General features: G+C 68.5%; 108 protein-coding genes, 7 pseudogenes and 5 CRISPR repeat arrays (1 of these 120 running past the window's edge). Of the genes and pseudogenes, 71 read left to right on the top strand and 44 right to left on the bottom strand.

All coding sequences use genetic code 11. The features are described from left to right. Positions 1-781, top strand: the 3' portion of a protein-coding gene (locus ACFYZA_RS30745; protein ID WP_388493953.1) for an NmrA/HSCARG family protein. 134 nt of this gene lie to the left of the window's left edge; only the last 781 of its 915 coding nucleotides appear in the window; its start codon lies off the left edge, out of view; its stop codon occupies positions 779-781. Here the strand turns inward: ACFYZA_RS30745 and ACFYZA_RS30740 are convergent. The 3 genes from ACFYZA_RS30740 to ACFYZA_RS30730 form a co-directional block, all read right to left on the bottom strand. After that, positions 778-945: a hypothetical protein gene (locus ACFYZA_RS30740; protein ID WP_388493952.1), complete on the bottom strand. Its 168-nt coding sequence runs from the start codon at positions 943-945 to the stop codon at positions 778-780. The genes ACFYZA_RS30745 and ACFYZA_RS30740 overlap by 4 nt on opposite strands. A 674-nt stretch (positions 946-1,619) precedes the next feature. Then, complete coding sequence (locus ACFYZA_RS30735; protein WP_388493950.1) at positions 1,620-3,086, bottom strand: alpha/beta hydrolase; 1,467 nt, start codon at positions 3,084-3,086, stop codon at positions 1,620-1,622. 55 nt (positions 3,087-3,141) lie between these two features. After that, a complete protein-coding gene (locus ACFYZA_RS30730) occupies positions 3,142-3,621 on the bottom strand; it encodes a hypothetical protein (protein ID WP_388493949.1) in 480 nt (159 codons plus the stop codon). Positions 3,622-3,708: 87 nt separating this feature from the next. Here ACFYZA_RS30730 and ACFYZA_RS30725 point away from each other — a divergent pair, with 87 nt between their 5' ends. The 7 genes and pseudogenes from ACFYZA_RS30725 to ACFYZA_RS30695 all read left to right on the top strand — a co-directional run bounded on the left by ACFYZA_RS30725 (position 3,709) and on the right by ACFYZA_RS30695 (position 10,714). Continuing rightward, complete coding sequence (locus ACFYZA_RS30725) at positions 3,709-4,908, top strand: sensor histidine kinase (protein ID WP_388493947.1); 1,200 nt, start codon at positions 3,709-3,711, stop codon at positions 4,906-4,908. Further along, a complete protein-coding gene (locus ACFYZA_RS30720) occupies positions 4,905-5,510 on the top strand; it encodes a response regulator (RefSeq protein WP_388493945.1) in 606 nt (201 codons plus the stop codon). Before ACFYZA_RS30725 ends, ACFYZA_RS30720 begins: the two co-directional genes overlap by 4 nt. A 377-nt stretch (positions 5,511-5,887) precedes the next feature. Next, a pseudogene (locus ACFYZA_RS30715) lies at positions 5,888-6,014 on the top strand (transposase); the annotation flags it as partial. A 29-nt stretch (positions 6,015-6,043) separates the two neighbouring features. After that, on the top strand, positions 6,044-6,328 hold the full coding sequence (locus ACFYZA_RS30710; protein ID WP_388493943.1) for a hypothetical protein: 285 nt from the start codon (positions 6,044-6,046) through the stop codon (positions 6,326-6,328). Between the two features lie 1,107 nt (positions 6,329-7,435). Further along, positions 7,436-8,854, top strand: coding sequence for a hydrogenase expression protein (locus ACFYZA_RS30705; RefSeq protein ID WP_388493941.1), 1,419 nt, complete (start codon positions 7,436-7,438; stop codon positions 8,852-8,854). 64 nt (positions 8,855-8,918) lie between these two features. Beyond that, the gene (locus tag ACFYZA_RS30700) at positions 8,919-9,236 is read left to right on the top strand and encodes a MarR family transcriptional regulator (protein WP_388493939.1); all 318 of its coding nucleotides are present in this window, start codon (positions 8,919-8,921) and stop codon (positions 9,234-9,236) included. A 257-nt stretch (positions 9,237-9,493) separates the two neighbouring features. Further along, on the top strand, positions 9,494-10,714 hold the full coding sequence (locus tag ACFYZA_RS30695) for an MFS transporter (protein WP_388494191.1): 1,221 nt from the start codon (positions 9,494-9,496) through the stop codon (positions 10,712-10,714). A 410-nt stretch (positions 10,715-11,124) separates the two neighbouring features. Here ACFYZA_RS30695 and ACFYZA_RS30690 read toward each other — a convergent pair whose 3' ends face one another. Beyond that, entirely contained in the window at positions 11,125-11,706 is a 582-nt protein-coding gene (locus ACFYZA_RS30690; protein ID WP_388493936.1) for a hypothetical protein, read from the bottom strand. A gap of 586 nt (positions 11,707-12,292) precedes the next feature. Between ACFYZA_RS30690 and ACFYZA_RS30685 the strand changes: the two genes are divergently transcribed. Then, positions 12,293-12,577: a hypothetical protein gene (locus tag ACFYZA_RS30685; RefSeq protein WP_388493935.1), complete on the top strand. Its 285-nt coding sequence runs from the start codon at positions 12,293-12,295 to the stop codon at positions 12,575-12,577. A 50-nt stretch (positions 12,578-12,627) separates the two neighbouring features. Here the strand turns inward: ACFYZA_RS30685 and ACFYZA_RS30680 are convergent, their stop codons facing one another. Together ACFYZA_RS30680 and ACFYZA_RS30675 are read right to left on the bottom strand one after the other, a co-directional pair. Next, positions 12,628-13,071, bottom strand: coding sequence for a hypothetical protein (locus tag ACFYZA_RS30680; protein ID WP_388493933.1), 444 nt, complete (start codon positions 13,069-13,071; stop codon positions 12,628-12,630). A gap of 61 nt (positions 13,072-13,132) precedes the next feature. Next, positions 13,133-14,167 (bottom strand): hypothetical protein, encoded by a 1,035-nt coding sequence (locus ACFYZA_RS30675; protein ID WP_388493932.1) that lies wholly within the window; start codon positions 14,165-14,167, stop codon positions 13,133-13,135. 1,440 nt (positions 14,168-15,607) lie between these two features. Here ACFYZA_RS30675 and ACFYZA_RS30670 point away from each other — a divergent pair. From ACFYZA_RS30670 to ACFYZA_RS30640, 7 genes are all read left to right on the top strand, one after another. Next, a complete protein-coding gene (locus ACFYZA_RS30670; protein ID WP_388493930.1) occupies positions 15,608-16,441 on the top strand; it encodes a hypothetical protein in 834 nt (277 codons plus the stop codon). Positions 16,442-16,700: 259 nt separating this feature from the next. Then, positions 16,701-17,774: an ISL3 family transposase gene (locus ACFYZA_RS30665; RefSeq protein WP_388493929.1), complete on the top strand. Its 1,074-nt coding sequence runs from the start codon at positions 16,701-16,703 to the stop codon at positions 17,772-17,774. Next, positions 17,775-18,311: a transposase gene (locus ACFYZA_RS30660; RefSeq protein WP_388493928.1), complete on the top strand. Its 537-nt coding sequence runs from the start codon at positions 17,775-17,777 to the stop codon at positions 18,309-18,311. 762 nt (positions 18,312-19,073) lie between these two features. After that, positions 19,074-19,490: a hypothetical protein gene (locus ACFYZA_RS30655; protein ID WP_388493926.1), complete on the top strand. Its 417-nt coding sequence runs from the start codon at positions 19,074-19,076 to the stop codon at positions 19,488-19,490. 211 nt (positions 19,491-19,701) lie between these two features. Continuing rightward, positions 19,702-20,376: a hypothetical protein gene (locus tag ACFYZA_RS30650; RefSeq protein ID WP_388493925.1), complete on the top strand. Its 675-nt coding sequence runs from the start codon at positions 19,702-19,704 to the stop codon at positions 20,374-20,376. Between the two features lie 241 nt (positions 20,377-20,617). After that, positions 20,618-21,313 (top strand): hypothetical protein, encoded by a 696-nt coding sequence (locus ACFYZA_RS30645; protein ID WP_388493924.1) that lies wholly within the window; start codon positions 20,618-20,620, stop codon positions 21,311-21,313. A gap of 370 nt (positions 21,314-21,683) precedes the next feature. Then, positions 21,684-21,926 (top strand): hypothetical protein, encoded by a 243-nt coding sequence (locus ACFYZA_RS30640; RefSeq protein WP_388493922.1) that lies wholly within the window; start codon positions 21,684-21,686, stop codon positions 21,924-21,926. Positions 21,927-21,949: 23 nt separating this feature from the next. Here the strand turns inward: ACFYZA_RS30640 and ACFYZA_RS30635 are convergent, their stop codons facing one another. The 3 genes and pseudogenes from ACFYZA_RS30635 to ACFYZA_RS30625 form a co-directional block, all read right to left on the bottom strand. Next, positions 21,950-22,234 carry a helicase associated domain-containing protein gene (locus ACFYZA_RS30635; RefSeq protein ID WP_388493920.1) on the bottom strand — a complete coding sequence of 95 codons (285 nt, stop codon included), beginning with the start codon at positions 22,232-22,234 and terminating at the stop codon, positions 21,950-21,952. A gap of 280 nt (positions 22,235-22,514) precedes the next feature. Next, positions 22,515-23,268, bottom strand: a pseudogene (locus tag ACFYZA_RS30630) (hypothetical protein); the annotation flags it as partial. 69 nt (positions 23,269-23,337) lie between these two features. Further along, positions 23,338-23,958, bottom strand: a pseudogene (locus ACFYZA_RS30625) (DUF6000 family protein). A gap of 163 nt (positions 23,959-24,121) precedes the next feature. Here ACFYZA_RS30625 and ACFYZA_RS30620 point away from each other — a divergent pair. The 3 genes from ACFYZA_RS30620 (at position 24,122) to ACFYZA_RS30610 (ending at position 26,037) form a co-directional block, all read left to right on the top strand. Beyond that, entirely contained in the window at positions 24,122-25,234 is a 1,113-nt protein-coding gene (locus ACFYZA_RS30620) for a hypothetical protein (protein WP_388494190.1), read from the top strand. 150 nt (positions 25,235-25,384) lie between these two features. Further along, complete coding sequence (locus tag ACFYZA_RS30615) at positions 25,385-25,828, top strand: hypothetical protein (protein WP_388493919.1); 444 nt, start codon at positions 25,385-25,387, stop codon at positions 25,826-25,828. A 26-nt stretch (positions 25,829-25,854) separates the two neighbouring features. After that, positions 25,855-26,037: a hypothetical protein gene (locus tag ACFYZA_RS30610; protein ID WP_388493917.1), complete on the top strand. Its 183-nt coding sequence runs from the start codon at positions 25,855-25,857 to the stop codon at positions 26,035-26,037. On the opposite strand, the gene ACFYZA_RS30605 is transcribed toward ACFYZA_RS30610, so the two are convergent. Both ACFYZA_RS30605 and ACFYZA_RS30600 read right to left on the bottom strand, forming a co-directional pair. Next, a complete protein-coding gene (locus tag ACFYZA_RS30605; protein ID WP_388493916.1) occupies positions 26,022-26,309 on the bottom strand; it encodes a ribonuclease domain-containing protein in 288 nt (95 codons plus the stop codon). The genes ACFYZA_RS30610 and ACFYZA_RS30605 overlap by 16 nt on opposite strands. 264 nt (positions 26,310-26,573) lie before the next feature. Then, on the bottom strand, positions 26,574-27,281 hold the full coding sequence (locus ACFYZA_RS30600; protein WP_388493914.1) for a hypothetical protein: 708 nt from the start codon (positions 27,279-27,281) through the stop codon (positions 26,574-26,576). Between the two features lie 970 nt (positions 27,282-28,251). On the opposite strand from ACFYZA_RS30600, the gene ACFYZA_RS30595 reads away from it, so the two are divergent. The 5 genes and pseudogenes from ACFYZA_RS30595 to ACFYZA_RS30575 all read left to right on the top strand — a co-directional run. Then, positions 28,252-28,554 (top strand): hypothetical protein, encoded by a 303-nt coding sequence (locus tag ACFYZA_RS30595; protein ID WP_388493913.1) that lies wholly within the window; start codon positions 28,252-28,254, stop codon positions 28,552-28,554. A 546-nt stretch (positions 28,555-29,100) separates the two neighbouring features. Continuing rightward, positions 29,101-29,733 carry a TetR/AcrR family transcriptional regulator gene (locus tag ACFYZA_RS30590; RefSeq protein WP_388493911.1) on the top strand — a complete coding sequence of 211 codons (633 nt, stop codon included), beginning with the start codon at positions 29,101-29,103 and terminating at the stop codon, positions 29,731-29,733. Continuing rightward, a complete protein-coding gene (locus ACFYZA_RS30585) occupies positions 29,730-30,197 on the top strand; it encodes a Dabb family protein (protein ID WP_388493909.1) in 468 nt (155 codons plus the stop codon). The genes ACFYZA_RS30590 and ACFYZA_RS30585 overlap by 4 nt, the downstream gene beginning before the upstream one ends. 177 nt (positions 30,198-30,374) lie before the next feature. Further along, positions 30,375-31,328, top strand: coding sequence for an aldo/keto reductase (locus ACFYZA_RS30580; RefSeq protein ID WP_388493907.1), 954 nt, complete (start codon positions 30,375-30,377; stop codon positions 31,326-31,328). Between the two features lie 198 nt (positions 31,329-31,526). Beyond that, positions 31,527-31,665, top strand: a pseudogene (locus ACFYZA_RS30575) (IS630 family transposase); the annotation flags it as partial. A gap of 72 nt (positions 31,666-31,737) precedes the next feature. Here ACFYZA_RS30575 and ACFYZA_RS30570 read toward each other — a convergent pair. Both ACFYZA_RS30570 and ACFYZA_RS30565 read right to left on the bottom strand, forming a co-directional pair. Then, positions 31,738-32,291: pseudogene (locus ACFYZA_RS30570) on the bottom strand (transposase family protein); the annotation flags it as partial. Positions 32,292-32,336: 45 nt separating this feature from the next. Then, complete coding sequence (locus ACFYZA_RS30565; protein ID WP_388493906.1) at positions 32,337-32,768, bottom strand: hypothetical protein; 432 nt, start codon at positions 32,766-32,768, stop codon at positions 32,337-32,339. 90 nt (positions 32,769-32,858) lie between these two features. On the opposite strand from ACFYZA_RS30565, the gene ACFYZA_RS30560 reads away from it, so the two are divergent. Next, the gene (locus ACFYZA_RS30560) at positions 32,859-33,404 is read left to right on the top strand and encodes a TnsA-like heteromeric transposase endonuclease subunit (protein WP_388493905.1); all 546 of its coding nucleotides are present in this window, start codon (positions 32,859-32,861) and stop codon (positions 33,402-33,404) included. Here ACFYZA_RS30560 and ACFYZA_RS30555 read toward each other — a convergent pair. The 4 genes from ACFYZA_RS30555 to ACFYZA_RS30540 form a co-directional block, all read right to left on the bottom strand. Beyond that, entirely contained in the window at positions 33,372-34,172 is an 801-nt protein-coding gene (locus ACFYZA_RS30555; protein WP_388493904.1) for a barstar family protein, read from the bottom strand. The genes ACFYZA_RS30560 and ACFYZA_RS30555 overlap by 33 nt on opposite strands. 98 nt (positions 34,173-34,270) lie before the next feature. After that, positions 34,271-34,831, bottom strand: coding sequence for a uridine kinase (locus ACFYZA_RS30550; RefSeq protein ID WP_388493903.1), 561 nt, complete (start codon positions 34,829-34,831; stop codon positions 34,271-34,273). A 305-nt stretch (positions 34,832-35,136) separates the two neighbouring features. Beyond that, entirely contained in the window at positions 35,137-35,409 is a 273-nt protein-coding gene (locus tag ACFYZA_RS30545; protein WP_388493901.1) for a barstar family protein, read from the bottom strand. Positions 35,410-36,206: 797 nt separating this feature from the next. After that, positions 36,207-37,682: a hypothetical protein gene (locus ACFYZA_RS30540; protein WP_388493899.1), complete on the bottom strand. Its 1,476-nt coding sequence runs from the start codon at positions 37,680-37,682 to the stop codon at positions 36,207-36,209. 722 nt (positions 37,683-38,404) lie between these two features. Here ACFYZA_RS30540 and ACFYZA_RS30535 point away from each other — a divergent pair. Both ACFYZA_RS30535 and ACFYZA_RS30530 read left to right on the top strand, forming a co-directional pair. After that, positions 38,405-38,572, top strand: coding sequence for a hypothetical protein (locus ACFYZA_RS30535; RefSeq protein ID WP_388493897.1), 168 nt, complete (start codon positions 38,405-38,407; stop codon positions 38,570-38,572). Positions 38,573-38,593: 21 nt separating this feature from the next. Further along, positions 38,594-38,752 (top strand): annotated as a pseudogene (locus tag ACFYZA_RS30530) (transposase); the annotation flags it as partial. Here ACFYZA_RS30530 and ACFYZA_RS30525 read toward each other — a convergent pair. Beyond that, positions 38,728-38,934 (bottom strand): hypothetical protein, encoded by a 207-nt coding sequence (locus ACFYZA_RS30525; protein WP_388493896.1) that lies wholly within the window; start codon positions 38,932-38,934, stop codon positions 38,728-38,730. The pseudogene ACFYZA_RS30530 and the gene ACFYZA_RS30525 sit on opposite strands and share 25 nt — an antisense overlap. A 1,136-nt stretch (positions 38,935-40,070) precedes the next feature. Then, positions 40,071-40,292, bottom strand: a complete 222-nt coding sequence (locus tag ACFYZA_RS30520; protein ID WP_388493895.1) for a hypothetical protein — start codon at positions 40,290-40,292, stop codon at positions 40,071-40,073. 134 nt (positions 40,293-40,426) lie between these two features. Between ACFYZA_RS30520 and ACFYZA_RS30515 the strand changes: the two genes are divergently transcribed. From ACFYZA_RS30515 to ACFYZA_RS30505, 3 genes are all read left to right on the top strand, one after another. Next, the gene (locus tag ACFYZA_RS30515) at positions 40,427-40,609 is read left to right on the top strand and encodes a hypothetical protein (protein WP_388493894.1); all 183 of its coding nucleotides are present in this window, start codon (positions 40,427-40,429) and stop codon (positions 40,607-40,609) included. 267 nt (positions 40,610-40,876) lie between these two features. Further along, entirely contained in the window at positions 40,877-41,335 is a 459-nt protein-coding gene (locus ACFYZA_RS30510; protein WP_388493892.1) for a hypothetical protein, read from the top strand. A gap of 1,145 nt (positions 41,336-42,480) precedes the next feature. Then, positions 42,481-42,729, top strand: coding sequence for a hypothetical protein (locus ACFYZA_RS30505; RefSeq protein ID WP_388493890.1), 249 nt, complete (start codon positions 42,481-42,483; stop codon positions 42,727-42,729). Between the two features lie 796 nt (positions 42,730-43,525). After that, positions 43,526-43,920: a CRISPR direct-repeat array (repeat unit 29 nt; unit sequence GGGTCCATCCCCGCGCGGGCGGGGAGCAG). A gap of 277 nt (positions 43,921-44,197) precedes the next feature. Beyond that, positions 44,198-44,592: a CRISPR direct-repeat array (repeat unit 29 nt; unit sequence GGGGCCATCCCCGCGCGTGCGGGGAGCAG). 441 nt (positions 44,593-45,033) lie between these two features. Further along, positions 45,034-45,549: direct repeats of the CRISPR family, unit length 29 nt; unit sequence GGGTCCATCCCCGCGCGTGCGGGGAACAG. A 353-nt stretch (positions 45,550-45,902) separates the two neighbouring features. Here the strand turns inward: ACFYZA_RS30505 and ACFYZA_RS30500 are convergent. Both ACFYZA_RS30500 and ACFYZA_RS30495 read right to left on the bottom strand, forming a co-directional pair. Continuing rightward, complete coding sequence (locus ACFYZA_RS30500) at positions 45,903-46,271, bottom strand: toxin Doc (protein ID WP_388493888.1); 369 nt, start codon at positions 46,269-46,271, stop codon at positions 45,903-45,905. 4 nt (positions 46,272-46,275) lie between these two features. Then, on the bottom strand, positions 46,276-46,530 hold the full coding sequence (locus ACFYZA_RS30495) for a hypothetical protein (protein ID WP_189765895.1): 255 nt from the start codon (positions 46,528-46,530) through the stop codon (positions 46,276-46,278). Positions 46,531-46,694: 164 nt separating this feature from the next. Then, positions 46,695-47,577: direct repeats of the CRISPR family, unit length 25 nt; unit sequence CCATCCCCGCGCGTGCGGGGAGCAG. Between the two features lie 497 nt (positions 47,578-48,074). On the opposite strand from ACFYZA_RS30495, the gene cas3 reads away from it, so the two are divergent. The 10 genes from cas3 to ACFYZA_RS30445 all read left to right on the top strand — a co-directional run bounded on the left by cas3 (position 48,075) and on the right by ACFYZA_RS30445 (position 60,409). Continuing rightward, positions 48,075-50,984 (top strand): CRISPR-associated helicase Cas3', encoded by a 2,910-nt coding sequence (cas3, locus tag ACFYZA_RS30490; protein ID WP_388493887.1) that lies wholly within the window; start codon positions 48,075-48,077, stop codon positions 50,982-50,984. Next, positions 50,974-52,680: a type I-E CRISPR-associated protein Cse1/CasA gene (casA, locus tag ACFYZA_RS30485; protein WP_388493886.1), complete on the top strand. Its 1,707-nt coding sequence runs from the start codon at positions 50,974-50,976 to the stop codon at positions 52,678-52,680. Before cas3 ends, casA begins: the two co-directional genes overlap by 11 nt. Next, positions 52,677-53,366 carry a type I-E CRISPR-associated protein Cse2/CasB gene (gene casB / locus ACFYZA_RS30480; protein WP_388493885.1) on the top strand — a complete coding sequence of 230 codons (690 nt, stop codon included), beginning with the start codon at positions 52,677-52,679 and terminating at the stop codon, positions 53,364-53,366. The genes casA and casB overlap by 4 nt, the downstream gene beginning before the upstream one ends. Then, positions 53,363-54,559, top strand: a complete 1,197-nt coding sequence (gene cas7e / locus ACFYZA_RS30475) for a type I-E CRISPR-associated protein Cas7/Cse4/CasC (protein ID WP_388493884.1) — start codon at positions 53,363-53,365, stop codon at positions 54,557-54,559. The genes casB and cas7e overlap by 4 nt, the downstream gene beginning before the upstream one ends. Then, positions 54,559-55,329, top strand: a complete 771-nt coding sequence (gene cas5e / locus ACFYZA_RS30470) for a type I-E CRISPR-associated protein Cas5/CasD (protein WP_388493881.1) — start codon at positions 54,559-54,561, stop codon at positions 55,327-55,329. Before cas7e ends, cas5e begins: the two co-directional genes overlap by 1 nt. Further along, a complete protein-coding gene (gene cas6e / locus ACFYZA_RS30465) occupies positions 55,329-56,054 on the top strand; it encodes a type I-E CRISPR-associated protein Cas6/Cse3/CasE (protein ID WP_388493879.1) in 726 nt (241 codons plus the stop codon). The genes cas5e and cas6e overlap by 1 nt, the downstream gene beginning before the upstream one ends. A 13-nt stretch (positions 56,055-56,067) precedes the next feature. Beyond that, a complete protein-coding gene (gene cas1e, locus ACFYZA_RS30460) occupies positions 56,068-57,027 on the top strand; it encodes a type I-E CRISPR-associated endonuclease Cas1e (RefSeq protein WP_388493878.1) in 960 nt (319 codons plus the stop codon). Next, the gene (gene cas2e / locus ACFYZA_RS30455) at positions 57,024-57,371 is read left to right on the top strand and encodes a type I-E CRISPR-associated endoribonuclease Cas2e (protein ID WP_388493876.1); all 348 of its coding nucleotides are present in this window, start codon (positions 57,024-57,026) and stop codon (positions 57,369-57,371) included. Before cas1e ends, cas2e begins: the two co-directional genes overlap by 4 nt. Positions 57,372-57,466: 95 nt before the next feature. After that, positions 57,467-58,591: a CRISPR direct-repeat array (repeat unit 29 nt; unit sequence CTGCTCCCCGCGCACGCGGGGATGGACCC). A gap of 102 nt (positions 58,592-58,693) precedes the next feature. Then, positions 58,694-59,389, top strand: a complete 696-nt coding sequence (locus ACFYZA_RS30450) for a hypothetical protein (protein WP_388493874.1) — start codon at positions 58,694-58,696, stop codon at positions 59,387-59,389. Between the two features lie 471 nt (positions 59,390-59,860). Continuing rightward, the gene (locus ACFYZA_RS30445; RefSeq protein WP_388493872.1) at positions 59,861-60,409 is read left to right on the top strand and encodes a DUF4262 domain-containing protein; all 549 of its coding nucleotides are present in this window, start codon (positions 59,861-59,863) and stop codon (positions 60,407-60,409) included. Between the two features lie 380 nt (positions 60,410-60,789). On the opposite strand, the gene ACFYZA_RS30440 is transcribed toward ACFYZA_RS30445, so the two are convergent. Together ACFYZA_RS30440 and ACFYZA_RS30435 are read right to left on the bottom strand one after the other, a co-directional pair. Then, complete coding sequence (locus tag ACFYZA_RS30440) at positions 60,790-61,017, bottom strand: hypothetical protein (protein WP_388493871.1); 228 nt, start codon at positions 61,015-61,017, stop codon at positions 60,790-60,792. A gap of 123 nt (positions 61,018-61,140) precedes the next feature. Continuing rightward, entirely contained in the window at positions 61,141-61,560 is a 420-nt protein-coding gene (locus ACFYZA_RS30435; RefSeq protein WP_388494189.1) for a VOC family protein, read from the bottom strand. A gap of 235 nt (positions 61,561-61,795) precedes the next feature. Here ACFYZA_RS30435 and ACFYZA_RS30430 point away from each other — a divergent pair, with 235 nt between their 5' ends. The 11 genes from ACFYZA_RS30430 (at position 61,796) to ACFYZA_RS30380 (ending at position 71,619) form a co-directional block, all read left to right on the top strand. Further along, complete coding sequence (locus ACFYZA_RS30430) at positions 61,796-62,779, top strand: YncE family protein (protein ID WP_388493870.1); 984 nt, start codon at positions 61,796-61,798, stop codon at positions 62,777-62,779. 145 nt (positions 62,780-62,924) lie between these two features. Further along, positions 62,925-63,248, top strand: coding sequence for an ArsR/SmtB family transcription factor (locus tag ACFYZA_RS30425; protein ID WP_388493868.1), 324 nt, complete (start codon positions 62,925-62,927; stop codon positions 63,246-63,248). Positions 63,249-63,573: 325 nt separating this feature from the next. Further along, positions 63,574-64,281 carry a TIGR02466 family protein gene (locus ACFYZA_RS30420; RefSeq protein ID WP_388493867.1) on the top strand — a complete coding sequence of 236 codons (708 nt, stop codon included), beginning with the start codon at positions 63,574-63,576 and terminating at the stop codon, positions 64,279-64,281. 102 nt (positions 64,282-64,383) lie between these two features. Next, positions 64,384-65,430: a beta-propeller fold lactonase family protein gene (locus ACFYZA_RS30415; RefSeq protein ID WP_388493865.1), complete on the top strand. Its 1,047-nt coding sequence runs from the start codon at positions 64,384-64,386 to the stop codon at positions 65,428-65,430. A 138-nt stretch (positions 65,431-65,568) separates the two neighbouring features. Next, positions 65,569-66,330: a hypothetical protein gene (locus ACFYZA_RS30410; protein WP_388493864.1), complete on the top strand. Its 762-nt coding sequence runs from the start codon at positions 65,569-65,571 to the stop codon at positions 66,328-66,330. Then, positions 66,327-67,691 carry an MFS transporter gene (locus ACFYZA_RS30405; RefSeq protein ID WP_388493863.1) on the top strand — a complete coding sequence of 455 codons (1,365 nt, stop codon included), beginning with the start codon at positions 66,327-66,329 and terminating at the stop codon, positions 67,689-67,691. Before ACFYZA_RS30410 ends, ACFYZA_RS30405 begins: the two co-directional genes overlap by 4 nt. 14 nt (positions 67,692-67,705) lie before the next feature. Next, the gene (locus ACFYZA_RS30400) at positions 67,706-68,866 is read left to right on the top strand and encodes a DNA glycosylase AlkZ-like family protein (protein WP_388493862.1); all 1,161 of its coding nucleotides are present in this window, start codon (positions 67,706-67,708) and stop codon (positions 68,864-68,866) included. A gap of 143 nt (positions 68,867-69,009) precedes the next feature. Then, complete coding sequence (locus ACFYZA_RS30395; RefSeq protein ID WP_388493861.1) at positions 69,010-69,384, top strand: hypothetical protein; 375 nt, start codon at positions 69,010-69,012, stop codon at positions 69,382-69,384. 415 nt (positions 69,385-69,799) lie between these two features. After that, positions 69,800-70,342, top strand: coding sequence for an HNH endonuclease family protein (locus ACFYZA_RS30390; protein WP_388493859.1), 543 nt, complete (start codon positions 69,800-69,802; stop codon positions 70,340-70,342). A gap of 65 nt (positions 70,343-70,407) precedes the next feature. Beyond that, positions 70,408-70,722, top strand: a complete 315-nt coding sequence (locus tag ACFYZA_RS30385) for a hypothetical protein (protein WP_388493857.1) — start codon at positions 70,408-70,410, stop codon at positions 70,720-70,722. A 576-nt stretch (positions 70,723-71,298) separates the two neighbouring features. Continuing rightward, positions 71,299-71,619 (top strand): hypothetical protein, encoded by a 321-nt coding sequence (locus ACFYZA_RS30380; protein ID WP_388493855.1) that lies wholly within the window; start codon positions 71,299-71,301, stop codon positions 71,617-71,619. Positions 71,620-71,994: 375 nt separating this feature from the next. Here ACFYZA_RS30380 and ACFYZA_RS30375 read toward each other — a convergent pair whose 3' ends face one another. After that, the gene (locus tag ACFYZA_RS30375) at positions 71,995-72,627 is read right to left on the bottom strand and encodes a hypothetical protein (protein WP_388494188.1); all 633 of its coding nucleotides are present in this window, start codon (positions 72,625-72,627) and stop codon (positions 71,995-71,997) included. Positions 72,628-73,892: 1,265 nt separating this feature from the next. Between ACFYZA_RS30375 and ACFYZA_RS30370 the strand changes: the two genes are divergently transcribed. Next, the gene (locus tag ACFYZA_RS30370) at positions 73,893-74,987 is read left to right on the top strand and encodes a helix-turn-helix domain-containing protein (RefSeq protein WP_388493853.1); all 1,095 of its coding nucleotides are present in this window, start codon (positions 73,893-73,895) and stop codon (positions 74,985-74,987) included. A 236-nt stretch (positions 74,988-75,223) separates the two neighbouring features. Here the strand turns inward: ACFYZA_RS30370 and ACFYZA_RS30365 are convergent, their stop codons facing one another. The 4 genes from ACFYZA_RS30365 to ACFYZA_RS30350 form a co-directional block, all read right to left on the bottom strand. Beyond that, positions 75,224-75,382, bottom strand: coding sequence for a hypothetical protein (locus tag ACFYZA_RS30365; protein ID WP_388493851.1), 159 nt, complete (start codon positions 75,380-75,382; stop codon positions 75,224-75,226). 65 nt (positions 75,383-75,447) lie between these two features. Next, complete coding sequence (locus ACFYZA_RS30360) at positions 75,448-76,776, bottom strand: hypothetical protein (RefSeq protein WP_388493850.1); 1,329 nt, start codon at positions 76,774-76,776, stop codon at positions 75,448-75,450. A gap of 240 nt (positions 76,777-77,016) precedes the next feature. Continuing rightward, the gene (locus tag ACFYZA_RS30355; protein WP_388493848.1) at positions 77,017-77,460 is read right to left on the bottom strand and encodes a hypothetical protein; all 444 of its coding nucleotides are present in this window, start codon (positions 77,458-77,460) and stop codon (positions 77,017-77,019) included. Positions 77,461-78,057: 597 nt separating this feature from the next. Then, positions 78,058-78,939: an NADP-dependent oxidoreductase gene (locus ACFYZA_RS30350; protein WP_388493846.1), complete on the bottom strand. Its 882-nt coding sequence runs from the start codon at positions 78,937-78,939 to the stop codon at positions 78,058-78,060. A 506-nt stretch (positions 78,940-79,445) separates the two neighbouring features. Here ACFYZA_RS30350 and ACFYZA_RS30345 point away from each other — a divergent pair. Next, positions 79,446-79,991 carry a hypothetical protein gene (locus tag ACFYZA_RS30345; RefSeq protein ID WP_388493843.1) on the top strand — a complete coding sequence of 182 codons (546 nt, stop codon included), beginning with the start codon at positions 79,446-79,448 and terminating at the stop codon, positions 79,989-79,991. 123 nt (positions 79,992-80,114) lie between these two features. Here the strand turns inward: ACFYZA_RS30345 and ACFYZA_RS30340 are convergent, their stop codons facing one another. Further along, positions 80,115-80,564: a hypothetical protein gene (locus ACFYZA_RS30340; RefSeq protein ID WP_388493842.1), complete on the bottom strand. Its 450-nt coding sequence runs from the start codon at positions 80,562-80,564 to the stop codon at positions 80,115-80,117. A 722-nt stretch (positions 80,565-81,286) separates the two neighbouring features. Further along, positions 81,287-81,442 carry a hypothetical protein gene (locus tag ACFYZA_RS30335; protein ID WP_388493840.1) on the bottom strand — a complete coding sequence of 52 codons (156 nt, stop codon included), beginning with the start codon at positions 81,440-81,442 and terminating at the stop codon, positions 81,287-81,289. A 546-nt stretch (positions 81,443-81,988) separates the two neighbouring features. Between ACFYZA_RS30335 and ACFYZA_RS30330 the strand changes: the two genes are divergently transcribed. Then, on the top strand, positions 81,989-82,684 hold the full coding sequence (locus ACFYZA_RS30330) for an HNH endonuclease family protein (RefSeq protein WP_388493838.1): 696 nt from the start codon (positions 81,989-81,991) through the stop codon (positions 82,682-82,684). A gap of 357 nt (positions 82,685-83,041) precedes the next feature. On the opposite strand, the gene ACFYZA_RS30325 is transcribed toward ACFYZA_RS30330, so the two are convergent. The 3 genes from ACFYZA_RS30325 to ACFYZA_RS30315 form a co-directional block, all read right to left on the bottom strand. Continuing rightward, positions 83,042-84,289 carry a hypothetical protein gene (locus tag ACFYZA_RS30325; protein ID WP_388493835.1) on the bottom strand — a complete coding sequence of 416 codons (1,248 nt, stop codon included), beginning with the start codon at positions 84,287-84,289 and terminating at the stop codon, positions 83,042-83,044. A gap of 49 nt (positions 84,290-84,338) precedes the next feature. Further along, the gene (locus tag ACFYZA_RS30320) at positions 84,339-84,641 is read right to left on the bottom strand and encodes a chaplin family protein (RefSeq protein ID WP_388493833.1); all 303 of its coding nucleotides are present in this window, start codon (positions 84,639-84,641) and stop codon (positions 84,339-84,341) included. A gap of 304 nt (positions 84,642-84,945) precedes the next feature. Beyond that, a complete protein-coding gene (locus ACFYZA_RS30315) occupies positions 84,946-86,046 on the bottom strand; it encodes a polyprenyl synthetase family protein (protein ID WP_388493831.1) in 1,101 nt (366 codons plus the stop codon). 867 nt (positions 86,047-86,913) lie between these two features. On the opposite strand from ACFYZA_RS30315, the gene ACFYZA_RS30310 reads away from it, so the two are divergent. The 6 genes from ACFYZA_RS30310 (at position 86,914) to ACFYZA_RS30285 (ending at position 92,266) form a co-directional block, all read left to right on the top strand. Next, on the top strand, positions 86,914-87,144 hold the full coding sequence (locus ACFYZA_RS30310; RefSeq protein WP_351682539.1) for a hypothetical protein: 231 nt from the start codon (positions 86,914-86,916) through the stop codon (positions 87,142-87,144). A 34-nt stretch (positions 87,145-87,178) separates the two neighbouring features. Next, positions 87,179-88,822: an ABC1 kinase family protein gene (locus tag ACFYZA_RS30305; protein WP_388493829.1), complete on the top strand. Its 1,644-nt coding sequence runs from the start codon at positions 87,179-87,181 to the stop codon at positions 88,820-88,822. Further along, a complete protein-coding gene (locus ACFYZA_RS30300; protein WP_388493827.1) occupies positions 88,819-89,895 on the top strand; it encodes a class I SAM-dependent methyltransferase in 1,077 nt (358 codons plus the stop codon). The genes ACFYZA_RS30305 and ACFYZA_RS30300 overlap by 4 nt, the downstream gene beginning before the upstream one ends. Before the next feature lie 14 nt (positions 89,896-89,909). Then, a complete protein-coding gene (locus tag ACFYZA_RS30295; protein ID WP_388493826.1) occupies positions 89,910-90,608 on the top strand; it encodes a tRNA-dependent cyclodipeptide synthase in 699 nt (232 codons plus the stop codon). After that, a complete protein-coding gene (locus ACFYZA_RS30290; protein ID WP_388493825.1) occupies positions 90,605-91,828 on the top strand; it encodes a cytochrome P450 in 1,224 nt (407 codons plus the stop codon). The genes ACFYZA_RS30295 and ACFYZA_RS30290 overlap by 4 nt, the downstream gene beginning before the upstream one ends. Positions 91,829-92,095: 267 nt before the next feature. Continuing rightward, the gene (locus ACFYZA_RS30285) at positions 92,096-92,266 is read left to right on the top strand and encodes a hypothetical protein (protein ID WP_388493824.1); all 171 of its coding nucleotides are present in this window, start codon (positions 92,096-92,098) and stop codon (positions 92,264-92,266) included. 993 nt (positions 92,267-93,259) lie between these two features. Here the strand turns inward: ACFYZA_RS30285 and ACFYZA_RS30280 are convergent. Further along, complete coding sequence (locus tag ACFYZA_RS30280; RefSeq protein ID WP_388493822.1) at positions 93,260-94,315, bottom strand: helix-hairpin-helix domain-containing protein; 1,056 nt, start codon at positions 94,313-94,315, stop codon at positions 93,260-93,262. Between the two features lie 134 nt (positions 94,316-94,449). Between ACFYZA_RS30280 and ACFYZA_RS30275 the strand changes: the two genes are divergently transcribed. Continuing rightward, complete coding sequence (locus ACFYZA_RS30275) at positions 94,450-94,938, top strand: hypothetical protein (protein WP_388493820.1); 489 nt, start codon at positions 94,450-94,452, stop codon at positions 94,936-94,938. Positions 94,939-95,129: 191 nt separating this feature from the next. Here ACFYZA_RS30275 and ACFYZA_RS30270 read toward each other — a convergent pair whose 3' ends face one another. Further along, entirely contained in the window at positions 95,130-98,663 is a 3,534-nt protein-coding gene (locus tag ACFYZA_RS30270; RefSeq protein WP_388493818.1) for a DNA polymerase III subunit alpha, read from the bottom strand. Between the two features lie 274 nt (positions 98,664-98,937). On the opposite strand from ACFYZA_RS30270, the gene ACFYZA_RS30265 reads away from it, so the two are divergent. Then, a complete protein-coding gene (locus ACFYZA_RS30265; RefSeq protein ID WP_388493816.1) occupies positions 98,938-99,306 on the top strand; it encodes a chaplin family protein in 369 nt (122 codons plus the stop codon). 337 nt (positions 99,307-99,643) lie between these two features. Here the strand turns inward: ACFYZA_RS30265 and ACFYZA_RS30260 are convergent, their stop codons facing one another. From ACFYZA_RS30260 to ACFYZA_RS30250, 3 genes are read right to left on the bottom strand one after another with little or no spacing between them, the layout of a single operon-like run. Further along, complete coding sequence (locus tag ACFYZA_RS30260) at positions 99,644-100,336, bottom strand: hypothetical protein (protein WP_388493814.1); 693 nt, start codon at positions 100,334-100,336, stop codon at positions 99,644-99,646. 54 nt (positions 100,337-100,390) lie between these two features. Continuing rightward, a complete protein-coding gene (locus ACFYZA_RS30255) occupies positions 100,391-100,630 on the bottom strand; it encodes a hypothetical protein (protein ID WP_388493813.1) in 240 nt (79 codons plus the stop codon). Then, complete coding sequence (locus tag ACFYZA_RS30250; protein WP_388493811.1) at positions 100,609-101,052, bottom strand: hypothetical protein; 444 nt, start codon at positions 101,050-101,052, stop codon at positions 100,609-100,611. Before ACFYZA_RS30250 ends, ACFYZA_RS30255 begins: the two co-directional genes overlap by 22 nt. 981 nt (positions 101,053-102,033) lie before the next feature. Between ACFYZA_RS30250 and ACFYZA_RS30245 the strand changes: the two genes are divergently transcribed. Then, on the top strand, positions 102,034-102,201 hold the full coding sequence (locus ACFYZA_RS30245) for a hypothetical protein (protein ID WP_388494198.1): 168 nt from the start codon (positions 102,034-102,036) through the stop codon (positions 102,199-102,201). Continuing rightward, positions 102,181-102,393 (top strand): annotated as a pseudogene (locus ACFYZA_RS30240) (transposase); the annotation flags it as partial. The gene ACFYZA_RS30245 and the pseudogene ACFYZA_RS30240, both read left to right, overlap by 21 nt. Positions 102,394-102,402: 9 nt before the next feature. Here ACFYZA_RS30240 and ACFYZA_RS30235 read toward each other — a convergent pair. Then, positions 102,403-103,383: a CehA/McbA family metallohydrolase gene (locus tag ACFYZA_RS30235; protein WP_388493809.1), complete on the bottom strand. Its 981-nt coding sequence runs from the start codon at positions 103,381-103,383 to the stop codon at positions 102,403-102,405. Positions 103,384-103,627: 244 nt separating this feature from the next. Between ACFYZA_RS30235 and ACFYZA_RS30230 the strand changes: the two genes are divergently transcribed. Both ACFYZA_RS30230 and ACFYZA_RS30225 read left to right on the top strand, forming a co-directional pair. Continuing rightward, the gene (locus tag ACFYZA_RS30230) at positions 103,628-104,260 is read left to right on the top strand and encodes a hypothetical protein (RefSeq protein WP_388494187.1); all 633 of its coding nucleotides are present in this window, start codon (positions 103,628-103,630) and stop codon (positions 104,258-104,260) included. A gap of 1,046 nt (positions 104,261-105,306) precedes the next feature. Beyond that, entirely contained in the window at positions 105,307-106,095 is a 789-nt protein-coding gene (locus ACFYZA_RS30225; RefSeq protein WP_388493807.1) for a phosphotransferase, read from the top strand. Positions 106,096-106,154: 59 nt separating this feature from the next. On the opposite strand, the gene ACFYZA_RS30220 is transcribed toward ACFYZA_RS30225, so the two are convergent. The 3 genes from ACFYZA_RS30220 to ACFYZA_RS30210 form a co-directional block, all read right to left on the bottom strand. After that, complete coding sequence (locus ACFYZA_RS30220) at positions 106,155-106,394, bottom strand: hypothetical protein (RefSeq protein ID WP_388493805.1); 240 nt, start codon at positions 106,392-106,394, stop codon at positions 106,155-106,157. Between the two features lie 17 nt (positions 106,395-106,411). Then, positions 106,412-106,696: a hypothetical protein gene (locus tag ACFYZA_RS30215; protein WP_388493804.1), complete on the bottom strand. Its 285-nt coding sequence runs from the start codon at positions 106,694-106,696 to the stop codon at positions 106,412-106,414. Positions 106,697-106,878: 182 nt separating this feature from the next. Continuing rightward, positions 106,879-107,274 (bottom strand): hypothetical protein, encoded by a 396-nt coding sequence (locus tag ACFYZA_RS30210; protein WP_388493803.1) that lies wholly within the window; start codon positions 107,272-107,274, stop codon positions 106,879-106,881. Positions 107,275-107,721: 447 nt separating this feature from the next. On the opposite strand from ACFYZA_RS30210, the gene ACFYZA_RS30205 reads away from it, so the two are divergent. Together ACFYZA_RS30205 and ACFYZA_RS30200 are read left to right on the top strand one after the other, a co-directional pair. Continuing rightward, on the top strand, positions 107,722-107,916 hold the full coding sequence (locus ACFYZA_RS30205; protein ID WP_388493802.1) for a hypothetical protein: 195 nt from the start codon (positions 107,722-107,724) through the stop codon (positions 107,914-107,916). Between the two features lie 182 nt (positions 107,917-108,098). Then, a complete protein-coding gene (locus ACFYZA_RS30200; RefSeq protein ID WP_388493801.1) occupies positions 108,099-108,905 on the top strand; it encodes an alpha/beta hydrolase in 807 nt (268 codons plus the stop codon). Here the strand turns inward: ACFYZA_RS30200 and ACFYZA_RS30195 are convergent. Further along, positions 108,902-110,209, bottom strand: coding sequence for a multiprotein-bridging factor 1 family protein (locus ACFYZA_RS30195; RefSeq protein WP_388493800.1), 1,308 nt, complete (start codon positions 110,207-110,209; stop codon positions 108,902-108,904). The two genes, ACFYZA_RS30200 and ACFYZA_RS30195, sit on opposite strands and share 4 nt — an antisense overlap. 204 nt (positions 110,210-110,413) lie before the next feature. On the opposite strand from ACFYZA_RS30195, the gene ACFYZA_RS30190 reads away from it, so the two are divergent. From ACFYZA_RS30190 to ACFYZA_RS30180, 3 genes are all read left to right on the top strand, one after another. Continuing rightward, entirely contained in the window at positions 110,414-110,548 is a 135-nt protein-coding gene (locus ACFYZA_RS30190; protein WP_388493799.1) for a hypothetical protein, read from the top strand. An 86-nt stretch (positions 110,549-110,634) separates the two neighbouring features. After that, positions 110,635-112,107 (top strand): MBL fold metallo-hydrolase, encoded by a 1,473-nt coding sequence (locus tag ACFYZA_RS30185; RefSeq protein WP_388493797.1) that lies wholly within the window; start codon positions 110,635-110,637, stop codon positions 112,105-112,107. Further along, a complete protein-coding gene (locus tag ACFYZA_RS30180) occupies positions 112,104-112,985 on the top strand; it encodes a hypothetical protein (RefSeq protein WP_388493796.1) in 882 nt (293 codons plus the stop codon). Before ACFYZA_RS30185 ends, ACFYZA_RS30180 begins: the two co-directional genes overlap by 4 nt. Before the next feature lie 55 nt (positions 112,986-113,040). On the opposite strand, the gene ACFYZA_RS30175 is transcribed toward ACFYZA_RS30180, so the two are convergent. Then, positions 113,041-113,400 (bottom strand): VOC family protein, encoded by a 360-nt coding sequence (locus ACFYZA_RS30175; RefSeq protein WP_388493795.1) that lies wholly within the window; start codon positions 113,398-113,400, stop codon positions 113,041-113,043. Positions 113,401-113,750: the final 350 nt, after the last annotated feature.

The following is a 113,750-nucleotide window of genomic DNA, read 5'->3' as shown; positions in this document are numbered from 1 at the left end:
GGCGATTGAGGCGCTGGGCGCCGAGCTGGTGCGGGCGGATCTGTCCGACCGGGCCTCCCTCGGCCCGGCGGTCGAGGGAGTCCGCGCGGTGTTCTCGGTGCAGATGCCGCCGATGACCGAGACCGGCGTTGACTTCGCGGGCGAGCTCGCCCAGGCCACCAACCTGGTGGACGCGGCGAAGGCTGGGGGAGTACGGCAATTCGTGCAGTCCTCGACCAGTGGAGTCGGCGAGCACACCCGGGTCCCCGGCTGGTCCGAGAACCGCTGGGCGGCGATGGCGGACTACTTCCATACCAAGCAGGCGATCATGGAGGCGGTACGTGGTGCGGGCTTTGCCCGCTGGACGGTGATCAAGCCCGCCTTCTTCATGGAGAATCTGCCTCTGCTGGCGCCGAGGGGGCCCGGCGGCGGACTGCTGACGGTATTGAAACCGAACACTGAACTGGCCCTGGTGGCGACACGGGACATCGGCAGGGCTGCCGCACATGCCCTTCGAGACCCTGACCGGTTCCACCAGGTGGAACTAGAACTGGCCGGTGACCTGCGCACGATGGAGCAGATCGCGCACATCTTGTCCGCCGCCTGGGGCGTGCCCGTGACCGCGCCCTCCATGAGTCTGGAAGAGGCCCTCGACGCGGGCATGCCGGCGTGGGGAGCCGGGCACGAGTGGAACAACGCCGTCCTCCAGCCCGCCCGGCCCGAATTCGCACGGGAGTTGGGCATCCCGGTCACCACCTTCGCCGAGTGGGCGGATGAGCACCTCACGCCCGTGTCCGGCTAGGGTTCGGAGGAGCACAGCAGTACGTCGCACCCAGCGGTGCCGTCGATGACGGGGTGGGCGTCCTCGACGACCATCAGAAACATCGCACCTGCTCGCGCCTCGCAGGAGCTCGAGGAGCCGTTCACGTTGGCCGTCGCCCACGTCACCGGCATGGCGTCCTGCACCGGACGCTCACGCCTTTTGGCTGCCCTACCAGTCGTCCCCCACACGACCGTACGACACGCGCCGCACGAACGAGTGACCCACCACGCGCGGCAGCGGGCGGCTGGTCGATGGCTTGGTGGGATGCGCGCACGAGACCATCGTGATCCTGAACCTGCGGGGCCTGGTCTGGGCCGACTCCTCCGTCCTGCACACGCCGATGAGCGCCCAGCTCCAACTACGTCACCGCGGCACCCACCTCATCCTGCGCGGCCCGCTGCAGTCGGTGCCCGAATGCCTCCTCACCCTCACCGGCACCCACAGCTACGTCGCCTTCGACGACGACCCGCGATGGACCCGGGCAGGTCGCCCTGCCGGGCCCGGAGGAGCCTCTTCGAACCCAGGCATGGGTTCGAAGCCGGTCGGGCTTCTCGTGGTTGCTTCTCGCGCCCCTGTTGACCGCGGTCGAAGTCGAATTGATCGGGGTTGTGGTAGGCCACGGCGAGGCGGCGGGTGCTGAGGTCGGCTGTCCAGGCGTTGACCCAGACCCGCAGCCAAGACCGTCAACAAGCCGGGGCACGCAGCCCGCTGACCTGGTGAATTGCCCATCGGCAGCCGCGAGGTGTGGGCTACTGCTGTAACGGGCCTCCATATCAAAGGTGTTTACCTCAGCGAAGCATTTTTCGTGAACCGACGATCAATTGCCTGCGGGCTCTCGGGGGCAGTACGTGTCGTGTGCGGGTCGCTTCCCAGTGACCAGATAGTCGTTCACGGCATCGTTCCCGCAGGCGTTCGCGCCCGACAGGTAGGCCACGTGACCGCCCTGGTCGATCGTGACCATCCGGGTCCGTTCGCCGAGAGCCCGACGCGTGCGGAGCGCCCCGGATAGCGGGGTCGCCGGATCGCGGAGGTTTTGCACCATGAGCACATCGGAGGGCCCCCGCTCGGTGATCCTCACCTTCGGCTCTGCGGGGGCGGGCCAGAAAGCACATGGCCGGATGTTGGCGGTGAACGCGCCGTACATCGGGTGCCGCACGCGGTCGACCGTGACGTTGTGCCGATAGGTCGCGAGGTCGGTCGGCCAGCGTGAGTCACCGCAGATCACCCCGAGGTAGGCGGCGGGGTAGTTGTCGCTGTATGCACCCCTGCCGGAGTCGGCGGAGCCTGGCGGCGGCTGGTTCGTGTCCAGGGCGTGCCAGATGGCGGCGAGGCCGGCGAGGTCACTGTCCGCGCGGATCATCGCTGCGGTGATGACCCGGAACGTCGTGCCGTCGTATCCCCGCACGGGCTTGTCGTCGAGGCGCGCGGCGAGGCGGAAGTACATCTCGCGCACCGCGGCCGGGGTGCTGCCCAGGCGGTACCGCCCGTGTGCGGCAGCGGCGAACTCCGCGAAATCGGGGAAGCGCGTCTCGAAGCCCGCGCCTTGGCCGCGCAGGGCCTCGACGTCGTAGCCCTCGGGCGGCAGGCTGCTGTCGAGCACGACGCGGTCTCCGCGGCCGGGGAAGAGGGTGGTGTACACGGCGCCGAGGTAGGTGCCGTATGACTCGCCGTAGTACGAGATCTTCGGCACGCCCAGGGCCTCTCGGATCCGGTCCATGTCCCGCGCGGTGTTCGCGGTGGTGATGTACGGCAGCAGGTTCGCGGTCCTCGCCGTGGTGCACTGTGCCGCAATGCTCTTCGCGGCCGCGGCCTGCCTCGATACGCCGGCCGCGCTGCCCGGGTCGGGCGGGTTAACCGCCGCCTCACCTTGGGGCCTGGTGAAGCCGCAGGTCAGAGGGGTGCTGAGGCCGACACCGCGTGGGTCGAACCCGATCACGTCGTAGCGGTCGCGTACCTTCTGGGGCAGGTTCATCAGGACGGGCACGTGGAGCCCGGGCAGGCCGGGGCCCCCGGGGTTGAGCAGGAGCACGCCGCGCTTCTCAGCCGGCTTTCCACTCGGCAGACGGGATACCTCGACATCGATCGTCCGCCCCTGTGGGTGGCGGTAGTCCAGCGGCACCGCGAGCTTCGCGCACTCCAGCGCCGCCTGCGCCGGGCCGGGGCACCGGCTCCACCCCAGCGATGGCCGGGACGGCGTGTCCGCTGTGGTCGTCCGCGGTGTGCACGAGGTCACCGCCGCCGCGGCCATCATGATGGCGAGCACCGTCGGCCAGATCCTGCGCATAGTCGCTCCCTCGCTTTGCCGGGGCAGTGGATTGGGGGCACGCTCCGACCTGGCGTCAGCCACCCGAGAGGGAGGCTGCACGCACGGCCGCCGATGCGCGCTTGCGCCGCCTGTGCAGCAGCACGACGACGAGCGCGAAGACCTGGAGTGCGGGATCCAGGTCCGGCAGGTCGGCGGTCGCCTCGGAGTGGAGATGTCCGGTGCGGCGGATGGTGCCGACAGGCTCGCCATCGCCGTCGAGCATGGTGTACTCCCGGCCTGCCGCCGCGGACCGGGAGAACGGGATGACCCGCCCGGAGCACGTCATGCGCCAGCTTCGGCGTATCCGGTCCGTGGCCGCGACGGCTGTCCCGTCGGCGCCGAGCAGTTCGCAGGAACCGCTGAAACGATGCGTGCGGACGAGATAGTCGAACCCGTTCAGGGTGAAGCGCGCACCGATGCGGCCTCTGCGCAACGAGAACGTCGTCAGCGCGCGGCCGTCCTCGGCGACCTCGTACTTCTGGCTCGGCGGATTGCTCCTCTTCGCGTGCAACATGACCTCATCCCACCACCGGCCCGCCCGCCGGACCCATGCCATTTGTCATGCATGCCCGGGCTACCGTCCCCGGGTACGCTGGCCGACGTGGCGTCACGTGAACCGGACGAGTTCTCCGTCGACCAGTGGCCGGACTGGAGTTTTTTGAATGACCCGTCGGGCGATGCCTCCGGCCGGGCTCGGGGCCGCGTGGTCGTCGCCGTGGCCATGGCGTCGGCCTCCCTCGCCCTGATCGCACGGGCCGTGGGCATCGCGCGGCACACCGGCTCCGGCCCGCTCACCTTCCTCGTGATCGGTCTGCTCGCCTGCTACGGCATCAGCTGTGTCGTGGCGTCGTGGTACGGGCCGACGGTGCTGCGCCAGGGGCGCGTCGCCATCGTGGCCGCAGTATTTCTGCTCGGGGCGGCACCGGCCGTGCTTCTCGCCTCGCCGTCCTACCTGACCGACCTGACCTTCGCCCTCTCGATCGGGCTCATGCTGCTGCCGCTGCGTCGTGCTCTGCTGCTCGGTCTCGGCACGGTGGCGGGGCAGATCGTCTGGATGCGTTTCGCTCAAGGCGAGGTGGCCTGGGGGCAGGTGGCCGTCCTCGTCGGCGTGACCGCGGCACTCGGAACGGTCTTTGCGCTCAACTTCACGATCGGTCATCTGCGGGCCGCGCGCGAGCAGGTCAGAAGGCTTGCCGTGCACCAGGAGCGGGAACGGGTCGCCCGGGACATGCACGATGTCCTCGGCCACACCCTCTCCGCGATGACGGTCAAACTGGGGCTGACCCGGCGCATCCTGGAGTCCTCCGGGGACGTGGCCCTCGCCGTCGGTCACGTCACGGAGCTGGAGACCATGGCGCGCACCGCGCTGTCCGACGTGCGGGCAACCATCTCGGACTACCGCACCCTGTCGCTGGACAGCGAGCTGGCCGGCGCCCGCCTGGCGCTGCGTGCCGCCGGAGTGCGGGCCGAACTGCCCGCCGCGACCGACGCCGTGCACCCCGCACTGCGGGAGGTGTTCGGCTACGTGGTGCGAGAGGCGGTCACGAACGTGCTGCGTCACTCCGACGCCGAACTGTGCACCGTCCACGTCGGGCCCGACTGGGTCGAGGTCACCGACAACGGCAGCTCCCACAGCGGGGCGTACGCCGGGAACGGGCTCAACGGTCTTACCGAACGGCTGGCCGCCGTGTCGGGCACCCTCGAACACGGGGCCGCCCCCGGCGGCGGGTTTCGCGTCCTCGCCCGCGGACCGGCCCCGGCGACCCACTCCTCCGTCTCCTACGAAGCCGGCCCGACGTGATCCGTGTCCTGCTGGCTGACGACCAGGCACTCGTACGTGGTGCTCTCGCGGCCATGCTCCGGCTCGAACCCGATCTCGACGTGGTCGCTGAAGTCGGCACCGGCACCGAGGTGCTGGCCGCCGCGAGGCGGACCGCGCCCGACATCGCGCTGCTTGACGTGCAGATGCCCGGCCAGGACGGCCTGAGCGTCGCCGCCGATCTCCAGCAGGCCCTGCCCGGCTGCCGCACCATCATCTGCACCACTTTCAGCCGGCCCGGCTACCTCGCCCGGGCAATGACCGCAGGTGCCGCCGGATACGTCGTGAAGGACTCCCCGCCGGAACAGCTGGTCGACGCGATCCGCCGCGTCCACGCCGGCCTGCGATTCGTGGATCCGGCCCTCGCCGCGGAAGCCCTGGCCGGCGGCGCCAGCCCGCTGACCCGACGCGAGGCCGACGTACTGTGCGCCGCCGCCGGGGGTGGCACCGTGGCCGACATCGCCGAAGCGCTCCGGCTGTCCCGGGGCACCGTACGCAACCACCTGTCGTCGGCGATCGGCAAGACGCAGGCTCGCACCCGGGCCGAGGCTGCCCGGATCGCGGAAACCAACGGCTGGCTGTGATCTGAGTCGTTTCGCTCGGACCCGGCGAGGCTTGTCCCACTAGGCTGTCTCTTTCGGATCTTGGTTCAAAGGAGTCAGCAAACGGCCTGCCCGCATCTATATTTGCGAGGTGGACGAAGCCGAAGCGAGCGGTCAGGTGTGGAGGGACGAGGTTCGCGCGCGTCCGACTGCTGTGCAGGATCGGGACGTGTTGGCACGGCTTGTCGAGGTTGACGCAGACCCCTTCGAGGTCGACTTGTACGAGCGCGCGGCGGATCCCCAAATTCTCTCGATCGATCGTGCTCAGAGGTCGCGGGCTGGCCAGTACGCCAGGCACGTGCGGCGACTTCGCGAGCGTCAACAGCGCCAAGAAGGTTGAGCAGTAGCCTGCGGATTACCTGATCGCTGGTCTGGGTGTGTCGTTGACTGACGCCCAGTGGGCACGCATCGAGCCGTTGCTGCCAGACAGGCCCCCTCGACGGGGTGGCCGGCGGCGGGATCGCCGGCAGGTGATCGACGCGATCGCGTTCAAGTACCGGACCGGGACGCCGTAGATGGATCTGCCCGAACACTTCGGGTCGTGGAAGGGCGCCCACAACCGGCTGCGGAAGTGGGCCGCTGATGGCACCTGGGAGAAGGTCTTCACTGCCCTCCTCGCCCAGGCCGACGCTGAAGGCGACCTCTACTGGGTCGTCTCGGTCGACTCCACGATTGTCCGAGCTCACCAGCACGCCGCCGGGGCCCGTCAAAAGGGGCTCAGATCGGCCTCCAAGGACTGTGCCTCGGCGATTCCCTTCGCCAGCAACCGCTGCATCTCTGTCCTCGCGCGCCAGATCTGAGGGGCCGGCCCATAGTGGCTCATTGCCAGGATTCAGCTGATGGCTTTGATCGCGTTCCAGCCAGAGCATGCCGGAGCCCTGCCCGTGGCCGACCCGCTCCCACCGAAATTGCCCGCGAACGATCCCGCCGTCGTCAACACAGCACGCTTCTTTGGGGGCGCTGGCGAACCGAAGGTTGATGGGCTCCACAGATCCCGAACTCCCTTGAGGCAAACCGCACTTCATCGCTGCCGCCTCAGCCGCGGCGGATACCGTCACGTAGTCCGCGAGCACGTCGACCCTCCTCTGTTCCACCGGTTCGAGGTGAAAGGCAGGGGTGCCATTCGCAGTGCGAGACAAGGCAAGTGCACGAGTACGACTCCGGATCCTCCCTCTTCGGCTACACCAAAGCTCTACGGGCAGGTGCCGGGCGGCGTGGTCATGTCACTGGACGGTGACAACAGTGTCGTGGGCTGACGACGCCCCTGTTGTCCCGGCACGCAGCCGGTTCATGCTGATCGAGCAAGGCCGAACGAACTGCGGTGTCCGCGCTCAACTACCGTCTAGCAGAGGGCCTTTCATGCCCAATGACCATTGCGAAGGCGTTCCTGTCTCCGCCTTTTTCGGCAGAGGATGCCAGCCACTCCCGAGTCCATCGGGCGCGGTCACGCTCAGCTGCGCCTCACCATCCTGAAGCCTGGCGAGGCCGTGATCTTCGACCTCGCTCAAAGCCTCGACAACTGCGGCCAGAGCCTAACGCGGCCCGAAATGCCCTGGTCACGTTTCCCGGCAAGACTCGCACTGTCACGCTCGACTGGTCTGTGGGCGGCGGTATCAAGGTCGCCTGCACCGACGTGCAGGTCTTCCCCCCCCCACACACACATGACCAACCGGGAAACCTGTGGCGTCGGTCCGCTCGTCACCGGCGGCCCACGAGGCAAGCATCCACAGCACGCCGACTCCATGGCCATGATCTGCAAAGCGACGTGTGCAGGGGGAGCGGGTTGGGCCAGGAACACACTTCAGGCCGGCTGGCCAACGCACAAGTGGTCTTCCGCGACCACCCATTGACAGTAGCTCAGCGACCAGCAGGACCGGCATACCCGAAGAAGGCCCTGCGTGAATTGGATGAGTATGTGGACTGCCCTGGAGCCCCCCGCCACCACCGTCGCCCCCGGTGACAGCGCCGTCGTCAGGCTGCGGGTGCGTAATACGGGGGACACCGTCGAGGAGTACCGGCTTACGCCGGTCGGTGAGGCGGCCGGGTGGGCGCGGGTCGAGCCGGCCGCGTTGCGGCTGTATCCCGGGGCGGAGGGCACTGCCGACATCACGTTCGCGCCGCCGCGTACCTCGGACGCCGTCGCCGGGCCGAGTGTGTTCGGTATCCGGGTGGAGCCGCGTGAGCGTCCGTATGAGGCGGATGTCGTCGAGGGCCGTCTCACGATCGGTCCGTTCGCGGAGATGCGGGCGGAACTGGTTCCGCGTTCGGTGCGGGGCCGGCGTCGCGCGCGTGGGCGCCTGGCCGTCGACAACCTGGGCAATCAGCCGCTGACGGCGTCGTTCTCCACCCGTGACAACGGGGACGCGGCCAATGTCGAGGCCAACCCGACCGCGGTGCGGGTCGATCCCGGCCGGGCCGGGTTCGCCGAGGTGGCGCTCACGGCCGTGAACGTGACCTGGTTCGGCGGGACGCGTCAACATCCTTTCACCGTCTCGGTGTTGAGGTCGGGTGACGCGGCCCCGCAGGAGCTGCGCGGCACCTATCTTCAGCAGTCGGTGTTCCCGCGCTGGGTCCTGGCGGTGGGTTCGATCCTGCTGGCGCTGCTCGTCGCGTTCGTGATGATCTGGCTCCGGCACGACACCGGCGTCAAGAGCCAGGCGGCGGAGCAGGCGCCGGCCAAGCAGGTGCCGCTGCCACAGGGTTCGCAGAGCCCGTTGCCGTCCGCGCCGCCGTCCCCGTCGACGCAGCCGTCCCCGCCGCCGTCGGCCCCCGCGCCGCCGGCGCCCAAGCCGAAGCCGGAGGGCGGCGGTTCCGGAGGGGGCGGCGGCGGTGGCGGTCCGAAGAAGCCCACGTACGACCCGACGAAACCGGTTCGCATCCAGTCCGGCCTCGGCATGTACCTGACGACAACGGCGGATCAGTGGCCTTTCGGGGATCTCTACGTCTATGCGGCGCCCGACAGCCCGGACCAGCCCACATGGGATCAGAAGTGGTACGTCCGGCCGCTGCCGCAGGACGAGTTCGCCCTCACCTCTTCGACCGAGCCGAAGCTTGTCGCGGACAGCAAGAGGGAGGGGGACAAGGTGCAGATGTGGGAGCCCTCGGGTGGCGAGTCAAGCCTCACGGACGGGCAGATGGCCAGCAGTCAGAAGTGGTCGATCCAGCCCATCGACGGGGCGGACGGTTTTGTGCAGCTGGTCAGCAAGGACAACAAGTGGTGCATGTCCGACCTGACTCCGAACGACACGGGGCACCTCCAGGTGGTCGAGGCCCGCCCCTGCGGAGCACTCCCCGCCGACCAGCAACGCTGGCGCATAGCGCCATGAACGAAGGTGCACAGCCCCCTGAGCAGAAAGGGCTTAAGGCTTCGGCGGGCGCCATCCGCGGATCGTGGACGAGGTGAGCGTGCAGAGCGTGGAGCTGATGATGCAGGCCGGGCTCCCGCAGATGATGGCCAAGGTGCTCGCCGCGCTGTTCACCACCGACAGCGGCGGCCTCACCTCTGCGGACCTCGTGCGACGCCTGCGGGTCAGTCCCGCCTCCGTCTCCAAGGCCATCAACTACCTGGAGAACCAGGCACTCATCAAGCGCGAGCGCGACCCCCACAGCCGCACCGAGCGCTACGTCATCGACGACCTGGTCCGCTCGGCCGAGCACTGGCACAAGGTCCACTCCACCCGCCCTAGACAGACATCCGAAACCGACTGAGTGGGCACGACGCCGGCAGGTCCCGCCGCATCGCTTCCGTCACGATGTTCACCATCACGCGTGACGGCACTCTGGGCGTTTCATAGGTGGTCGCTCGTGGTGGCGTCTCGGCTTTCGGCCGTCGGGGGGCGCCTCGCGGAAATGCGACGTCATCCTGGATGCCGGTGGTTGGTGTCGTGAATCTGCCGGACGCCGGCCGTCGTCCCTGCTGGACTCATGGGCACACCCCACATCATGTCCAGTACGGGACGGGATTGATGTCCACAGCAACCACTACCTCCAGCGATGCCTCCGCGGCGCCGGCCCTGCGTTCACCTCTGGTCTCCTGGCTGGCCGTGACCTCAGTGATGATGGGGATCTTCGCGATTGTCACCACCGAAATCCTGCCCATCGGTCTGCTGACATCGATCGGTTCCAGCTTCGCCGTCTCGGACGGAATGGCCGGGCTGATGATGACCATGCCCGGCTTCCTCGCCGCGGTGTCCGCGCCGGTGGTGACCGTGGCTACCGCGCGTATCGACCGGCGGGTGATGCTCGGCGCGTTCATCCTGCTGCTGGCCTTGGCCAACTTCCTGGCCGCGGCGGCGTCGGGCTACTGGATGATCCTTGTCTCGCGGGTGATGGTCGGCATCACCATCGGCGGCTTCTGGTCCATCGGGGCGGGGCTCGCCGGCCGGCTCGTACCGGCGGAGCGGGTTGGCCGGGCCACCTCGGTGATCTTCTCGGCGGTGCCCCTGGGCTCGGTGCTGGGTGTCCCGCTCGGCACCTTCATCGGGGACGTCGCGGGCTGGCGGACGACGTTCCTCGTGATGGGCGTCTTCACCATCGCGGTGTTGGTGATGCTGCTCCTGGTGGTGCCCGCGCTCCCGGCGGTGCGGGCGACGCGCCTGAACGTGCTGAGCGGCATGTTCCGCGGGATCAACACCCGGTTCGCGCTGGTGCTGACCTTTTTGATCGTCCTGGCTCACTTCGGCACCTACACCTATGTCACTCCCTTTCTGGAGCAGGTGACCCATGTGAGCTCCGGACTCATCACGGTCTATCTGCTTGTCTACGGAGTCGCGGGCATCGTCGGTAACTTCCTCGGCGGGGCCGCTGTGACCCGATACCCGCGGGCCACGTTCGCGGCGGCCGCGGCGATGATCGCCTGCGTGACCCTGCTGCTGCCGGTGCTCGGCCGGTGGGACCTGGGGGCGGTGGCTCTGCTGGTCGTCTGGGGCATCGCCTACGGCGCCGTGCCGGTCTGTTCGCAGACCTGGTTCGCCAGGGCCAGCCCCGCCTCCCCGGAGGCATCCTCGGTCGTGTTCACGGCGTCGTTCCAGGCCACCTTGTCCATCGGGGCGCTGACGGGTGGCGTCGTCATCGACCACTCTTCTCCCTCGGCCGTTATGACGCTCGGCGGCTGTGCTGCGGTCCTGGTGGTGTTCGTGGCCTGGTTCCACCGTGCCAGGAGGATCGAGTTCCCCGAGTCGCCGTAGGGCCCGCAGCCCGCACCGCTCTCCTCTCTCAGGGCCGACCGCGGTCACCACCCGGTGCACCGGGACGGCGTGTTCGGCCTGCGCCCGGTCATGCGCTCAGATCGTCCAGGTCCGTCTTGACGCGGCTGACCGGTCGCCGGACCTGGCTGATCTCCTCCCGCCAGGGGCATGGCCTCGCGGGAGGCTGGGGCGTCCGTCTCGAAGGCAGACGTCAGCTTCTGGGGGCTGTGCGGGAGGCCGGCGTGGTACGTCTCCCGGTCCGGGAGGCAGGAGATGTCGGTGGTGTGGTGCTCGCGGCCAGGCAGCGGAGCCGCAGCGGGTAGCTCTGGCCGCCTGCGGTCACATCCGACGGTTCCCTGCGCACGCCGTACGCGGTGGCGACCTCGCCGGTCTCCCGCCGGCGGGTCGGGTCAGCCGTGTGAGCAGGTGGCTCCGTTGCCGTCATTGGAGTTCCCGCCGTCGGAGAACTGGTGCCGTCCGGACGTGACGATGGCGGAGCAGCCCAGACGCTCGTGATAGTTCAGCGCGGACCTGAACCACTTCGGCGCGGCGTACACGGAGCCCGCGTCGTACTCCGGCACGTCGATCGACACGAACCCGGATGTGAGGAAGCCGTTGCCCATGTTGGTGAACGTGACGTGGCCTTCGGAGTTGTTGCGCTCGTCCGCGACGTACACGTCGGCCCGGTCGATGATTGCCGCGCCCGTCGCGTTCAGGTGTGCTTCGGCGTACACCTGGCGGCACTTGGGGATGTAGCCCACGTACAGGATGCCGATCGACGTGTCGGTGTTGTTCCACGGCGCCCCGTTCACCTGCCTGTCCCAGATGTTGACGGGGGTGCCGAGGGAAACGCGCTGACCGTCGTCCTGCGGGCAGGGATGCGCCTGGGCGCTCGCACTGCCCGCCGGGCCCGAGGTGACAAAGGCCAGGGACGAAACGAGAACCGCGGACGCGGCCAGGAACGTACGAGTGCGGGCGTGACGAACCTTCAAGGGAGCCCCCAGGAGCCATTGGGTGATCAGTCCCCGGCAGATTCCCAGCCCCGGGTCGGCCGCACAAGATCGCTTTAGCTGATGCTGATCCTTCCGCTGCGGTTCCTTGACCTGGGTGGGCGGTGTTCCGGCCGGGCAGACCGGCACCGTTGTCCGCGCGAAGCTCGGCGGTGGCCCGGTTAGGCAGTGCGGGTTCTGTCTGCTGGACTCTGCTCAGTAGGCATAACCACCGGGACATGCCCATCCGTCTTCGAGTCGACTCCCGAGCAGCGTTTCTGGCGCAACCTCAAAATGATTACGAGGGTTGAGGGCCTGGGACCCCAGCCGAAGATCCGGGAAGCGCTCCGACCCAGGGCCTCCGCCCGGCCCGGCCTTGGCCCGGGGCTCCTGCTGGTGTTGGAACCGTTTGCTGCCCTGCCGGCTTCGTACAAGGCTGAAGTGTTCGCGACGGCCGCCCCAGCCGGCCCGTTCTCCCCGGTCGGGACATTCCGGATGAAGGACTACGGGTAGGGCATTACTGTGGCGCTGCGAGGGGCGGTAGCGGCGTGCGACCGCCCTGGCCCCCTGCGCCAGCACCACCGCCTCGTTGGCGAAGGCCTCGGCCGGCTCAATTTCCGACGGCGAGTTGCTGCTGGGTCTGCTCCATTACCTGGAAGGGACCTCGAAGCTGTGCTTCGCCGTGGTGAACGGTTCCACAGCACTGATGGAGTCCGGTGGCAGTTCGTCCTGGCCGGCCCTGTCAGGCAGGGTGTCCTCCAAGGGAAGGGCCGGCGGGCGCTGGCGAAGACGCCGACGATACCAACTGGACGGCTTGCTGCGCCTGGTCGAGGCGTGGGACGGGCCCAACGTCATTCATGGCGCGGCCAGTTGAGGGGTGGAGGACCGGTGCCGGCACGGCTTGCGGGTGCCGGCACCGGTGGTTCAGGGGAGGTTGACGAACTTGTGGGACGCGATGTTGTGCCACATCTGCTCGCCCGAGCAGGACCCGCCTGTGCCGAACCTCCAGTCGTGCAGGTCCGGGAGCCCCGCCCCGTTGTAGATCCCGCGTCCGGCGCCGCCGTAATTGCTGTTGCAGTACACCCAGACGTCGTCATTGAAGCCGGGGTAGCGCAGGTTCCATACCGATGCCGAGGTGTTCTTGCACGCTCCCCAGGACGCCGTGTCGGTCGGCCAGGCGGCGCACTCGTTCTGGTACCAGGTGTCGAGGTAGGTGTGGAACTTGCCGTCCGGCGGGTTGGCGGCCGTCGTTGTCGACGTCACCTCCGGTGCCGGTGCTGTTTCGGTGGCGTTGGCCATGACGGGTGTGGCCATGACGGCCAGGACCGTCAGGGTCGCGCCGACGCATGCGGTTCGTAGAGAAAGCACGTTGCTCCTTGGGTGGGTTTGCGGGTGTGGGGTGCTCGCGGGTGCCGAAGGCTCCGGCATGTCAGCGATGTGTGTCCGCTGCCGCGACCGAGCGGGCACGGGGCAGTGCCGACAGGCGGAGGCGGAGCCATGTGCTGACCTGGCCCCAGTACTGCTTCCTCAGCTCTGCGTCGTACTTCTGGTCCAGTCGGGCGGCAGTCGCCGCGAGACCGGAAGTCTGTGCGCAGCCCGCCTCGGCGACCGCCATGGCGACCTCGCGCTCGTGTGGCAAAGGGTGGTCGGAAGGCGGCAACGAGGCACGGGCTGCGGCAGGATCCTTGAACGCGTATCCGGCGGCCCGCATGCACGCGGACCACCTTTGCGTGCCGCTGCGGAACTCGCTGTCGGCGGTGACCTTCGCGCCGCGCAGCGCCGGCAGCGAGTCCATGGTCACGCGTGCCTGGAACCACGCCGGCAGGTCGCGGTAGAGAGTCCGTTGGGCCTGTGACTGGCACCCCTGGGCGCTGTGGGTGATCACCATGCCGTCCGGTGTGCGCGCCGTCAGCCCGACCGGCCGAGGACCATTGGCGGCGATGACGGCCGGACCCCGGCGCTCCTTGGGCAGGCTCTGAAAGTAGCGTTCATTGGCATCGTCGGTGCGGAGTTCCTCGCTCGCGCGGTCCAGGTCACTGCCGTAGCCGTGCCGGCCTGCCCAGGGCGCGTCGTCGACGACGTACGGGAACTGCCGGGCGTCGCGCAGCGGTTGGCGTGGAACCGGCACATAGGCGAAGCCCATGTCCTTCATGCAATCGCGCAGCAGGAGCTGTTCGGCCGAGTGCAGCAAATCCTGCTCCGCCCCGGTCGCCTCCCGCAGTGGCTCGCCGAAGGAGGAGTGCGAGGGCTGAACCCGGCTCGGCTCGTGAGTCTCTTTCCCACCTGCGCCGACGGCCGCGATGGTGCCCCCCGCCGCGAGCAGGGCGACCACACCGAATACCGCTCTGCGATTTCGCACGCGCCTTTGACGTCCGATATCGCTCGCACCTCCCGCGCCGCCTTTCGATATCGGCTCGGCTGCCGGTCGAAAAAAACCCTCGTCTTCTCCAGGCAACTCCTCCACCAACAACCTCCTTTCTTGTTCCGTGACGATCTGGGAAGGTTCTTGCCTTGCCTCAGCGAGCGTGTTCCGCTGGACGCAATCCCAGACTCGGGGTGACGGGATTGTCCGTCCACGATGTGAGTCAAAGTCGCAGCTCGCCCGCGGACAAAGGGCCGTTGTCCGCCGGACGGAGACCGGAGCGCTGCCGATGGTCGCGGAATCAGGCCACGCACGGGCCACGTTGTCCCAGCAAGTGCTGGAGCGGGTGGGGCGTCGTCTGATCTCCTGGGCATCGCACTGGACGAGGCGGGTGAAGGGACGGTGCCCGCGCGGAGGCAGAGGGGTTCTCGAATGGGCAGGGCGGGACGTCTGCAAGGGGAGCCGCGAGGGGAAACGCCGCAGGCGAATGCGCTGGCGGTTTTTCTGCGGACCATGACGGAAGGCCGTACGGTCCGAGAGCTGGCGCGGTCATACGGGGCCGGGAAGACCAGCTGGAGCGACTACCGCTCAGGGACGAAAATAATTCCCTTGGCGCTCCTGGAACACGTGATAGCGCACCGGGTGCGTGATGAAAGGAGCCGCACCGAACTGTGGCGCCGGGCACGGCAGTTACATGCCGCGGCATGTGCGGCGGAAACGGGAAAAATCCTTCCGACGGCCGACCGGGTCCGCACGCCCGGGACGCGGGAACTGCTGCGCGAGACTCAGCACGCCAACGCCGAACTCGCCCGTTCCGAGGAGGCTGTACGCACCTTGCTCGGCCTGACGGCCAAATTGCAGAAGGAGCTGGACGCGGCTCTCAAGGAGAGGGACCGCACGGCCGGCCGCACACGGAGGGAAGCGTCGAGAGAGGCGCTGTCCGTCGCCGAGGCTGCACGCGTCGACCACTCGTCCGCGCGTCCGCGGCCGACGCCCACGGCCACCGCACATGACGAGAACCCCGCCGGGAGCAGCCCGGCGGGGAAGGCGCTGGTCCTTTGGCGGCCACCGCAGAACATCCCGCACCCTCGCGACGAGATGGTGAGCGCAGCGGGCACTGAGGTGGAGATTCGCCGCCTGCCGCTCGCCGTCCCACAGCACCCCGCGGCCCGGGAACTCCGCTTGGCAGGCGCCCGGCCGACTGGCGTCAGTGCCGTGGTCCGCGTGAGGCGCGACCTGGTGCGGCTCGGCACTACCGGCCATGGGGACCGTGGGCCACGCAGACCGCAGAGGCTGGTCCACGCGCTGATACTCGCCGCCTTCATCCTGGTCTGCGGCGTGACGGCCACATCTGTGGAACCCGCACGGCAGCCGCCGCCTCGTCCCACGGCCGCATCACCATCGACAGACGTGCCGGGAACGATCGTGCGGGAATACGCGACGGACACGTCTGCCGGGCCCCTGCCCTCGGCATCGCGACGTCCTTCGCGGCCACGCGGCCCCGTCGCCGGCCCTGCACAACCAGCACTCCCGGCTCCCGCCGTGCCCAGCCTGCGGGCCCCGGCCGCCGAGCCCCCTCGACGCGTGGAGGTCGCCGCACCCGAGGGCAGCGGCGTCTATGCCATAGCCGCGGACGGCAAAGCAGTCGTCCAGTGGAGCGGGACGGGCTCCCAGTGGTCAGCCATCGGCGGTCCGGCCAAGGACCTCTATGCCGGACCCGCCGGGGTGTTCGCCACCGACCCGGTAACGGGCGAGCTGCAGGGCTACAGCGGCCAACCCGGTCGCTGGCAGGTCGTCAGCGGCCGGGCCGCCGGCTTCGCCATCAGCGGCACGAACCTGTACCGGCTGGCGAACGACCACAGCGGCGTCCACCGTTGGGACAAGCAGCGCGGCACCTGGCGGCAGATCGGCGGGCCAGCAGGACACATTTACGGCGGCGGGGCGGGACTGTTCGCCACCGATCCGGTGGACGGCCGGATCTTCGCCTACAGCGGCAGCGGCTCGACCTGGTCGTACGCCGGTACCGCCGGGGCCGAATTCGCCGTGACGAACCAGCACTTGTACGGGCTCAACCCCGAACGAAGCGCGGTCTTCCGATGGACCGGCGAAGCCGGAAAATGGAACCAGGTCGGTGGCGCGGCCACCACCATCTACGCGAGTTCCACGGAGTTGTTCGCCACCAACGGCATGGACAGCGGCATGTGGCGCTACCGCGAAGGTACTTGGGCCCGCATCGGCGACGCCGGAGCAGGCTTCGGGGGACGCGCAGAACGTGTCTACCGCCTCGACCACGACCAGAGGGCGATCTGGGAATGGGACGGCGCCGCCTGGAAACGAATCGGCGGCCCGGCCCGCACACTCGCCGTCGCGAGCTGACCGGGTCGGCTCCAGCGGGGCGGGGTGTGGGCCGTCCGCCCATGGAGCGGGCCAGGAGCTCCGAGTCGCGGGTTCCGGCTCTTGACCTTTGTTCACGGGTAGCGGTTCTGGCTCACTTTCCGGGGCCAGAACCGTATCTGGTGAACATCCGCAGCACTGCTGCCCCAAGTGCTGACCAATCGCTGTTACTTCACGGGCTCTGGCTCAGGTTTTGGGCTCTGTCTCAATTTTGGGGGTAGTTGGGCAGCTATCCAATGTGATGGGTGGGGTTCAGGTCGGGGATCTTCTTCTGCCGGGTGTCGCGGCGGAGGTCGACCAGGTGGTGCTGACGGATGTGGAGGTCCGGGTCGCCGTGCGGTCAGGGGCCGTGTCGGCTGCGTGTCCTGGATGCGGGCGGAGATCTTCGAGAGTGCACTGCTACTACCAGCGGACTCTTACGGATCGTCCGGTCGCTGGCCGACGTGTGCGGATCGGGCTTCGGGCGCGTCGGCTCGTGTGCGGGAACGGGCATTGTGACCGTCGGACGTTCGCCGAACAGATACCGGGCCTGACGCATCGCCACGCACGCCGCACCGACGCCCTGACCACCCAGCTCACCAACGTGGCCCTGTTCCTGGGTGGCCGGCCAGGCACTCGACTGCTCCAGCGCATGACCATCGACACTTGCAAGGACACACTGCTCCGGCTGATCCGTAGGCTGCCGCTACCTTCGTCGGGACCGGTGCCGCATCTTGGCGTCGATGACTTCGCCGTTCGCAGGGGACGTACCTACGCCACCATCCTCATCGACATGGCAACCCACCATCCGATCGACGTCCTGGCTGACCGGGCCGCAGACACCTTCGCTTCCTGGCTGCGGGACCATCCTGAGGTCCGGATCGTCTGCCGCGACCGTGCAGGCTCCTACCGGGACGGGGCACAAGTCGGTGCCCCTCAGGCCATGCAGGTTGCCGATGCCTGGCACCTTCTGAACAACCTGGCGCAAGCAGTCGAACGCGTCATCGGACGGCATCGCGTTGACCTGCGGCAGCCCCTCACCTCGCACGATGGCCGGACCGAAGACGGCCTGTCCTTTGAAGACGGCGACCGCGAAGAGCTAGACATCCACGGACGGCCTCGACCTCTGGTCTCCCGCACGCGCGATCGCCACCAGCAGATCCATGAGCGCATCGAACGCGGTGACAGCCTTCGCGCCATCGCGCGCGACCTCAAGCTCAGCCGCGGCACGGTCAACCGCTTCGCGCAGGCCGCAGAAGTCGACGAACTTCTCCTCGCAGCGATCCACCGACCCGCGCTGATCGACGACTACCGCGTCTACCTGCACCATCGCTGAATGGAAGGCTGCACCAACGCCTCCGCGCTCACCCGGGAAATCCAACGGCTGGGCTACCGCGGCGACGTCAACACCGTCCGCCGGCACCTCCAGCCCTACCGCAACGGCGCGATCCCGGTCACCGCTCCCTTGCCGCACCTGACCGTCCGCAGGGTCACCGACTGGATCATGCGCCGGCCCGAGCACCTCACCGATATTGAACGGAAGGGGCTCGACGAACTGTGCGAGCGGAATCCCGCACTGGCAACGACCGTCGAGTACGCGCGCCGCCTGGCACTCATGATCCGCGAACGCCGCAGTGAACACCTCGCTCTCGACGTCTGGATCGCCGACGTCCGCCTCGACGGACAGCGCGAACTCCGAACTCTTGCCAACGGCATGCGACGCGATCGCGCAGCCATCCAGGCCGCCCTCACCACGACCCACACGTCCGGAGCAGTGGAGGGCAACGTCACCAGGATCAAGCTCCTGAAGAGACAGATGTACGGCCGCGCCAACTTCGACCTCCTACGACGCCGCATCCTGCTCTCACCATGATCAAGAGGCCACGACCCCCAAATCAGCGACAGAGCCCAGAAGTTGAGCCACAGCCACTTCACGTGAACGAAGCCAGACGGCTGAGTGGCGAGGAACCACCCGGACCCTCAGTTCTCCAGAAGGCGCCGACGCCACCACCCGCACTTACCCGACGAACCTGTCAGCGTGAGGTGAGGACTGAGGGAAACAGTTCGGCGGTCGAATTCGGAATCGAGCCTGGAGACGAGCTTGCCAAGGTCTTCCCGAGCACCACGGGGAAGCCACAGCAGCACGTCCTCCAGGCGGTCTCGCGCCACGAGAGGATCACAGCACTCGCAGCCCATCACCGGATCCGGCAGCACGCGCCCTGGCTGTTTCAGATACCGCTGGCACTCGGCCAGGGCAGCAGCCACAGCCCCTGGCCATAGTCGGTCCTCTTCCAACTTCCGGATCGCTACGCGAGTCGCCGCAGACACACCACGGACCCGGCGAACCGGAATCCCTCTTGTGGGCCGCCAACGCTTCGCGCGCAGCCCCTTCGGACGCCTACGTGGCATCGGCCTTTCGGATCAACATGCCGTCATACTGCCACGGACCGGGCTGCCTCCGCACGTGGTCACAGAGAGCCCGCACCACGGCAGGTGCTCTTACTTCTCACCGATATTCCTGCGCTCTCCGGACGGAGAGTGATGCCGGAACCCATCGACAAGCGGTCTCGGTTGAGATCTACGCAGCCAGTCTCAGCGACGCGTGATCGAGGTATCCCGCTGGCAGTCTGGTGGAGTGAACGACTTCACTGAGCAAGGGCTTCGCGACGCGCTCGTGGCATCGGAATCGCAGGACTGGGCTGTGAGGGCTGCTGCCGGACGACGTCTGGCGGCAGCACCGCAGATTGAGGGTGTCGCCGGTGTCCTGCATCGTCTGTTGCTCGACGCCCAGGACACCGGGGTGACTTCGGATACCGCGGTGGCTCTCTTGGCTCGAAGGGATCTGGCCGGCGTGCGTGCCGTGCTCGCCGCCCGTGCAGTCGCCTCCGACCAGGGAACCGCCGATCAGCTCGCCGCGGAGCTGGACTGCGACCCACGCTGGGCGACGGGCCAGGACAGCGACGAGCTGATCGTGCAGCTTCGGACGTTGGTAGCGGACAAGGATCCCGATGTCCGCAACGAAGCCTTGCTGCGACTTGCCTGCCTGCGCTGATCGGACGGCACTGAACTGATCAATCTTCGGTGAGATTGGTCAGCCTTCAGCGAGACAGGACAATGTGTGACTGAGCGCCGCGGTTGGCCGCTGAGCGCGCTAGTTGGCCGCGCTGAGTGCCGTACTTGGCCAGGGCGTGAATGTCCTCACGGACGTTAAGCGTTCGCCGCCACCTGCAATGACTGCGAGAACAGGCGTCAGGATATCCGCTATGACCAAGGCGCGGGAATGGACGTATGAGGGTACGCAGCTGGCTTGGCTCAAGGAGCGGCTTGGTCGCCCAGAGCCGGGGCCGGGCCACGTGGTGTCGGAGATCGTCCCGCGTGGCTTCGAGGCGTATGTGCGGATTTTTCATCGGTTCGAGGCCAGGGACGGCTCGGGCCGTAGCTGCACCTGGCAGGCGTCGGCGAGGGAGTCGGGTGTGCCCTTCCACGCCGAGCTTTCCCACTGGTCGCTGCGGGGCGGTGAGAGCGACAGCACGGGCAGGTCACTGTTCTATGCGCAGGATGGGGCGCTTGACTCCCAGAGTCGACAGGCGCTTGCATCACTGCTGATCACGGCCTCTGGGGACGAGGCCGTTTACTTCGCCTATGACCTGGCGGCGCTGCTGTGGACCGATGGCGCCAAGCCCCTCATCCATCACGTTCCACTGGCTGACCTGGGGAGTCTGCGGGATTCCATGATGGACCTTGTGGGAGACAGCGGCCCGGAGTTCTGGTGGCCCAACAACCGCGCCTGGGTCGTCACAACCGACTTCGACCTCCGGTCCACCTATGTCGGGTGTTCGAAGGAGACTGCCGAGCTGCTCCTGGCTGACGAAGTGCTCGAATCCTTGCCAGTTGCCGCAGAGACCCGCGTCGATTGGGATGCCGACCAGACGCAGTGACTGGTGATCCAGCCGTGTCGGTGCCCCGCAAGCCGGCAAGACGCGGGAACGAATGGGCAAGTAGCTTGCTCAAAGTGGCCAACTAGGGTGCCCGACCACATCACCTGTTGACCTGTCGCACTGAAGGTTGCGCGATTCTCACGGAGCCTTGGTGACGAATAGGTTCGGTACGTCGGTTTCCTGCTTTACGGGTCGGGGTGAACCGGTTGCGAGCAGGGATGGGCGGGTATTCTCGCTGATCATGACCACCCCGAACGGATTCCCGATCCACGAGCTGCCCGCTGATCCCGGGCGGTTGTCTCTCGTGCATCGGAAAGTCCAGCCGGTTTTGGCCAGCGCGGAGTACGACGCGGTCGAGGAGTGGACGGTCACGGTCGTCGCTCCTCAGTTTCGCGGCCGGACCACGGGCGGTGAGGTCGGCATGATGACCTTGTACCGGCTGCGGAGGGACAACGTGTCGGACTGCGCTCCGCCGACGGCCGCCGAAGGTGACGACCACTGGCTGGCTGAGCTCTCCCGGTTCTTGCTCGACTGGGACGGCAGCCCCCGAGCGAGGTTCGCGGACATGGTCTCGTCCACCGACGGCGATGTACTGGCCGTGCACAACGTCTGCCTGGCGGCCGAGTGGCATGGAACCGGGGTCGAGGCCGCGTTGCTGGCGGAAGCGATCTGGGCCCTGGCCGACGGCTGCTGCGCAGTGGTCACGGACTCGTACACCAACGCGTGCCCGGATCACCCGCCGACAGCCGACACCCGGTGGTCGCCCGTGCCCTCCACAGTCCTCGACGGCGTGTGGCCCAGCATCGGCTTCCGCCGGCTTCCCTCCCTGCACCTGCTCGACACCGCTCACGACGAGCCCCGGCGCCTGCGCAAGCAAGCCCGCGCTGACCTCGCCGCGCTCAGCCACACCTACCAGACGCGCACCCCGCGCCACTGACTGCGGTAACGACCGTTCCCGCGTTCCCGGGAGACACTGCAGGCTCAACCTCGCTGGTGACATACAAGCTTCACCGAGACGAGCCCACTGCCATCACCGGGGTTCAGTGAGAATCGAGCAACCTTCGATGCGACAGGTCAGTGGTCGGGTAGCCGGGTCAGGCAACGTGACCCGGCTACCCGACGACACCGGCACTACCCGACGACACCGGCACTACCCGGCGACCTGGCTGCCGTCAGTGCCGCCCACTAACCTCCTGCCAACGCCGTACCGACGTGCGCGTTGGTGTCCCGTTCGAGCGAGGGGATGACCTGTGCCCGATCGACCTGAGATTGTCTGCATCTGTGGATCCGCCCGGTTCGTTGAGGAGATGCGTGCGGTGAATCGGGATCTGGCCTTCGAGGGGATCATTGCTGTCGCGCCGAGCGAAGCGGACGGGCCGCTCACCGAGGGGCAGAAGAATGCGCTGGGCGCTCTTCATCTGCGCAGGATCGACCTGGCAGACCGGGTTCTGGTCGTCAACCCTGGCGGGTACATCGGCGAGTCCACGAGCAGGGAAGTGGATTATGCCCGAGCCGCTGGCAAGCCAGTTTCGTTCACCGATCCCGTCTGACCAGGTGTCGAGAACACCCACCATCACACCCATCGCATGCCGATCGCGGAGAGCTGCTCAGTCCTGTCCGGTGTCAGGGCGACGGCCCGGCTGCGCTGGTTGCTGATCCAGGCGCCCAGCTTGTGTTTCCGTTCTTCCTGGTCCTCGCCGACGATTCGTTCGATGCGTTTCCTCGGGACTCGCCGCCTGGGGTGTGCCGTGGCCCCTGCCGAAGGACTGGAAGGACGAGCTGGCCAAACGCTGGAGGGCCGCCCGCCCGGACGGATTGCCGGCGCCCCCGCCCACCCCGGCCCCGGCCGACTTCGCACAGGACACTCTCGACTTCGGCTGATCCGACAACAGCGGGGCCGGACAGGATCACCCTGCCCGGCCCCGCTGCTCGCTCCCGGCTGCTCACCGGCTGACTCGGATGCGCGGCCCCCACGCGAACTCAAGGTTGTCCAGGAAGACGGTCTCCAACTGCTTCTCCCACCGGCCGCGCAGGAGGAACGGAGCGGCCTCCATCCGCTCCAGGATGACCAGGGTCTCGGGCTGTCCGATCAGCGCGTACCGGCCGTGCGAGGCGGGCCTGCTGCCCGGCCCGTACGCGCGCAGCAGCTCCGAAGGATGGTCGGCGAACTGGACGAGCGCCTCGATCGGCGTGACCGGGTTCCACAGCGCCTGCTCCGCCTTCGTGGAGGGTCGACTCGTGCGAGCCGGTGCACCAGGCACCGGAGAGCAGGTCGCAGTCGGGCTGCGGACAGTGCGGATCGTGTACGTAGGGCGTCTCCTCGATGTCGCAGACCAGGCACCGCTCCGCCGGGGGCAGCCCCTCGCCGGTGATCAGCATGGCCAGGACCTGTGGTGGTGTCGCCTCGTTGGCCGCCGCTGTGCGGCGGACCTCGGCATGCGGGTGGCGTGCGAGGCGAGCCGCCAGGTCAGCATCCTCGGTCTGCGACACGAGCTCCGCGACGATCCGTACATCCGGGTCATCGGCCAGCATCTCCCGTACATCGGCCGGAAGTTCGGGACAGGCGGCCAGCTTTGCCCGCCTCTCGACGTCGGGGTCCGCAGCGAAGAGCCGCGCCCACTCCAGGTCACCGCAACGCTCGTCGAGCAGGGCGAGCGCAGCCTGCGGCTGCGTGAGAGGGTCGACGTCGGCAGCGGTCAGCCGGCCCTCGTACGCGAGTCGCACGGCACTCTCCTGGACCCGGGTGGCCAGGTCGACCGCCTGCTTGTGGCTGAGGTTCGTGCGACTGGCGAGGCCGTCGGCGATGTCCGCGTCTGCGACCGCGATCAGGCGGTCGACCAGCTCGACGGGCAGAGCCTCATTGGCGGCGAGGCCGCACAGTACATGGTTCACGGAAGGCATCCTGCCCGGACCGCAGTCGAACGGCCGCTGGATTTCGACGTCCCCGCGCCGCGCCGGTGGTCATTCCTGGGGACGTAGTTCGGCGCACTCCTCAACAAATGCGCAGAGTCGGCGGATCAGACTCACACAGGTGGCGGGGTCTTCGGTGCCCTGCATGTGGGATGCGTCTTGAAGCCACTGATGCCAGAGGCCGCCCGTGCCCAGAAAGCGCGAGGCTTGGTTGCCTCCCAGATTCGAGTCGACGAACACGAGGACGCCCATGACGACGCCCTGGTCGTACGCGAGGTCGGGCCGGCGAAGATAGCGATCAAGATACGCGGCCAGCAGAGCAGCGTCGTCTTGAGTGCCGAACGTGGCCAGGGCCACGCAATACGCCATACCCGCACAGCAGACCTCACTGGCCAGCAGCAACTCGCCGAGGCGCTCGCGGAACTCGGTCCGGCCGGAAACGGCGATGAGCCAGCCGGCGGTCCTGCGCTCACGCTACCCACCTTCAAGGAGAATGCCGAGTTCATGCGGAGTGATGAGCTCGGCATCCGCGGCGAGACCGCGAGCGAACCGGTCGCACTCGCCGCCCTCCAGGCGCAGCAAACTCCCGCTGAGCTTCAGGTAGCGGCGGTCGGGCGTGACGTAGCGGCGGACCAGATCCAGCAGTTCGGCATCCTCGTAAGCGTGACGCACCCCAGGATCCTGGCGCACTGAGCGTGCCTGGACCAGCCTCTTTTCGACATCCCGAGTCACTCCGTGCTCGATGGGCTGACCCGTCGACCTCCCTCACTCGGAAAATGTGTTGGCGGACTGTCGGTGTGCTGCGACCATGCCTCTGATTCCCAGCGGAGGACATTTGTTCGTTTTCGTGTGTGCGGGGTGCGGCGCCGAGCTGACCGCGCCACTGTCCGAAGTCGCCCTGCCAGTCCACGCCCATCAGAAGTTCGGGAACGGTCTTCAACTGCCGGTCCTCATGGAGTCGGGAACATTCGCCGTGGAACCGGAACCCTGGGGGCCACCGTGGCGGAGGTGGGAAGAGACCGATCCGGACGAGGCAGCCGCCCGCGGCATCTACGCGCCGGTCTACGCCCTCTCCGACGGCGCGCCCGGCGCGATCGTCATGGCACCCGGTGATACCGGCGGCACCGTGCTGATCCCAGATAAGCGCGGGGGTGCCTGCTGCGGGATGGATGGGGGTGACGGGCCCAACATGGCCTGCGAGGCGTGCAGGCTGCCCGTGGCGACCAGGATCGACGACTGCTCCCTATGGCAAGCCGTCTGGCTCGCTCCCAATGCCGTGCGCCGTCACCCAGCCGACGGCATCGACGCCACACCACTGTCCTGGGCAGAACTGATGGCCGGAGGAAGGAGCACACCTCCATCCGATCCGATAACCAACTCGTGGGGTAGTTCGCGGCTGGGGCTGGACCACTTCTGGGCGTGGAGCCCCCAGTGGGAGGCGGCAGCCGGCCAGGCACTCGCCCATCTGCTGGCAGCCTCACAACGCCGGCCGGTGACCGTCCCGGACGGCCTGACCGCCCAAGTGTTTCAACGCGCCCTCGACGCCCTGCTGCCCGCGGGAGGGCCAACACGTCCGGCGGTCCTGGCCGGACCAGATCTGCCCGTACCCGACGAGGACGCCGACATCCTCCTCGTGCCGATCCATCCGCAGACCGGGCAACTCTGGCGCCCGCCAGACTCGGCCACCTCGGCATACCGGGTACCACTGCCGTTCGGGGTATGGCGGTGGATGATCTACCCCGACCCGCATCTGCCCACCCTCGCGTCGGGCGTGATGCCTGACGGCGTACTCCGTGACGACCCGCCCGCACCCAGACCCCGCCAGCTCTTCCGGGCTGACCCAGGCACGTTCCAACACACCCTGGTCCGGCTGCCGGCCGCCCGCGCTCCGTGGCTGCGCGAGATCCTCGAGACCCACACACAGCACACGCAGGCCGGCATCTTCTAATACGGCGACCGGGAAGGGCCGCCTGGCTGAGTACGCACAGCCCTGCCGCCACGGATGAGGAAGGCACGCAGTGACGCGAAGACTGCCGATAGACGAGGCCGCCGAACTCCTCGAGGGCGAACTGAGGGCTGGACAGCGGGCGCCTGCCGAATGCGGTGGTTCCTGGCCGAGGTGGCTGGTGCCGGCATCGTCGGCGGGGATGCGGACGATGCCTTCTGGCGCGGCGTGTCCAACGCCCGGAGCTGGGACGTCAGCGGCAACGGGCGCCGTGTCGATGTGAAGCGCGCCTGGCATCACAAACCTGACGGCATCGGGTTCGGCGGGCCCCGGAGCGGCAGCTACAACCCCGGCCACGTCGACGACATCCTGCTCCCGCATATCGAGGACGACGACATCACCATCCGCCACATCTACGCCGCCGACGGGCAGGTCACCACTACCGCGACAGGACGCCCACGCGCCGCATACCGGGTTCCGGCCGATGACCTCAACGGGTTCATGAAGAAGCGCTCCGACGTCTATTGGTACGCCTCCCTCTCCGACCTTGCGCCCTACCTCGTGCGGGGCCAGAGCCCCGAAGGCGGTCAGCCCTGACCATTCCCGTCGGGAGGATCTCTGCCATGCCCGCCACCACGAACTACCAGCGCGCGTACGGTGAGGTGACGACCCGCCGGGAGGACCAGATGAGCGTGCAGGGCCGGCCCGTCTTGGTGGCCAGTGGGTTCGTCTCGCTGGAGCCGGAAGATTCCAGCGCGGTCATACTGAGTCCGAACTTTTCGTCTCGGGCTCAGCGCATGCGCTGAAACGTGCGGAGCAGGTCGGCGGTGTACCGGGCGGTGCGGTCGTCGCCTGTGACGATGCGCTCCGAATCCCGGGGCTGACCGGGCTTCTTGCGGTTGACGTCCCACTCCCGGTAATGAATCGGGTTGCCTTCACTGTCGGTGCGTGGCAATGCTCCGTAGCGATTCGGCCAGGCGGCACCTCCCTTGGTGCCTGAGCCATCGTTCGGCGGCCACTGGCCAGCGTCGATCAGCGCCAGCGTGTGCGACGCCCGGTCCGGAATGGCAGCGCGCACGGAACGGGACGAGTCGCCCGACCGCGGCTGCTTGGCACCCCCGTCCGCGGCGGTGTCGGCGTGGGCCGTTCCGGAGAAGGCGAGAAGCGCCCCGGTCAGAGCGATGCACGCGAGTGCACGCCTAACAGTGTTGGTCGTGCCCCGCCAACGATCTCCAGCCACTGGGGACACTCAAGCCCCAGTGTGTGGGAGCTGGACACCGGCCAAGCCTGAGGCGACCCTGGGCAAGCCCCTCGGCGAGGGCGGGCTTGCCCGGGTGCTGGGTCATGCCATCGCGGCGGCCACGGTTTCTAGGACGACGAGCTGTTCCGGGTTGATGGGGGCGCCGCCGGCTTGGGGTAGCGAGCGGAGCTTGCTGCCGTCGGTGCGCAACCTGCACAGCCCGGCCAGGGGTAATGGTCCGGCGCCGCTGAGAGTGTGGGAGGAAGGGCTGTCGTAGACGGGCCGGTAGCAGCCGGGGCACGGCAGGCAGCCGTCGACTCCATCCGCCGGCGCGTCCGGGCGTAGCTGCGGCACGATCCGCAGGAGGAGGTTCTCCCCGGCCTCGGCCCACAGCTCCGTCGGCCGCTCCGCGGACCGCTCGAAGACCACGTCACCGTCCGGGCCTTCGCTGGTACGGACGCGGGCCAGCGTGCCGACGGCTTCGGCGGGGTGGTTCGGGAGGAACGCCAGGACGGTCTTGGCGCCGGGCTCCTCGCTCACGCTGTACACGTGCCCGCGCCTGGCCTTCATGGCCATGCCCAGCTCGTTCACGCCCTGGCCGTCGTCGTCGTTGCGCAGGCGCAACTGCCACGAGGCCGGGGCACCGTCGATCTCGGCGGGGGAGGAGGTGATCAGGATGCCGTTGCCGGACTGGCGGACGTCCAGGTGCTGCATCCCGCGGACGGATTTGAACGCGGTGCCGAACCACTCCGTCGGCTGCCCACTCTCACCGCGCGGCACGCGCGGCTTGTGCAGCTTGTGTCGGCCCATGCTCTGCCTCGCAGATGTGATCCGTGCACGGGCCGGTCGGCCCGGCGAAGCCACAACTGCGGTCCGGCGGCCCAGGCACGCCACAGGCCTGGCCTCCACCCGTTCAGCGAGAAGAACGTCGACTTCGCCAAGCTCGACGAGTGGGGGCCCGGGGAGATCCAGGCGCACATGCAGTTCATGAAGCAGACCAGTGCCGGCCTTGCCTCCGCCGGTGAGCTGGTCGACGCGCAGGGCCTGGCCGTGCCGGAGACCGCCCGGATCGTGCGCAATCGCGAGCGCCTCAGCACCCCGTAGGCCGTGCTCCTCGACCGGGGCCGCCTCGGCCTGCCCCGACCTCGCTCGGGGGTGTGCCCCGCCGGGCCTTCACGGATCTGGTCCGCATCCGCCGAGGCCAACTGCTCCCCGCCTGGATCCGTCGGGCCGAACAGTCCGACGTTCTCCCCGGCGCCGCGTTCTCCGACAGGACTTCGACGCTGTCACCGCGGGACTCACCCACGGACGGAGCTCCGGAAGATCGAAGTCCATGCCCATCGCGTCATTGTGTGGGACACGCGGTGCCAAGCCGTGTGCGTGTGCATCACGTCGAGGTAGTGGTCGGGGGAGTGCAGGTCGCAGTGCGGCACGTGGTTGTCACGCCCGGGCAGGCCGAGGACCGCGCAGACGCCGGCAGGCCGGGTGGGAGTGCCCGACTGCTGGCCGAAGCTGAGAGTGCTGTTGGCGCAATGCCGGCCCCCGGCGCCGCCGGGGGCGGCGGTCAACTCCTCGCGAAGGACGGTGGCCTCGCACAACGCGGAATCAGGCAGGACGAGCGGCGGCCTCTGCGGCGGCGCCTGTGCCACCGCATGGCGCGCCGGGGCACCGCCGCGTCGTCATCGACATCACCCTGCTCGGCCTCGAACACCCCGCGCTGCGCTGGGTCTCGGCCTGATCCGCTCCCCGCCGGCTGGCCACCGCGGGCCGCATCAGCCGGGTGCCAAGCCGTCTTCACGCTCTGCTGGAGCGCCGTGCCGTGTACCTCGACATCGAGGTCGCCGCTGCCGCACTGGGCTGTCACCCGCGGGTGAAGCTGTGGCTGCGTGTCCATCCGTCGGCCGTCGAGAACGTCGGGCGCACACTTGCTCGGGAACCCGGGATCGCCTTCGCCGCAGCCGTGTCAGGCACCTGCAGCATCCACGGCAGCATCTCCGACGACATCCACTCCGTCGCGCACCGCCGGGACCTGGACGAAGTGTTCGCGTTCCCTGCGGACCGCATCGGGTCCCTGGCCGGTTGACAGGGCAGGGAAGTCTCGCCGGTGCCGGGACGCGTCAAGCAGGCCGGGGTGCTCCTGTACGGCGATCGCCTCGTCGAGGGCCGGCGTGGAGCCCGGGTACCTGGCAGGAGCGTCAGGGGGCTTGGAGCAGTCCCGCCGACGTCTGGAGCACGTGGGATCGCGGCGAAACGGCCCATCGGGCGCGCAGATGTGCCGGCCGGCCGGTCGGACGGGGAGGAGAGCCCCGACCGGCGGTGTCGGCAGTCGGGCCCGGGCCCTGGCGGCGGTGTGCACACGCGCCGGCTCTGCTCCGTGGACCGCGATGATTCCGCCGGACACGGCCCGGGGGACGGGCAGTGAGTGCGTTGGAGCCGAGGCGGCGTCATGTCTGCGGGCGTGTTCCGGGCGCTGTCCGGCGCGGCGCTGACCTGAGGCGGGCCAAGCCCTCTGGGGCCTGCGCGGCGCTGACTTGAGGCGGGCAAAGTCCCCTGGGTTTCTGCTTGACAGGTCCGGAACCGAGCCGAATACTAACCACGTTAGATGTTCTAACAACGTTAGGAGTTGCGGGTGGGGAAGCGGGACGAGGTGCGCCGCCGGACGTACGCCGAAATCTTGGAGACGGCGGACCTCTTGGCTGAGCGGGAGGGATGGAGAGCGGTCACCATCCGGCGCATCGCCACGGAGATCGGCTACAGCGCGCCGGTGATCTACCAACACTTCCCGAGCAAGGAGGCGGTCCTGCACACCCTGCTCGTGCAGGGAAACGGCGAGCTGACGCACCGCATGCTCGCCGCGGCGGCAAGCGGACCGGCTTCCCGCACCCCGCACCTCGCGGCGGCCGCCTACCTGGAGTTCGCCCGCTCGCGCCCCAGCTTGTACCAGCTGATCTCGGGCGGACCCGGCACGGACATCGACGCCTCCACTCGCCGAGCCGCAGCCGCCGACGTCATCACCTTCACCAGACAGCTGATCGACGAGTGGGCGGCCGCAACCGCCTGCGAGCCTCCCGACACACACGACGCCTGCGACCTGCTGTGGGCCACGCTGCACGGCCTGGCAGGCATCGCAACGATCGAGGACATCGGCTTCGACCGCGCCTCGCGCCTGGCCGACCAGGCGGTGACGGCGCTCCTTGCCCACTGGTCGGCCCGGCCCACGCATCCCGAAAAGCGCTCACACACCGTCAGGGGAGAGACATGATCTACCACCACAACCGATTCACCTTCAAGGAAACGGCCACTGCCTCACAGCGAGAAGAGGCCCTGGCAAGCCTCCGCGACCAGGGCGAGGCGATCGACGCGGTCACGCAGTACGTCGTGGGCCGGGACGTAGGCGGTGAGTTCGAGTACGGCGCCGTCTTCGTCATCGAAGACCTCGACGGATACTGGGAGTACCTCATGGCCCCCTCGCATGCCCGGACAGACCGGATCGGTCTTCCCCTGCTGCAGTCCTTCGTCTCCTACGACACCACGGACACGGACGACCCCGCCGTCGCCGAAAAGATCGCCGACCTTCACGCGCGACGTTACGCAGGCGACCCCGACCTCACGAAACTGGTCGCCGACCTCCCCTTCTACACCGGCAGCAGCGCCCCGATCCCCAGCCGCTCCACGGCCTCGCGCGAGCGTTCCCGTACGCCGCAAAGCAGCCGAAGCGACAGCTGAAGAAGGAGCGCGATCGACAGGATCCACGGGCGGCCGCTGAGACGCTCGTTCCAGCCGCGGCCGACCCGAGCCTTCACCACTGCCCCGACCAACGCTCACCGACCCAGGCGCACACAAAGGGGGGGAGATTCCGGCGGGGGAGGAACTTCCGGCAGCCGAGGGCACGTTGTCCATGACGTGACCGAACGTCGAATCCTTGGCCTGTCCGACCTCCGCGTTGCCCCCCTCTGCCTAGGAGGCAACGTCTTCGGCTGGACCGCCGACAAGACCCAGTCGTTTGCGGTGCTGGACGCATACGTTTCCGGCGGCGGCAACTTCATCGACACCTCCGACTCTTACATGAACTACTTCGACGGCAACGAGCCGGGCCAGTCCGAGACCATCATCGGCGACTGGCTCGCCGCCCGCCGCAACCGCGACGACGTGGTCGTCGCCACCAAGGTCGGCGACCACCCGCAGTACATGGGCCTTGCGCCCTCCAACATCAAGGCCGCTGTGGAGGAGTCCTTGCGGCGGCTGCGCACCGACCACATCGACCTCTACTACACCCATTTCGACCGGGACGAGTCCATCCCCGTCGACGAGATCATCACTGCTCTCGACGACCTCGTACAGGCCGGCAAGGTGCGCGCCATCGCGGCATCCAACATCAGCCCCGAACGGCTTTCCGCGTCGCTGGCTTTCTCCGACCGCGAAGGTCTTGCCCGCTACGTGGCTCTGCAGCCGCAGTACAACCTCGTCTCGCGCGATACCTACGAGGGTGCACGACGGGAGGTCGTGCGGCGTGAAGGACTGGCCTGCGTTCCGTACTTTGCACTCGCCTCCGGCTTCCTTACCGGCAAGTACCGTCCCGGGGAGAGTGTTGAGAACGTGCGCAACGTTCCCGGACTCGCCGGTGGGTACGCGGACACGGAACGCGGCGTGAAGGTGCTCGACGCGTTGCAGCAGGTCGCGACCGCGCGCGGGGCGGAAATGGCCACCGTGGCATTGGCCTGGCTCCTGAGGCAGCCGACCGTGACCGCACTGATCGCCTCCGCGCGCACCGTCGAGCAGCTGCCGGCGCTCCTCGCCGCGCAGGACCTGCATCTGTCGGACACCGAGCTGCTGACTCTGACGACCGCGTCGTCCTGACCGGGGCGGCCGGAGGGCCGGGACCTCCCGTCGTGGAGCGGGCTCAGGCCCTGGTGAACAGGGGCTGTGACGCTGCAGCACCCCCTGCGGATGTTCGTAGATCCCGGCCGACGACGAGATGTCTTTCAGCCCCTAACTCTCGCCCGGCCGCCCGAGCCACTACATCACCACGGCCCGGGCGGCATCCCCGACGGCCAAGAGTTTCTCCCCGGGATTCGGCCTACCGCAGGGCTCGGGCTGTGCCGGAAAAGGACACCCCGACCGGCTGCCGGCGACCTACCACCGCACCCACGGAGTCCGGTATTTCCACGGCTGCCATTCGGTCGGCAACGACACGCCCTAAGGGCTGTCCCGCAAATGATCTTCGAGCCGCCATGGATGTGGTTGGCCGTTGTGCGGCCCGCTGGCCTATCCCGGTTCCTGGGTAGCCGCCGTCGGCGATCGTCATGGTCTTGCTGACGGTGGCTTTCGCTCCCGATTACTCCCAGGCTCTGCAGTCGTTGCGGTTGCCCGGCACGGGCCGGCCAACTACGACGACGCGACGGGTGCCGGAGGCGATGGCCACTTGGTGGTTGGTGGAGTACCGGTAATTCTTGGACCACTCGGCGACCGGATGGTTGCGGGTAGGCACCAGCGTGCCGTCCACGATGAGGACGGGTTCCTTCGCGAAACGCTGTCTGGGCTGCGGCGCGAGGAGCGGGCCGAGATGGCCGATGATCCGGTGGGCTGTGGACTCCGAGACGCCGAAAAGCGGGGCGAGTTGGCGCATCGTGAAGTTGGTGCGCCAGTACGCCGTCACGAGCAGCACTCGTCTCTCCAGGGTCAGGCCCACGGCCGGCCCCGTCGTACCGCTGTCGCACCCTCGCGCCGCAGCGCGGTAACCAACCTGCCGAAGCATCGCGGGCTCAGCCCGGTGAAGGGGGTTATCGAGGTTGGCTCGGGCGCCGTGATCACACCAGCCACACTAAGATCATCAAATCGTGACCAGGTCGGACTGGACGCGGAACTTCATTCGGAAAGGCGGAGGTCTCCAGCCCAACTGCCGCAACGGACCCGGCCGGAGGCGAAGGTGACCTCGAGTGCGATGCGGCCGGTCTTGGGCTCGCACTCTTCGCTCACGGTCAGCACCTCTTCTCCCAGGTGGGCGGCGAACGGCGTCCGATCACCAATCGGAGCCACCTCGACGCGCCCCCAGCAGTCCATGTCGTATCCCTCGTGCGGGCTCGCAGACTCCACGATCAGGCACCAGTCTGAGCCGGTCGTGACGTGCAGGGAACCGCCTTGACCGTCGATCAACCACACGTCCAGCGGACCTTGAACCTCCTCGTCTCCGCTCCGAAGCCACGCGGCGAAGACCTCCTTCAGCCGACGACCGACCAGGGGTTCAGCACCTACGCCAGACCCGTGCAACGGACACTGGTTCACCTTCTCGAACTCCACACAATGACGGTACCGTCAGCTAACACCCCAGCTCACACGCTTAAACGGGACAGCCCTTAGTCGTGCGGGCAATCTCACTGGGGGTTCTGGGTGGCCGTACCGGCTGGGGCGGATTTTGCAGGTCTGTACGTTGAGCTGTCGTACGTGGACGCGGTAGGCGAGCGCCAGATACGTCCGCCCGTGGACTGTGCGACGGCCCGTTTCGAGGACGTAGGGCCGGTGTTTCGGTGGTCGCGTGGTGAGCGTCACTTCTCGGGCTGGTATTGGGCGGCGATGACTGGGCACCATGTCGGCTTCGAGTCCTGGCTGGAACGGGACCGGCTCATGCTCGTGGACTTCGACCCGAGGGTGGCGGGGATCGCCTCGCAGCCTTTCTGGCTGCACTGGCACGACGGGCTGCGGGAGCGTCGGGACGCTCCGGACTACTTCGTGCGCCGTGTGGACGGCTCGGCGGTGGTGATCGATGTCCGCGCGGACGAGCGGATCGTTCCACGACCTGCCGCCAGGAGGCACCCCGCCTGCGCAAACAGGCTCCGCTCGACGTCGAGACAGGACACGACTGTCCCGTCTCCACTTAACCTGCGCTGCGGTGGCCTCAGCCAGCTACCCGACTGCGACCAGACGCTTCAGGAATAGAAGCCCTTGCCATATTCGGCGCGACTCACGGTGAAGTCGACCGGGCGTTCTCTGCGCAGACGCATAGCGGGACTGGAAGATTCCCATGGCCTCGTGGATCGAGCAGCGAAGGTGGTCGCGGAATAGCTTGATGCCTTGCATGACCCGGCCGCTGAGGATCTCATCGTCCGCGAAGGCGAGAGGGCCGGCCGTCCAAGGAGCGGGAGCGGACCCAGGATCTGAACCTGGCCAATCTGTCAACGTGGCGAGCAAGCGGCCTTCCGAGAGGGCCACCGCCACGTCCATGCCGCGAGCCGTCGTCTCTGTGAAAGCAGCGGGTGCCGTGTGGTCCAGGAGGAGGACGAAGTGCTGGGCTATCGGCTGCCGCCACTCATCGAGATCCCCGTCGGCGTCCAGCCTGAGGCTGGACTTAAATGCTGCGTCGACGAAGACCGAGACGAGCATTCCGAGGAAGTCGGCCTCCAGCAAATTGTCCGCGTGGTCAATCAGAATCGCGAGATCCTGGTTCCCTTGGCCGGGACCGTGCCAGTCCTGGAGGCAGTCCACCAGCGCCATCCAGTTGTGGCCGAAGTAGCCGACGAACGAAAGCTCCCGGGCGAACGTGCGGAAGGCAGACGCGGCATCCCGCATTTCACGGCCGTCCAGCCGCAAGACCAGACCGTTCCGCTGCACGAGCGCGGCCGTCTCCGACGCCAGCCAGGGGTCAGCTGGGGAGGTGAACACAACCCAAGGAGAGCGGCGCTCCGTCAGAGTCGGCTTCGGCATCATGAGTGAGATCCTTGCATGGCACTGGCTCAGAGCCCGAGTGCTTAACGGCGGACAGATCGTTCTCAGCGAACACGCCGCGCACGCCCATCGAGTAATCGTCAAGAGTTGTGGATCAGTTCTGTGTCTGCGATAGCTGACCAGACCTGCTGAGCCAGTGACTCGGCGGCGGCACTTCCATCGACCACTAGGTCGCATTCATCCCGCACGGGTTCGACGTGCTCCTCGTGGGCGGTGCGCCGGGACTGGAGGTAGTTCCGCAGGAGTACGTCGAGGGGAAAGCCGTCCCGCAGGCACTTGCGCTGGATCTTCCGGGCCAGGCGGAGGTCGGCGGGCAGGTCGACGAAGACATCGAAGCGCCCGCACGAGACTTGCGGGGTAACCCGGCGGGCGAACAGCCCGTCGACGATGACGACGGAGGCCGTGGCCAGCGCGGTGTCGGTGTCACGGTTGAGGCGCCCGAGGTCCATCGACCGGGGATCACCCACGTCCAGCCGCAAGATCCCCGCCTCATCCGGTGCCCACACCCCACGTTCGGGGATGTCGAAGTAGTAGTCGTCGCCGTGAAGCACCCGCACGGGGGCCTGTGAAGCGGTGGTGGCCAGCGCGACAGCCAGCGTTGTCTTCCCCGCGCCGGCCCCTCCAGTCAGCGTCACCAGCATCCGGTCCGCCCCTTTCCTGCACGCGTCGTGAGGTTGGAGAATCGCATACGGACCTGTGGGCTCACGCCACCAAGGTCCGGGGGGCGTTCCACGAGGTGCCCGCACTCGAACCGGGCTCCCGCGCGGACCAAGGCAACGAGATACGGCGAGTTGACCGCCCTCGCCCATCGTGCAAGCGACGCCCAGCAGGACACCCGCCGAAGCACAGCTATCGAGAGCCAATGACCCGTCTCAATGAACCTTGACGGCGTCGCAGCGAAGTTCGACCGGTCCCCTGTGGACCGCGCATCAGGTGAAACGCACGGTCAGTCTCTCGTCCGGCACGTTCGACTCGTCTTCCTTGGCAGCTCGGACAGTACGGATGCGATCGCCGCGAACGCTTCGTCACCCATGCGGCCACGACTGGCTTCGGCGTTCTCCCAGACGATCTCGACCGGCCGCTCGACATCCCTGCTCAGGCGGTCCCACAGGGCGTCCAGGTTGTGCCCGTAGTACGGACCGAAGTCCAAAGGCCCGGCAAGAGACCGGTGCAGGTCCGCCTGGCTTCCGATGCGTGTCCCGTCAATGGTGATGCGCATGGCCTTCACCCCTTCGACCAGCCAGACGACTCTACGTCCACCCGACGCTCTTGCGGCGTGCCAGCACGAACCCTGGCAGCCAAACTCCACTGAGACAAACTGCCATCGATCAAACTGCACTGAGACCCGTCGAACTTCAGTGAGACGGGACAGTCAAGATCGCGCAACAAGCGCAATCAGCCAATACATCAGAAATCCGACACGCTCTGATCCTGCGGCACTTCTGCCGAACACCGAGTGCTTCAGATGGCGAAGCCCACCAGCTGAAGCACTCAGTCACACCCCTGTGTGGGTGCGACTCTTCTTGCTGGGTGACTCTTGGTCGGGCTGACTGTCACTTGGCGCGAGGGCGGGGTGGGGGTGTGCAAGAGGCGGGGTGAGACCGTGACGGTGGAGAAGGGCGACCGGGGGCCAGAAACTACGTCGGGGTGCGCGAGTACTGCTCAGCCGTGGTTGAAGCGCTCACTGCTGTCGGCATCCCGCCAGGAGAACGTTGGGAGGGCGGCGAACGGCTCGTGCAGCTTCGGACGCTGGTAGCGGACAAAGATCCCGGTGTCCGCAACGAAGTCCTGTTGCGACTTGAGGCAGGCTCCGGCGCTGCACCGAGAAAGGCGACAGCATCGTGGATTTCACTTCTACCATTTGCCGGTCGGTATAAGTCTTTACGTCCTCGTTCTGCTGCTTGGTCGGGCGGCGTCCTATGGCGCGCGAAGGTGCGGTTCCGGGTGACTGGATCCGCCGGCATACGCGCTGTCGAGGGTGCCGGTTATGCCCGATCCGGGTGTTCTCGGCTGTGGTCAGCCCGATGCCAACTGTTCCGCTATCTCTTTGATCCAACCTGTTGTCTTGGCCGGGTCGTTGAGGGTGGCCGCCCATGCTTCCGGTTCCAACTTGTGGTTGGTGGGGCCTGATTTGAGGGCGATGAGGAGGGCTCGTGCGGAGTCTCTCATCTCGGGGGTTGTGCTGCTGGCGCCTTTAATGGCGGGGCCTGCTGCGAGGGTATAGATCTCGCGGGCCATGGCCTGGCGTTCTCCCTTGGACACTTTCTGCCAGAACTTCAGGGCGTGTTGCAGTGATTCGGTACGGGATGAGGCCTCGGCCGGGGTCTCGTTCTCCGGCGCCCAGTGCTCGGGGTGGCGGGCTTCTTCGTAGCGTTTGGTGGCGGCGCGGAGCGCCTTGTAGAGGGTGACGCCGAGAACGAGGCCGGCCCCGGCCCCGGCGAGGCCCCATCCGACCGGGTTGCTCGCCAGCCCGGCTGTTCCCGCCGCGACGGCCGTGACCACGCCGGCCGCGGCCTTGGTGGACTCGCCCAACGCGCCGCCGATGGCCTCCTTGCCGATCTTGGTCAGCTGCTTCTTCTTCGCGTACTCCTGCACCGTGTTCAGCTTTTCCACGTCTCTTTCCGCGCGCTGGAGGCTCTCGGCGGCGTCACGGGCTTCACCCGTCGCCTCCCAGGCCGCGTCGATGGCCTGGGAAACGAGCTCCAGCCGCTCCTGGCCCTCGTGGTCCCAGTAGGCATCCAGCGCGACATACGCTTCGGCCGCGGCCCACTCGGCCTGCTCCCGTGACTCGTTCAGCCGGGCTAGTGACTGCGCGTGGACGAGATGAGGATCTCCGAGCTCCTTCACCTTCTTGTACTTGCTGGCCGCTCCACCGACGCGGAAGGCGGCCCGTACGGCCTTGATCGCACCGACGGAGGCGCTGGCGATACCGCTCGCCTCGGACGCCACCGCCGCGTTCGCCGCCTTGTGGAGCTTGGTCACCTCCTTGGCGATGCCGGCGCTGTAGCCTGCCGAACCGGCAGCTCCGATAACCGTGTCGGCACCCTTGACCTTGGTCTTCTTCCTCGCCGTGTGGTGGCCGGCCCCGCTCTCGTGTTTCTTGGCGTCCTTCATGTTCTTGTACGCGTCCATGCCATTGACCACCGTGCCGGTGACCTCTGCGAGGAGGTTCTCCGATACGGCGGAGGTCCCCGAGGCGGCGACGGAGTGCTTGAGTCCCTCGTTGGCCGCCGCGGCGGCCTGCTGGGTGAAACCCGCATTGGTGGGGGTCTGGACACCCTTGATGAAGGTGTCGATGGGGTCGAGACTCTTTTTGAACCTGTCCAGAAGCGCGGCGATCTCGTCGCGGTAGCTCCTCTTCGCCCCGGCGGACCCGCCACCGGCCTCCGGCACCTTCCCCTTCCCCTTGTCCATGCCCCGGGCGCGCTGCACCACCGCAGCCGTGGCCCGGTTCCCGGCGCCGGACTGCATCCGCAGGACGGCGTGCTCCAACGAATTTCCCGACAGACCCCCCTCCCGCCGCTGGCGGGGCGACGTCGGGGCGGCCGCAGACTGCCGTGTCGGGGTGCGGTGGACCGGGGTACTCATGGACGTTGCCTCTCCTGGCTACGGAACCGGGAAGCTGAAGATAGCCAGGCGCGGCCAACAGACGGGGTGCATAGTGGAAACTCTTGGGAGTGCTGTGAACTGAGGCATCCACCGGAGTTGGACACAGGGGCTCATGCCGCGATTGTGAATGTGTCTGATCGCAGGTGCCGTTGTTCAAACCCGTCTGGTGAAAGGTAGTTGAGGGCGCTGCGGCGCCGTGGGCCGAGTAACGGGCGAGCCACCGGTAGAAGTCCAGCCTCGCCTGACGCACCGTCGTAGTAGCTGTGTCACATCCCTTGAGCGGTAACTTTCTGTGAGAGCAGGTTTCCCCATGCGCCTGGCGGAAGATGCACGCACTGCTCCCAATCCCTTTACACGGATGGCCCGCACCAATGCGGTGAGTGCCCTCTTTGGCACGGACGTTGGCACGATCGTTCTGCCGGCCCGAGCTGTGGTTTCCAGGCCCGATGCAAGCTGCCCCCTCATCGGGCCCGTAGGGCGCGGTAGCGGATCGTGTACGACCAGGTCCACGCCTACGATCTGCCCGCGACCGAAGGCGGGCAGGGCGCCCCCCGGTGGAGGACCTTCGCCGACCGCTCCAGCTTCGACCCGGCCCGCCGGGTGCAATGGGAGCGGAACCCCTGGAGCCGGCTGAACTCCAGCGCCCGGTCCTCGTCGCCATCGTCGACCGCCACGCCCCGGCCCGGCAGATCGCCCCGGAGGAAGAGCAACGCCAGGCCCTCGCCACCTTCATCGAGGGCTGGGGCCAGGCGAGCGGGGTAGCGCCGGCATAGCGTGGGCCGGTATGGAACTCCCTCACCGTCTCGCTGACCAGCGGAAACCGTCACGACGTCACTCAGCTCATGCCGTTGCTCGACGCGATTCCCCACATGCGTGGCCTGCGAGGCAGGCCACGCCACCGGCCCCGACGACGGTTCGCCGACCGCGGCTACGACTTCGACACGTACCGGCGCCTGAACACACACTCCGGACGGTTCTGGGTGACGTCCGTGCAGTCCACGCCGTTCCACCGGTAGCGCAGCTCCAGCCCGGCATCCTCAATCGGTACCCCCGCTCCGGTGAGGTGGGCGCGGAGTGCGGGGAGCTGGGAGCTGCCGTCCCAGGGCAGTTCGAACGATCCCAGGTAGGCGGTCATCCATCCGGCAGCGGCGAACTCTTCGGCGAGAAGCCGCTGGGAGACTTCGGCACTGCCGACGAGCAGCGGCGGCGGTGCGCCGCCAAGCGAACGGGACGGTAGTGGTTGCTGCCGTTCCAGTGCCTCGACGGGCGAAAAACCGGCCTCGCCGACGCTACTGTCCGGCGGCAGTTGGGGCGCGGCCGCTGCCCCGATCCGCTGACTGCCCCTGCCTTCATCTTCCCTTTCGTCTTCCTACCGCGAAAGCTATGAAGGCAATTATGACGATCACCAGCAAGACCCATGTGGAGATTCCGCTGAGTCCTTTGTAGGCGAGTATGGTCGATGTGGTGTTCGGTGCCACCGATACTCCTAGTGTTGAGCTGACCTTTCGGCCTCAGCCGGTGGTTCTTTGCGGCTAGGCCTGTTGCGTCGGGGAAGCGTTCGGCCGTAAACAGAGTCTGCTGTCGCCGACTTCGTTGGCGACGGCCACAGCCCACCGAACAGCAGTACCTGGTGAGCGGGCCGCGCGTTGCCTCGACTCCTCTGGTTCACCTACGAACTTCCGTGCACCCGCGCGCATGCGGGGAGCAGTCAGCAACCCTTCCCTAGCTGCACCCGAGCGGTGGTTCCCGGCTCCACCAACAGCCGTTCCCGTTCGTGACCTGTGCAGCCGCATGCGGAAGTCGTAGAACAAGCGGACCGGCACGAGCCGCTGTGGATCGGCGCGGCATCGGGCGATGAGCACGACAGCCGAAGTCTCGCCGAGAGCTGTTACCAGGGTGGATAAGAGGGCTGCACGGAGGTGGCCCCGGCGCGGGCTAGAGCGAGGAGTTGCTTGATGTCGACGATTTGGTTGGCCGGGGGCTGTTCGGGGTTGACGGGCTTGTCGTAGTCGGTGAAGAGCGTGGTTTCCGATTTGGTGCCGCCGCTGGTGACCTTGAGGATTTAGGGCCTGCCTTCGGTGGCGACGAACAGCGACTGGGTGGCGCCGTTCTTGTCCTTCTTCAGCCCAAGTGCTGTGGTGCCGTCGATGGTGGTGGTGAGCCGCGGGTCATGCCCTGGCGTTCGGACTTGTTCTCGTCCATCGCCGCTACCAGTCCCTGTTTGTCGCAGAGTCCGGTCAGCTGGTCGTCGGAGGCCGGCATACGGACCCATTAGTCGGCGACTTTCGGCACGAGCGCGTCGGCCTGGGGCTGCTGCTTGAGGCTGTACTGCCAGTAGGCGGCATTCCCCTTGAGGAACAGGGTCGCGTCCTTGTGCCGGATGTCGGAAACGGCCTGCAGGTGGGTGACCGTGCCCTGACAGTTCTTCTGGTCGTCCACGGAGAGATCGACCGCCACCCGCTGCCCGCCGGACTGCGCAACATTGCCCTTCATGTGCATGGACTTGGCCTGTCGCGTGGGACCCCGTCGTGGTTGTCCGCAGCGGTGACCGGGATGAAGATGCACGCCGAGACGGCGGTCCGCGAGAACATTCCGCTGACCGTGCTGATCTGGGATCGGGGGGCTCGTTGGCGGACGACATCGAGCGCGCCCGGCGGGTGCTCCTGGACTCGACTCTGCTCGGTGAGCTGGACGCCGATCCAATCGGTGCGGTGCGGGCGGTGGAGGTGGCGCTGGTGGACTTCCGCCGCAGCGAGCTGGCGCGGCTGGCCCAGACCGAGGAAGTAGACGCGGAGGCCCGGCGTGCCTAAAGGACCAAGCAGGGGCGGCGCTGGTTTAGGCACAACCCCACCGGCGCGGACGCGATCGCCGAGGCGACGAAGGCCACTGGCACCGCCCGCGAGCGCGCTGCCGAGTGCCTGCTCGCGACGCGCCTGCGACAGCTGCGGGAGCAGGCCGCCGCCCGGACCGGGCAGGCCGCCTCCGCGCCGTGGACGGACCGGCTGCCCGAGCTCGCCGCTCGCCCGCTGACCGACGATGCAACGGAAGAGGTGATCGCGTGAGTACCGAGCTGAGCGGTGTCGACCTCGCCCGCCAGGCTCTGCTCGCCGCCCAAGAAGAACGGTGCCGCGGCGAGGAAGCCGAAGCGGCGCACCGGCACGACGGTGCGCCGCGACGGGCGCGAGCCTCTCGGGCTTGGTGCGGCGATCACGACGATGATGACCGAGCGCGGCATGGTCGCCCCGGCCGCCGGCGGCAGCGTCCTCGCCCAGTTCGACGCCATCGTCGCCGCGGCCGCGCCCGAGCTCGCGGGACACGTGAAGGCCGTGGCGTTCGACCCGGACACCGGCCGCCTGGACATCACCCCCGACAGCCCCGCCTACGGCACTCAACTGCGGTGGAGCGCACTGAAGCTGAGCGCGGCGGCCAACGACAGGGGTGCAAGGTGCGAAGGTCCGCACCATTCACGTCCTGGCGCCCGCACCCGTGAAGGCCAGCCCCATCATTTCGGCCGCGCAGCCGGCAATGCCCGCTGACTCGGCGAAGCGCCGGACACCGCCGAGGGCTACCACCGCGCAATCGACGCGCACCACCAGGCATTCCAGCCCCCGCAGCTGGACCCGACGATCGCGGCAGCCGTGGCGCGGCAAACCAACGCGATGCGCGAGCTGAGCCGCGCCTGCGGTTCCGGAGGGATGAGCCGGCCTCGATCCGCCAGGCCCGCGTATAGCGCGCCGTCAAGCCGCAGCACACGAGCCGCCGCGGTGCGCCGGGCCCGCGCCGAGGGTGCGAAGGTGCGGCCCCGCGAGTCCGAGCCCTCGGGACTATCTCCACACTCGCGAGGAGCAGTCGTTGCACGGGGTGGGTTACATCCCAACGGTGCGTCCTCCATCCCCGCGCGTGCGGGGAACAGGCGCTGTTCAACTTGGCCTGGAGATCCTCGATGGGTCCATCCCCGCGTGTGCGGGGAGCAGGATTTTCAGCGCCGCAACCAGGCCTTGCGCCAGGGCCCATCCCCGCGCGGGCGGGGAGCAGATGTCCGTCCACTTCTCGTAGACCCCATCCCCGGGTCCATCCCCGCAGTGCGGGGAGCAGTCCTCGTCGTAGTGACCGAGCTCGGCCAACTTGGGTCCGTCCCCGCGTGCGCGGGGAGCAGTCACGCGCGCACGTGGCCGCGCATTGTTCCCTGGGTTCATCCCCGCTTACGCGGGGAGCAGTTCCGTGGTCTGCTGCTTCACTAGTAGAGACAGGAAAAAATCAGCATTCTGGTTGCTAGCGAAGGGGAGGCAACTCCGGCAAGTCGGGTTCTGATGCCGAGTCCGTAACGGATTCCGCTCGCGCGATCGAACAGTATGACTGTCGTACGCCTCAGTAGGACGTTAGCCAACTGAGCTGTAGTGATGGCGTGTTCCAGTATGCCGCCGTATCGGGGCCCACGCAGAGTTTGCGCTCTCCGCCGCGCCTGCCCTCCTGCCTTCAGCTTGGCCGATCTTGCTCGCTAGCAGGATCGCAGACCGACCGGAGCGGGTATGCGCGCCTGTTCGTGAGTCAGGCCATCGACCTTCATTGTTCCCTGTTTCCAAATTTCTACTCCCCTCGTCACCGGCACCACCATGCTGGTGCTCGGCGCTCACCCGCAACGTCATCGAAGGCCTGAGCCCGAACAGAAAGCGAGACACGCATGCAGCACGCAAGGATCATCATCACTGCCGTAGCCCTATTAATGATCTTCGCCTTGAGTGGAGTGCTGGTCGCAATGGGGCAGTCCACCGCTGCGGTCACTACGCTGATCCCGTCGCTCGCCCTTGGCGCACAACAGATCGTGCGTGCCAGCGTCAGCGAGATGAATCACACCAGCCAAGACAGTGCTTCCGCATCCATCCATCGCGCCTTCGGCGACAGGGCTCGGGGCGAGGAGCGGCAAGGATGACCCAGGACCCCACGCCTTGGTGCGTTCCCCGGAGAAAGCCGGGCCGGAGGCTCGGGCCCATCGTCGAAGGGGCAGGCCGTTTCCACCAGGTCTGGGTAGCGGAGCTACGGAATGCCTTTCGTGCCAGCGGTCTGACGCTTGCCGAACTGAAGGACCGCACGGGTTGGCCTACGTCGAAGATCTCTGAATTGCTGCGGGCCGCTGGCCGGTACCCACGCTGGGTCTTCGTCCGCGACATCGGGAGTGCTGTGGCTGGCTCAGGATGGCCGTGCGGGCCACTGCGGGTTCAGTGGGTAGAGGCGGCTCTCGAAACGAACAAGCGCACGACATGGATCGTCGACTGTCTCAGCGTGGACGGCGACAACATGGCAGCAGGGTCAGCACCAGCGCCCCTCGAATTCGGCGCATTCCGCGAACTGCACCGGTCTCGCTACCTTTCCGACGCGCTGAACTCCTTACACTGCGCTGTTAGCGCCCAGCGAGCCGTCGCTCACGCCTTCACATTGCTGCTCGTACTGTGGCCCGCTGTGTTGACCTGTGAGAGCCCAGAGCGCTATGCGGCGCAGATTCTGCGTCAGACCGTGCTTGAGCAAGCTCCCAAACGTCGCGATGAGACCATCCCCGCCTACTTGGTAGTGAGGCTGCCCGTGCCTCCGCCGTGCCATACGTGCCGGGTCTATCCCCTCGCGTGCAAGGGGAGCGGTTGACGAGAAGTTCGACCGATGACGAAGCGGTTGGGTCTATTCCAGTAAAGGCGGGGAGCCGCCCTGGTGGTGCTGGCCGACCTCTGGCCGCCGGGCGCTTCCTCGCGCGCGGGGGAAGTAGCCCCGAGGGTGCCGCCCGGGCACCGCGGCAGCGGGTCCGTCCCCGCGCGTGCGGGGAGCAGCCCATTTCGGCGGCCGCCGCCTTGACCGCGGCGGGTCCATCCCCGCGCGGGCGGGGAGCAGGGTCGCGGCGACGAGGCCGAGGACGAGGGCGGGGGTCCATCCCCGCGCGGGCGGGGAGCAGCCCGCGTTCCAGCTCCCGTCCGGGGGCGGGCAGGGTCCATCCCCGCGCGGGCGGGGAGCAGAGCTGGATCGTTTCTGTCGTCAGTCCGTGGGCGGGTCCATCCCCGCGCGGGCGGGGAGCAGGACCACCCCAACGCCGTTTTCGGAAGCTGGCAGGGTCCATCCCCGCGCGGGCGGGGAGCAGGCTCCGTGACCTGGGACTCTACCGAACGGTAGGCCAGAAAATCATCACTTCCTTCGAAACCGGCAAACAGCACATATCCGGCAAGTACCCTTCTTTGCCTTGCACTTCAGAATGGATCACTGTTCTCCTCCAGGAAGCCAACAACCTGGCTAGGTCCACCCTCCGTGAGCAGGGAGCCGAGCAACGAGACACCCTCGCCTACCGCCCCTGAAGTCCATCCCCGCCTGCGCCGAGGGGAGCAGGGCGGACCGGACGCACGCCGAAACTTCGCCAGCGCGGGTCCCTCCCTGCGCGTGCGGGGAGCAGTCGGCGTGCCTTTGCTTTCGCCAGATGCGCCGTGGTCCATCCCCGCGCGTGCGGGAAGCAGTTCCCCATCCGCACCAGCGGCAACATGCTGGCGGGTCCATCCCCGCGTGTGCGGGAAGCAGGGCCGAACGCCGTGCTCGGGACACAGGCCCTGGGGTCCATCCCCGCGCGTGCGGGGAGCAGGTGGGGTCGGTGGTGCCGGCCGGCAGGACCTCGGGGCCATCCCCGCGCGTGCGGGGAGCAGTCCTGGTGATTGCCGCGACACCGGAGGCGGTGGGGGCCATCCCCGCGCGTGCGGGGAGCAGGCGAAGGTCACGGTGCGCAGCGCCCGCCGCCTGGGGCCATCCCCGCGCGTGCGGGGAGCAGGCTCCGTGACCTGCGACTCTAACGAACGGTAGGCCAGAAAAACATCACTTCCTTCGAAACCGGCAAGCGATTCATATCGGGCAAGTAGCCTTCTTCGCCGCGCACTTCAGAGTGGATCACGGATCCCTAGGGGGCATCCCCGCGCGTGCGGGGAGCAGAAATCGCCGTTCGTGGTGGTTACGTGCATGTCGGGGGCATCCCCGCGCGTGCGGGGAGCAGGAGCCCCGCCCATTCACGGGCGGGGCTCTCAAGGGGGCATCCCCGCGCGTGCGGGGAGCAGGCTCCGTGACCTGGGACTCTAACGAACGGTAGGCCGGAAAATCAGCACTTCCTTCGAAACCGGCAAACGGTAGATACATCGCAAGTGGCCTTCTCTGCTGTGCACTTCAAAGGCGGCCCGAGGCGAGGGGGCCTCGACGAGCCGCCTCGCACCCTCCGGGTTGGGCCATAACCGCGCGTGCGGGGAGCAGAGGAGTCCGGCGCGGGTGACCAGTGCGGCGCCGGGTCCATCCCCGCGCGTGCGAGGAACAGATCGTGTCGGGCCGCGAGCCCTACAGCCCTAGAGTCCACCCCCGTGCGTGCGGGGAACAGCCGCCGGCCGTCGTCGGTCCCGGTGAGAACGTGGGTCCATCCCCGCGCGTGCGGGGAACAGCCCCGGCTGATCCGCAACTGGGCGCCGTACACGGGTCCATCCCCGCGCGTGCGGGGAACAGCAGGCCTCGTTCAACACGGCGCTCCCCGCGACGGGTCCATCCCCGCGCGTGCGGGGAACAGCCTCACGCCTGCCACCGGTCGGTACAGATGTCGGGTCCATCCCCGCGCGTGCGGGGAACAGGCCGCAACTCGGCTGATCAACTCATCGAAGTCGGGTCCATCCCCGCGCGTGCGGGGAACAGGGCGAGGGCGGCCGGCCCACCACCACCCAGCTGGGTCCATCCCCGCGCGTGCGGGGAACAGGCTTCGTGACCTGCGACTCTACCGAGTGGTAGGCCAGAAACTCATCACTTCCTTCGAAACCGACGAAAGGCACATATTTGGCAATTAGCTCTCTGTGCCGCGCGCTTCAGAGTGGATCACGGTTCTCCTCAAGGAAGCCAACAACGTGGCTAGCCCCCCCCCATGAGCGGGAAGCCGTGCGACGCGATCACCCTCGCCTACCGCCCCTGGGGTCCATCCCCGCGTGCGCGGGAAGCAGAAGCGGTCCACGGACATCGCCCGCGCCCCCCTCGGTCCGCTGTGCTGTTCGGTGTAGAGCCGCGGGACCCGGGGAAGTTGGTCCGATCTCAGGAAGGGTCCGGCCCGGTTGTGGGTTAGAGGCGCCAGCTACGGATGGTGTCGGCGCAGGTGAAGACGTCAGCTCCGGAGCGTACGTCGTGGGCGAGTTGGATGAAACCGCCGTAGGGCTCGGTGAGTGTTTCGCCGGAAGCCTGCATGTAGGAGATGGCGATGAGTGCGGCGAAGGTGGGGTTGCGTGCGGGCAGGGGGCGCACGCTGACGATTTCGTGGAAGAGGGCGGCCGCGCGCCAGGAGGCATCCGGCAGGTAGCCAAGTCGGGGCGTGTTGACCTTGTGGCGGGCGACCGCTGCGACGAGGCCGGAGAAGTCACTGACCTCCAAGGCCTTGGGCAGGAACTCGACTTGCCGTTCAAGGAGCCAGGCAACGTCGATGTACAGCTCCATCAGCTCAGGCAGCCTTCGACCCAGATCCCTGGCTGGTGTCGGGTTCCTCCTCGGGGAACGCGGCCGCGAACTCAGCCACCAGGGACGACTTCTGCAGCTCGCGAAAACGCGCTGCCGCCAGCTCCAGCCGGGGGTCACGCTCGGCGACCTCGGTCAGCAGCGCGGTGACCGTCGTCTGCTCCGCCTCCGCACGCAGCTTCAGCCGCTCAGCGGTCTCGGCGCTGACCCGAATGGTGATCTTCTCCGTCTTCTCACCCATGCACCCCAACGTACAGCACCTGCCATACAACAACGAAGAGAATCGACACATCCGCCCTTGTCCGTGCCGAGCAGGGCATCAAGCCGGCGGGCACGGGTCGGGATCAGACCGACGACCAGCGAAAGCGGTGACGCCCGGCCCCCGGCCCGGCGGAGAGACTCGGTCCTTCCTCGCGTCTGCTGGGAGCATCGGTTGATCACCTGAACAGAGAGCCCGAAGGCAGGCCCATCCCCGCACGTGCGGGGAGCAGCTTGGCTGGCAGATCGCCGGTTGGTGCGCCGAGGGGCCATCCCTGCGCCTGCGGGGAGCAGGCCCCGTCCGCCTGGATGGGCGAGGCCCACGAGGGGCCATCCCCGCGCGTGCGGGGAGCACAGTTCCTTGACCAGCTCGATACCGGCCGCGATGAGGGTCCATCCCCGCGCGTGCGGGGAGCAGGCAGGCCGACAACGCCACGAGCGGCGTGGTCCGGGTCCATCCCCGCGCGTGCGGGGAGCAGTCATGAGTGTCCATTCACGAGGCGGAGACGGGCGGGTCCATCCCCGCGCGTGCGGGGAGCAGACCTCCTGGCGGAGACATCCCAGTCGCCTGGGGGGGGCCATCCCCGCGCGTGCGGGGAGCAGGTCGGCGACTTGGCCGGGGACGCGCACAAGGAGGGTCCATCCCCGCGCGTGCGGGGAGCAGTGTCCGGCGGGCTTCGGCGGCCTTCCGCTCTTGGGTCCATCCCCGCGCGTGCGGGGAGCGGCGAGCCCGGGGAGCGGGCGAGCGCCATGTCCCGGGTCCATCCCCGCGCGTGCGGGGAGCAGTACGGCGGATGGACCACGAATGACAGTGAGTCGGGTCCATCCCCGCGCGTGCGGGGAGCAGTCTTCAGCTGGTCATCGGCCGACAGGCGCTCGGGGTCCATCCCCGCGCGTGCGGGGAGCAGTTCGCGCCGTTCGCGCTGCTCGCCGCCGCGCCGGGTCCATCCCCGCGCGTGCGGGGAGCAGTCAGGGTGAGCTTTTTTTAATTGCTTTTTTGGGGGTCCATCCCCGCGCGTGCGGGGAGCAGGCTCCGTGACCTGGGACGCTACCGGACGGTAGGCCAGGAACTCATCACTTCCTTCGAAACCGGCAAATGGTAAATACATCGCAAGTAGCCTTCTTTGCTGTGCACTTCAAAGGCGGCCCGAGGAGCGGGGAGCAGCCCTCGGCGAGCCGCTTCGCACCCTCCGGGTTGGATCCTTTCCCGCGTGCGCGGGGAGCAGCTTCGTGACCTGCGATTCTACCGAGTAGTAGCCACGTAAATCAGCACTTCCTTCGAAAGCGATAAAAGTGACCAATAGGTCGATTCTCTTTCCCGGACTGGTTTTGTCCGTCGAGGTGCGTATCAGGTAACGCAACTCGGGCTTCCGTCGGGCTAGTTGGGCGGTTGCTGACCGGACTGCTGGGTGTAGGAGCTGGTGAGGGCCTGTTGTCAGTGGGCGCTGCTTTGATGCGTTGCAGCTTGAGATCTGAGGCGGTCCGGCGTGCTGGTGCATGGGGATTGGCGGCAGGGGAGTGGTGTGCGTGGGTGGCCTGGGTGCGGGGCTTTCGGTGGCGGCGCGGAGCGTGTGGGCGAAGTACGACTTTGTGAGGGAGGGGTGGCTGCCGTTGTGGCGGCATCTCGCGGACAGCGCGGCTGTGGCGGGGCTTTTGTGGGATGAGTGGGTGCCGCGTTCGGTGCGTGCGCTGGTGGCGGAGACATTGCCGGGCGGGGCGGCGGATGCGCGGTTGCTGGTGGTGTGGCTGGCGGGTGTTCATGACATTGGGAAAGCGACGCCGGCGTTCGCGTGCCAGGTGGATGTTCTTGCTGATCGGATGCGGGATGCGGGTCTGGAGATGGCCTGGGCGAAGAGTATGGCTGACCGGAGGATGGCGCCGCATGGGCTGGCAGGGCAGTTGCTGTTGGCCAGGTGGTTGGAGGAGCGGCAGGGTTGGTCGCCTCGGGCCTGCGGTCCGTTTGCTGTGGTGGTGGGGGGGCATCATGGGCTGCCGCCGGAGAGCGTGCAGGTGAAGGATCTAGATGATCATCCGGAGTTGTTGCGTACGCCGGGTCGGTCGGAGGCTGTGTGGCGGGGTGTGCAGGAGGAGTTGCTTGATGTCTGCGCGTTGGAGTTCGGGGTGGCGGGGCGTCTGGCGGCTTGGCAGGGGGTGAGGTTGCCGCAGCCGGTGCAGGTGGTGCTGTCGGCTCTGGTGATCGTTGCTGACTGGATTGCGAGTAACGCGGATCTCTTCCCGTACTTTCCCGAGGCTGCGTCGCGGAGTGGAGCGGAGCGGGTCGCGGCGGCCTGGCGGGAACTTGATCTGCCCGCTCCGTGGCGGCCGCAGGAATTCACCGGGTCGGCAGGCGACTTGTTTGCCACTCGCTTCGATCTGCCGGCCGGTGCACGGCCGCGGCTCGTGCAGGAGGCGGCTGTTCGACTCGCCCGCGAGCTGTCGGCTCCGGGGCTGATGATGGTCGAGGCGCCGATGGGGGAGGGGAAGACGGAGGCCGCGCTGGCGGTCGCCGAGATTTTCGCCGACCGCAGTGGTGCTGGGGGTGTCTTTTTTGCCCTGCCGACCATGGCGACGAGCAACGGCATGTTTCCTCGCCTGCTGGACTGGCTGGGGCGGATGCCTCCGGGGGCGGATGGGGTGGCGTGGTCGGTTCGGCTGGCGCATTCCAAGGCCGCTCTCAATGAGCATTTCGCCGGGCTGATGGGCGCCTCGCAGTCGATCGGTGCTGTCGACGTGGACGGTCATGCGCATGTGGCTGCGCAGAGTGCTCAGGATCGGCCGTTCGCGCCGGCGGAGCTGGTGGCGCATCAGTGGCTGAGCGGCAGGAAGAAGGCGATGCTGTCGTCGTTCGTGGTCGGCACCATCGACCAGCTGCTGTTCGCCGGGCTGAAGAGCCGTCATCTCGCCCTGCGGCACTTGGCGCTGGCCGGGAAGGTCGTGGTGATCGACGAGGCGCATGCCTATGACGCCTACATGACCTCTTATCTGGACCGGGTGCTGTCGTGGCTGGGTGAGTACCGGGTTCCGGTGGTGGTGTTGTCGGCGACGCTGCCTGCGGGGCGGCGGCGTGCGCTGGCGGAGGCGTATGCGGGTGGGGCCGCAGTAGACCGGCATGCCGACGTGTTCGCTGGTCTGGAGGGGGCTCGGGAGTATCCGCTGTTGACCGCGGTAGCTCCCGGGGGTTCCCCGGTGGTGGAGTGTCCCGGGGTATCGGGTCGCGGTGCTGTGGTGAAGATGGAGTGGCTGGGCGACGGTCTCGATGAGCTGAGCGAGCGTCTCTCGGAGCTTGTGGTCGAGGGCGGTTGTGTTCTGGTGGTGCGGAACACGGTGGCGCGGGTGCAGGAGACGGCGGAGGTACTGCGGGCACGGTTCGGCGGGGATGCGGTGGCGGTGGCGCATGCGCGTTTCATGGATCCGGACCGTGCGGCCAAGGATGCTTTGCTGCTGAAGGAGTTCGGGCCGCCTGGCCGTGAGGTGCTGCGGGGCTGCTCTGGGGTGTCGGGGAGCGGGCGTCCTGGGCTGCGCTTTGTGGTGGCCAGTCAGGTCGCTGAGCAGTCCCTGGACATCGATTTCGATCTTCTGGTCACGGATCTGGCGCCGGTGGACTTGGTTCTGCAGCGGATGGGGCGGCTGCACCGGCATGCCCGTCCGGGGCGGCCTGCGCCGTTGTCGGCGGCTCGGTGCATTGTGACTGGGGTCGACTGGAGCCGGCCGGTGCCCCGTCCGGTCGCGGGGTCGGTCAGGGTTTATGGACGCCATGCGTTGTTGCGGTCGTTGGCTGTTTTGTTGCCGCATCTGCGGGGCGGGGCGGGGCCGGTGCGGCTGCCCGAGGACATCAGTCCGCTGGTGCAGCAGGCTTACGGGCCAGGGCTGGTGGGGCCGGGGGAGTGGGCCGAGGCGATGCGGGAGGCCCGGGGGGCGCACGAGGATGAGCTGGCCGACAAGGAGCGGCGTGCGGACACCTATCGTCTGGCGCCCGCGCTGAAGCCGGGGCGTGCGCTGACGGGCTGGGTCAGGGGTGGGGCGGGGGACGCGGATGACAGCCGGGGCGGGCGGGCTCAGGTCCGGGACAGCAAGGAGACCCTTGAGGTGCTCATCGTGCAGCGTCAGGCCGATGGGACGGTGACCACGCCGGATTGGCTGGGGCCGGGGAGGGGCGGGTTGCCGTTGCCTGAGCATGCGGTGCCCGGACGGCGGGCGGCGCGGGTGGCGGCGTCCTGCGGGCTGCGCCTGCCGCTGCAGTTTTCCCAGCCGAACGTGATCGACAAGGTGATCGGCGAGCTGGAAGAATTCTGCCCCCAGGCCTGGCAGTCCAAGGAGTGTCACTGGCTGGCGGGGGAGCTTTTTCTGGTTCTGGGCCCGGATTGTCAGACCCGCCTGGCAGGCTTCCGTCTCACGTATTCATCGAGCGAGGGACTGGAGGTGACGCGTGAGCAGTGAGCAACAGGCAGCAGGCGTAGGCGACTTACTGTCGTTCGATCTGACGGAGCAGCCGTGGCTGCCGGTGTTACGCACCGACGGCAGCACGACGGACTTGTCGCTGCGGCAGGTGTTCGCGCAGGCGGGGGAGATCAGGCGGCTGGTGGGGGATCTGCCGACGCAGGACTTCGCTCTGATCCGGCTGCTGCTGGCCATCATCCACGACGCGGTGGACGGGCCCGAGGACAACGAGCAGTGGGCCGAACTATGGGAGGACGAGGCGCCGTTCGCGTCCGTCGGCGGCTATCTCGACACGCACCGGGAACGGTTCGACCTGCTGCATCCAGCGGCGCCGTTCTTCCAGACCGCCGGGCTGCGCACCTCCAAGGACGAGGTGTTCTCCCTGAACCGTATCGTCGCCGACGTGCCCAACGGGGAGGCGTTCTTCACGATGCGCTTTCCCGGCGCCGAGCGGATCACTTTCGCCGAGGCCGCCCGCTGGACGGTCCATGCCCACGGCTACGACACCTCCGGTATCAAGTCCGGGACGGTCGGCGACCCGCGGGCCAAGGCCGGCAAGGCCTATCCGCAGGGCGTCGGCTGGGCGGGAAGCATCGGCGGCGTCCTGGCCGAGGGCCACACTTTGCGCGAGACCCTGCTCCTCAACCTGATCGCCGCCGATGCCGGCGTCGTGCGCACGACGGGGACAGACCGTCCGGCATGGCGGCGTGAGCCGTGCGGGCCCGGCGCCGCGAGCGATCTTGCTGGGCGGCCGCATGGGATACGGGACCTGTATACGTGGCAGTCACGGCGATTGTGTCTGCATTTCGATGCGCAGGGTGTGTATGGGGTGGTGCTGTCCTACGGTGATCCGCTGTCGGTGCAGGACCGCCAGACCCAGGAGCCGATGACCGGGTGGCGGCGCAGCCCGGCGCAGGAGAAGAAACTCGGCCGGCCTTTGGTGTATATGCCGCGCGAGCACGATCCGGCCCGGGCCGCCTGGCGCGGCCTGGCGGCTCTTATCGCCGACCGTGACCAGGACATCTCTGCGGCCGGTGAGCCGGCGAATGCGCTGCGGCCCGGCATCGTGCACTGGCTGGCGCACCTGACCACGGAACGCTTCCTGCCGAAGGACACACTGGTGCGGCTCCACACGTACGGGGCCGTGTACGGCACGCAGCAGTCGGTGACGGAGGAGATCACCGAGGACGGTGTCGCCGTCGCGCTGGTCCTGTTGCACGAGACGGATCGGCGTCTGGGGCAGTGCGCGATCGATGCGGTCGCGGATGCCGACAGGGCGGTCAAGGCGCTGGGAAGCCTTGCCGGTGACCTCGCGCGCGCAGCCGGATCCGAGGGCGACACTTCGCGCAATGCGGCGCTCGATCTCGGCTACGCAGTCCTTGACCACGCCTATCGCACCTGGCTTTCCTCCCTGGCCAGCGGTGATGACCCGCAGGAGCGGCGCGCCGAGTGGCAGCGCATCGCACGAGCCGAGATCCGCACGACGGGACGTCAACTCATCGCGCAGGCCGGACAGAAAGCGTGGGCTGGCCGGCTCGTGTCCGGCCCGAAGGGCGAGGTCTGGCTGTGTTCCGACCAGGCGGCCCTGTGGTTCGCGGCCGGCCTCAAGCGGGCGCTGCCGCTGGCCGCGCCCGCCGCTGATCCGGCCCTTGCCAGCGAAGCCGATGCCCCCGAACCCCCGAAGGTGCACGCATGACCAGTACAGCATCCCCGGCCCCGAAACGGCCGTACCCGGCTCTTGGTGCGGCGGGCACGGTGGCCGGCAGGGAGATCACCCGCCTTCAGGGCGGCTATCTCCGTGATGAATCCGCCACGGTGGCGGCACTGGCCCGGCTGCGGCGCGGTGTGGGCAAGGGGGTGGGGACGGTCCCTGACCTGTGGGGTGTGGTGGACACCGCCGACTTGTATGCGCCCGGCGGGCGGGACGAGGCCGGCACGGTGCGGGCCGAGGAGGCCGTGCACACCGCGCTCACACTGTGGGCCGCCCACCAGCAGTCCAGGCCCCTGCCCATGCACCGGGCGGGTGGGCACGAACTCGGGTCGGCAGTGCGCGAGCTGATGGCGCACGGCAGTAATGACGAGGCGTTGCGTAAGCGCTTCGTGCGGGTGGGAACAGCCGGCGGTATGTCGGTCCTCGCTGCGCGGCTGCGGGAGATCGTGCTGCTGCTGCGCCAGGAGGACATCGCTCTGGACTACGCGCTGCTGGCCCACCAGCTCGACGCCTGGTCGCGGGCAGGTGGTGCGGATGCGGTCCGTAGTGCCTGGGGCCGGTCCTTCCACGCTTACCGTCCCCGAGCCGGCCAGGTCCCTGCCGGCGACTCTTTCCCAGCCATCGACGCCGGCGCGGATGCCGGTGTGCCCGATCTGAAGGACGTCCTGTGAACAGCCGCATCATCGTCGAGGTCCACGCCCTGCAGAACGTTCCGCCGAGCAACATCAACAGGGACGACACCGGCTCCCCCAAGACTGCCTTCTACGGTGGTGTGCAGCGGGCCCGGGTCTCCAGCCAGGCATGGAAGCGCGCCACCCGCACATTTTTCGGCACCCTCCTTGAGCCCGCTGAACTCGGCGTGCGCAGCAAGCGTATTGCCGAGCTCCTCGCCGAGCGCATCCATGGTCTGGACTCCTCGATCAGCGAGAAGGACGCCTGGCCTCTGGCCGCCGACACCGTGTATGCGGCTACCGGTTCCAAGATTGAGGTCCCCGATCGCAAGGCGAAGGACGCCAAGAAGAACGGCGAGGAAGCTCCCGCGCCCGAGTCCTCCTACCTGATGTTCCTCAGCGCCGGGCAGCTCGAAGGGCTGGCCCGCCTCGCGGTGGAGGGCGCCGGAGACATCAAGGCGTTCTTCAAGGACAAGGACAACAAGGCCCAGGCCAAGGCGCTCGCCAACGCGCGGCACTCCGTGGACATCGCGTTGTTCGGGCGGATGGTCGCCGACTCCGCCGACCTCAACGTCGATGCCGCGGCCCAGGTCGCTCACGCGCTGAGCGTGCACCGGGTGGAGAACGAGTCCGACTACTTCACCGCCGTCGACGACCGCAACACCGCTGCCGAACCCGGCGCCGGAATGATCGGCATCGTCGACTTCAACTCCGCCACCCTCTACCGGTACGCCGCGCTCGACGTCGACCTCCTCGCCCGCAACCTCGGCCAGGGCCTGCGCGACGACGAAGACCCCCTCATGCCCGTGCGGCGGGCTGTCGAAGCCTTCGTGCACGGATTCCTCGCCTCCCTGCCCACCGGCAAGGTCAACACGTTCGGCAACCACACGCTGCCCGACGCCGCCATCGTCACCCTGCGTACCACCCGCCCCGTCAGCTACGTCTCCGCGTTCGAGGAGCCCGTCGACGCCGCGCAGCACGGGGGGCACATGAAGGCCGCCTGCGCACGTCTCGCCGAGTACATTCCCGCCGTGGAGACCGCATACGGCGACCAGGACACCACCCAGACCTGGACTCTGCGCGTCGGCCCCGCCACCACCGCCCTCGACGCCATCGGCATCCAGATCCCCCGACTCAGCGCCCTCGTCGACACCGTCGCCGACGCCGCCGCCGACCACCTGGGCAAGCGCTGATGAGCAGCCACGCCGTCCTGACCCTGCAGCTCGCCGGCCCCCTGCAGTCCTGGGGGGCCTCGGCCCGCTTCACCCGCCGCACCACCGAACCGTCCCCCACCAAGAGCGGCGTCATCGGACTGCTCGCCTCCGCACTGGGGCGCAGCCGCGACAGCGACATCACCGACCTCGCCCAACTCCGCTTCGGTGTACGGGTCGACCAGGCCGGCAGCCGCCTGCGGGACTTCCACACCGCCCACCACCCCGACACCGGCACCTCAATGCCGGTCTCCGAGCGTTTCTACCTCACCGACGCCGTCTTCGTCGCCGCCGTCGAAGGAGACCCGCAGCTCCTCGCGGACCTCCACCAAGCCCTGCACCACCCCCACTACCTGCCCTACCTCGGCCGCCGCTCCTGCCCACCCTCCCGCCCCATCCCTCTGAAACTGCACCCCAACAGCGAGCTGGAACAGGTCCTCACGGACGAACCCTGGCGCGCCTCACCCTGGTACCAGCGCCGTCGCCGCCACGAGCGGGACATCCCCCTGCGCCTGCTGACCGAAGCCGGGCCCACGACCGGACACGACCCCACCGCGGCCCTGCACCCCGTCGGCGACACGGTCCGCGACCAGCCTCTCACCTTCTCGCCCCGCCACCGCCAATACGCCCTGCGCACGCTCCACACCACCACCGTGACCGCCCACAACCCGGCCGCCCGACCAGCCCGCAGCGCCGCCGCCCCTGCACCGGCCCACGACGTGACCGGCCACCTGACCGAGGTAACCGACTGATGTACCTGACCCGATTCCGCTTCAACACCGCACGCCCCGGGGCCAGGAAGCTGTTGACCTCGCCCCAGGCCACCCACGCCGCCGTCATGTCCGCCTTCCCCACCATCCTCCCCACGCAGGACGACACCCCCCGAGTGCTGTGGCGGCTGGACCACAACGCGAAAGCAGAGAACCTGCTCTACATCGTCAGCCCCGACCGGCCCGACCTGACCCACCTCGTCGAACAGGGCGGCTGGCCCGCAGCGGCAGCAAGCGGCACCCCCGGCTGGCAGACCTACGACTACGCCGCCTTCCTCACCGGCCTGAGGAAAGGCAGCACCTGGTCATTCCGGCTCACCGCGAATCCCGTCCACCACGTCCGGATCAAAGACGGTGCCCCCACCAAACGCACCGCCCACCGCACCCCCGCCCACCAGATCGGCTGGCTGCTGGACCCCGAGCGCCAACAACGCTGCGGATTCAGCATCCTGACCACGCCCCAGGACAAGCGGCTCACCGAACACGGCGACACCCACCAGGTCACAATCGCTGAACACCGCCGCCTCGACTTCGCCAAACGTGACGAGCCCACCCCCACCAAACACCGGGTCCAGGTCACCACCGTCACCTACAACGGACGGCTCCAGGTCATTGACCCAGGCGCCCTGAGCCGCGCCCTGGTCCAGGGCATCGGCAAAGCAAAGGCCTACGGCTGCGGCCTGATGACTCTCGCCCCGCTGACCTGATCCGGGAACAATCATGTCGACTGTCGGACAGCGCCCCCAATCCAGCCCGCGCGAACTCACCCGCGCCGGCGACCGCATCTCCTTCGTCTACCTGGAGCGGTGCACCATCCACCGGGACGCCAACGCCATTACCGCAGAGGACGCCGACGGCGTCACCCACATCCCGTCGGCCACCATCGGCACGCTTCTTCTCGGCCCGGGAACCCGCATCACGCACCAAGCGATGAGCGTGCTGGGGGAGACCGGCGCCGCGGTGGTGTGGGTCGGTGAGCACGGCGTCCGCTATTACGCCGCCGGCCGGGCCCTCACCCGTTCCTCAGCTCTTGCCGAAGCCCAGGCCGCCGCGTGGGCAAACCGGCGAAGCCGCCTCGCCGTTGCCCGCGCGATGTACCGCCTGCGGTTCCCTGACGAAGACCCGACCGGCCTCACCCGCCAGGAACTCCTGGGCCGCGAAGGCCGACGCGTCAAACAGTGCTATCAGCAGCACGCCCAGCGCACGGGCATCACCTGGGAGGGACGCCGATACGCCCCCGGCGACTTCACCGCCGGAGACCCCGTCAACCAAGCCATCACCGCAGCCGCCCAATGCATGTACGGAATCGCACACACCATCGTCACCGCACTCGGCTGCTCACCCGCACTTGGCTTCATCCACTCCGGACACGAACTCTCCTTCGTCCTGGACATCGCAGACCTCTACAAAACCGAAATCGGCATCCCCATCGCCTTCGACATCGCAGCCGAAAGCCCCGAAGAACCAGGCCCCCGAACCCGGCGCGCATTGCGCGACCACATCCACCGCACAGGGCTCATGGACCGCTGCGTCAACGACATCAAACACCTTCTCGGTGCGACCACGTCCCCAGACGACAGCACCCAGGAGCCCTTCACAGACACCGTCACACTGCAGAGCGACGGCAACGTCCTACTGCCCGCCGGACACAACCATGACCTCTACGGAGACGCTTGGTGACCGTCATTGTTCTCACCAACTGCCCAGCCGGCCTACGAGGATTTCTCACCCGCTGGCTATTGGAGATCTCACCCGGAGTCTTCATTGGCAACCCCAACACCCGCATTCGCGACGTCCTGTGGGCCGAGGTCCAGCAGTACGCCAACCAAGGCCGCGCCCTTCTCGCCCATACGACCGACACCGAACAGGGCTACACCTTCCGGACCCATGACCACACCTGGCACCCCACCGACCACGAAGGCCTCACACTCATCCGCCGACTCTCGACCCCGCCCTCCACTGCCAGCAAGCCCAAACCTGGCTGGAGCAACGCTGCCAAACGCCGCAGATTCAGTCGAAACTAAGCACAGCGGAAATAGGCACCTCGCCCCATATGTCGGAATCCTTGAAAGTGAGTAAAAGCCAGCTCCGCTCCTGGAAAAGCCCCAGCTCAGGGAGCCTGCTCCCCGCGCACGCGGGGATGGACCCCGGTCCGTCGGAGTGAGCGCCGTGGTCGCGTTCTGCTCCCCGCGCACGCGGGGATGGACCCCAGGGCCAGAACCAGGTGCCAGCCTGAACAGCCTGCTCCCCGCGCACGCGGGGATGGACCCCCTCCATGCCCATCATCGGCCCCGGCCACGACCTGCTCCCCGCGCACGCGGGGATGGACCCGATCCGCAGGTTGACGCGAGGGTCGAAGCTGGCTGCTCCCCGCGCACGCGGGGATGGACCCCAGGGTTGCATATGCGCTCGTTCCCAACGCCCCTGCTCCCCGCGCACGCGGGGATGGACCCTGTGATCACGGGCTGGCGGCTTCGCATTCCGACTGCTCCCCGCGCACGCGGGGATGGACCCTACACGGCCCCGGCCGGCGATGACGCCGCACCCTGCTCCCCGCGCACGCGGGGATGGACCCTGGCGGCCGGTGCGCAGGTCTGGCACGAAGGCCTGCTCCCCGCGCACGCGGGGATGGACCCGACCAAGGCGCGGCCCAGCGCACGGCGTCCATCTGCTCCCCGCGCACGCGGGGATGGACCCTCGACCAACGCGTCGCCCAGCCGCAGCACACCCTGCTCCCCGCGCACGCGGGGATGGACCCGCCGCCTACGCGACCCGAAAACTCCTCGAATCCTGCTCCCCGCGCACGCGGGGATGGACCCGCGGCGGTCACCGCTCGGCCAGCTTGCGGCGGCTGCTCCCCGCGCACGCGGGGATGGACCCGCGGCGGTCACCGCTCGGCCAGCTTGCGGCGGCTGCTCCCCGCGCACGCGGGGATGGACCCCGGCCTCCCCGTTTCCAGTCGGCCCTCATCCGCTGCTCCCCGCGCACGCGGGGATGGACCCACCCGGCCACCCTGGCCGCTTTCGATCTTCTACTGCTCCCCGCGCACGCGGGGATGGACCCTGGTCCGTGCGGTCCTTGGGCAGGGACTTGGGCTGCTCCCCGCGCACGCGGGGATGGACCCGCCGCTTAGCGGCTATGCGGGCCGGCCGCCGGCTGCTCCCCGCGCACGCGGGGATGGACCCGACTACCGAACCCGCCACGGCGGCGACGTCGACTGCTCCCCGCGCGCGGGGATGGGCCCTCCGACACCGTGGTGCACATCCGGCGGACTCGGCGGGCGGAATCGCGGTGCAGGTCGACCGGGAGCTGCCCGGCCTCGCCGACGGCGAGCGCCGCCGGGTCCTTGAAGGCCACGCACCAACGCGGGCAGCGGTGGCTGGAGCACCGGGCTCGGCTGCGCAGCACCGTCCTCGACCAGTACCAGGAGCGGGTCGCAGCCCACCAGGACCCCGCAGGGCTGGCCCGGCAGGCGCGGGGCCTCGTCGGCGAAGAGGGCGCGACGGACGAGGACAGGGCCCAGTTCGCCGCGATCCAGCGCCAGATGCAGCAGACAGTGGCTGAGCATCGCGTGGCCGAGGCCCGGAAGAAGGCCGAGGCCGACCGGGCCGCGCAAGAAGCGAAGCAGCGCGCGGCACAAGCGCGGCAGCACGCCCTCGAGCGGGAGGAGGCCCGCGAGGAGGAGGCGGCGCGGATTGCGCGGATCGAGTCGCTGGTGCCGCCGGTGCGGGGCGGCCTGAAGCTGGCGGCCGGGAAAGGCGAGGTGCGTACCTGGCAGGAACTGCAGTACAAGACCGGAGCCCGCGACCTCAAGGGCCTCTCCTGCAAGGACCGGATCGACCTCCTGGTGCTGGTCGAGCAGAGGACGCCGCCCGATGAGCCCCTGTGGTCCGTGCTGCTCACGGGGCACGACGACCAGGAGGCGCTCGCCATGTACCGTGCCGTCTGCGCAAGGCTCGGCAGGGACGCTGCCGAGGACGACCTCGAACTCATCGCGCAGCTGACGGCCCAACGTGCCGAGCTCCACCGGCTCCACCGGTAGGCATCAGGCGTGCGGGGCGGCACCTTCGGAACCGACCCCGATCCTGCGGATTCATCCTCCGCGGAATCGGGGGAGACTGTCCGGCCTCCCCGAGCACGCACAAGAGTCGGTGCGTGACGTGATGGACATCGCGGTGCGCTCTCCGTGGGGCTGGCCCCAGTGGAACACGGGCGATCCAGAGGGCGAGGACGTCCGGCGGCCGCTGTAGGGCAGCTCTCCGTCGTCTACGTCATCAATCGGCTGAACCAGCATCTGTCCGTGCTGGACATCATCTGGATCGGATAGCAGACTGCTTCGCCGACGGCGACCTGCTCTCGATCCAGGGCCACATCGCGGACAGGGGCTTTATACGTGAGTGGTGGGTTCTGGCACCTATCTTGGGGAGCCAGCGCGGAGGGTGACGGCGCTGTTCGATTGAGAGGGCCCAACCCCGGTTGTTCGGCGTGAAGCCTCACGTCGTAGCCTCCGGACATGCCTGATGATCCGTTCCAGTGCCGCTGCGTCCTCTGCCATGACTACGGCGACCGGGATGAAGCGGACCGCATGGATCTGACGGTCATCGAGCATGTGCAGCAGCACGGATGGCACGTCGTGATGGTTCCCGAAGACGAGATCGGTCCTGGATTCGCCTACACGATCGGCCTCGCGCACACGTACGGCGGGGCTGAGCTCTCCATGTTCGGGCTCGACGTCTATGCCATGCACCCAATGCTCAATACGCTCGGAGAGAAGTCTGCCGCGGGCGAGGTGCTGGCGGACGGCCAGAGCCATACTGATGTTGTCGACGGGCAACGGGTCGCGCTCGGGCAGATTGATCGCGGCTGGTACCGGACCTTCTTCGGGCAGGCCATCGGGTTCTACCGGCGGCCGCCTCTCCCCGTACTGCAAGTCGCGTGGCCTGATGCCGAAGGCCGTTTCCACTGGGATGAGCAGGCTGACGAGAGGCATCGCGAGTCACAGCCTCAGTTGTGGCTGCCCCCGAGTGACCATCCTGTCGGGATCTGGACGACCGAACTCTGACCTCAAGGGGCCATGGAGCCGGTGAGCCGGCAAGCGGGTGCCGCACTACTGAAGCAAGATCATCTTGCGTAGAAGTTCGAATCCGGCTCTGCCGTACAGCTGTCGCTTGATCTTCTTGATGCGGTTCACGGCGCTTTCGATGCTGCCCGAGCTCCAGTCGAGGGTGAGGCCGGCGGTCACGGTGTCGAGGTCTCGGAGCAGGTGGAGCGCGAAGCCGGTGAGCCCGGGCAGCCTGCTGGCGTCGACCGTGTCGATCCAAGCAGGGGGCGTGGCGCCGAGGCGGTCGGTCAGTATCTCGCCGAAACCGCGGCCGTGTCCGGCGGCCGTGTCCAGTTCGGGACAGCGGGCCAGGACGGCCTTCAGGCCGACGCGGTCCTCCTCTACTTGCGCGTTGCTGACCAGGCGGCGCTGAGCTCCGCGAGCTGTCGGCGGAGGTGGCCTCGCTGCTCCTCCAGGTCCAGGGAGGTGGGCGACAGGAGGACGACGTTGTCGCGGTAGGGGCGGAAGCCGATGTGCTGCCATCCCATGCTGATCTTGGCAGTAACGCGGTCCCACTCGTCCGACCGCCGGATGCCTGTGACCAGGTCGGAGATGCCGGGTGCGCTCACAACAGCCCGGCAGCCAGGCCGACCGGAATGCGGTGGCGGCGACGCCGATGCCGCGCCGGACTCTTCTCGAGATCAGTGCGCGCCTCGAGGTGGCCATGGTCAGGGGTGCTGCGTCCCTGTCGGCTAGGCGGTCTCGGTGTGGAGTGGGGCGATGAGCTCGATTTCGAAGTGGTCGGTGTTTTCGAGGTAGGCGGCGTGTTGCTGGGGGCCGCCGGCGTGGGGGTGGCGGTCGGGGAAGAGGAGGGTCCAGCCGTTGTCCTGGGCTTTGTTGGTGAGGAGTTCGACGTGTTGGGGGGTGTCGATGTGGAAGGCGAGGTGGTTGAGGCCGGGGGCGAGGCGGTCGTGGCGGGTGTGGGTGAGGGCGGGGGACTGTTCGAAGACGAGGTAGGTGGGGCCGAGTTTCCAGCTGCGGCCGTGTTCCCAGGTCTGGTGGAGGGTGTAGCCGAGGTCTTCCAGGAGCCACTGCCAGTCGTTGATGGCGCGGGTGAGATCGGGGACCCAGATCTCGACGTGATGCAGTGTGCCGGTGGTCGGCGTGCTCATGTCTGTCACGGAGAGTGTGCTCCTTGGGTGAGTTGGGGGCGGCATCGTATACCGGATCGAGAGGATTTCTTCCAGACTGCGCTGTCGGTCATATGCCGTTCAGTTACGGACAGTTGACGGAAAAGGGTCTCTCCTGCTGTGCCGATCCGCTATCACGGAGAAGACGGTCGGGTCCGTGCTCTGGCGGCGGCCGCTGGGCGGCGTGCATGTCGTGGAGGGGGAGAGGGGGCCGAGGATGGCGGTGTTCGTGGTCTCCGCCGACACCGCGGCGGGCTCTCTCACGGTGACGGAGAAGGCCGGCCCCTCCTCCTATCGGCGGCCCGTATCGGTGGTGATGGGACGGGGGCCGCTGGGGGTGGCCCAGTGCGGCCCTGGCGGGATGCTGTTCGTGGCGCTCGCGGTCTGCGACGAGGTCTTCTCGGTGGACGTACCGACGGGCCGCGTGGCCGACGGGATCCGGGTGGGCTGGGCGCCGCGCAGCCTTGCCCCGGTCCCCGCTACGCCGTACCTGCTGGTCGCGAACGCGGGTTCGGACACTGTGTCGGTCATCGACACCGTAGAAGGCCGAACAGCGGCGTCGATCGACGTGGGGCGGGAACCGGGCGCGATGGCGGTGAGCGCTGACGGGTGCACCGCGCTGGTGTGTGAGCGGGGAGCCGGCACGGTGGCGGCTCTGGACCTGTCGCCGCTGGCGAAGGGCATCCCCGCGCGGATCTCCTTGCGCTGGCGGACCGGTATCGGCCCCCATCCGCACACTCAGCCGCGGGCTGTCGCGCTGTGCGGGGGACGGGCAGTCGTGGCGTGTGCCCGCCGCGACGTTCTGCCGGTACTGAACGTCGACGACGGCGTGCTGGTCGCGGACGTGGCGCTGCCTGTGCCGGGTGTGGCCCCGGCCGGTGTCGCGGTGACCGGCAGGGACGGCTTCGCCCTGGTGGCGTTGGAGCGCGCCGGGCTGCTCGCGGTGGTGGATCTGCTGGACTGGCGTGTCACCCGCCAGATACCCATCGGGCCCGGGCCCCGGCACCTCGCGGTCGACGCGGATGACGGGACGGTGTACTGCGCCCTCGCACAGCACAGCCGTCTGGCCGTGCTGCACCTGGACGGTGTGGACCTGTCCACCACCGACGGCGAGCCGCAGCTCGACACCCTGGCGACCGGGACCCGTCCCAGCGCCGTCGCGGTCGCCCGCACCAACGAGCCCGCACCGGACGGGACCTGACGGCAGATCAAGCAGCGCGGCCGGGCACAGGAGTGGCCGGTGCCCTGCCGGGCTGCACGGTTCGCGCGGGGCCGTCGAGAGCTCGGTCCGGGGTGCGGCGCGGCTGCGGGCGTATCCAGCAATCGCACGTCGGAAGGCCGAGACCATGTCTCCTACCAACGTCCTGTCTGCCGGCCGTGGCCGGCCGGCTCCCGGGCACCGGGCGCTGGCTGCCCTGCTCGGCACGACCCGCTCTCAGGTCCTGCGACAGGTCGCGAAGGCAGCCCCTGCCACAACGAGCGAGATTGTGGCGGCTCTTGAGGTCAGTGCGGCCACTGTGTCGCACCACACTGGTGTCCTTGGCCGCTCGGGACTGATCACCACACGACGCGACGGTGCCAGCGTCCGCCACACCCTCACCCCCTTAGGCCGCAGTCTCCTGGATGCCCACGGCCTGCCTGTCGCACCATCCACGCCCCCCAGCCCCTGAACTGTCTCCCCGCCGGCATCCCGCCAGTGAGGGGGAGCGCCCGCGCACGCCCCCGGCTCTCCCGTCCCGCTCCCTTTACTGGCGGGGAGCGCGGGACAGGTGACGTGCCCGGTGACTGCGGTGCGCAACCCAGTGGCCCGGCCTTGACGAGCAGACCGCCCGTCGCGAAAGCGTGAGGGTGCGCAGTTCGTGCGTGCGCTCTTTTTGAGCAGGATCGAAAAGATTGCCAGGTCATGAATTCCGGGAAACACTGAGGGCTGCTCGCCCCTGAAATCTTCTTCAATTCACTTTGAAATGCACTGACTTACTGTGGGGGGTATCACGCATGTCGGTATACGAGACAGCCCGCACGCCACCTCCGCAACAGAGCCCGGACGAGGGCAGTGCGACGACGCGGGCGATGGTGTCGCAGTTGTTCGCGACGCCGGTGGCCCGTGTGCGGTGCCCGTTCGCCGACGACGTGAACCCGCCGCTCGCCGCCGCTGTGAGCGAGCGAGAGGGGGCGCGGGTGAAGGACTTCGGCTACAAGCGGGAGACGGCCGGGGAATTCACCGCCTGGGGCGGCAGTGACGCGGCGCGGCTGAGCCGCTGGGTGTGCTCGGTCGCCGGCAAGTTCGTCGAGTCCCTGACCGGCATGCCCCTGACCAAGGCATTCACGCACTCCCTGGCACGGGAAGGTGAACAGCTTGTCGGCGAGGCGTCCGTGTCGGTGGGGGTGACGCGCAGCTGGGCCTCCCTCTACCGGGAGGGTGATCTGCACGAGCCGCACTTCCATCCCAACACGGCGCTGTCCGCGGTCTACTACGTGGCCGCGCCCGGCGCCTGTGAGATCGATCTGTTCGACCCGCGGCCCGCGGTCGACTACTACGACCCGGGGATCTGTCTGGCGGGGGAGAGCCACCGGGTCCGCCTCGCCTGCACACCGGGGGAGCTGATCGTCTTTCCCGGCTGGCTCAAGCACGCGGTACCCCCCTTCACAGGCGAGGAGACGCGTATCTCCATTGCCTGGAACCTGAACTATTTCACCGGCTGACCAAGCATCCCGTGTCGGCCTGCACGTCAACCCGCGGACCGGAAAAAGTCCTGTCCCATTTCCTGGTCTGCTGTCCTCTCGAAAGAAAAGGAAAAAGTCGCCATGCGTAATATCCAGTTCTTCTCGACCGACACCGACGACGGCGTGGTCTCGGTGGTCGCCAAGACCGGCCCGGGCGAGCACCGCACCGTCAAGCACATTCCGGTCGGCAACGCCCCGCGCGGCGGGGTGAAGTTCACCAAGGACGGCCGCGGCTTCGTCTGCAATACCTCCCAGAACACCATCTCGGAGATCGACGCGGTCGCCCTGAACGAGGTCCGCCGGATCGAGGTCGGCCACGGACCGCGCGGCCAGGGCCTGATCCCGGGCGACAAGTACCTGCTGGTCTCCAACTCCGGCTCCAACACCATCTCGGTCGTCGACCTCGAACTCAACGTCGAGGTCCACCAGATCCCCACCGGCCGCGACCCCCGCCACATGGGCATCAGCAAGGACGGCACCCTCGCCTACGTCTGCATCTGGGGCGGCGGCTACGTCAGCAAGCTCGACATCTCCGCGCTGGCCGACGGCAACCCCCTGGGCGTCACCGAACTCGCGCAGATCCCCGTCGACCGCGAGGCCCACCCCTACAGCCTGGGTATCGACCCCTCGGGCCGGCGGGTGTTCGTCGCCAACACCCAGGCCGACTACACCACCGTCATCGACACCGACACCGACCAGACTCACCGCGTGGACGTCGCCTCCACCGGCGGGCGCGGCGTCGCCTTCACCCCCGACGGCCGCCACGCGCTCGTCACGGTCGAGAACTCCTCCACCATCGCTGTCATCGACGTCGACACCCTCGCCGTGACCCGCCAGATCCCCACCGGCTCCGGACCGCGCGGCCTGGTCGTCGACCCCGGTGACCAGACCGTCTACGTCACCAACTTCGCCCGCGCCGGCATGATGGCCGCCCACCCCAACTTCGCCCCCAACAGCCTCACCATGGTCGACCTCACCTCCGCGCCACTGGACCGCGACGAAGGCACCTTCACCTACGAGGAGATCACCGTCGGCTACGGCCCCTGCTCCGTCGTCATGTTCGACCTCGACACCCTCTCCGAGCCCGAGCGCCTGCGCCGCCTCAACCGCGCCGACACCAGCGCCTGACCCCCGGCCGGGCCAGGGATACGCGGCCGTCGCCCGTTTCCCTGGCCCCTGGCCGTCGCGGGCCCGGCCGGCCGCAGGGCCCGCGACGGCACCCAAACCCCCTGCACTGCCTGTTTTCTCGTCCGGGAGCAGACCACATTGGCCGAGGTCACCTTTCACCCGCTCCACCCCTGGGCGCTGCTGCCCGAGAAGCCGAAGGCCGGCCGGGCCGAGGCGCGCGCGGAACGCGACGCCTACCAGGACTCGTTCCGCTACCTGCGCATCCCCCGCCTGCCCGCGGACTGCCCTCCCTGGGTCCTGGGCCAGGAACTGGGCTGGGCGCTGCGCTCCCCGCTCACCCTCACGATGCGGCCGCTGGAGGACATCGGCCTGGCCGTCCCCGACGCCGAAGACCCCCAGCAGGTGGGCCGCCGCCTCGGGGGGCAGCGCATGTTCCAGCGCGGCAAGGACTGGATCGCCACCGGGGATGCCTCCTGGCTCCACCTCGGCGACTACCGCACGGCCACCGGCGGTTGGGAAGGCATGTTCATCCCGAACGGGCAGGGCACCGTGGAATGGCGCCTGGGCTTCGCCGCCCACGTCCCGCCGGGCACCTTCCTCATGGTCATGCCCCCACCCGGCCCCCACACTCCGGGCCTGAGCGTGCCGCTCGGCGTGATCCCCGCCAAAGCCGTCAACGCGATGGCCGAGAGAGGAGGCATGAGCATCGCCGTCCAGCCCGACCATCCCGTCCCCATCCACCGCGGACAGGAGATCGCCCGGATCGTGCTCCTGCACCCCGACTCCCTGCGCGCCACCGCACACACCCTTCCCACCGCATCAGCGACCACCCCGTCTCCTGCCGCCGGCGAGGCGCACAAAGCTCCCGAGGCACCGAACGCTCCGGAGGGCTCGCCGTGACCGCCTCCAGCCCACCCGCCGGCATTGATGCGGAACACCCCAGCACGCTGCGCCTGTTGACCGGCCGCCCGGTGCGCGGACTTCTCACGATCGCCTTCCTGACCCGCACCACCGCGGCGACCCTGCCCATCCTGCTGCTTCTGGCCCTCGCTGACGCCCACGGCTACGCCCGGGCGGCGACCGTCGGTGGCACCTACACCCTGGTCCTGGCTCTCTGCGCCCCGCTGCGCGGTCGTCTCCTGGACCGCTGTGGACCGCGCGTGCTGCTGGCCATGGCTGGCGCCACCACCCTGCTGCTCGCCTTGGTCGCCGCCGGCATCCACTACGCCTGGCCCTGGCTCACCACCCTCCCGCTGGTCATCGCCGCCACCCTCACCAGCCCCCCGCTCAACGCCGCCCTGCGCAGCTCCTGGCGGCGCTTGGCCACCGGGGAGGCTCAGCTGAAAGCCGTCCACAGCGCGGACAGTGTGCTCGAGGAAGCCGGCTTCGTCCTGGCCCCCCTGATTGCCGGAGCCGCCCTCGTCCTGCTCGGCCCCCGCCACGGCTACGAGACAGCGGCCGCCTGCTTCGTCGCCGTCATGGCCCTCTATCTCGCCGCAGCCCACCGCCACCACCTCACCCCCGCCCGCACACCGGCACCGGCCGCCGCACCGCGAAACCGCGGGCGACGCTGGCTCGGGCCACTTGCCCTGCCCGGCATGCCGGCCATCCTGCTGCCGCTCCTGGTGATGGGCGCCCTGTTCGGCGGCACCGGCATCCTGGTCCCCGCCTACACCCAGCACGAACACGCCACCGCTTGGCTCGGCCCCCTCCTCGCCGCGACCAGCACCGGCGGCGTCCTCGGCGGCATCGCCTACGCAGCCCTGCCCTGGCGCAGCGGCCTGTGGCACAAATACCGGATCCTCACCCTCGGCCTCACCACCCCCGCCCTCCTGCTCTTCCTCGCCCGCCCCCTCTGGCTCCTCGCCACCCTCCTTCTGATCGCGGGCCTGTTCGTCACCCCGCTGTTCATCAACGCCTTCCTGCTGACCGACGCCACCGCCACCGATGACATGCGCATCGAGGCAAACACCTGGATCGGCGCCACCGCCGACGTCGCCAACGGCATCATGGCCACCATCACCGGAACCCTCGTCCAAGCACAGAAATGGGACACCGCCCTGCTCACCCTCACCTGCTGCGCCGCCACAGGAGCCGCCGCAACCCTCCTCCAGATGAGCCGGCACCGCGCCCGGCCCGCCCGGTCCGACGTGGGGGAGGGACAGCCGACACCGGCCGCAACAGCCCAGCCCACTGCGGCCGGTGACGCCCGGCCTGCCCAGGCCCCGGCAGTGTCGGGTGCGACGGACCACCACCCGTGACAGGAACAGCAGGCGTGAGCGCTTCACCACGTCCCGAGGCCGAACTCTCCCTGGCACAGGCCCGGAGCATCGCGGTCGCCGCGGCCTTCCCACCCGGCGACCGTGCCGACGTCCCGTCGGTACTGCGGCACTTGCATGCGGTGCAGCTCGACAGCATCAGCGTCCTGGCCCGCGCCCACCAGCTCACCCTCGCCACCCGCATCCCCCACGCCACCACCAGTGACGTCGACGCCGCCCTCAACTCGAGCAGCCCGCCCGCGGCGTTCGTGTATCCCGCCCACGCCCTCAGCCTGGTGCCCCTTGACGACTGGCCGCTGTGGGCGTTCAGACGCCGCCACACCCGCACCCGTCCCCAGTACCCCGACGCTGGACAGCGCGCAGCGCTCATCGCCCGCATCCGCGCCGACGGGCCCCTGCCGCTACGCAGCCTGCGCACCGAACAGCCCACGACCACCGGATGGGGCTGGGGACCTACGAAGACCGCCCTCGAGTTCATGGTCTGGGCCGGCGACCTAGCCTGCACCCGCTACACCTCAGGCCAACGCCTCTTCGACCTCGCCGAACGCTGCATCCCCCACTCGCTCCTCGGCGACGGCCTGGACGACGACACCTGCCAGATTCGGCTCCTCGAACACGCCGCCACCACCCTCGGACTGGGCACCGTCGACGACTATGCCGACTACCTCCGCATCCGCCCCGCAACCGCCGAACGGCTCCTGCCGCGCACGGCGCTTGCCTCGGTTGCCGTCGAGGGATGGGGGAGCGCCTGGGCCCACGCGTCCACGCTCGCCGGACCCGTAGCGGCCACCCGGGAGCCGGTCTTCCTCGGTCCGTTCGACAACCTCATCTGGCACCGCCCCCGCGTCCAGCGGCTCTTCGGCTTCACCCAGGTCTTCGAGGCCTACAAACCCGCGGCCCGCCGCGAACACGGCTACTACGTCTGCCCCCTCTTGGTCGACGGCCGTCTCATCGCTCGGGCCGACCTCACCTCTACACCCACCGGCCTCACCATCCACCAAGCCTCGTTCGAGACGCACGCAGGCCCCGATGGCATCGACCACTTCGCCAACGCCTGCCGCACCATGGCCACCACCACCGGAACCGACAGCACCACCGTCGAGGCCGGAGCCGCCGACCCGCACACGACAGCCGCGTTGCGCACGGCACTGCGGTAGACAGGGCTGACCAGGCCACCGAGCGCCGATGTGCCAGCGCGGAGCACCAGACCTGCGGGGAAACTGCGCCCCGCCTGTATCGCGTGCGCGTGTGCCAGAGAAACCGGATGGGGAGCCCCGGGCTGGACGCAGACACTCGGACGATGAGCTCCCTTGCGCCACAACAACCAGTCCAACGCGGCTGGGACGGGTCCTGGCACCGGGTCGGCACGGACGCCTTTGAGGCATCGTTCCTGCCGAGTCCCGACGAAGAGCCGGACGCCGTGTGCAACGTCGATGTCTTCGTGGAACTCAACGACGGCTCACGATGGAGCGCGACCGTGTTCACCCTCGCCGAGGTCGAACGTCTGATGAAGACCTGGGCGGGGAGCGGCGAGGCCCTGGGCGGCCGCTACTTCTGGGTATCCGACGGCCTGATCGTCCGGGATCCCGGTATCGCCAGCATGACCGACGTCATCGCCGGGCTGATCAAGGAGGAGGACTTCTCCGCAGTCTTCCAGCGACTTGCAGACGACTGAGCACGTCCCTGGAACGCCATCCCGCCAACCGAGATCAGCCATTTCGAGGCTGGCCCGCCGCCACCGACACCCGTGCCTACGCACTGGACAAGGAAGCTCAAGTGGGGGCGCTTTCGGGGGCAGGGGTGTGCCGTGTGCATGGGCAGGACGGCGGCCTGGGTAGGGTCAGGGCGGAATATCCAGTTTCGGGACGCGAGTTCGATGTAAGGGGTGGATGGTGGGCCGTCAGCACAGCGTGGCCGCAAGCTGTTTGGCCGTCGTGATCGTTTTCGGAGCTGTCGGGTGCTCCAGCAAAAGCGACGGCAGGCCCGCGGCCGACGGCAAGCCGTCGCCGTCGGGCTCCGCCTCCCGGTCCGTCACGGGAGGCGCGCAGGGCGCGCAGGGCGCACCGGGCGATGTGAAGCAGCTCCCGGGAATGCCGACGGTGTCGGTGGCCCGCGCGCAGCTGGCGGGACTGAAGGTCGCGGCGGCGGGATCGATGGCCGGCTACAGCCGGGAGAAGTTCCCGCACTGGGCCTCCCAGGGCGCCAAGTGCGACACCCGCGAAATCGTCCTGGAGCGGGACGGCACCGACGTGACGAAAGACGCCGACTGCAAAGCAGTCTCGGGCAGTTGGATCTCCCGCTACGACCACCTCACGTTCACGAGCGCGGCCAAGATGGACATCGACCACACCGTGCCACTGGCCAACGCCTGGCGCTCAGGGGCCAACACGTGGACGACGGAGCAGCGCAAGGCGTTCGCCAACGACCTGACGCATCCCCAGCTCGTCGCGGTCTCCGCCACCTCGAACCGGGCCAAGGGCGACCAGAGCCCCGATCAGTGGGCACCGCCCGCCAAGGACTACTGGTGCGCCTACGCGGAATCGTGGACCACCGTCAAGTCCACCTACCAGCTCACGGTCACCGACGTGGAGAAGGCCAAGCTGACGGACATGCTCACCACCTGCCCGGCCTGACCACACCCACGACGGCATTCGGTATCCGGTGGAGAGCCCGAGCGATTGCCGGGAAAGAGCAGGGCATGAACGACACATCACAGTCCCAGGCAGGCGCCAGCGGACCGCGGCGCTGCACCGGGCAGGTCACCGCGGGCCCGGGTGGTGCGATGACGGACGAGGTCGGTGTCATCACCGGTGACCTCACCCTCGCCACCAGCATTGAAGATGACGGTCTGGCTCACTCCCGCATTCAGTACACCGATGCGGATGAGTGGTACACCCTGACCGGCAGCCCTCAACCTCTGCCCGGCTCTGGGCTGCAGGCCCTGCACGAACAGACACTCGAAGCCGTCCGTTCCGGGGGCGCGGCGGAAGCCCCCATCCCCTCAGCTCCATAGCCCTCATGCAAGCACAAGTGCGGGAGAGCCGCCCTGGCGCAACCGGGGCGCGCTCTGCCTCATCCAGTGATGGGCTGCGACTGCTGTGATCCTCTGGTGGCGCGAAGCCGTCTGGACGGCGTGCTGCTGCGACTTCCCCCGTTATGTTTTTCGCGGTCCTGCAACGGGGCCGCTGGCTTCCGGGCCGGTATGACTGTGTCCCCTCTGTCGAACGGATGGCCTGGGGGGTGGTGTCGCCGGGCTCGTGCGGTGCCGTCGGAGACGCTGATGAGAGGTCCGACCACCGCCAGGGCAGATCCCGGTCGACCAGCGGGCCCTGATGCCGGCCGCGAACGCCCGCAATGGCGTCGCACACAGCGGTATCCACGACATCGCCGAGGTCCAGACCGTCTTCACCACCTGCCTTCGATAGATCGATCCATTGCTCACCGAGTTGGAGATCAACCTAAAGGTCTACTGGGGCAACTACATCTCGCTGCACGACAGGCTGATCGAGGAACAGGTCAAGGCCATCCGCATCCAGTTGGAGGGCAGCTCGCCAGAGCGCGAACTCTCTTCGAGCAGCGCTACGGACACTTGGCACGGAAGGAGCGCGAGATCGTCCTGGCGACGATCACGCGGCAGTCGCCGAGATACATGGAAAACGACGAAGAGAGGCTCTGCCCGGCCTGCGGGTTGAAGGACTGGCTCATGGGCGACACCCATATCGACGAGACGAACCAGCCAGTCGTGGTCTTCACGCCATACATCTTCGCCTGCTCCGCCTGCGACCTCGATGTCGAGAGCAAGGAACTCAGGGAACTCGGAGACCTTGCCGAGGAAGTCGTCCTCGAGGTGTCCGTGGACGAGTTCTACGTGAACTGGGAGCCCGACGAGGACCACTACAGAGACAGGTGAGCCTGCCGGTCATTCCGCAGGTTCTGTTAGCCGCAGTTACCAATATGTGCCCGGCGGCGGCATCGGCTTCAAGGAGGGCGCCGCCGGGCACTGCCGAGGGTGGCACAGGCCACTGACAGGAATTCCTGAACCGGGCGCGCCGCGCGCCTGGCAGGATCGTCCCGTGTGCCGGCACGGTTGCCGCCGCCATCAGTTGAAGAGCACCAGCCCAGGTCAAGTCCGCGTTCGGTGCGTGCACGCACCAGCGAGGCTGCGTAGGTACCTATCGGCGTACACCTCGAAGTGCCCAGGCGGGTACACGCGAACTTGCTCGGCCCGTGGCACACGATGACAGTCCCGAGGCCCGTTGTAACGGCGAACGGCCACACCGTCGTACTACGGCTCCGGCGGTATGGCCGGCCCGGGAAGATCGAGAAGGCGGGAGAGGGCGGCCGTAACGAGAGCGTAGTGGGCTGGCAGGTGTTCAAAAGCCCAGCCGGCTGCCAGAGCGAGGAAATCGGCCAGGTCGCGCTCGGCACCGGCGAGCAGTTCGCGGAGCTCGGTGTCGGACAGTTCGATCCCCGGGCTGTCGCTCAGTTCGGCGTTGAAGGTGAGCCGGATTGTGTCGCCCACGCGCTCCGCAACCGGTGAAACGGGCGCGTGGCCAAAGCCGATCAGAATGCTGTCGTCGACGAACTGGTGCCAGTCGCGCCAGTCCTCCAGGCCGTCGCAGCAGCCAGGTGCGAAGGTGACGCCTGCGGAGCTGTCGATGACCCGCAGGCCGCCAGCCGCGAAGAGGCACTCAAAGGTCAGCAGTCCATGGAGGAACGAGCTGAGCGCGTCAGCCGGACGAGGCGGGCGGTCGCCGTCGGGGTCGATGTCATTACAGCCCGCGATGCGCATCACCGCCGTCCCGACCTCGGCGGGTGACAGGTCACCGCTGAGAGGCAGGAAGCTGAACGGCTCGATCTCGGCTGTGGGCCAGAGGTCGAAGCCGTCAGGGGTATAGATCTCCAGGACGGGCTGCATGACGATCACCCAGCGGAGTGTTCCGCATCCCCCGCCCGAAGCGCCTCCCGATTTCGCCAGGCCGTCGTTGAGGCCAAGCTGGGCACCCTCGGTTGTACCGTCCTGAGTAGATCCGGGTGTACCCCGACAGCACTGGATCGGCGCCCCCCGTCACCGCTGCCGCCTTGAGGCTGGAGCCGGCGTGGCTTGACCTCTGAGCCGCACGGCGGGGGCCGCTCGATCCCGAGAACGTCCTCAACGCGTCAGGACCAACGCATCACATCCCCTTTAGCGATCGATAACGAAGCTACCGACGAAGCTGCTGCAGTCGTGCACTGCGTTCGACACACGCACAGCGGGCGCGTTGGCGCAGCGAGTCCGTCGCCGCCGTCTCTCCGGGGCGCGGTGCGGGGGTGGGTTGTGCGTGATGGTCGCGCGCGCCGGGGTACCCAGATGATATGTACGGTTCGCCGTTTTCCGGGCGGCCGTTGATTGCTGTGAGAGCCTTGGATTTCTGCCACGATCAGCGGCACGGAAAGCCCGTCGAGTCGTTCTGTGGCCGTTGTTTGATCGAGTTCTTTCAGTGATGGCGAGTGTTGCCCAGAAAGGGCTGTTCTCACGCAATGGCGGTGAGGGCTGGGGTTTGTGGGGCCCGGCTGGTTGTCAACGGCCATAACACTGTGTGCGCGTGGCGCCAGCGCGGAGTGCCGAAGTAATGTCCGGTCACCGGTGCACGGCACCGGAAAAGACAGCGACCCTGGCGGGCCTACGAAACCGAGCCAGGGCCTGTCGGCTACCGCACTGACGATCCGCGAAACGACATCAACGCCCCTGTGAGGAAACACCTATGTCTGCAGACCGCCATCCGTTCCACGGCCCATTACGGCCCCTGGCACGTGGTGCCGAAGTTAGCATGCCGCCTTCCGCACGGGCGGAAACGCGTGACCGCGTTGACTTGACGGTCACCCTGTCCGGCGGGCTGTTCATTGCCCTGCTCATGCTGCCCATCGTCATGATCCACGGTATTCCGGGACCCGGAGTTGTGCCTGCCCTGAGCGTGTTCATCACCGCTGCCGGGCGGGGTTCCCACGTCTCCTACCGGCGGGTTCCTCGCACCTGACCCCCTGCGGTGATCGGCGGTGCGGGCCACACCCCCGACACGGGGGAGCGGCCGGCACCGCCCGCCGCGCACGCATCGCCGCCCGCCGATTCACCGCACAGCGGGCTGCGAACGACCAGTCAGGAAGCACAAACCCCGCCCCACACCTACCCGGAAGAGGCACCCCATGGCATCCGCAGCGCCCCGCCGCCAGACCTGCCCCAACTGCGGCAAGGAGTTCCTGCAGCCCGTCAGGCCAGGCCGCCCCAACACCTACTGCTCCGCAAAGTGCACCGCCGAGGGCCGCCACAAGGCACCCGACCCGCCGGACCACAGCCAACACGACGCCGACCTCCTCGACATCGCGATGGACTTCCACCTGATCGCCAACGCGCTGCTGGCCGACGCCTACGACAACGCCGGCAGCGCAGCGCTCCTGGCCCACCACGCCCAGCTCACCCGGCAGCTCGACCACCTCGAAGCCGTCATCGTCGGCCGCGGCCGCGCCCAGGGCGAGTCCTGGGAACAGCTCAGCTCCCCGCGCGGGCTGAGCGCCGAACGCCTGCGGAAGAAATGGCCGGCCTCCACACTCAAACGGCGCCTCGACGCCTACCGGGCAGCCCGCGCCCGGCCAGCCGGCGGACCGCTCCTGCCCTCACCACGCAGACCCGGCACCGACGACGACAGCGACACGGCATCCAGCCGCGCCCCGACCGCCCACCTGCTCAGCCACACCCCGCTCCAGCAACTCTCCGGCGCCCTCTCCCACTTGCAACGCCTCTCAGGAAAGCCCCTCAAGGAGACCGCCGCCCAAGCACGGATCTCCCCCTCCCACCTCTCACGGCTCCTCGCCGGACAGCGCCGGCCCTCCTGGCCCGTGACCGAACGCCTGGTCACCGCCTGCCAAGGAGACCTCGCCGAAGTCCAAGTCCTGTGGGAGGCAGCGCACCGGCCCGCAGCCCAGCCCTGCCCACCACCGCCCGAACCCTCCCTCGCCGCCCGCCGCCAATTCCACACCGCAGTACGCGGCCTCTACCTCGCCGCTGACCGCCCCGACCTCTGGACCGTCCAGGCCGCCACCTCCAACTCATTGAGCATCAACCACATCGCACGCACCCTCAGCGGCCCCCACATCCCCGACTGGTACACCGCCAGCCGCCTCGTGTTCGCCCTGCACGGCAGACCCGCCGACTTCCGCGCCCTGTGGCACACAGCAGCACGGACACCAATCCCCGCCTGCGCAGCCCCGGACTTCGCCCTCCCCGCCGGAGCCTTCGGATAGACCGCCGCAGCTCCGTCCGCCGCGCCGCAAGGGAGGATCTGTGACTCGCACACTGTGGGCTTTCCGTCCGTCTTCACCGTCCGCTCTTCGACGGTCATGAACGACGGCATCCTGGCCCACCCCGCTCCTATCAGCACAGCCTGCCTGAGCCGTGGCGACACTGGCGTCGGCCATCTGGCCTTCGCCGACTGCTCGGGCTCGAGTTCGGGTGCTGGCACGACGCGCGGAGGAGTGGTTCAGGGCAGGGGGCAGGTGAAGGGCAGGACGCGATCGGTGAGGCGTCCGGTCACACGCGTGCTGCTCACGGTGCTGTTGGCGAGCCAGTCCGCGGCGGTCAGCTGGTCGAGCAGTTCGGGCAGTTCATCGGCAGGGATCGCGGTCTGCGGGAGCAGCATCTCCAGGGCAAGGCCTTCGCCGCTGGGGCCGAGGTGTCCCTCAAGGCTGGTCCGGGTGGCCAGAATTAGGGCGAGCAGGCGGGCGGCGGCGGTCGCCTTCGTCTTGCGGAGGTTGTTGTCGGTGACGGCTTTCTGGGCCCAGCCGCTGAGCTTCGAGCGCGTCGTCCTGCCGAACCGGAACGGACCGGGCCCTCCCCGTTGGGAAGGAGAGAGGGGATGGTGACCGGTGTGGGGTTTTCCGGGCGGGACTCGAGAAGGCTCTCGACGCTTGCGGGAAGCGACAGCCAGCCGCAGCCAGCCAGTTGCTCCACCACGCCCCCGGGGTCGCTCAGGCCGAGCCCGGTGAGGTCCTGGCCGACCAGGTTGCCCGTCCCGGTATGGGCGGTGCGCAAGGTCAGCATCACCACCACCAGGCGTGTCTCCGGTCCTGGCAGCGGACAGTGTCCGGCGCAGTACGCGAGGGCGGTACGGGCGTGTTCCCATAGCGCGGCGCCGGTCAGTACGCGGTTCAGGGCCGGCTCGCCGCTGTCGGTGCAGTGGGTGCGTTGCTGGTGCTGGAGGCGGGCGGTCTGGGCGGCTTGCTCGGCGCGACGGGCCTCGCGCCGCAGGTGCGGGTCGTCGGTGAGGGCAGACCAGGTGGTGAATGCGGTTGCTTTGCGCGTCTGCAGGCCGGCGAGGAGGGCCAGGTCGGGTTCGGTGCGCTGCTGGTAGGCGCGGAACAGGTCGCCCAGTTCCGTCAGTTCATCGCGCAGCTCGACGGGCCGCAGGCTGTGCGGGACGACCTGCCCGGCAATCCGTCCGTCCCGCGGCGGCCGCGGACGCCGCGGGACGGAACGGGCGGTCGGCACCGGCAGCGAACTACCGGCGGAGGAGGGGTCGGAGAACTGTGGAGCGCACGCAGGCGCAGCGGTCGGGTGATCACAGGTGTCGGCGGGAGTGGCTGCGGCCGTGGCGCGGAGGGCGGGTGGAGCGGTGCCGATGGTCCTGGCGCCCGGGGTCGCGGCCGCACAGCGTGAGCAGCATTCCGTGACGCGCCACCAGCGGCCTTCCCGGTCGGTGACGACGGCCAGGACCACCGGCCCGCCACACCTCCACGGCTCCCCACGCTCAGGCCGATCGTCGCGCCGGGCGAGGCTGTGGGCCTGACAGCTCTCGACCTTACAGGCGCAGAACGCCTGTGCCCGCGGCCCGGATACCGCTTTCAGATGGGCCTTCAGGTGAGCCACCGCGGCCGCGCGGCCAGCCGCCGCGGACGGCAGACGCTCCGTGGGGCAGGCCGGACGGCTGCACGAGACGCGCACGGCCGCACTGCCGCGGCCGGCGGAATCCAGACGCACCGTCCATGTGCGCCCCAGCACCCGGTCCTCAAAGTCGCCCGTGGAGATCTGCGGCATTCAGCCCTCCTGCGCACTCGTCCTCAACTGCCCGCGGCAACCCCGCCATAGAACAGGGAACAGGCGGCGCGGGGAGATCCCACCGTAGGCCTCACCACGGACAAACACCGGTGAACAAGCTCTCTCCACGCCGTACCCGGCCCGCAACGGCCGAGCGCCCACACTCTGGCTAGTGAGCTGTGTCGTCGGCAGCTGGATCATCGGCTGTCCGTCCCTGCCGCTGCCGGGAGCACCCGGGATTCAGGAATGGGCCACGGCGTTGGCCCGCAGGTGTGCGAGCAGGGCTTGTACCTCTCGCGGGTCGTCGCCGTCCGTTGTGAACGACAGGAGAGCCCTCATGACCTGACGGGCAAGCTCGCCTGTCGCCCGGACATTGTCACCGGCCGCGTGCGCCCAGCCGGCCATCATGCTCAGGGCGATCGTCGTCATGTGCGAGATGAGACCCTCACGAAACTCGGACAGGGCCTCCTGGCGGTCGGGCCCGTCCAGGTGGACGATGCCGGTGACGACCAGGAGCATGCTCTGCAGCCGGCTGGCGCCATATTGGGTGATCAGTTGCGCCAGCGGCCGTTCGCGGTGACCACCGCGCACCAGAGCGGCCAGCGCGTCCTCATCACCGCCCCAGGCTGCTTCCAGCGCAGCGACCACGCGCAGGATTTGATCTGGAGTCAGCTCCGCAGACATGGACAACACCTTAGCCACCCAGCGACCAGGCGGGGCGGGAGATCATGGTGGAGCCCTCCCGCCGAGTCCGTTGGCCGTGCGGTGTCGCGCGCTCTGCTGATCCAGGGCCGGCACCGCAGTTGATGTCGGTGCAGATCCGGCTACCAGCGGGAAGGCTGGCTCCGATCCGCGTGGGGCCGCCCTCGTCCCGCCCGGCGGACATACGAGCCGGGAAGACTGCTCCCCTGGTGATTCGAGAAGACTTTCAAACAGCGACGCCATGTTGCGTGGTCTGATGGGCACCCGATCGTTAATCTCGAAGCTTCCGCACGATCCTGTGCGGGGTGGACCCCGATCCGACTTTTACCCGCGGGGCTCACCTCCCCGCACTCGCGGGATAGTGACTGATTTCAGGGGCTATGGCTTCCCATGAGGCAAGTGACGGCAAAGGCCCTTCAACACCGCAGGTGAAAAAGGGTCTCGCCCCCGCACCGCGGGATGTACGGGAAGTGGTGGAGCCGTCCGCAGTCGGGCCGCCCGTCTCGCCCCCGCACCGCGGGATGTACGGACCAACGCTCACGGGCTGACCACCGAAACCTTGTCTCGCCCCCGCACTTCTTATGCCACCTTGATGACGACCTTGCCCGAGGTGTGACCGCTCTCGACGGCGGCGAGGGCGGCCGGGGCGTCGGAGAGCGGATGGACCGCGGTGATTACGGGTGCGAGGAGTCCGTCGAGGGCCAGCCGAGCCGCCCGCTCCAGGTTCTCGCGGTCGACGCGACGCTCGACGAATCGCCCGCCGAGATCGGGCACAGACATGTCACCCACAGCGATGATGTTGCGGGGATCCTGGGCCAGCGGAGCGACCGTCCGCAGCGAGGTGCCTCCGGCCAGGTCGACGATCCCGTCGAAGCCGTCCGGAACCAGCTCGCGTGCCGCGGCGGCGACGTCCTCGGCGGTGTAGTCGATGAACCGCACCCCGATGGCCTCGGCGTGCTCGCGTTTGGCGGTACTCCCGGTGCCGATCACACGCAGCTCGCGTCCGACAGCCAGCCGGGCGACGGCGAGGCCGACCCCACCCCCGACTCCGTTGACCAGGAGCGTGGCACCGGCGGGGAGGCCGAGTTGGTCGAGTACGTCCACCGCGGTCGTCCCCGCTACTGGCAGCGTCGCAGCCACGGTCACGGACAGACCCTCCGGGATGCGCGCGGTGTTCGGCGCGGACAGCACCGTCGTCTCGGCGTAGGTGCCGCCACCGGTGAGTGCGAAGCCGAAGACCGCGTCACCCACCGCGAGCCCGTCGACGTCCTCGCCCAGGGCGAGAACGGTTCCGGCTGCCTCCATGCCCAGCACGCGGGGAAACGGACGCCCGCTGTCGAGCCCGTCGACCAGACCCGAGCGCAGAACGTGGTCGAGGGGATTCACGCCGGCGACGTCGACCCGGATCAGCACCTCGCCGCGACCGGGGACGGGATCGGGACGATCGAAGAACTCCTGCACCTCAGGCCCGCCACACCTGCCGAAACCCCACGCCTGCCCCATCTTTCTCCGCCTCTCGTACGACCGACCCGGTGATTCCGGGCGCTGTTGCCATCCTCACCTCTGACATTGACGTGAGGGGCAACCGGCTGAGATGTAGATCACAGCATCAGGCCGACCGAAAGATCATTGGGGAACTTGAGCGCCGCTCGTTATCCCCAGCAGCTTCGTAAGTTGCGGGTCGAGCTGTGGTGATGCGCAGCGTGGTGGCCTGGTGGGTACGGGCGGCGCAGGGCCTGTGTCGGCCCCGGCTGAGCCGCTGAGCAAGCCGCAGGCGTGGTCGACTCCGAACGAGGGGCCAGCCGTTCTGCGTGATTCCGCCCGCAACCGGTTCGCGTGCGCCAGCGTGGTGTCCGCACGCCCTTACCGGCGTGCAGGCGGGGATGATCGAGTGGAGGGGTGTCATGTGCGAGCGGGAGACGTAGACGACGCAGGAGTTCGGTTCCTCGCATACGGGCTGGGTCGGTGTGCTCCTGGCCGACGGCAGCGTCCCGCCCGCGGTCTTCGTGCCCATGATGAGCTCGGGCGACGGGCACCAGATGTCGCAGTGGAGCATCTACGACGGCGCGGGCCTCGGACATGGGCCGCGTGCGGCCGGACTGCGCGCGGTGTGTTCCTGCGGCTGGAACGGTCCGGAGCACCAGTTGGACTGGGAGGAGATCGGCGATCAGCCCCTGGCCGAGGCAGCCGAGGCAGCGGCAGAGACGTGCAGCATGGACTGGGACGGACACACGCAGGACGTGGAGCGTTCGGCCATCCCCCTTCCCGAGAGCGTGACCGTACTGCTGGCGCAGCTGCGGGGCGAACTCGAAAAGCTGGAGAAGACCTCCCCGCTGGCGGCCCTGCGCGCGGCCCGTCGGCTCGAGGTGACGGCGGTCGAGGTCGGCTACTGGTCGGCGCACGCCGGGCAGCGGGACGCGACGCTCGAACAGGCGGCGGCAGACCTGGGGCTGAGCAAGGACGAAGCTCGCAAGACGCTGGCCCGCTTCGGCCGCTGGAGTCTCTACCGCTGACCACCCGCATCGGCGGCCTTGGAGGGGATCGAAGGCAGGACGGCGCTGGGTTTCTCCAGCGGACCGCGGTCGATCCGTAGCCCGCCAGGAATGCCAGATAGGCAAACGAAGGCGCAGGCACGCTTACTTGAGTGTGATGCAGGGTTTGGTGGTGGCGCCGTAGTTGAACTCCACGCAGATCCGGCTGCCTGCGGGAAGGTCGGGTCCCACACGGTCGTGGCGGCCGCGACCCCAGGTGATCTCGGTCCAGGACTCCACTGCTTTGCCTGCCCGCCAGCTTCCGCCGACATGGCGGGGTCCGCCCGGTGTTTGATACCACCAGCGTGCCAGATTGTGGGATCTGACCGGGCTGCGGTTGGCGTAGATCCAGCTCAGGGTGCGCTGCCGGGAGCCGGCCCGGTGCCAGTAGGTGACGACCATCCCGTAAAGGCACGGGTTGCCCGCCTCGGCGTGACAGGTGTTAGCCCGCTCATCGACATAGGAGTCCGACGAGGCCGGGCCTACCGCAACGGCAAGAGCAGCCGCAACCAACAGCCCAGCCCATAACGCGTGGACTCGCGGAGCCTTCGGCATGAGTGAACCTCCTGAACGACGGATCATGCTGAGTTCAACCGTGCACGGGACCGGGCAACCACCGTGGATGCCGTGCCCCTGCGCCCGTAGACACGTCGGCCCTGACGCCGGCGGGAGGAAGGGGCGTCAGGGCCGGAAACACGATCCGCCTCAGGGGGAGGGCGGGAGTTCCACGTGTCGTCCTGCCCAACGGTGAGGCGGCAACAAGGGTCACGCACCTCTGTCACAGGGATCCGGGCGAGCGATTCATCGGCCGAGCTGTTGACGGCAGGCGCGCACCACGGACGGATCGAAGCCCGTCCCCTGCGCCCAGGAACAGACCGCCCCGGTGTTATACGGCGGAGGGACTTGATGCGGGCGATGCCGTGCAGGGGAGGAGCGCCGGATGACAGCCGGGGGCCGGCCGGTTACGCGGTGAGGGTGCCGTGACGTGGCGACAGCGGGTTCGTGCTGGGGCTGGCCCGGGTCGGGGCGGGCCGCAGGGTGGGAGGTAGCGGCCGAGGTCGCGGTGGCGGTGGCTGGGCCGTAGGCGGGGGCCAGGGTCTCCCGTGCGGCCGGCTGGACGGGGTCCGGCCACCCTGGGCCCGGAGTCACCGTGGCCAGACGCTCCCCCCGGGGAGGTAATCCCCCGGCAGGGGAGACCGCGTTGGGGGCGATGGTCACGCAGCCTGTGCTGAGAACCAGCACGGCCAGCACGGTGGGCAGCAGGAGGGGGATGCGCATCAGGAGGTGCGGGCGAGTGATTCCTTCGCCGTGGAGATCAGGTGCCGGTCCACCCAGCCGTCTACGCCCGACCCCTTCATCGTGATGTGCGCCCAGTTCACGTCACGGGTGTAGCCGTGGAAGCGGCACTTCTGGTCGCGGTACCCGATCCCCATCCTTGCCGCCGCCGTTGAAGGGGCCTGTCGGATGACAGCCGCATCGGTGTCGATCCGGCACGGCTCCTCACCCGACGACGCCGCAACCGACGACGCCATCGGCCCGACAGCGAGGACGCCCAGCGCACCGGCAATCCCGACAGCCCGCATGGCCCTGGTGCGCACCCGCATCCCTCCAAAGATCACAAACAGCGGAGGCACCTTCGTAGCGAGACTGCGGCGGTCAAGTCGAACCAGATCGCGTGCCGTTCATCCATGGGCGTGGAAACTGCCATCATCACACCAGGCCGCTGGTCACTGGTGCGGCTGTACCGGCCCCGTGATCTCGAGGTGCCCGGGCCAGAGCCAGAAGAGGACTTCAGTGACCTCCTCGTCCGCAGACCAGGCTCAGGCGCAGGCTGCACGCCGGCCGCCAGATGAACGCGGCTTGTGCGATGACCGCTCTTCTCATCCTCAGGGATGAACTCGACGGGGAACAGCTCGACTTGAATGCCGCCGCCCCGATAGGAAGATCACCCGAGACTGTCGATCTTCCCGGGGGATCCCGTGCGCGTACGCCTCACGACGTTCAGCCTGACCACGGCCACCGCGCTCAGCGCGCTCACGACGCTCCTGGCACCCGCGGCCGCGGCCACCCCGCAGAGCGGCCCGCTCGGCAGGGCCGGTGACGTCATCACGATGCCGACCCGTGATGCCCTGGCCGCGCTGCCGATCCAGGCGGAGGACCGGACCGGCTACCAGCGCACCGCGTTCAAGCACTGGGTCGACGCGGACAAGGACGGCTGCAACACCCGCGCCGAAATCCTCAAGCGCGACGCCCTCCTCGCTCCCCAGCAAGGCGCCAGGTGCGCACTGTCCGGCGGCCGCTGGTATTCCACCTACGACGACCAGTACCTCGACGACCCCAAGGCCCTCGACATCGACCACCGCGTCCCCCTCGCCGAAGCCTGGGACTCCGGCGCCGGCCAATGGACCGCCACCGAGCGCGAGGCCTACGCCAACGACCTCGGCGACCGCCGCGCCCTGGTGGCCGTCTCCGCGAAGTCCAACCGGTCCAAGGCCGACCAGGACCCCGCCACCTGGATGCCCCCGTTCGCCGGCGACACCTGCGAATACGTCACCGACTGGATCGCCATCAAAGTCCGCTGGCAGCTGTCCATCGACCCCATCGAACAAGGCGCGCTGGACGCCAAGGCCGCCGACTGCCCCAACACCCCCTTGCGCGTCACGCTCGCACGTTGACCGCCGTGCAGCACGGACGCTGCCTTCTGCGGTGACGGGGGGCGACCACCCGGCACAGGGCTGCGCGCTCGTCGCCGCGCGGGGGAGCGGGAGCGGCCTTACCGTGAAGCGGAGTGCCCGAGGGCGCTTGAGCGGCCGGTCGTCTCCCGCACGTTGGCGACCGGCCGCCTGCACGCCCGGGAGCCGCCGCACAGGGCGCGAACCCGGGCTGGCTGCAGCACCAACGTACCGAACTCCGCCTGCGGGACGGGTTGTGGTGTCCATTCGGGCAGCAAGCTGAGCGCATGCCGGCCTTGGCGAGTGTGTAAGAACACTGGCTGTCTTTGGGAGTCGTTGATCTGCGGAGGCAGGTGAGGATCAGTGGAGGCTGAGGACGTCGGCGGGGGTGCGTGTGGCGAGGAGAAGGTCCTCGTAGGTGTGGTGGCGGCGGGTGGTGGTGCGGTGGTGCAGCAGGCTGGCGGCGCGCTCGTGTTCTCCCGCGTCGACGAGAGCGCGGGCGAGGGTGTCCTGGATGATTTCGCGTTCGACCCGTACGCCGCCGATCCGCTCCGCGTGTTCGCCCAGACCGGCGAGCAGGTCCACTGCGGCACGGGGGCGGCCTGCGGTGATCTCCGCCAGCGCCTGGACCACAGGGGCGAGGACGTCGCGGTAGTCGGGCCGTTCGTCTGCGGCGGCCCGACGGGCCAGGATGCGGAGGTCGTCAGTGCCGGCCTCCACGGCCAGGGCCAGGGCCAGGTTGAAGGTGTGGAAGATCTCCGCCATCCCGCCCGGTGCGGCAAGCAGTTCCCGCACGTGAGCCGGATCGCTCTGCTCGGCCGGTTTCTGTCCGGCCAGGAGTAGTCGCCAGTTCGTCGCGGCGCGCATGCCCACATCCGTACGCGCCAGTGCCGCATCCGCCCGCCGGCGCGCGTCCGCGAAATCACCGCAGGCGATGGACTGCAGCGCGGCATGCCAGTTCAGGTGCCGCGACTGCACCGCCTGCGGATCCTTGAGCAGCCATTGGTCGAGGAAGTCGGCCGAGGCGCGACCGTTCCCGAGCTCGTGCTCGGCGTGGGCGCGGGCGTGAGCGGCCACACCGGAGCGGGGATACAAGTCCAGTGCGCGGCCTGCCTGTTCGTACGCCTCACGGATCCGGCCCTGCTCGGCCCAGGTCGCGGCCAGCCAGCTCTGCCAGGGCCAGTTGTCCGGGCCGGCCACCGCGGCCTGTTCCTGGGTCAGGGCTTCGCCGTGTGCCCGGTAGGCGGCATCGCCGCAGGCGGAGAACGTGCCCAGCAGCAGCCCGGCCTGCTCATCTGCGGGCCAGCGGGCGAAGTGCCCCACCAGATGATCGGCGGTCAGCCGGTACTGCCGGTGGGTGTGGAGGAAGATCCCGTACACCAGACTCGCCTCCCGCTTCCCGGCGGTCAGTGCGTCCCGGTGCGCGATCGACAGCTGTTCCTTCAGTACGGCGTCGTCCCAGCGGTCTCCGGTTGCCAGCGCCAGCAACGCCCGCGCCACGCCGCAGTTCTCGTCCGAGCCGACCCACTGGCGCAGCAGCGGAAGCACCTGCCCGTTCAGCGACAGCAGCGCCTCCACGGCCCGTTCCGCCACCGGCCTGTCCGGCACTGTCCCGTTTCCTCCGGTGGGTTCCTTCATCGCGCGCTCGCCGGCTCGTTCACACGCTGGCGGGGATCAGCGCCGTGCAGACGATGCCGCTGTTGCCGCAGTGATTGCGTGGCAAATCCAGCGGCAGGCCGGTCTGATTCCCGCTCGCTACTCCGCTCCCGGTCACCGTGGATCCCACCGTCCGCACGGCTCCCTGGCTGGTACAGGAGTTGCCGAAGACCGCGTTGCCGACCCCGATCACGTTCGCGTGGGCGGCACCGGCCGGGAGCAGTGCCGCTCCTGCCGCCGCGCCCACCACCGCGGCCCGCGCGCCCGCACGCCGCACCGCACCGCCCGCACTCCGTGCCTCCATGCTCATCGCGCTCCTCTTCCATCCGTGACCCGCGTCCCGGTGTCTGACCAGACCGCTGCGGCCTGACCAACCCAGGCCGCATCTCATCAACGAATGAATCCGGCATATGACACGCGGATACCACCTGAGCTTTCGTGGGGACAGCCTCCCCGTGCTCGGCGCCCTGGCCAACATCCACCCACGGGACTTGGCCCGGTCGCGGCGCTCGTGTCGGATCCGCGCCCAGGTGCTTTGCCGTAGTCGCCTTGCGCGCGCTGCCGTCGCCCGGGGCAGTCGGCGAGGGCCTGGCCCACGAACGGCGGGGTCAATCGTGGCGGGCGAGGTTCACCGGTGTGCTGACGGCGGCATGGGCGATTTGATGCAGCGCGTCGGCGACGTGAGGTTCAAGAGCGGCCGACTTCACTGCGCGCAGGGCTTGTTCGTAGCGGAGACTGATCATCTGGTGCACGGCGTGGTCGGCCCCGGTGGCGATGATCACGTCGCGGGCCGTGGCCGCCTGCTCCTCGTTCAGCGTCGGGCATCCGAGGAGACGGTGTAGTTGGGCGCTTTGGTGTCGGGTTGCGCGGGTGAGGGCGAAGGCCATAAGGACAGTGGCTTTGCCGGCGCGCAGGTCGTCGAGGGCGGGCTTCCCGGTGACGGCGCAGCTGCCGAAGATGCCGAGGAGATCGTCGTGGAGCTGGAAGGCTTCGCCGAGTGGCAGCGCGTAGGCGGAGAGGGCGTCCAAGAGCTGCCGGTCGGCGCCGGCGAGTGCGGCGCCGAGGTGTAGGGGCCGTTCGAAGGTGTACTTCGCCGTCTTGTACCGGATCACGGTGAGCGCGGTGTCGAGGTCGGTGGTGGGGGTGCCGGCAGCGGTGAGGTCGAGGAACTGGCCGAGGGCGATCTCGGTGCGCATCTCGTCCAGCAGAGGTCGGATCCTGCATAACTGTGCGCGGCTGGGGTGCCCGGCGTGCAGGAGTTCGTCGGACCAGGCGGAGGCGAGGTTGCCGATGAGGATGGCAGCGCCGTCGCCGAAGCGGTCGCTGGCTGGGGTGGTTTGGTTGCTGCGGGAACGCTGGTGGGCGAAGGAGCGGTGGATGGTCGGGCCACCTCTGCGGATGTCGGACTGATCCATCACGTCGTCATGAATCAGGGCGAAGGCGTGGAACAACTCCAGGGAAGCGGCGAGGTGGTGGACGGCCCGGTAGGGGCCCGGTGCACTTGCGGCGTGCCAGCCGATCAAGGCCAGGATCGGGCGGAGGCGTTTGCTCCCCGTGTCGAGGAGGCCCCGGATCGGAGCGGCGAGATCGGGGAAGCCGTCCTGGGTGATCTGCTGGGACTTGCACGTCAGGAAGTCGGTGAGGATTTCTTCGACGGGCTTCTTGAGTCTCTCGGGGTCGAGCGTTGCTGCTTGGAGCTGGAAAGTCATGCCAGGGTCCTCGCTCGTGGGGAGTGGACATTGCGAGCCTCATCGAGGCCGGCCTGGGCGAGATGCGGTGCACGCGGTCTTGTTCGGCAGCGGGGCTGTAAGGGGGCCGACGGGGCGTGCTCGGCCGTGGAGGCGCACGTTCTCGAGCCCGTGGACGGTAGCTGGGAGCAGGGCGCCACCACGTGGCCGCGGCAGCGGAGAATTGGTGATGGTTCAACAGGTGGCCAGCGAGTTCCTCCATGGTGCGGGCGATCCCCGCACCTCGCTGTGTCATTCCCCCTCGATCGCTCTTATCACTGGCGCACTCGGTCCGGCGGAAGTGAAAGCGGAGCGTTCGCGGGGATTAGCGGCGTGCGCCCGGTATTTCATACGCCGTAGCGAACGCATCAGCAAACCGCATCGAACCGAGCCGCGGAAACGTTTCTTGCGAGACCGCCGCCCGTCCGCCTTGCCGCAGGCGAACGGAGAGGGTGGGCCACGTCCGTACAGACGGACACCATGCGCCCCCTTTGAAACGTCCACCTCGCCGCAAGCGGCGCGTGAATATGACACCCCGTACGCCAGTGAGCCCCAACTCGGCACTCCGCAACCATAGTTGATCAAAAAAGAAGAAGACTCGCCCAAGCATTGATGACCAATGCGACCCATGAGGCCAAAGCGGGGAGAGTTTCGAAAAAAATGCGGACACCATGTGTACGCATGGAGCGCAAACCTGAATGGACCCCTCCCCTGGTCCAAGTGCACTTATTGACGCGAGCACGCCCGGCCGTGAAGCTCACATATACGCACCGATGCAGCAGGCAATTCCCTGCCGCAATCGACGCCGCCAGCGCATTTGTAAATCCCCTCGTGAACGAAGGAGTACCCATGTCCAAAAGGTCACTATTCGACGACGTCATCAAGCGAACGGAACGGCTGAACAAGGACACCGGAAAGGCGCTGCGCCGTGGTTTCAAGTCCACCGGCAAGGGCTCAAAGAAGCGTGCCAAGCGTAATGAGCGGGACATCCGTGAACTGGCGGGCAACGTCAACGCGCTGACGCAGCAGGTGGCGCTGCTGGCAGCCGGCTCGTCGGGTGCGAACTCCGCCAAGGCCTGACCACGACTCCACGCTGTCGGCGCTTCTCGACGCGGTGCCCAGCATCCAGCGGCACCGCGTCACACCCGGCGAGTGGGAGACGGCGCGATGCGGAATCGCCGAGCCACCCGGACGGCTGCCCGGCCCTGGCCGCACCTCCACACCACTCTTCACCGAAGGCGGAACAGTGGCTCCTCGACGTGCACGTCAGACCATCGCGGTGCTCGGTCGGCTGGGTTTGGACGAGGCATCGCACCTCGCTCGGGGGCGCCTGGCCCGAGACGCGCGGGAGCCCCGACAGTCCGCGGAGCGGCGTCGGGCGCAGGCGTTCCGACAGGCGCTGGAACAGCTCGGGCCGCTCTATGTGAAGGTCGGGCAGCTGCTGAGTACCCGGCCGGATCTGATGCCCGCGTATATGCGGGCCGAGTTGTCCCTGCTGACGGACGAGGTCGGCGCCCTGCCCTTTGCTGCCTTCGAGCCGGTCCTGGAGGCCGAGTTGGGAGGGAACTGGCGGTCGTCGTTCACGAGCTTCGAGACGGCCCACGTGCTCGGCACGGCCTCTCTGGCGCAGGTGTACCGCGCCCGGCGTTCGGACGGAACCGCATGCGTCGTGAAGATCCAGCGCCCCGGATCACGCGAGACCGTCCTCGGCGACATGGCTCTGCTGCGCAGCGTGGTGAAGAGCGTGGCCCGCATGACACCGCGGTTCAGCGAGGTCATCGACGCCAAAGCCATGATCGATGTCCTGTTCACCTCGATGGCGGACGAACTGGATTTCACGCGCGAGGCCGCGAACATGAAGGACGGGCGCAAAGCCGCCCGCGGCTATCGCACGATCAAGGTGCCCAAAGTCATCCTCGCCACGCCCAGCGTGCTGATCCAGACCCTCGCCAAAGGCCAGGCGGCTAACCGGATGAAACCCGGCGACCTGAGCAGGAAGAAGCGCAAACGCGTATCCAAGGAGCTCCTGACGTTCATCTTCAAGAGCTATTTCATCGACCGGACCTTTCATGCGGACCCCCACCCCGGGAACGTCCTGGTCGACGCGGACGGCACGGCCCACATCATCGACTGGGGCATGGTCGGGAAGATCGACCGCAGTACCAGTGCCGCGATGCTCGAAGCCCTGCTGGCCATGGCCTACAACGACGGTGCCAGCCTCGCGCGCGCCTGGATGCGACTGGGCCACACCACCCCATGGAGCAACATCGGCGGCTTCACCTCGGACATCGCCCGCTTCGTTCCCAGGGTGACCGACGCATCTTTGGAGGAACTGAACTTCGGTGTGGCCTTCAGTGAGGTCATCGCCTACTCCACCCGGCGTGGCATCCAGACAGCGCCGGCCGCGTCCATCATCGGGAAGTCCTTCGCGAACATGGAGGGAACGGTCCGGCACATCAGCCCCGGCCTGAAAATGGCGGACAGCATCCGCGAAGTCCTGCGGGAGGTCCTCCTCGCAACGGTCAAGGACCTCGTCTCACCGGAGCAGTTGGGCCAGTACACCCTCCAGTCCGCCCACGCCATCACGCATGGGCCCGGTCTGGGCATGCGCCTCCTGGCCGACCTCACCAACCGCCAGGTCACCGTGCAGAGCAACACACAACTCGGTCACCCCGTAAAGCCCGGCAGTCGCATGCCCTCCGGACTCAAGACGGCCCTGGGACTGGGCGCCCTGGCGGCCTGGAAGCACCGCAGATGAATCAACGGCCCCTCGTGATCGTCCACGCTCTCGCCCTGGTGGCCCCTGATCGGGAGCAAGGGGGCCCTTCGGGCGGGAACGGGCGCGGGGAAACGGAGCGCTGTCGGCTCCTGCCTATCAACATCCCAGCGGCACGTTGCTCGGAGCGGCCACACAGCACCGCCGAGCACACCGCCTGTACCCCGTGTGGCAGCAAGGTCCGTGTCTTCAGTGGCCTTCGCCGTAATCGTTCTCGGCGCCCAGGTCCGGACGTCATGTCCACAATCAAGGAGGTTGCTGTGGAATCCCAGTTCGACACAGTGGTCGCGGCGTATGAGCAGAGCATGGAGGCGATGCCGTTCCGGGAACACGTCGAGGCGCACAGCTTCTTGCGCGCCGTCGGCGACGTCACCGGGCAAAGCGTGCTCGACCTTGGCTGTGGCAGCGGGCTGTACGCCCGACGGCTGCGTGCCGCAGGGGCGACGCGGGTGGTGGGCATGGACGAGTCGACCGCCATGGTGGACTACGCGCGCCAACGGGAGGAGCGCGAGGGGCTGGGGGTTGAGTTCCTCGCCGCGAACGCCGCCGACCCGGCCGCCGGCGCCCTGCCGGGGATCAGCGGGGTGTTCGACGTGGTCACGGCCGTGTACGTACTGCCCTACGCCCCGACCCTGACAGCGCTCCAGGGCTTCTGCGCCACCGCCCGGCGGGCCCTGCGCCCCAGAGGCGGCCGGTTCGTGGCCGCGGTCCTCAACCCCGGTTTCTCCACCGATCCCGACTGGTACCGGCGCTACGGCATGGAGCTCAGCGCGCAGCAGCCGTCGAGCGAGGGTGCACCGGGTCATTTGAAGGCGTGGGTGGGGGACGAAGTCCTCGACGTGGACTTCTTCTGCTGGTCGGCCGCGGCGCACGAGCACGCCCTGCGCGCAGCCGGTTTCGGCCGGATCGCCTGGATCCGTCCGCAGGTCTCCGAGCAGGGCCGAAAAGCGTACGGCGACGCGTTCTGGACGAACTACCTCGACTGCCCCCACGCGTTGCTCCTCCACGCACAGGCCGGCCCCCGGGCCGAATTGGCCTCACCCATCCCCCAGTAAGGAGTGCACCTCCCATGGCGTCACACTTCCTCATCCAGCCGTGCTCACCGGACAGCGAGAGGCTGGTGAAGCAGGCTGAACATGTGCTGCTGGGCCTGTCCCCGTGGAACGGCTACTACAAGCCCCGCAACATCGAGGCCCTCATCGACTGGGCCTGCACACACTTCCAGCACGTGGACGTGTTCGTCCCCGGCTACGAGGCCGCCCACACGCTTACCGCGGCAGGCTTCACCGCCCCCAAAGCCGTGCACCGCACTCGGCGGGCCGTGAGCCAGCTACGCAATCCCGCTCTCCGCGCCCTGCAACGGGCCGGCATCGACGACCCGCAGCGGCATCTGCACACCTGGACTCAACTCGCCGACCGCCCACCGTACGTGGCCTCCCGCGCCCGCGCGGAGGCCGCCTACCGGGACGATCCCGCGGTGCGCCGCTCGTGCCGGCTGACCGCCTACGGTGCGGTCCGCCACGCCTCTGGACTGGATCCCACCGACGCACAGATCGACCAGGCGGTCAGCTATCCGCTCGCCGAACTCCCGCTGGTCGTCGACGGCCCCGCCATTCTGGGAACCGAGACGTCGGTGTTCGTCTACCACCGCCGGATGGACCTCGTCGAACCGTTGATCACCGGCGAGGCGACCCACCTGCGACCGGCCCCCGGACAGGGCTACGCGGTCGTGACTCCTGCCGGAGACGGACAGGGAGCGACGTTATGAGTATGGACGTGGAGCGAATGCTGCCGCTGCAATACCCCTTCACCCCTGGCCCGTTGGGCACCCCGCCCCCGGTTTTGGACTGGGCGCGCAAGCACCACCCGGTCTGCCCGGTCCGGCTGCCCTCCGGAACCCAGGTGTGGATGATCTCCCGCCGCAGTGACATCGCCCAGGTCCTCACCGATCCACGGTTCTCCCGCGATCTCGTGTACCAGGGAGCCCCGCGGTTCGTCGGCGAGGACTTCACCTCGATGGCGGGAGGGATCTTCAACCTCGACCCGCCCGACCACACCCGGGTCCGCCACGTGATCAGCCGCTTCTACACACGCGCCGAAGTGGAGACATACCGGCCCATGGTGGAGCGGCACGCGGCCCGACTCCTGGACGCCATGGCCGACGGCCCCAACCCGGCCGACCTGGTCCCCGCATACGCCGCCCCACTGCCCCTGGCCGTGAGCTCAGAGATCCTGCGAGTCCCCGTCGAACAGCGGGAAACCTACCTCGCGTACTTCCGCACCCAGACCAACCTGGCGGTCCCTCCCGAAGAGGTCGCCGCGGCCACCCAGGCGGTCATCGCCTTCACGAGCGAGGTCATCGAGGCCAAACGACGCGAGGGTGCGGCCGAGCAAGGGCCCATCGAGGCCCTCATCCAGGCCGAGGCCGCCGGTCAGATCAGCGAACAGGAACTGCAGGGCACGGTGGCGTACTTGTTCGTCACCGGCTCCGAGCCCCTGGTATCACCACTGGGCACGGGAGTCGTCACGCTCCTGCTCCACGGCGGCCAGCTCAAGGAATGCATCAAAGACCCAGACCTGTGGCCCAAGGCCGTGGAGGAAGTCCTGCGCTACCACCACAACGGCGTGCTGGGCATGCCACGTGTCGCCACCGAGGACGTCACCCTGCACGGCGTGACCATGCGTAAGGGCGACGGAGTGTGCACCCCGATGCTGGGCGCGACCTGGGACCCCGAGCACTACCGCAACCCAGCCAAGTTCAACATCCACCGCCGCACCGACGCCGCCGCAACTTTCGGAGCCGGCCCGCACTTCTGCCTGGGCGCAGCCCTGACCCGCATGTTCCTGCACACCGCCTACCAGGCGCTGTTCGCCCGCTTCCCCACCCTCTTCCTCGCCGTCCCCGAAGACGACATCCCCTGGGAACTCGACCTGTTCTTCACCAAGCCAGCCGTGCTGCCCGTGGCCTGGGACCCCGGCCCGCACTGATCCCGCACACCACCAGGCCACGACACACCGACCTGTCGTCCCACCTCCACCTTCGCCCCCGCCCCCTGGTGAGGCTTCGGTACGTCATAGCAGAGAAAGGCGGTCGCTCAAGTACCAGTTGGCGCTGACACCAGCCTCGACCGCCAGCTGCGCGACGCCCTCACCGAAGCCGGGCAGGGGGCAATCGCCAGCCCGGCCCTTCCGCGCCAGTACCGACCGTGGGCAGGCGCCGCAGCGTGCACCAATGGATCCAGCGAGAGGCACCACATGTGGGCCAGACCCCGAGGACTGTTCTTCTGGCTCTGCCTGGTCATCGTGCTGTTCACCGTGGCTGTCAAGCCAGTCCAGTTCGCCCATGTCATCACCAACGTCTTCCACGGCGTCGGCGCGTTCTTCAGCGGCCTGTGCGACTTCCTCGATGCCCTCGGTGCCATATGATCCACCCTCCCGGTCCCCTCAGGGCGCTCCTGCCAACTTGCTCCAACTCCACAAGCCTCGTGAAAGGACGTCTGGATGCGTGTCGTGATGGCGATGCTCGCCCTGTGTGCTCTCAGTGCATTCGGCGCGGGATGCAGCGCGAAACTCCCCGACATCACAGTCATAGCAACCACACCGGCCCTGGCACCGCAGTTCCCCGCAGCAGGCTGGCCCCCCTACCTCAGGCCCCCGGACCCGCCACCCCCTCCGGACCCGGGCAACAACCGGCCCACCGTGCAACACGCCCTACCCACACGCCAGTCGACGCCCGCACCCGCTCCGACCGCCGCCGGAGCGCCGTTACCACCCGGAACACACCCGGCCATGCCCCCACAGGACAACCACGCAAGTACCACGCTCCCGCCCCTCTGCCCCGCCACGCCGCCGGCTGGACGGAACCCCTCAACGCCACCCCCGAATAAAGCACCGCCCAACCCACCAACCCCTACACCAACCACAACTAAGCCACAGAAGTCGACACCCGGGGACCATCGCTGAGCACGAGACCTTGGAGGAAACGTCATCCAGGTGTTGGTAGGCACGGGCCGTGGCCCATTCGTTCCCCAGACGAGACCCGGTGCTGGGCCAGCTGGCCGGGGCGGTTGCTGTAGCCGAGTACCTCGGCGATCTCGGTGCTGCTGGTGCGGGTGAGCGCGGCGGTGAGGTACGCCTCGGCCCACAGCGGGATGACCGTCCCCGTATCGTCGAACAGGTCGGGCAGCGGCCCGGGTTCGAGGGCCGGGCCGCCTACGGGTGCCGGCCTGGCTGCACGGACTTCCGGGTGCCAGGCCTCCGGTGATCTGCAGCCAGAGCCGGCTGCCGGACGAGAAGGTGACCGTGATGCCGTACACCAGGGTGTCATCGCCTGCCAGGGGTCGACAGCGGTGATGTCCGGACCGCTCGAACGCAGGGCCTGGACGCAGAACTGGTGAAGCGGTCCAGCACAAGAGCTCCTCAGATGGCACGGTGGCGGCCGGCGCCGCGCGCGGTGGCGGGCGGGTCGGCGAGGGTGGCGGGGCGGATGGCGTTGGGGCCGAACTTTTGGCGGGCCGCGTCGGCGACGGCTTCGATGCGGCGCTGCTTGTCGTCGGCGGGGTCCAGGAGCAGCTGGTGGAAGGCCTGGTGGGCGGGGGCGAGGCCTTCGGCGCGCAGCCCGATGTTCTGGACGCGGGCCCGTTGGAGCCCCAGGGACCGGTAGAGGTCGAGGCCTGTGCGGGTGAGGGCGGTGGTGTGGGCGGTCGCTTCGGGCAGGCGTCTGGTGCGCGTGGTGGAGGTCTGGTCGGCGTAGCGGACCACGATCGCCAGGCCCCGGCACACTTCGTGCGAGGCGCGCAGGCGTTGACCGAGCTCGTCGGCCAGGGCGAGCAGTGCGCGGTGGTGCTGGGCCGGGTCGAGTTCGTCGCTGGGGAAGCGGTGGCTGCAGGTGGTGGAGCGGACGAGGGCTTCGCGCTGGACGGGCCGGTCGTCGACCCCGTGTGCGAGCGTGTGGAGTTCGCGGGCGGGGGTGGCGCCGAGGATGCGGGCCAGGGTGGCCGGCGGAGTATCGGCCAGCTCGCCGACAGTCCGGATCCCGAAGCTTTTCAGCGTGCGGGCGGTCGCCGGCCCGACCCCTGGGAGCAGGGCGGTGGGCTGGGGGCGCAGGAACGCTTCGACCGCGGCCGGTTCGGGGTCGATGACGGTGATGCGGCCGGGCGGCGTGAGCGCGGCCGCCATCGCCGCGACCATCACCGACGGGCCGGCACCGATCGTCGTCGCCACTCCATGGAGCGCAAGCGCCCGCAGCGCCAGGACCTGTCCTGCCTCGTAGGGGGTGCGGTCGAGGTAGCGGAGCGCGCCGGTGAGGTCGAGGTCGACCGCCAGGTCCTGAGGACGCGGCTGGAAGCGCGGAGTGAAGTCCTCCACCAGCGTCACCAACTGGCCGAACAACGCGTCCTGGTCGTCTTGGCAATCGGATCCGGGGTGGAAGAAGACCCGCATGATGCACCGGCCGCCCCTGCTGTGATCGTTCATGGCGCCGGTCACCCCGCGCTCCCCTGGCTGGTGTGGCTTGTCCGAACTACGCCGCCGCTTTCGGATCTTGAACTTGCCTGCGCACCCCTGCCCCTCCGGTGCCGCCCGCTGGACGGCAAGATGGGCGGATGGCGATGAGCGAGACGGAACTGCTGGCCCTCCTGCGTGAACTCGACGACCCCGAACGGCTGGAGTGGCCGCGGCGCTACGACCGTGCTGCGACCGGCCTCGCGTTCAGCGGGCTGGTGAGCCGGCTCGAAGCGGGCTTCGGGGCCCCGTGCGAGTCCGAGCGGGACACCCAGGACTCCAGCGAGTACGGGCGCGTCCGCATTCCCGCGGAGGCGACGGTCTGCGGGACGCGGATCGTGGTCTGCGTGAGCAAATTCGGCTCCCTCGCCGAGGTCTGCGCCGACAATCCGGGGGCCTTTCTCGGCACGGACGAGGCCCGCGAGGAGGGTGCTCTGGACCCCTCCGATCTCGCCACCGTGGAGCGGGCGCTGGCCGAACTCGGCTACGTTAGCGTCCCTGAGGAATTGCTGGAAAGCGACTACGAGGGCCCCAGTTCGCTGGAGCACTTCTCCGCACGGCCCACCTGGTGGACACGGTTCTTCGGCCTCTGGTGATCCACCCGCCTGGCGGGCGCCCCCAGCCGCCCTCTGCACGCCGGCTGGGGCCCAGGGCAGGGGGTCGTCGCGCTCCTCAACTCGCCCAACTCGCAACACAGCCAACTGTGAAACGAACCACCCCTGACCTGGGATCAGAGCACGGATCTGTGCGGCGCCAACTACCTTGATCGCAACTGAGCTGGAGCTGATCACTTGGGGTTCCCCCCTCGACCAGAGACGCCTGGAACGCCGTTAGTTCGGTCAACAGGACCCAGGTTTTTGAGGTCGGCCGCCCGGGTCCCTGCGGGCTGAAGATCGGCGTAGGGATGCAGCTTCGCTCCCGCTGTTCCGTTGACCAGAGTCCGCTGGCCGCCGGCCTGCGCGTGCTCCCGGTCCTGCCTGTTGGGCTGGGGCTGGGCGGGGGTGGGCTGGGGTGTGGTGGCGCCGATGAGGGCCAGGGCGGCGTCGAGGCCGTTGTCGCGGCGCTCTGCGGCGAGCTCGTCAAGGTCCCAGACTCGGTGGCCGACGACGGTGCGCCGTGGACCGCGCCGCTCCACGGTGCCCTGGATGAGGAGGAGCCCGGAGTGGAAGATCGTGTGGGCGCAGTCGGCGTGGCTGTCTTCGAAGAAGGCGATGTCGACCAGGCCGGTGCCGTCTTCCAGGGTGACGAAGATGATGCGCTTGCCCGATGCGATCGGCGGTGTCTGCGTCGAGGCCCGCACGCCGGCCACCAGGACCCGTTGGCCGGCGTGCAGCTGGGCCAGGCGCCGGGAGGGAATGGCACCAAGTTCGGACAGCAGCCGGTGGTGGTAGTCCATCAGGTGCCGCGACACGTCCATCGACATGATCTCCAGCTCGGCACCCAGTTGCTCGCGGCCGGTCATCTCGGGCAGGCCGCTTGCGCCCTGGGCCAGCGGGCGGGTGTCCAGGGGCAGTTGTCCGCTGCTGGGGCGGGTGCGGGTCTGGCGGTGCAGTTCGGTGAGTTGGAGCAGCAGATCCCGACGGGAGGCGTCGCCGGCGACGGGGGAGAGGGCGCCGATCTGGGTCAGGCGCTGGGCGGTGGGCAGGGTGGGGCGGGCCCGCTGCCACAGGTCGGCCACCGACCCGTAGGGCTGGCCGTCCTTGATGCGGGCGGCTTCGTCGTCGCGGATGCCCTTGACCGCCGACAGCGCCAGGCGCACACCGAACCTGCCGTCGGTGCCGGTGGGTTCGATGCGGTAGCTGGTGTGGGAGTGGTTGATGTCGACGGGCAGGATCGGCACGTCGTGACGGCGGGCATCGGCGAGGATGACGCGGGCCGGCCACATTCCGGGGTCGTGCTCCAGCAGACCCGCATACAGGGCCGCTGGATGGTGCGCCTTGAGCCACGCGGACTGCAGCGCGGGCACGGCGAACGCCACCGCGTGCGCCCGGCAGAACCCGTAGGCCCCGAACGACTCGACCACCGACCAGACGTCGGCCAGCACCGTGGGGGAGTAGCCGCGGGCGCCGGCTTCCCGCTCGAACCACGCCTTCAGCTTCGGCAGACGGGCCGGGTCGGCGAGGGCGCGGCGGAAGAGTTCGGCCAGGGCCCGGTCGCAGCCGGTGAGGATCGCGACCATGTCGATGATCTGCTCGTGCCAGATCGTCACCCCGTAGGTGTCGGCGAGCACCGGCTCGAGATCGGGGTGCGGGTAGACGGGGGCCGCTCCGTGCCGGGCCGCGATGTAGATCGCCGGCATGCCGCCGGACACGGGACCGGGCCGGAACAGGGAGATGTCGGCGATCACATCTTGGGTGCCACGCGGCTGGAGACGTCCGAGAAGGTCCTGCTGGCCGGGGGATTCGAGCTGGAACATGCCGACGGTGTCGGAGTTCTGGATCATCTTGAACGCCCAGAAGTCGTCGAGCGGCACCTGGCCGGGATCGTCGAGGTCGATGCTCTGGCCGCTGGTGCGGTGGATCTCTGAGACGGCGTGGGCCATCGCGGACTGCATCCGCACCCCGAGCACGTCAAGCTTGAGCAGGCCCAGGTCCTCCACGTCCTCCTTGTCGCCCTGGACCATGGGGTAGTTGCCGCCCGGGGTGGGCTGCACCGGCATACGGCCGAGCAGGCTGCGGTCGGAGAGGATCACTCCGCACGGGTGCATGGCGTAGCCGCGCGGCAGCGCGTCCAGCTGCTCGGCCAGGTCGAACAGCGGCCCGTACCGGCCGGCTTCGGCCGCAAGGCCCCGCAGCTCGGGCAGCTCGGCGAGCGCGCCGCTGATGTCGCAGGCCCGCAGGTGCGGAAACGATTTCGCGATCCGGTCGACCTCGTGTGGCGCGATGCCCAGGGCGAGGCCGGTGTCGCGCAGCGCGAAGCGGGCCCGGTAGGTCTCCGGCATCCCGGTCACCGCGACCCGCTCCGGCCCGAATCGCTCGAAGATCCGGTCATACACCTCCAGCCGGCGCGCGGACTCCACGTCGATGTCGATGTCCGGCAGGCTGGAACGGCGCACACTGATGAACCGCTCGAACAACAACGAATGATCGAGCGGATTGGCCGTCGCGATGTCCAGCGCGTGGTTGACCATGCTGCCCGCACCAGACCCGCGGGCCGCGACCCTGATCCCCATCTCCCGCACATCCGCCACCACCTGCGCCACGGTGAGGAAGTACGTGCCGAACTGGAGCTTCGCGATGATCGCCAGCTCCTCCTCCAGCCGGTTCATCGCGTCGCTGTCCTTGTCCAGGCGGCGCCGGGCCATGCCGGCGAGCGCATGGTCCCGCAGCAGCCGGTCCACGTCGCCGTCGCCGCGCGCCCCGACCGCCTCCGCTTCCGGGAAATGCGCCCGCCCCAGGCCCAGGTCCGTCACGGGGTCGACACGGCACTCTTCGGCCGTGGCGATCGTGGAGGCCAGCAGGGCGCGGGCCCGCTCCGGGCCGGCGCCGGCCGCCTGGGCGATGGGGTCGGCGGCCGCCGCCATTGCGGACGGGTCCTTGAGCCAACGCTCGCCCGGATCCAGCCCATCGGGCCGGCGCACGGGGATGGGGCGCAGCAGCCGGGCCGCGTCCAGGACGTCGGCGACCCGCGCCTGGGCCGGGTCCGCGTAGCGCACGGCGTTGGTCAGCACCGTCTCGATGCCGAGTTCGTCGCCGAGCTGCACCGTGCGTCCCGCGAGCCGCAGCGAGCCGGGACCGGTGCCGCTCTGCCCGTACCAGAGCGCCTCCAGTCGCAGCGCGGGACCGAAGAGCTCCCGCCACGGGGCCAGCAGGAGGGCTGCGAGGTCCGGGCGGCCGGCCGAGAGCGCGCGGACCGGTTCGGAGACCGGACCGAGCAGCACCGTCAGCCCCGCACCGGCGTGAGCATGAAGCATCGGCCACGTCACCACAGGCGGACCGCCGTCAGCGACGGCGTGCGCGGCGGACACCAGCCGGCACAGACCCGCCCACCCTGCCGCGTCCCGCGCCAGCAGCGTGACCCGCAGCTCGGGCTCCACCACGTGCGCACCTCCGCGGACCGGGGTCCGCCGGCGGGCCGTGGGATTCTCAGGCCGGGCCCTCCGGTGCGGCGCGACCGCGACGTCGACGCCCAGGACCGGCCGGACACCGTGTGTGGCGCAGGCCTTCACGAACCGCACCATTCCAGCCACAGTGTCCCGGTCGGTGAGCGCCAGCGCGGTCATGCCGCGCTCGGCGGCGCGGGCCACCAGAGCGTCCGGGTGAGAAGCGCCGTACCTGGCCGAATAGCCAGACGCGGCACGCAGATGCACAAACCCGCCCATCCACTCCTCCAGCTCTCGCGCCCCCTTTACCCCTTCTGTCCCAGTGGCCAGATACCCACCATAGCCCAAGCTATCGAAAACGTGTTCGAACAAAACGTAGGGGCTGTTGTGTCCCGTCCGGCCGCATCTTGTTGTGACTGAGCGCCTCACCTGGCGGTTGAGCGCTGTAGTTGGCGTGCTGAGCGGCTGAGTTGGCGGACGCGTGCTGGAGCGAGCCGGACCCGTCCGGACGTCGATGCTCGTGACCGGGCACGCGGCGCTTCGTTGACCGGGCATGACGTACTGCCGGGCACTGACTGCCACCACGCTCATCGCTACCGCCGTGGCCGGTAGCGTCCTCGCTGCTGATTCCGCCGTTGCCGGCGGTGGCGGTGACTTCCTCTCCCCGGCTTTCGGGACCGACTGCGCCAATCTGCACACCGGCGCTCAGGCGTCGGGCAGCACCACGCGCGGTACCGGAGCAGGCGGCGGCAATCTCCTCGGCCTGCCGATCGGCAGCCCCCTGAACCAGTGCGGTGGTGCCGATGCCCCCTCGATCAGAGACATCCAGAACGGGATGGCCCGCACCCCAGGCTCCGTGGTCCCGTACAACGACCTGGGAGATGCGTTGAGGATCCAAGGCGCGGCACGAGACCTGATGTGAGGCGCGGGATGTCCAGGCGCCTGCGCGGAATCGCGGGTGATGGGACGCTCAGATGGCTCAAAATCGGTTCAGGGATGAGCGTTCCAGTTGGCGAGTACCGCCAGGCGAGGAGCTCAGTCACAGTCCCGATGTGACTGAGCGCCTCACCTGGCGGATGAGCGCTGTAGTTGGCGGGGCTGAGCGGCCGAGTTGGCGGACGCGTGCTGGAGCGAGCCGGACCGCCCGGACGTCGATGTTGGCCAGGCAGGCCCCTCGGGGCCCGAGACTCGATGTACGAGCGACGTGTGTCGACGCCTGTGGGCTCCTCGCTCCACCTGGGTCGAGGAGCCCGTCCCCTTTAGAGGTTCGGTTCTTGGGCGGGGGCTTGCTCGGTGTTGTCCGTGTCGGCTGCGCGCGTGCCCCAGCCGCGGTGGACGACGACGAGTTGGTCGCGGGTGCCGTTCTTGTCACGGTAGACGGCGGCGCCGGGCCCGGAGTCGCAGTGGTGGTCGGGGAGCCAGGAGTCGGCGGTCCAGGCCGAGCCCTCGCGGAGTTTGGTCCACCACAGCTTGGTGTCGTTCTTGTTGCCCCGGTGGATGCAGTACAGCTCGCCGCCGAGAACGGCCAGGGCCGGTGGCGCCACGGTGGTGTGGGCCGCGAACTTGCGGTCCTGGCTCCATGTCGTGCCGTCGTAGGAGGCGTGCCAGAGGCTGACGTCGTTGCCGGCGCCGCGGTGGACGAGGTGGAGCCGGTTGTTGTAGACGGCCAGCGCGGGCTGGATCTCCGAGCGGTGGGCGGGGAGCTTGGTGACCGGGCTCCAGCGCGTGCCGTCGTAGGTCAGGTGCCACAACTGAGTGTCGCTGCCCTTGCCGCGGTGGACCAGGTGCAGCTTGCCCTGGAAGGCGGCCAGGGCCGGGGTGTCCCAGGACTCGACGTTGGGGATGTCCGCCTGGAGGGTGTTCCAGCCGTAGCCCTCGTAGACCATGAACTGGAGTGTGTAGTTGGTGCGGTTCTTGAAGGCCGCGTACAGCCGGCCGTTGTAGGCGGCCACCGCGACGCCCGAGTTCAGGCTGACCTGCTGGGCGCCGGTCCTCTTGTCCTCGGACTAGCCGGTTTCCGGGTCGTAGACCGTGTACCACAGGTACTGGTCGTTGCCGCCGCGGTGCAGGCAGACCAGGCGCCCGTTCCACTCACCCAGCCCCACGGTCTCGCGGCTCTGGTGGTTGTAGAACCTCTCGTCCTCGCACCAGCCGCCCGCCGGGTCGTACACCGCCCACCACAGGTTGAGGTCCTCCTTCGGGTAGCGGCTGCGCGGAGACGGGATCAGCCAGGAGGAGCGAACCACGGGGAGGAACACTTCACCCCGTCGGGGCCGGCACTGTTCGCTGCCTTGATCGCCTGACCGTGGAGCTTCATCACCCTCGCGACGAGCTGCCCGATTCCCGGAATGGCCGCACCGATGATCTTGGAAGCCCACTCTTCGAGGTCCCCGATCAGGTCCGCGGTCAGCTTGTTCATGTGGACCTGGAAACCCCACCACTTGGTCTCCACCCACATGTCCAGGCTCCGCGCCTGCAACTCCGCCCGGGCCTGCGCACCGGCGGCCCGCTCATCCTCCGAAGGCGTGGTCATCCCCTCGGGCAGCCACGCCGCGCGATCCTCACCCAGGGCCGGCGGCTTCGCCGCTTCCTCCTGCCCAGCCCACCGAGCCCCGTCCTCCCGCCCGTTACTGTCCGCAGCGCCGGTGACGTCATTGTCAGCACCCATCCCGCTCCCCATTTCTTCCGCCCGCTCAGGCATCTCGCCCCGACCGGCGGACCCTGACCGCCGGCATACACCGCACGGTTCCAGCGGGACCCCGCCCCGACACCTGAAATCACCACAGAAACGTCCCGGCTCAGCCGGGACGGCGTGAACAGTCCTCGGCCCGGCTCAAACCCTGCACTTGGACCAGCCCCGGCCGTCCGGCCATACCGGAAAGCATGAGCTGGAACAGCAGCAGAATCCTGGCCACCTCTCTCTGCCCATGGTCATCTGCCGGTGCTGTGACGGGCGGTCCGGATCGCTCCAGCACGCATCCGCCAACCCAGCCGCTCAGCCCCGCCAACAACAGCGCCAGGTGACTATCCGAGGTGCCATGGTCAATGGCATCCCCCGCTTGGGGACCACCTTCAACCCGGACAAGTATGTGAAGTGAGAGAACGGAGCAACCTGAACATGAGGACGGTAAATGCAGAAGAGCGAGCCGTGCTGCACCGCATCTTGGCCGAGGATTTTCCAGGTGCAGCCGAACTCCGTCGCCAAGTCGATCACTGCCAGGTCACTCAGCCTTGGATGCCAGGTTCGACCAGCGTCGACCTAGAGGTGCCCGATGAGTGCGCGAAGTCAGAGGTAACTCCCGGGCCCATCCCTGTAAGGGCTATCGTGACCGATCGATCAGGAGAGCTTGAAGGTGAAATCCTGATCTGGACGGAGGAGGGTAGACTCTCCGCGCTTGAATACGCTTGGTACGGAAGCGAGATGCCCGTGTCGCTTCCTCGCGTGGAGCAGATCACCATTCACTGAGGACGCCTCCGGGCAAGCCCCAGCGCGTCCCATGCGCTGGGGCTCCACCATCACCGTCGTGTTCGCTTTAGTAGAGGTCCGGGTCGCTGTTCATGTTGCGGCTCATCGCCTCGTGTAGGGCGGTGACCGATGGCGTAGACGTACTCATCCAGATGGCGGGCAAGATGAGAAGGGGGACTCGAAGTGAGCAGCAGTATCTGGGGGAAGCGGCTGGCCGACCCCGCCGCGCAAGCCCGCCCGGCCGACGACCGCTCGGAACCGGGCAAGTCGGCGGCCGAGATGGAGACCCTTGCCACGGCCATGCGCCGGGACCCCTCCTGCGGCGCACCCCAGCGCGGCATCAAACCGTGAATCGCCCGACGCAGGGTCGCCCACGGCTCAGGGCTTGGCAAAGTCCGTTGAGTGGTGGAACGGTCCTTCGCCTGGCTGCACCAGTTCAAACGGCTCCGGATCCGCTACGAACGGAGTGCCGACCTCCATCAGGGCCTGCTTGAACTGGCATGCAGCCTCATCTGTCTCCGCCGGCTGCGGACTTCACGATGAAACGAGCGGTCAGTTGAGGATGATCGGATTGGTGAGTGCGGCGACGTGCCCGTTGGGATGGCGGATCTCGACGCGGACGAACGCCGAGTCCTCCCCTGTCGTGTCCCACTGCGCCGCTCCCGCCCCGTCACCGAGGAGAGGAACACGATGGACCTTCCCTCGGTCGGTGTGGAAACTGATAGTCCCCGCTGACACACCTCGTACTGCCGCCTGTACTTCCACCGGCCCACCATGAGTCGAAAGCCGTTCCCCCAGCCCGACAACGCGACCATCGGCATGGGCGGTGAACGACACGTCCACGTCCGCCGACTCGGCGATCCAGCTGCGGCCGGCACGGATTCCGGCCAAGACCGCCTCGGCGCTCAGCTCCTCGGCGAAGACCACGGTGTGAGGGATGCCGATCTGGCCTTCCAGGTGGGTGTCACTGTTTCCCATCGCCGGTCGCCACGAGCCCGTGCGGATGTCCGCCGCGAGGCTCCGCCCCCACTCGGCCAGAGCTGCCTCGTTGTCAGCATTCCAGGGCCGGTCCGAAGTCCACAGTCCGTTCCACACCTCTACCACGTCGAAGCCCTGGAAGGGGAACATGAAGTCGCCCGACGGGTAGGGCGCATGCGGGTGTGCGGCCACGCACAAGCCCCCTACTCGATGGACCTGGTCCAGGCGCTGATCGATCAATCCGTCCTTGACCTGGTGGTTCCAGTCGACGACCTCGTCGGGATTGATGCCGAGCGCGAGCCAGTGCCCGGTCTTCGTGGTCACTTCCTCACCGAGGATGATCAAGAAGTCATCGGCGGCCAAATGCCCCCATGCACCGGGGGCCGCAGGTGAGTTGTGCTCCGTCGTCGCGATGAAGTCGAGCCTGGCCGCGCGCGCCCGGACAGCCAACTCCTCGGAAGTGAGTTCCCCGTCCGAGTGAACGGAGTGGACGTGGCAGTCCCCGCGGTACCAGCCCGCCCCGCGTCCGACCGCCCGCCCCGGCGGGAAGCTCAAGCTCGGCAAATTTCTCCTCCAGAGTCCTGTCGAGTCAACGCGCGAAGCGTTCACCACCGGCGATCTGCTCAAGCTCATGTGGCTCTTCGGTATCACCGAACAGACCGCCATGCGCTACGTCGGCACCGCCTACCCGGAGCGAACCGCGAACGGCCCAGGTAGCGGGCACCCGCCGAGCCCGTTGCTACAGCGAAAGCCCGTGGCGGTGTCGCAGCGGGTACGGCATCATCCCTGTGTGATTGTGATGCAACCCGTTCTGGAGATCTTCGCTGCAGACGACTTCGCGCTCTGGCCGGTTGGCGAGCACGAGTCGTACGGCTACCTCGTGCTGGACGGGGAGCTGACTCCGGCGGAGGTCGGCACGGCGGTTATGCGGATCGCCGACTGCAACAACTTCGAGCCGGACGAGGAGCACGCGCCGTGCCCGACCGACGCGCTCGGCGCGTTCCTGCACGGGCTGCTCACCATGCCCGACCTGTTCGCCGCCGGCGGGTTCCGGGTTACCGACATAGCCACCGACACCGTCTTCGTCGAGCCGGGCTGCTGCAACGGCCTGGAGACCTGGCGGGACTGGCGGGAGGTGCTAGACGGCACCGGCTGCTCCTTCTTCGGCCACGACCCGTCCTCGGCGGCCGAACGTGTCGGCGACACCGTCCGGCTGACTCTCGACGCCCACGCGAAGGACGGCAGCCCGGTGATCGAGCTGCCGGTGGACCAGGTGCGCGCGCTCGTCACCGGTGCCCAGACGGATTTGCGGGACTTCCTCAGCCTCGCCGGAACCTGGGCCGAACAACACCTGCCGACACACGCCGCCGCCGTCACGGCCGCCTTGGCCCGGGCACTGGACCTAGAGCTCACAGAATCACCAGCTTCCTGACCCACCGGGCGCGCGTGCACGCCGCCCGGCTCCCTCTCCACCGGCGGCACAGCGCACTGCGCACGTGCCTCACCGTTTTCGCTCCTTACGGCCTGCGGGCGACATACCACCACCTCACGCTCAGCGCCGCGATCCTCCGACAGTTGGAGGCGGACCCGGACGCGCTGGCGCGGGCGGTGGAGGAACTGCACGAGGCGCGGGTGCTGTGGCTCATCCGGGCAGAGGAGTGCACCGTGCAGCGTCGGGCGGAGAAGCAGGCCGGGCGGCGGGCTGTACCGAACCCTCGGCCGTGGTGGCTGCGGAGCTGGTGGGAGAGCCCAGAGCGTGCATGGTTCGAAGACCACGGCACAGCTCGACCCAGCCATGCCCGGTCGAGCTCAGCACTCGCGGTCCCTCGTCCCCGCAAGCCGGGCAGCCGGGTAGATCGGCGCCGCCCAGAAGCGCATTCTGTCGCCGGACGTAGTCGGACAGTCGCAGCGACGGGTGGCGAAACGGGGTGGCGCAGCGAAGGCCGCGATCCGCGGGCCCTGAGCCGTCAGTTCGACATCGCCATACACAACAACATCGCCGCCCCGACCGAAGGCGCCGTCCTCGACCTCCTGCAGCGGGTCGCCGACCGCGCCGAGCGCGCCGGGGACTGACGGCAGGTGGGAGAACCCACTAGACGAAGTGGGGGAGGGTTCGGATCGTTCTCCGCCCGCCCCCGACCCTCCCCCTAAAGGGGCCGTCATGCTGCGCATCTCGACCCTGCACTTCCTCTTCGGAGGCGGCCGCCTCAGCAAGTACGCCAAGGCCGTCGCCCCCGACGCCGAGCAGCTCGTCCGCGGCAAGTTCGGTCAGGAGCTGGGCCTCCGCGGTGTTCACCAGGTGGTCCATCCGGCTGGTGTCGCCGTTGAGGACCAGGTGGACGGCCGGCAGGGAGCCGGGGAGTGGTCAGCAGCGGTGTCGGAAGTGCGGCACACCGAAGGGCTGATCGTTGGCGGTGAGTGGTGGCGGGCTGCTTGTGCGGCCCGTCATTGCTGTTGTTGGGTGGCGGGATGCCTCGTATGGAGTGGGTTGATCTTCCGGCTGGTGTTAGTGATGCGGTGCTGGCCGAGGCGGGCCCGGTGCGTGAAGTTGTGCCGGTGGAGGGCGGGTTGACGTGCTGGCTGGCTGCGGGGCTCACGACTGTCGAGGGCCGTCGTTGGTTCGTGAAGGGCTGTCCGGAGAGCGATGAGCGGGCCTGGATGTCGATGCGCAGCGAGCGGCTGGTGTATCCGATGTTGGGCGGAGTGGGCCCCGACTTCGGCTGGATTGTGCGCCGCGTCGCGGGCTGGGAGGTGATGGCCTACGACTGGGTGGATGGCCGTCATGCCGATCTGGGGCCTGGGTCGCCGGATCTGCCGCTGGTCGCTGAGGTGTTGCTGAGGGCGCAGGAGATCGGGGTGCCGCATTACGTGCCGATTTCGACGGTGGGCCAGATGCTTCGCCAGTACCTGGATACTGCGGAGGCAGATCTGCTGCACGGTGACACCCTGCTGCATACGGATACGAATCAGCATAATCTGCTGGTCGGTGACAGCCGGGCCTGGATGGTGGATTGGGCGATGGCCGCGAAGGGGCCGGCCTGGGTGGATGTGGCGTACACGGCGGTTCGGCTGATGGAGGCCGATACGCCGGCGGAGGCGGCGTTGGGGTGGGCGGCCCAGTTCCCGTCGTGGCGGCGGGCGGACCCGGCTGCGGTGGCGGCGTTCGTGGTGGGCTTGTGCCGGCAGTGGGAGGCGCAGGTCGGGCCGGTGGACTGCGTGCCGTCGAACCGCCGCTTCGGGGCGCTTCTGGCTGCGGTGCGCGCGTAGACGGGACGAAGCCCGCCGCCCCCGAGCTGGGGTGGCGGGCTTCGTCGTGTTCAGAGGCTCTACGTGAGCTGGATGTCGTAGATGCGCACTGTGCCGGCGTCGGGGTTGACGGCGAGGATGGCGGTCACGAGGGGCCGGACGAGCTGACGGTTGATGCTGTCGTCGATGCCGAAGGGTTCGGTTTCGATGAACGGTTCGTACAGGACGTCGGCGAGGGCAACGGTCAGCTGGTGGCCGACGTCGTCGGGCAGGCCGTCCCAGAACTCGCGGAGGTTCTCGTCACAGAGGAGCCGGTACACGTACTCAGCGTGTCAGGTCAGGCGGCGCCCTGTGACCGGATTCGGGCAGCATCTCTGAGAACGCGGTCGGTGACGTCGATCCACTGGCCGGGGGGTTCTTCGCCGCGGGCTTCGGCCGCTGCGATCTCGCGGCCACGCCGGATGGCGTCGAGGGTGCGCTGGGCGATGCCCTGCCACTTGGCGAAGACGGCCAGCAGTTCGGTGGCTGGCGCGCGGTTGATCTCGCTGAGGAAGCGCTGGCTGAGGGCCGGGTTGCCGAGGGCGTCGCAGATGGACTCGATGGTCCACGGCTCGCTGCTCATCAGGGCCTCCGAACGTTACCGGGCTATCGCTTCGAGACTAGCGCTTCCACTTTCTCACCGATTCACGGTTCGTGAATCTACTGCGCGTCCATTTCCGGAACCCAGGAGCACCTGATTTGCAGAGCTAGTCTCACGAGCCAGTCCCGTTTGGCGGCCGTCCTTGCTCGCAGTGGCATGGCTGGCTACTTCCCGCCGAGTCGGGCCTTGGTGTCCGTGAGTCGCGGCTGGCAGTTGGTCTTTCCGCTGGTTGGGAGATGGTCGGCGAGGTCGCGGAGGACGGTGTGGACATCGGGGCGCTTGGGTGTGTTGACGAGGTCGACGCTGGTGTTGGTGGCGGCGAACTCCAGGACCAGCGTGTTGTCGGTGCAGCGGGTCTCGAGCTGGTCGACGAGGGTCTGGTCGTCGGCGCGGGGGTGGGCGTGCTTGTCGACGTCGTAAAGGTAGCCGACGGGGGCGCCAGCGCTCGGGTTGGCGGTGGCGGGCCGGCCGTCGGCTTTGGGTGTGCTGTTGGAGCAGCCAACGAGCAGGAGGCCTGCCGTGGCGAGGGCGACGACGGCGGCGATGCGGGTGTGGTTCATGGGTCCCCCAAGCGGTGAGGGGCCCATTGCACTGCCGAACGCCGGTGCGGGCGACCGGTGTTGCCGTTTCGTGACGGGGCGAAGGCGGGTGTTGACGCTGAGCGTGACGGGCTTGAGGGTCGTGCGCAGCGTTTGTTTCACGCTGGGCGATACAAACGCTGCACGCTGTCGCACCTGGTGGCTACGGTCCGTGACGTGAAGGAGCGCCCCCGGCCCTGCGAGGGCGGGGGCGCTCGGCGCGCTCTGCGCCAACAGGCGTGCGGTGCACGGTTGGAGCCGGTGCGGCCGTCCAGAAGGAGGCGTGACCAACCGTAGTGCTCCCTCGATGGCGGTGGCCATGACTGACAGGGCTTTGGCACTTTGATAAATCAACTCAAGCTGGCGAGACCATCGGCTCGTGGCGGCCCAAGGGGCGTAACTCCTGCTGCGCCTGGGAGTTGACCGGTCATGGATGATCTCGCTGCCCCTGTGACTGGTACGTATTCCGATGCTCCGCGCGAGCCGTTGATCACTCTGGTTGAGGCGCGGGATGTCGTACGGCTGCTGCGCCACTTCGCCGAAACTCACGGGCAGGGCTCCGACGAAGAGCTCGACGCCTACGCGTTGGCGACCGAACTGGCTGGCCGGCTCCCGTCAGAGTGACTTACGGGTGGTCACTGGCCGCGGAGAGTGCTTCCCGTACGCGCGGGGACGGTCCCCTTCAACATCAGGGAGACGGCCTGTCAGGCTCGTTCGGTACCTGATCTTCGCTGCCGGTGTGCGGCTCGCCTCAAGCCGCACCCGAACCGTCCCCTGCTTAGCCACAGGGTGGTTAGCATCTGCTTATGGTCGATCACGAGACGGCGTTTCAGTCCCTGGACGGCACTGCCCTGTTCGGCACGTTCTGCTCGGCGGAGACGCCCGTCGGGGCGGCGGTGCTGGTCCACGGATCTGGGGTGACCCGGGAGGAGGGGGGCTTCTTCACGCGCCTTGCCGCCGGCCTGGCCGCCTCTGGAGTGACCAGTCTGCGTTTCGACCTGCGGGCCCACGGAGCAAGCAAGGGGCGGGAGTCGGAGCTGACGATCGCCTCGGTGACCAACGACATCCGCGCGGCCAGTGACCATCTGCGTGCGCATACCCGCCAGCCGGGACCGGTGCACGTCATCGCCGCGTCGTTCTCCGGCGGGGCCGCCGCGCTGCACGCCGCCCACCGGCCTGGCGAGGTCGGAAAGCTGGTGTTGCTGAACCCGAGATTGGACTACAAGGAGCGGTACGTCACCTCCCGTGCGGGCTGGTCGGAGGACTACCTGTCGAAGGATATGGCGGCGCGGCTGGAGGAGCAGGGGTTCACCGAGAAGTCGCCTTTCGAGTTGAACCGGGCCCTGTTGAACGAGGTCTTCTACCTGGACACTCCGGCAATTCTGGCCGCGGTACGGGCGCCGGTGTTGATGGTGCACGGCACTGCGGACACCTTCGTGCCGATCGAGTCGTCCCGCCGCTACAAGGCGATGTTCGGTGGGGCGGTGACACTGGTGGAGCTGGAGGGGGCGCAGCACGGTTTCGCTGTCCACGATGACCCCCAATATCTGCACCCGCAGTCGCAGGCGTGGCAGCGCGAGGTGATCGGGAAGGTGAGCGGATTCCTGGGCTAGGCGGCCGCCACCTCGACTAGTCGCTGCTGGAACTCGCGTACGGGCGGACGTTTGGCGTGGGGCGCGAGGTCTTCGGCCGTGCGGTGGAGTTCGGCGAGTACCTGCCCGAAGCGGGCGCCTGTGGCGAGCGTCAGGGCTGTCATCGCGGTGGTGGCGGCTTCGTCCGGTTCGCCGGCTGCGACCAGTGCGCCGGAGTACTGGGCGGTGAAGAAGGCTCGGTCCCGGGGTGCGAATGTAGCCGTGGCGAGGTGCTCTCTGAACAGGCTGACAGCCTGATCGTGATGGCCGGCTTCGCGGTAGCAGATCGCGCTCTGCACCATGAGGCGTTCACCGGTGTAGGCGTCGCCGAGTGGGCCGGTGCAGGTGGCGGGCCCGTGTGTGGGGGCGGCTTGGCCGAGAGCGGTGTGCGCGTGGTCGAGGGTGCGGGCCACCTCGTCTAAGCGGGCGCCGGTCAGGGCCAGCGCCCGGGCCTGCTGCTGGAAGGCTTCCGCGCGAGGCCTGGGTGGCAGCGTCCAGGGACCGGTGGTGGCGGCGCGGGCGAGGTCGAGCATTCGGGTGGCGTCGGTGCGGTCGGTGGCCTGGGCCTGGCGGAGAAGGACGTAGGCGTGCATGGCGCCGTCGCCGGTGAGTGTTGCCCACTCCTTGGCCTGGTGGTGCCAGTAGGTGACGGCCGGGGCGGGGGCGCCTGCGTCGCGGTGCAGCCAGGCCGCGAGCTCGGCGCCCCGGGCGCCGAGGGCCAGCAGTTCGCGGCGCAGATCCTCCACGGCCGTGCGGGCGGCGGAGTTGATCGCCGTGAGAATGCCCAGCACGGTGGGCAGTGCCTCGTGCGGGCCGACGAGCCCATCGGTGCGGGCGGCGTCGTCCAGCGCGGTCCGCAGATGACCGAGGAGGTCGATGTCGTGACGACGGGCTTGGTTCGCGGCGGTGATGAGGTGATCGAGGGCCGTGAGGTCGAGCACCGGGGCGGTGCTCAGCAGGCCCAGGAACGTCCGTCGGCGCACGTGTTCCTCCAGCTGTCGTCGCCTCTCGCCTGGGCGCCGTCCGCTAGGCCGGGCGGGCCGTCGAAAGCCGAGGTCTTCCATCGGGCAGCCGAACATCGCCTCCAGGACGCGCCGTGCGTCGCGGTTGGGCCAGGTTGATTCGCCTGATTCCCAGCGCCGCACCTGCCGCACCGAGATTCTGGCCTGCTCGCGCAGTGCGCGGGCCGTGTCGTCATACGCGGAGGCGAAGTCCTCCTGGGTGTACCAGCCGTGCTCGACGCGGGCGGCGACGATGCGCCCGTTGGCGACGGCGTGTTCGGGCATGGGCACCCCCGGGGGTTAAGGACCACCACCGTAGCCATTATGGCCACCGTCACCGAGAGGCCGGTATCTACCCGTCACGGTGTCCGGTGAAGCGTCCGGTGATCCGGCCTCGCCTCGGGGTTCGTTGGGCGGTGAACTGTGAGGCACCGGCTTGGTCCGCCCTGGCCGGGTCCCAACACCCCTCTACGCAAGGAGGACTAAGCCATGAAGACCATCACCCCGGCGAAGGCCCCGGCCATCACGCTCGACCCGAAGCAGATCGCTGCGCTCCAGGCGAAGGTCGCCCGGCTCGTCGGCACCGGCGCGCTGGCCGCCGCCCCGCACACCTACCACCACTGAGTGATCTCCGGGAGGGCACCGCAGCTGGGGCCGCGGCGCCCTCCCGGTCCCTGCAGCCCGGTTCCCGAACATTGAGGAGGCTTCCCGTGGACACTCGCCTGGAGCTGACGTTCCTGGGCCACCAGACCTGGCTGGTCCAGGGCGGTGGCTACCGCGTCCTGATCGACCCCGTCCTCATGCCGGCCTTCGGCCTGCCCGGCCGGGCGGAGTGCCGAGTCTGGCCGCCGCGCCGGATCGACGCCGGCCTTATGCCCCGCCCGCACGCCGTCGTGCTCACCCACGAGCATCTCGACCACTTCCACCTGCCGTCCCTGAACCTGTTGGACCGTCAGGTTCCCGTTTTCACCGGGCCGATGCTGCCCGCCCCGGTCGAGGAGGCGATCGTCCGCCTGGGCTTCGGGGTCCACCGCGTCGACCACACCGAGCCCATCGAGCTGGGCGACCTGAAGGTCACTCTCTACCCCGCCGGCGCCCAGACGCTCTTCTGGGAGGACCGCGTCGTCCAGCCCTGCCTGCGGGTCGCAGACGGCCCGGCCGCGTTCATCGCCGTGGACGCCGACCCTTCGGACCTGTACCTGCAGCAGGTCACCGAGGGCACCCAGCCCGTGCCGCGTATGGCCGTGGTCTCCAACAACTCCCAGATCGTGCCGCCTGGCATGCCCGCCTCCTCGGTCAACCTCCTGCCCGGCCTGGACGGAACCCGCCACAAGACCGGCCTGAGTATCCTCAACCAGTTGCTGCTCGACGTCCTAGCTCCGCTCGACGGCGTGATGGACGTAGCGCTGTGCGGCAATGGCTTTCTGCCGCCCGGCTCGCCGCACGGGCCGTTCCTGTACTCCGACCACCCGAAAATGGCCGACGCCGCCAACGGCCTGCAGAACCTGTTCCACGTCCACGGACCACGCCCGGGCGACCGGCTGACCCTCCCGGCCTCGCCCGCGCCCAAGGTGACCTCCGATCAGGTCGGCTGGGTTCGGATCGACGACGACTTCGAGTACGAGGCGCTGGTAGCCCACGCCGCGTTCCTCGCCGACCCCGGTGCCGCCGAGCTCACCCCGCTATCCGAGCCTCCCGCCGACCAGGACCAGGCCCTCGCCACTGTCCAGGCCGCGCTGCCGCGGCTGGGCCGCGAATTGCTCGCCACCGGCACCGGGATGCTGGCGTGCAGCATCCACGAGTACCTCTCCGGTGCGCTAGGCCCCCACCGCGCGGTGCTGCGGCTCAAGGACGGCCCCGGCGGTGACCTCCTGCAGTTCGCCTGGGACGTCACCACCGCCCACTTCGTGCAAGTCGAAGCGACGGGCCGCCAGGAGGCGATGGCTGCCTATCCGTTCGGCGCTGAGATGTTCTTCCAGGACTACCACGCCCTGCTCACCGGCCGGCTGCAGGTGTGGGACGTGGCCGGAGGCGCAATGGAGTGCTGGCACATCGGTCGCCCGCTGGACAGCCTCGTCTACGCCTTCTTCGGCATCTACGGTGAGCACCAGCGTCCCGACCTCGCCGCCCTGTCCTACGTAAACCTGGCCGCCGGTATCGACACGCCGACAGGAGCACGGTGACCGGGGCGGCCACCGCGGCCGAGGCGCTGACGGGACTGGCCCGCATCCGCCCGCCCGGATGGCTGGCCACCCCGATGCCCTCCGACCCCGCCGGCCTGCTCCTTCGCGCCCGCCAGGCCCTGGCCGTCGATCACCCTGTTGTGAAAGGCCGTATCCGATTGGTCAGCGCCCGGTACACCGCCGCGGTGTTCACGGTGCACCGGCCGCCACCGCATGACGCTCTGGTCCTCAAACTGCACGCCGACCCGGCCGCCTACGCCGGGGAGACACTCGCATACGCGCTGCTGTCCGATGCCGCGCCTGTCGCCCGGCTGTACGCGGAAGGCGAAAGCTCGCTGTCGCTGCTGCTGGAGCACCTGCCCGAACCCGCCGACTGGACCGGGCCGCAGATGCCCACAGTGCTGGCGGACCGGGTCGCCGCCGTCCACACGGCCTCCCTGCGGCTGCCCGGCGAGGCGACCACGGCACTGGCCGGCTTCCGGCTTGCGGGCGCCGTCCCGGCCCCGGCCTGGATCACGGACTCGGCAGCCTATGACGAGGTGCTGTCCGCACATCTGGACGCCTACGGACCCGACTTGGTGCCGCTGGGCCACCTCGATCTCAAGCCCGAACACCTGCGCAGACGCCCGGACGGCCAAGTGATGCTGCTCGACGTGGAGAGTCTGCGCCCAGACGTGACCGGGCTGATTGATCTGGTCACCCTGCCCGCCGTCCTGCGGCAGGCAGGGCACGAGATCAGCCCGGCCCGGGTACTGGGCCTGTACCTGGACGCCACCTCCGCGCTCGGCGCCCGCTGGACGAACCTCTCACTCAAGACGGCCCTGCGCGCGTACGCGACGGCCACCGGCTTGGAGAGCCTGCACGGCCTGGCCGGGTGAACGCCGAATACGCCTGCGCCCCGCCAAGGTAGGCGGGGCGCAGGCGTATTCGGCTCTACGGACCCTCGATGCCGACGATCGTGCCGAACGGGTCGCGCAGCTGGGCGATGCGCCGGCCGGGCTCGATCGTCAGCGGGCCCCGGTGGTGCTCGCAGCCGGCCGCCAGCAGCTGTTCCCGGACCTGGTCGATGTCGTCTACGCCCCAGTACACGACCGGGCTGCCGCCCCGCGGGTTGCGCTCGTCGTCGGCCGGGTGGAAGCCCACCTCGACCCCGCCGATCTCTACCCAGGCGTAGACGTCCCCGGTGTCGCTGACTTCCATCTTCACCGGTACGTCTTGGAGCTCGCCCCACCACCGGGCCGACGCCTCGGGATCTACGGCGAAGGTCATCACGGTACGAACGGAGCTGAACACGGCCACCTCCACAGGGTCTTGCCGACGAGTATCCCGCGCGACCAGCATGAACGATTCCAGTTCCGTGAGGCCGGCGGGAATCCTTAGTAGGACTCCGTTAGGTCTTTCTCGATCTCGGCTTTGAGTGTGAATGCTTGGGCAGGGGTTGGTGGCAGGTGGTGCATGTCCCGGTCCAGCACCTCAGGGTGTCTTGGAGAGCGTCGAGGATCTGGTGACCACACGTGGGCGACGGCTTCATACCGGACGACGCCTGGTGTGCGAGGATCAACTGGTCCTCCCCGTAAGGTTCTTTGGGATCCACTGGGGTTCTGGCGCTGGGCTCGGAGCGTGAGTCAAGGCGATTCCGTTTT

The sequence above is a fragment of the Streptomyces sp. NPDC001828 genome, from assembly GCF_042892175.1.
In the GTDB taxonomy this organism is placed as follows: Bacteria; Actinomycetota; Actinomycetes; order Streptomycetales; family Streptomycetaceae; genus Streptomyces.
This window is presented reverse-complemented; position numbering and strand designations above follow the sequence as displayed.

Coding starts and splice junctions, on each gene's coding strand:
- ACFYZA_RS30735 (WP_388493950.1), bottom strand. CDS start 3,086: ATGCGCAGGATCTGGCCGACGGTGCTCGCCATCATGATGGCCGCGGCG.
- ACFYZA_RS30730 (WP_388493949.1), bottom strand. CDS start 3,621: ATGTTGCACGCGAAGAGGAGCAATCCGCCGAGCCAGAAGTACGAGGTC.
- ACFYZA_RS30710 (WP_388493943.1), top strand. CDS start 6,044: ATGGATCTGCCCGAACACTTCGGGTCGTGGAAGGGCGCCCACAACCGG.
- ACFYZA_RS30705 (WP_388493941.1), top strand. CDS start 7,436: ATGAGTATGTGGACTGCCCTGGAGCCCCCCGCCACCACCGTCGCCCCC.
- ACFYZA_RS30695 (WP_388494191.1), top strand. CDS start 9,494: ATGTCCACAGCAACCACTACCTCCAGCGATGCCTCCGCGGCGCCGGCC.
- ACFYZA_RS30665 (WP_388493929.1), top strand. CDS start 16,701: ATGGGTGGGGTTCAGGTCGGGGATCTTCTTCTGCCGGGTGTCGCGGCG.
- ACFYZA_RS30660 (WP_388493928.1), top strand. CDS start 17,775: ATGGAAGGCTGCACCAACGCCTCCGCGCTCACCCGGGAAATCCAACGG.
- ACFYZA_RS30650 (WP_388493925.1), top strand. CDS start 19,702: ATGACCAAGGCGCGGGAATGGACGTATGAGGGTACGCAGCTGGCTTGG.
- ACFYZA_RS30645 (WP_388493924.1), top strand. CDS start 20,618: ATGACCACCCCGAACGGATTCCCGATCCACGAGCTGCCCGCTGATCCC.
- ACFYZA_RS30640 (WP_388493922.1), top strand. CDS start 21,684: ATGCGTGCGGTGAATCGGGATCTGGCCTTCGAGGGGATCATTGCTGTC.
- ACFYZA_RS30615 (WP_388493919.1), top strand. CDS start 25,385: ATGCGGTGGTTCCTGGCCGAGGTGGCTGGTGCCGGCATCGTCGGCGGG.
- ACFYZA_RS30610 (WP_388493917.1), top strand. CDS start 25,855: ATGCCCGCCACCACGAACTACCAGCGCGCGTACGGTGAGGTGACGACC.
- ACFYZA_RS30600 (WP_388493914.1), bottom strand. CDS start 27,281: ATGGGCCGACACAAGCTGCACAAGCCGCGCGTGCCGCGCGGTGAGAGT.
- ACFYZA_RS30585 (WP_388493909.1), top strand. CDS start 29,730: ATGATCTACCACCACAACCGATTCACCTTCAAGGAAACGGCCACTGCC.
- ACFYZA_RS30555 (WP_388493904.1), bottom strand. CDS start 34,172: ATGATGCCGAAGCCGACTCTGACGGAGCGCCGCTCTCCTTGGGTTGTG.
- ACFYZA_RS30550 (WP_388493903.1), bottom strand. CDS start 34,831: ATGCTGGTGACGCTGACTGGAGGGGCCGGCGCGGGGAAGACAACGCTG.
- ACFYZA_RS30545 (WP_388493901.1), bottom strand. CDS start 35,409: ATGCGCATCACCATTGACGGGACACGCATCGGAAGCCAGGCGGACCTG.
- ACFYZA_RS30535 (WP_388493897.1), top strand. CDS start 38,405: ATGGGAGCGGAACCCCTGGAGCCGGCTGAACTCCAGCGCCCGGTCCTC.
- ACFYZA_RS30525 (WP_388493896.1), bottom strand. CDS start 38,934: ATGACCGCCTACCTGGGATCGTTCGAACTGCCCTGGGACGGCAGCTCC.
- ACFYZA_RS30520 (WP_388493895.1), bottom strand. CDS start 40,292: ATGAAGGGCAATGTTGCGCAGTCCGGCGGGCAGCGGGTGGCGGTCGAT.
- ACFYZA_RS30505 (WP_388493890.1), top strand. CDS start 42,481: ATGCAGCACGCAAGGATCATCATCACTGCCGTAGCCCTATTAATGATC.
- ACFYZA_RS30500 (WP_388493888.1), bottom strand. CDS start 46,271: ATGGAGCTGTACATCGACGTTGCCTGGCTCCTTGAACGGCAAGTCGAG.
- ACFYZA_RS30495 (WP_189765895.1), bottom strand. CDS start 46,530: ATGGGTGAGAAGACGGAGAAGATCACCATTCGGGTCAGCGCCGAGACC.
- casB (WP_388493885.1), top strand. CDS start 52,677: ATGACCAGTACAGCATCCCCGGCCCCGAAACGGCCGTACCCGGCTCTT.
- cas5e (WP_388493881.1), top strand. CDS start 54,559: ATGAGCAGCCACGCCGTCCTGACCCTGCAGCTCGCCGGCCCCCTGCAG.
- cas6e (WP_388493879.1), top strand. CDS start 55,329: ATGTACCTGACCCGATTCCGCTTCAACACCGCACGCCCCGGGGCCAGG.
- cas1e (WP_388493878.1), top strand. CDS start 56,068: ATGTCGACTGTCGGACAGCGCCCCCAATCCAGCCCGCGCGAACTCACC.
- ACFYZA_RS30445 (WP_388493872.1), top strand. CDS start 59,861: ATGCCTGATGATCCGTTCCAGTGCCGCTGCGTCCTCTGCCATGACTAC.
- ACFYZA_RS30435 (WP_388494189.1), bottom strand. CDS start 61,560: ATGAGCACGCCGACCACCGGCACACTGCATCACGTCGAGATCTGGGTC.
- ACFYZA_RS30430 (WP_388493870.1), top strand. CDS start 61,796: ATGGCGGTGTTCGTGGTCTCCGCCGACACCGCGGCGGGCTCTCTCACG.
- ACFYZA_RS30425 (WP_388493868.1), top strand. CDS start 62,925: ATGTCTCCTACCAACGTCCTGTCTGCCGGCCGTGGCCGGCCGGCTCCC.
- ACFYZA_RS30420 (WP_388493867.1), top strand. CDS start 63,574: ATGTCGGTATACGAGACAGCCCGCACGCCACCTCCGCAACAGAGCCCG.
- ACFYZA_RS30415 (WP_388493865.1), top strand. CDS start 64,384: ATGCGTAATATCCAGTTCTTCTCGACCGACACCGACGACGGCGTGGTC.
- ACFYZA_RS30395 (WP_388493861.1), top strand. CDS start 69,010: ATGAGCTCCCTTGCGCCACAACAACCAGTCCAACGCGGCTGGGACGGG.
- ACFYZA_RS30390 (WP_388493859.1), top strand. CDS start 69,800: ATGCCGACGGTGTCGGTGGCCCGCGCGCAGCTGGCGGGACTGAAGGTC.
- ACFYZA_RS30385 (WP_388493857.1), top strand. CDS start 70,408: ATGAACGACACATCACAGTCCCAGGCAGGCGCCAGCGGACCGCGGCGC.
- ACFYZA_RS30375 (WP_388494188.1), bottom strand. CDS start 72,627: ATGCAGCCCGTCCTGGAGATCTATACCCCTGACGGCTTCGACCTCTGG.
- ACFYZA_RS30370 (WP_388493853.1), top strand. CDS start 73,893: ATGGCATCCGCAGCGCCCCGCCGCCAGACCTGCCCCAACTGCGGCAAG.
- ACFYZA_RS30365 (WP_388493851.1), bottom strand. CDS start 75,382: ATGCTGCTCCCGCAGACCGCGATCCCTGCCGATGAACTGCCCGAACTG.
- ACFYZA_RS30360 (WP_388493850.1), bottom strand. CDS start 76,776: ATGCCGCAGATCTCCACGGGCGACTTTGAGGACCGGGTGCTGGGGCGC.
- ACFYZA_RS30355 (WP_388493848.1), bottom strand. CDS start 77,460: ATGTCTGCGGAGCTGACTCCAGATCAAATCCTGCGCGTGGTCGCTGCG.
- ACFYZA_RS30340 (WP_388493842.1), bottom strand. CDS start 80,564: ATGCCGAAGGCTCCGCGAGTCCACGCGTTATGGGCTGGGCTGTTGGTT.
- ACFYZA_RS30335 (WP_388493840.1), bottom strand. CDS start 81,442: ATGGGGATCGGGTACCGCGACCAGAAGTGCCGCTTCCACGGCTACACC.
- ACFYZA_RS30320 (WP_388493833.1), bottom strand. CDS start 84,641: ATGGAGGCACGGAGTGCGGGCGGTGCGGTGCGGCGTGCGGGCGCGCGG.
- ACFYZA_RS30315 (WP_388493831.1), bottom strand. CDS start 86,046: ATGACTTTCCAGCTCCAAGCAGCAACGCTCGACCCCGAGAGACTCAAG.
- ACFYZA_RS30310 (WP_351682539.1), top strand. CDS start 86,914: ATGTCCAAAAGGTCACTATTCGACGACGTCATCAAGCGAACGGAACGG.
- ACFYZA_RS30300 (WP_388493827.1), top strand. CDS start 88,819: ATGAATCAACGGCCCCTCGTGATCGTCCACGCTCTCGCCCTGGTGGCC.
- ACFYZA_RS30295 (WP_388493826.1), top strand. CDS start 89,910: ATGGCGTCACACTTCCTCATCCAGCCGTGCTCACCGGACAGCGAGAGG.
- ACFYZA_RS30290 (WP_388493825.1), top strand. CDS start 90,605: ATGAGTATGGACGTGGAGCGAATGCTGCCGCTGCAATACCCCTTCACC.
- ACFYZA_RS30285 (WP_388493824.1), top strand. CDS start 92,096: ATGTGGGCCAGACCCCGAGGACTGTTCTTCTGGCTCTGCCTGGTCATC.
- ACFYZA_RS30280 (WP_388493822.1), bottom strand. CDS start 94,315: ATGAACGATCACAGCAGGGGCGGCCGGTGCATCATGCGGGTCTTCTTC.
- ACFYZA_RS30275 (WP_388493820.1), top strand. CDS start 94,450: ATGAGCGAGACGGAACTGCTGGCCCTCCTGCGTGAACTCGACGACCCC.
- ACFYZA_RS30270 (WP_388493818.1), bottom strand. CDS start 98,663: ATGGGCGGGTTTGTGCATCTGCGTGCCGCGTCTGGCTATTCGGCCAGG.
- ACFYZA_RS30265 (WP_388493816.1), top strand. CDS start 98,938: ATGACGTACTGCCGGGCACTGACTGCCACCACGCTCATCGCTACCGCC.
- ACFYZA_RS30250 (WP_388493811.1), bottom strand. CDS start 101,052: ATGGGTGCTGACAATGACGTCACCGGCGCTGCGGACAGTAACGGGCGG.
- ACFYZA_RS30230 (WP_388494187.1), top strand. CDS start 103,628: ATGCAACCCGTTCTGGAGATCTTCGCTGCAGACGACTTCGCGCTCTGG.
- ACFYZA_RS30225 (WP_388493807.1), top strand. CDS start 105,307: ATGGAGTGGGTTGATCTTCCGGCTGGTGTTAGTGATGCGGTGCTGGCC.
- ACFYZA_RS30215 (WP_388493804.1), bottom strand. CDS start 106,696: ATGAGCAGCGAGCCGTGGACCATCGAGTCCATCTGCGACGCCCTCGGC.
- ACFYZA_RS30210 (WP_388493803.1), bottom strand. CDS start 107,274: ATGAACCACACCCGCATCGCCGCCGTCGTCGCCCTCGCCACGGCAGGC.
- ACFYZA_RS30205 (WP_388493802.1), top strand. CDS start 107,722: ATGGATGATCTCGCTGCCCCTGTGACTGGTACGTATTCCGATGCTCCG.
- ACFYZA_RS30200 (WP_388493801.1), top strand. CDS start 108,099: ATGGTCGATCACGAGACGGCGTTTCAGTCCCTGGACGGCACTGCCCTG.
- ACFYZA_RS30195 (WP_388493800.1), bottom strand. CDS start 110,209: ATGCCCGAACACGCCGTCGCCAACGGGCGCATCGTCGCCGCCCGCGTC.
- ACFYZA_RS30190 (WP_388493799.1), top strand. CDS start 110,414: ATGAAGACCATCACCCCGGCGAAGGCCCCGGCCATCACGCTCGACCCG.